The organism is Halomonas sp. 18071143 (assembly GCF_019211725.1).
Taxonomy (GTDB): Bacteria; Pseudomonadota; Gammaproteobacteria; order Pseudomonadales; family Halomonadaceae; genus Vreelandella; species Vreelandella stevensii.
Window position 1 is genome coordinate 1,873,625 of sequence record NZ_CP078120.1, and the last position, 115,343, is coordinate 1,988,967.

The window sequence follows — 115,343 nt, forward strand, 5'->3', positions numbered from 1 at the left end:
GCGCCGCTGCACGCCTTCTGGAACACAATGGGCTCGCCATCGAGGCTGGCACCCAGCTGCTCAAGGCTCTGGCCAATGAAAAACGGCTGCAAATTCTTTGCTTGCTGGCAGAGACGGAGCTCTCTGTCACGCAGATCAATCAACAGCTGTCGCTGAGCCAGTCTGCGCTTTCCCAGCACCTGGCCATTTTGCGCCGAGACAAGCTGGTCGATACGCGCCGTGAATCGCAAACCATCTATTACTCGCTCAACAGTGACAGCGCCAGGGCGATCATCAGTACCCTGGCACAGCACTATGCGGCCTGACGCTGTCAGGTCAACGACGCAACCAACCGGCTGACTCGACCACCCCCAGCGCTTTCACCAGCGCATTCTCGATGCCCGCCGACACCGCAAGGCCAAACCGGCGCCCCATGGTCTTCGGCGGTTCCAGCTTCACCCGGTATACCTGCGCATCGGCCATGCGCTCGACCAGGTAGGCTTCGCTGGTGCCCACGCTGTCTATCAGCTTGTGTTCCAGCGCTTCGCTGCCGTACCAGACCTCTCCCGTCGCCAGCTGCTCGATATCCATGTCGGGTCGGTGACTAGCCACAAAAGACTTGAACAAACGATGGGTATTCTCGAGGTCGTCGATGAACTTCTCGCGCCCTTCCTCGGTGTTTTCTCCCAGTATGGTCAAGGTGCGCTTGTACTTGCCAGCGGTGAGCAGCTCCACGTCGATATCGTTGCGTTTAAGTAAACGGTGGATGTTGGGCACCTGAGCCACGACCCCAATGGAGCCAATGACCGCAAATGGGGCCGCTTTGATGTGGTGAGCGGTACACGCCATCATATAGCCACCGCTGGCCGCGACTTTATCGATACACACCGTGGTGGTCAGCCCCGCTTCCCGCAGCCGGTCCAACTGAGCCGACGCCAGCCCATAGGCGTGCACCAATCCGCCCGCCGACTCCAGACGCACCACCACTTCGTCACTGGCGCTGGCCACATCGATCACCGCCGACACTTCCTGGGCAAAGGTTTCAGCCTGGGAGGCCTTGATATCGCCATGGAAATCCAGCACCCATAGTTTTTGAACAGAATCAGAAGGACTCTTACCCTGCTTGGCCGCCTTTTGCCGCGCTTTCTCTTCCTGGCGGAAGGCCTTGATCAGCTTCTTGCGGGCGCCCTGCTCGGTCGTGTTGACCCGCAGCCGCCGGCCACGGGCTCTACGCTGGTCGTTCAGGGATTCTACCTGTAGCTTCAATCCCGATGACGGGGACTCCTTGCTTCGCATCACCAGCATCAGCAACGCTGCCGCTGCTGCCAGCACCAGCGTGGTTTGCAGCAGGAAGGTGCCCATTTCCACCAACCATTCCGCCATGACTCATCTCCTCAGGTATTTTTAAACGCTGGAAAGTATTAGTGTACGGGCTTTATCCGCAGATTGTGAGGAAGTGTCAACGAGGCTTGATTAAAACAACTGTTTGAAATACTCTCGTGAGATAACGTCAATCCACATCAACTGTTACGTGAGCATACCTTATGTCATCCAATACCCTTGAAAAACTGCAATCCCGCTTCGACCCCGAAGCAGCCAAAGGCATGAACGAAGTTTTCCAGTTTCATTTTTCCGATGCTGGCAGCCACTATCTCTCGGTTCAGGACGGTAGCCTGGGAGTGCATGAAGGCGAACACGACGACCCTTCGGTGAGCTTGAGCCTGAGCACCGATACCCTCAAGGGCATCATGAGTGGCGACATCAATGGCATGACCGCGTTCATGACCGGCAAGCTCAAGGCGACCGGCAATGTCATGCTGGCCACCAAGCTGACTAGCCTGTTTCCGGGCAGGTAAGCCCTCAGCGCCAGCGGGCCAGGTGCGTTTCGATCAAGTCCCGTGAAATAGAGTAAGGCGGCGGCAGCGCAGGCAGCTGCCGCGGCGAAAACCAGGCAGCATCGCTGATTTCGACCCCGTCGATCATGATCCGCTGAGTGGTCGCTTCCGCAAAATAGCCCAGCATCAGCGAATGCGGGAAAGGCCATGCCTGGCTGTGGTGATAGCGCAGTTGATCCACATGCACCCCCACCTCTTCGAACACTTCTCGGTGCACCGCCTCCTCTGCTGACTCCCCCGGCTCGATGAACCCTGCCAGGGTAGAGTAGCGCCCGGGCGGAAAGCGCGGGCTGCGGGCCAGCAGCATGGCTTCCCCCCGGGTCACCAGCGTGATGATACAGGGTGAAATTCGCGGGTAGTTGCGATGCCCGCACGCATAGCAGTGCATGGCGAATTCGGCTTCCAGCTTGGAGGCTCGCTCACCACAGCGGCTGCAAAAACGGTGGTTTTCCAGCCAGGCACCGACCTGCAAGGCCGTGGCCAGCAGGCTAAACCATGAGGCTGGCAGTTCTGATAGCCACTGGCTCCCCTCTATCCAGCCATCCCCCGGCGCACTTTCGACCTGCAAAGCCACGGGCTCGTCATGCCAGTAGCACAGGGGCTGCATGTGCTCGTCCCAGGGCTGATGGGGCTGAAGCGGAGACAGCTCACCCACCAGCGGTGCCGGTGCTATATGGCTGCGCGCGACGCGAATCACTCGGCCTTCACGCGCATGGTGCGGAATTTCACGTCTAAGCATCGGCCGTACCACTCTCACCGCTTGCCGACAGCCAGCGCAGTTGATGCGCCTGGCACTTTGCCTGATGGGCGGCCTGCTCTTCTGCACTGGGGCGAATCACTCGTAGCTGCCCTGGCGCCAGCGACAGCCGCTGAACCGACAGCCCTTCGTTGGCTTGGCGCTCTTTACGCTGGCCATTGTCACTCTCGGCATCCAGGGTTAACGCCGTTTGCCCACCGGTCATCGCCAGGTAGACATCGGCCAGAATTTCCGCATCCAGCAAGGCCCCGTGAAGCACCCGGTGGCCATTATCGATGTCATACCGCTTGCAGAGCGCATCCAGATTATTGCGCTGGCCCGGGTGCATTTCGCGGGCCATGACCAGCGTATCGAGGATACGGCAGTGCTCCCTGACCGGCCCCAATACCGGCGACTTGCGCCGCTTGTTGAGCATGTTCAGCTCGTGGTCGATGAAGCCCACGTCGAACGGTGCGTTGTGAATGACCAGCTCGGCACCTTCGATGAAGGCCCAAAAATCGTCGGCAACCTGAGCAAATACCGGCTCGTTGGCTACTTTGGCATCATCGATGCCATGGACGGCCACCACCTCGGCATCGATATGACGCTCGGGGTTGATGTATTGGTGGTAGGTGCGCCCGGTGAACCGCCGATTGACCATCTCGACGGCGCCGATCTCTACCAGACGGTGGCCATCCTTGGGGTCGATACCTGTCGTTTCGGTATCCAGAATTACCTGGCGCATGGGGTCTTGCTCCTCTGATGCTCATCGATGGCTTCGTTGGCCAGGGCGTCGGCGCGCTCGTTACCGGGGTGGCCACTATGCCCTTTGACCCAGTGCCACTCGACACGATGGCGCTGGGTCTCTTCGTGCAGTGACTTCCAAAGCTCGGCATTCTTCACCGGCTGTTTGGAAGCGGTTTTCCAGCCGCGTTTCATCCAGTTGTGAATCCACTGGGTAATGCCCTGGCGGACGTACTGCGAATCGGTCCACAACGCCACTTCACAGGGCTTGTTGAGCGTGCGCAGCGCCATGATGGCCGCCATCAACTCCATGCGATTGTTGGTGGTGTTCGCCTCGAAGCCTTTCAAGGTCTTCTCATGGGTACCGCTGACCAGCAGCACTCCCCATCCGCCGGGGCCAGGATTGCCACGACACGCCCCATCGGTATACACCGTGACACGGGGCAGCTCACTGGCTGCTTGGTTACTCACGCTCACTATCCTTTTCTATACGTCGTTTTCCAGCGGGTAGCCGGGCGGCTGTGCTGGTGCGTGTGACGCCAAGAGACGACGAAACCGGCGTACGCAAACCAAACTTGACGCGCTGGATGGGGGCATGACGCTGCCGACGCTGCGCCTGAATCATGTAACTCTCACCCAGCGGCATGTTGTGGCGTCGGCCCAGCCGCTCCCAGCGTTCGCGGCAAGTGGTGCTCATGGGGCCACGAAAACAGCAGTAGTCTACGCGCTCCACCTCGAAATCGACAAACGCGAGCCAGTCCCGCAGGCGGTTCACCGTGCGCCACTGGCCTTGCCACGGATATTCGGCCTTGCGCCACCGGCGACTGAGCCCGTTGAGGCCTACCGGGTTGAAGCCAAACAGCACCAGCACACCGTTGTCGGCGGTCACACGGGCGGCTTCCTGCAGCGTATGGTGCGCATCCGGCAAATATTCGAGCCAGTGATGAATCGCCATGACGTCCAGACAGCGGTCCGGGAGCGCCAGCTGTTCCGGGGGGCAAATCAGGGTGGACTCACCCTCTGCGCTCTCTCTGTTCGGCGCCCAGACCACCTGATGGGCAATACTGGACATGGTCATCAATGGCGGGGCCATCCCCATCTCCAGGCTGTGCCCACCTTTTCGACCTTCTACCACCGGCCCCAGGCAGGCGCGCTGGGCTTCCCACAGCGAACGCCCGGCATCCGTTTGCCAATAGGCGCGGGCCTGAGCCAGAGAGCGGGCAAGTCGTGTGACATCCGGCGAATTTGACATGAACGACTCTTGCCTCCACAGTATTGGGCTTTTGAAGGGCGCGCTGCCACATGATGCGGCGCACGGCAATTTTCGAGCAGGTCTGACAAACTCCGAGGGATCTCGCCCATGATGAGCGTGACACCGATACCCGCCTTAAGCGACAACTATATTTGGCTGATAAGACAGGATAACAGTCAAGGCGTTTGCGTGGTGGACCCCGGTGAAGCGCCCCCCGTGATCGATTTCCTCGAGCGAGAATCCCTGACCCTCGATTCGATTTTGATCACGCATCATCATCATGACCACACCGGCGGGCTGGCGGCGCTGAAAGAGCGCTACGCCCCCTTGGTGATTGGTCCCCATAACCCGGACATTCAAGGTATCGACCAGCGCGTCGGCGAGGGCGATCAAGTAAGAGTGCTGGGTCGCGCCTTCGAAGTGATGGAGACCCCCGGCCATACGCTGGATCATATCAGCTACTTTACACCGGGTATTCCCGCTCTTCTGTTCTGTGGCGACACGCTGTTTCATGCTGGCTGCGGACGTCTTTTCGAAGGCACACCGGAGCAAATGCTGAACTCACTGCGTCGTCTTGCGGAACTCCCCCAGGAAACACTGGTCTTTGCAGCGCATGAATATACTCAGGCAAATCTGAGCTTTGCACGTGCTGCGGATCCTGACAACGATGCTGTAACACGCGCACAACAGGAGTGCGAGAAGGCCAGGGCGCTAGGCAGGCCCACCTTACCCAGCACGATAGGACGCGAGCTGACGATCAACCCTTACCTGCGTGTCGGCACTGAAAGCGTGCGCTTGGCCGCTGGCCAGCAAGGGGCAAATGACGACGAACTCGCTACGTTCACCACTCTGCGCGAGTGGAAGAACCGTTTTTAAGAACGCTATCGAATAGAAACGAATACACTATGACTTATCGAACGCTTCGCCAGCGCTTGTTATTGAGCGCCGGCAGTACGGTTATTATGGGCCTTTTTTTGGCCGCCGCCGCGAATACCCAAGCCTCTGCTACGGCCCCTCAGTGGGGCGCCCACGCCAGTAGCGACGACGCCTCCTCTGCGCTGGATAATGCGGAAAATGCCTTGACGGCCCAACCCTCTGCGTTTCAGCACCACTTCTGGGAATCCCTCGAACTACAGCCCCAGGATGCCTGGAGCATCCTGCGCTCGAGTTTTCAGTGGCAGGAGAAGCACCTATCTGCCGATGCCCAGGCCCGGGTAGACGAGTGGATTCAACTCTACAGCGCCAGCCCCCAGAATATCGTCTCGATCACCGAGCGTGCCACGCCCTGGCTTGCCTGGATTGCCCAGCAGGTATCCGAACGCGGCCTGCCCGGTGAAATTGCTCTGATCCCCTTCGTCGAAAGCTCCTTCGACCCCAGCGCCCGCAGCCATATGGGCGCCGCCGGATTATGGCAGTTCATGCCCGGCACCGGTGATGCACTGGGCCTGGTACGCAACGGCCAGTACGATGGCCGCCTGGACGTGGTGACGTCCACCGACGCCGCGCTCAATTACCTGGAAATGCAGGCCGACGAGTGGTATGAAGGCGACCTGATGCTCTCTCTGGCGGCTTACAACGCAGGCGCAGGCACGGTCAATCGCGCACGCCAGCAGGCCCTGAACCAGGGCCTGGCAGGCCACTACTGGGATCTGGCGCTGCCCAACGAAACCATGCAGTACGTTCCCAAACTGAAGGCCATTGCCACTATCATCGACAACCCCGAACGCTATGGTGTCAGCTTGCCTGACATTCACGCGGAACCGGCCTTTGCCAAGGTACAGCTGGAACAGCCCGTCAGCCTGGCACAGGCCTCTCGCATGCTGGATGTCAGCCAGTCGGCGCTAGCCGAGCTGAACCCGGGCCTGTTGAACGGCAGCATCGACCCCAACAGCGCACAAACGCTGCTGGTACCCGAGGAAGTGGACACCCAGGTGCTGGCACAGCTATCACAATCCAGCGGCAGCTACGTGGCAGCAGACTCCCCTTCGGTACACCGCGTTGAACGGGGCGACAATCTTTCCACAATTGCCGCACGCTATAAGCTTGATCAGCAAGATTTAATCAGGTGGAATGGGCTGGATCGCCCGGAAGCCCTACAGCCCGGTCAGCTGCTCTCATTATCGGGTGGCTAGGGCGGCCTGAACCCCGTGACCACCCCGGTTTTGCCACTACAGGACGTTACCAATGCCACGCGGTGAGTTGTTGTCGAAAGCAGTTCTACTGGTCGGTGGCCTATTGCTGAGTGCCACGTTATGGGCCTCACCGCCAGACGAGGGTAGCGCCCCCGTCCCCACGGTGCATGGGCTATCGCTTTATGATAGTCCTGAGCTGCCCGAAGACTTTGCCTACTTCCCCCACGTCAACCCCCTGGCACCCAAGGGCGGTTCCATCACCCATACCGCTGTAGGCGGCAGTTTCGACTCCACCAACCCTTTCATCATTCGCGGCACTCCCGCCACCGGCATCTCACAAATTTACGACACGCTGATGGAGAGCAACCCCAACGAGCCGTTCAGCCTGTATGGCCTGCTGGCCCGTGGCGTGCGCCTGGACCCTGAGCGTGAGTGGATCGAGTTCGATCTGCACGAGCAGGCACGCTTTCAGGATGGGGAGCCGGTCACCGCTTACGACGTAGTCTTCACCTTTGACCTGCTGCGCGAACAGGGCAACCCTTTTTACGCCAGCTACTATGCCGGGGTAGAAAAGGTCACGGCGCTCAGCGAACATCAGGTACGTTTTGAATTCAACGACACTCAGTCCCGCGAGCTGCCGTTGATCGTCGCGCAGATGCCGATCCTGCCGCGCCACTATTGGGAACCCCGTGACTTTACCGCCCCCACCCTGGCGGCCCATCCGGGCTCTGGCCCCTATCGCATCAGCGAGGTCGACCCTGGCCGCCGTATCGTCTACCAGCGCGACGATAATTACTGGGGCAAGGATCTCCCCGTCAATGTCGGGCGCTATAACATCGACCGCATCACCTACGAGTACTATCGGGATCGTGATATCGCCTGGGAGGCTTTCAAGGCGGGCTTGACCGATTTTCGTATCGATGCCCGCGCCGCCACCTGGGCGATTGGCTACGACTTTCCTGCCTATCGCCAGGGGCAGGTCAAACGGATTACCGTGCCCGACGTCAATCCCTCGATGATGCAGGCCTTCGTGTTCAACCTGCGGCGCGAGAAATTCCAGGGCCCACGGGTACGCGAAGCGCTGAGCCTCACCTTCGATTTCCCGTGGCTAAACACCAATATCTTTTACGATACGTATTACCGCACCGAGAGCTTCTTTCAAAACTCCGAAATGGAAGCCGTCGGTCTGCCTACCGAAGAGGAGCTGGCGCTGCTGGAGCCCTTCCGTGACGAGCTGCTGGCGTCGCATCAATCCGAGCGGCTGTTTACCGACCCGCTGCCCATCGAGCACCCCACCGAGCTACGCGAACGGCTCAGGCGTGCACTGACGCTGTTGGAAGAGGCCGGATACATGGTGGAAGATGGCGTATTGATCAACGAGCAGACGGGGCGGCCGCTTAGCCTGGAAGTATTGATGTACGACTCCGGCATGGAACGGGTGGTACAGCCCATGCTGCGTAACATGGCGCGCCTGGGTATCCAGACCTCCATGCGCATCGTCGATATCAACCAGTACCTGAACCGCGTGCGCAGCTACGATTACGACATGGTCATCAGCCACTTCCCCCAATCCAACAACCCCGGCAACGAGCAGCGCGACTACTGGACCAGCGCGGCCGCCGAGTCGCCACAGAGCCGTAACCGCATGGCTCTGGCGCATCCGGCCGTGGACTCGCTGGTGGAACAGCTGATTCGCGCCGAGGATCGAGCAACCCTCGATACCATTACCCACGCGCTGGACCGTGTGCTGCGCTGGGGCTTTTATGTGATTCCCCACTACCACTCGGGAGAAACCCGGATTGCCGTGTGGGACAAGTTTGGCTACCCCGACCCGGCACCGGCCTACGCCATGGACCTGGATGCCTGGTGGGTCGACAGTGAGCGTGAAGCGGCGCTGGAGCGGCGCAACCGACGCCGTTAATCGCTGAACGCAGAACAAGACAATGGCTCAACTCTCATTTCATGGGGTGCACCGTGGCACGCTATACACTTCGCCGACTGCTACTGATGATCCCGACACTGTTCGGCATCATGCTGCTGAACTTCGTGATCGTTCAGGCAGCGCCGGGAGGGCCTATCGACCAGATGCTGGCCCGTTTCGAAGGGGCCGACGCCATGGCCAGCACGCGCCTGGACATGGGCGGTGCCGACATTCAGGTCAGTGACGACTCCCGTGGCGCCCGCGGTATCGACCCGCGCTTCATCGAACAGCTGGAGCAGCAGTTCGGGTTCGACAAGCCCGCCCATGAGCGCTTTATCGGCATGATGGTGGACTATCTGACCTTCGATTTTGGCACCAGCTTCTTTCGCGACCGCCCGGTGATCGAGCTGATGATCGAGCGCTTGCCGGTCTCCATCTCGCTGGGCCTGTGGACCACCCTACTGGTCTACCTGATTTCGATTCCGCTGGGCATTCGCAAGGCGCTGCGTCACGGCTCTCGATTTGACGTGTGGAGCTCAGGGCTGGTCATCGTCGGCTACGCCATCCCCGGCTTTCTGTTCGCCATCCTGCTGATCGTGCTGTTTGCAGGGGGCTCGTATCTGGACTGGTTCCCACTGAGAGGCCTCACTTCCCCCGATTTTGCCGACCTCTCCACCTGGGGCAAGATCAAGGACTACTTCTGGCATATCACGCTACCGGTACTGGCCGCCGCCATCGGCAGTTTCGCCACGCTCACCATGCTGACCAAGAACAGCTTCCTGGATGAAATCCACAAGCAGTATGTGTTGACGGCGCGCGCCAAGGGCGCCGACGAGCAGCGTATCCTGTATGGCCACGTGTTCCGTAACGCCATGCTGATCATCATCGCCGGACTACCTTCGGCAATGATCGGCATATTCTTTACCGGCGCGCTGCTCATCGAGGTGATTTTCTCGCTGGATGGCTTGGGCCTACTGGGTTTCGAGGCCGTCATGCAACGCGACTACCCGGTCATCTTCGGCACCCTGTTCCTGTATACCGTCATCGGGCTGGTGCTCAAACTGATCTCCGACCTGACCTACGTGTGGGTCGACCCACGTATCGATTTCGCCTCCAGGGAGTCCTGATATGCACGCCATCTCCTCCCGCCTTTCCCCAATTACCCGGCGGCGCTGGGCGGCGTTCAAGGCCAACCGGCGGGCACGCGTCTCGCTGTGGCTGTTTGGCGTACTGTTCATCATCAGCCTGTTCGCGGAGCTGATCGCCAACGACAAACCCATCGTGATGCAGTTCGACGGCCAGTGGTACGTTCCCTTGCTGGTCGACTATCCGGAAACCGAGTTCGGCGGCTTTTTGCCCACCCGTACCGACTATCTCGATCCGTTCATCCAACAGCAGATCAGCGACCATGGCTGGGCGCTCTGGCCCATCATCCCGTTTTCGTATCAAACCCTCGACATGCAGATGAGCCGCCCCTCGCCGGCCCCACCCGATGGGCGCCACTGGCTGGGCACCGATGATCAAGGGCGCGATGTCATGGCCCGGGTGATTTATGGCTTTCGTCTCTCGGTGGCTTTCGCGCTGGTGTTGACCGCAGGCTCGCTGGTCATCGGGGTCATTGCCGGTGGCCTGCAGGGCTATTTCGGCGGCAAGGTGGATCTCATCGGCCAGCGTTTCACGGAGATATGGTCCGGGCTGCCGGTGCTGTTCCTGCTGATCATTCTGGCCAGCTTCGTGCAGCCGGGCTTCTGGTGGCTACTGGGCATCATGCTGCTGTTTTCCTGGCTGGGCCTGGTGGATATCGTGCGCGCCGAATTCCTGCGCGCCCGCAACCTGGAGTACGTGCGGGCTGCCAAGGCCATGGGGCTTCCTTCCCGACTCATCATGTGGCGCCATGTCCTGCCCAACGCCATGGTGGCCACGCTTACATTCATTCCGTTCATCTTTACCGGCGCCATCGGCACCTTGACGGCACTCGACTTTCTGGGCTTCGGCTTGCCCCCTGGCGCCCCCTCGTTGGGTGAACTGGCGGCACAGGGCAAGAACAACCTGCATGCGCCCTGGCTCGGCATCACGGCCTTCATGACGCTGGCCATTATGCTGTCACTGCTGGTATTCATCGGTGAGGGCCTGCGGGATGCCTTCGACCCTCGCCACGTCAAGCAAGGCGCCAATGCTGCCGGGGAAGCCGCCCATGTCTGAACTTAGCTCCACCCCTCTGCTGCACCTGAACGACTTCAGCGTGGCGTTCGATGGCCAGGTGGTGGTCGACAAACTGTCACTGTCGCTGAATGCGGGGGAAACCCTGGCCATCGTCGGAGAGTCTGGCTCGGGCAAGTCGGTCTCCGCGCTGGGCGCCATTGGCTTGCTGCCCAGCAATGCCCAGGTCGTTGGCCAGCGCCTGCTGGAAGGCCGTGACCTGAGCCAGCTGCGTGAGCGGGACTGGAACACGCTGCGGGGCAACCGCGTCGGGTTCATTTTTCAGGAGCCGATGACATCGCTCAACCCGCTGCATCGCATTGGCAAGCAGATAGGGGAAACCCTGCGCCTGCATCAGGGGTTGAGCGGACAAGCCGCCAGGCAGCGGGCGCGTACGCTGCTGGAGCAGGTCCAACTGCCCCGCCCCGACGAGCTGCTGGACGCCTGGCCTCACCAGCTCTCAGGAGGCCAGCGCCAGCGCGTCATGATCGCCATGGCCATCGCCAACAACCCCGCACTGTTGATTGCCGACGAACCCACCACGGCGCTGGACGTCACGGTACAGCAGGAAATTCTGGCATTGCTCAAGGAGCTACGCGATCAGCACGGCATGGGGCTGCTGCTGATCAGCCACGACCTCAACCTGGTGCGTCGTCATGCCGACCGTGTCTGCGTGATGTATCGCGGCAAGGTAGAAGAAACCGGGCCCGTCGCACAGGTCTTCGCCAACCCGCAAAGCGACTATACCCGAGCACTCATCGCCGCCGAGCCGGAGGGCCGACCTGCGGCGCCGCTCAGCAGCGCTGCCCTGCTGAGCGCCCGCCAGCTGCGCGTCAGCTTCAAACGTCCCAAGACGCGGCTGTTCCAGCGCCAGCCCCCGGCTTTCGAAGCGCTGAAAGCCACCGATCTGCACATAGCGCCCGGTGAAACCCTGGGCATCGTGGGCGAGTCCGGGTCGGGCAAGACCACGCTGGCCTCGGCCATCATGCGGCTGGTACCCAGCGCGGGAGATGTCAGCCTGGGCGATGCACGGCTGAGCGAGCTGACGGGAGACGCCCTGCGTCGCCAGCGCCATCGGCTGCAGATGGTGTTTCAGGACCCCTACGGCGCGCTTTCTCCGCGCATGCCCGTATTCGACATCGTCAGCGAAGGGTTGCGCTTTCACTTTCCGCGTCTGAGCGACCGCGAGGTCAGCGAACGCGTCCGCCAGACCCTGGCGGAAGTCGGCCTGCCCGAAAGCTGTGCCGACCGTTACCCCCACGAGTTTTCAGGCGGCCAACGCCAACGTATTGCCGTGGCCCGGGCCATCATCCTGGAGCCCGAGCTGCTGGTCCTCGACGAGCCCACCTCTGCCCTGGACCGCACCGTGCAAAAGCAGCTGGTCACGCTACTGCGGGAACTGCAGGCCAGGCGGCAGCTCAGCTATCTGTTCATCAGCCACGACCTGGCCGTCGTCCGCGCCATGGCACACCGCATCATGGTGCTGAAAGATGGCGAGGTGGTCGAACAGGGGGATTGTCTTGACGTACTGGCCAACCCTCGCCACCCGTATACCCAAGCGCTTTTGAGTGCCGCTCACCTTTCGTGAGCAGGCTGAAAAGCTGATCACCAAGGGCATTTCTGGCAAAATCCATCGCTGGCGGATAGCGCTCGATCCGAGCCTCTCCGCCAGCGTCTGAAAACATCCAAAGGTGTGGTCATTTTTTCAGGCTAGATAAGATAACGGTATAAATATGGCCCGTTTAAAAGCTGTCGATCTCTTCCTGAGTCAACGCCCGCCACTCGCCCGGTGCCAAATCGTCGGGCAACGCAAGGCTGCCGATCGAGTGCCGATGAAGCGCCTCGACGTGGTTGCCCAAGGCAGCAAACATCCGCTTTACCTGATGGTAGCGGCCTTCGGTAATGGTCAGCTCCGCCTGCTGCGGGGTAATGAAACGCAGCGTGGCCGGCTGGGTGGGAGTCTCTTCACCTTCCAGCAGCAGGCCTTCGGCCACGCGCTCGACCGCCTGCTGAGCCGCCTCACCTTCCATGGGCTCGGCCAGCTCGGCGAGATACACCTTGGCACAGCGGTGGCGCGGCGAGGTCACCCGGTGGGACCACTGCCCGTCATCGGTCAATAGCAGCAGTCCGGTGGTGTCCACATCCAGGCGCCCTACCGGCTGAAGGCGTTCTACCTTGGGCTCATCGATGATATCGATGACCCGCGGATACAGACCCCGGCGTGCGGTGCACTCCACGTCCCTGGGCTTGTGCAACATGATATAGCGCAGCCCCACCAGCTCGAGACGCTCGCCATTCAAACGCACCTCGTCCTGGGCCGTGTCGATATGGGTAGCGGCTTGCTTGATGGGCTCGCCATTCAGCGTCACTTCGCCATTTTTCAAGGCGCGCTTGGCGAGGCTGCGGGTCAGCGCAGAGGTTTCACTCAAAAAACGATCAAGGCGCATTATTGCCCCACTCCCGGCAGCAGCGAAAAGCGATCGGCATCTTGCCAGGCAGGAAATTTGTCACGAAAGGCATCCAGTTCCGTCTTGTCGAGCGTTCCGGTGTCGATGAATGCGGTATGGGCAGGATGGTCGATGAGCGGTTCGCCCTTGAAATCGACCAGCATGGAGTCGCCGCTATAGGCCAGCCCCTTGGCGTCTTCGCCCACGCGATTGACGCCTATCACATAGGCGAGGTTTTCCACCGCGCGAGCTTGCAGCAGCGTACGCCACGGATGGCGACGCGGGGCGGGCCAGTTAGCCACGCACAGCACGGCATCATACTCGAAATGCTCGCCTTCTGCTGGCTGCTGGCGCATCCACACCGGAAACCGCAGGTCGTAGCAAACGCTGAGCTGCAGCTTGAATCCCTTGAGTTCGACGATCTGCCGCGCCGACCCCATGCCGTATCGCTGATGCTCTCCCGCCATGCGGAACAGGTGGCGCTTATCGTAGTAGCGCAGTTCGCCGTCGGGCGTCGCCCACACCATGCGATTGTAGTAGTGGCCATCCTCCACGATGGCCACGCTGCCGGTCATCACACAGCCCCTGGCCTGCGCCTGCGCTTGCAGCCAGGCCACGCTCTGGCTGTCGGCCATGGGCTGGGCCATCTCGCGTGAGTTCATGGTAAAGCCGGTGGCGAACATTTCGGGCAGCACGATCAAGTCCGTGTCCCGGCTATCCAGGTCGCCCAGCAGTTTGGCCAAATGCGTGTGGTTGGCGTGGGGGTCTTCCCAGCGCAAGTCACACTGCACTAGGCTGGTTTTCAGTTGGCTCATGCCATGCCTCCTTTGCATCAATGTCTTGGTCGATTGTGTGCTAGATTAGCATTTTTAGTTAATGAGGCTGCTATGCTTCCCTCTGCACCCAGAGACCCTGAAGCGGTCAAGGGCGTCATGTTCGGTTTGACCGCCTATACCATGTGGGGTTGTTTTCCGCTGTTCTTTGCGCTGTTCGATGGAATACCCGCGTTTGAAATTCTGATCCACCGCATTTTGTGGTCATGCCTGTTCCTGGTCGGGCTGATCAGCGTCCTGCGCCGCTGGCCTCCGGTGGTGGCCGCACTGGTCGAGCCCAGGCGCCTGGGTAGGGTGCTGGCCTGCGCGCTGTTGATCGCCTTCAACTGGGGCATCTACATCTATGCCGTGGAGAGCAAGCAGGTGCTGCAGGCCAGCCTGGGCTACTTTCTCACCCCGCTGGTCAACGTTGCGTTGGGCATGCTGGTGCTCAGGGAAGTCATGGCCCGGCTACAGCTGGTGGCACTTGGTCTCGCCAGCCTGGCGATTGCCGTGCAATTCATCATGCTGGGGGAGTTGCCGTGGATCAGCCTGCTGCTGGCGCTGAGTTTCGGCAGTTATGGACTCTTTCGCAAGCAGGTGCCGCTGGATGGGCTGTCCGGCCTGTTCGTGGAAACACTGCTGCTCTTCCCGCTGGCCCTGATGGCGCTGAGCTGGATGAGTTGGCAAAGCACGTCGCATTTTCTGCATGACGCGCCCATGTCGGCGTTACTGGTGGTCAGCGGTATTCTTACGGCCCTGCCGCTGATGGCGTTTGCCGGGGCCGCACGCCGCTTGCGGCTGGCCACCCTGGGGTTTTTGATGTACATCAACCCTAGCATTCAGTTTTTGATTGCACTGACCGTGTTTGGAGAGCCTCTGGGCCTGATTCAGCTCGCCACCTTCCTGATGATCTGGACGGGGCTGGCGCTCTATTCGTGGTCGTCCTGGCAATCACGCCCGCGCCAGTCGGCCGCTTGAGGCCAGCGTGGCAGGCACCTGCTCTGGGGCTTGAGCCTGTGCGGCTTGTTCGGGCTGATAGCCCACGCGGAAGCCACCCCAGTGTTTACCGTGCACATGAATGGGAACCGACAGGTCGTGCATGATCTCGCCCGTGTCGCGCTTGTAGGTTTGCAGCAGCAGCGGCTGCTCATGGGCACCACAGCGGCGACCGGTAGGGTCATCGAAAATGCGCTTGCTGCGGCAATATTTCAGGTCGTGTTGTGGGTCGCCGTTGGGTTCACGGCTCACTGCCGCGTTGTGGGTGGGCACATAGCCATTGCGGTCACAGGCAATGGCGTAGCTCAGGCCGTGACCTGCCAACAGCGGCTCCTGCAGGGCGGGCAGCTGCTGGTCGGTGAAGGCATCGAAGCCGGTATGATAAAGCGGCGGCTGGGTCCCAGGGATCACCGCATAATCCGGATCGAACAACGCGGCCTCCGATAGCTCGCCTCGGCTCAAGGCCTTTTCGAACAGCTTGGCAATCTGGTCGGCAGTTTGACGCGCCACCTTGAATACCTGCTGATGGCGCCCTTCCAGCCGCTGCTGGGCCAACTCTGCGTCCACGCTCTCGGCCGCGTCCATCAGGGCATGGGCTTGCTGGGCAAGGGCATGCATATGGCGGTTCCCTTCATCTACATCGTGCTCCAGCTGGTCGAGGCTGTCCGCCACGGTCTGGCTGTGGGCCCGCGTACTGTCCATGGCACCCGCCACGCTGGTGATTTCCTGCTGCACCTGGTCGAACTCCTGGGTAATGGTGGCCAGGCTGCTCCCTACCTGCTGCATCTCCTCAGCCCGTTCACGCACCCGGGTCATCAGCCCGCCCATGGTGCTGACGACACTCTGGCCACTTTGGTGCATATCCTTGACCAGCCCATCGATACTCTGGGTGGCCGTAGACGTTTTCAGCGCCAGGTCGCGCACCTCCCCCGCCACCACCGCAAAGCCTCGGCCATGCTCACCGGCCCTGGCAGCCTCGATAGACGCATTCAGCGACAACAAGTGGGTCTGTTCGGCCACCCCCTCGATCATCGAGGTCACGCTGCGCACCCGTTCGATCTTGTCATTCAGCTCGGTGAGCATATCCAACGCCTGGCCGGAGCGCTCGGCAACATCGCTCATGTCCTGAATGATATCGGCCAGCGCATCATGATTGTCATGACTCGCCCGCTGGGCGCTCTCGGCCAGGGCTGCTACCTGTGTCGCGCTGGCGCTGACTTGCATGATGGCAGCGTTGATGGCGCTCATGCTGGAAGAGGCCTCACTGGCCATGTTTTCTTGTTTGGCGAGACGCTGGGCCATCAGATCGGCGTAGTGGGATACCTCTGCCGAGGCAATGGCGGTACTGCTGGCGCGATGCATCAGGCGATACGCCATGCCACGTAGCGCACCATAGTCCTGAATCGGCCTGATACTGCGGGGCACCGATACCAAACGCTGATGATCGGCACGGTACACGTCGTACAGGGCGGCGGCCACCAGCGCGCCCCCCGCGACAAGGGCGCTGGCGAGCCCAGCATACGCCCAGAAACCTCCTCGCCAGGTCATCCCAACGGCAGCACTGATCAATAGCAGCGGTAACAGCCAGCGAAGCAGTCGCATAATGAGTACTCTTTTATTGTTGAGATCGTCGAGTCATGGCGCAATACAGACCGCGTTTACCACTCAGTCAGCTTAACCAGTTCCACAGGTGAAATAAGTAGCACTTTGGGGGGATAGCAAAAGGTAATATTTGGCCCCTGGGCGAGTGAACATGACATTTTTATAACTAAACAGGCTAAACTATGTTCCGTTTTGCAGGTCCCGTTTTTCCTGATATGGCCAACGCTGCGAGAGCTCATGTTGAAGCGCTATTTGCCCATTCTTGCCTGGCTACCCCACTATCATCGACGCCTGCTGGGGGCCGACCTCATGGCGGGCCTGATCGTGACGGTCATGGTGATTCCCCAGTCGCTGGCATACGCTCTGCTGGCCGGGCTGCCTGCCGTGGTAGGGCTTTACGCCAGTCTACTGCCCCAACTGCTCTACACCCTGCTGGGCACTAGCCGGACCCTGGCGGTAGGCCCTGTGGCCATCATCGCGCTGATGACGGGGGCGGCACTCTCGTCGGTGGCCGCTCCCGGTAGCGCCGAATACCTGCAAGCCGCACTGGTGCTGTCGCTGCTCTCGGGCATGATTCTGCTGGTCATGGGCAGCCTGAAAATGGGGTTTTTCAGCAACTTCCTGAGCCACCCGGTCATCTCTGGCTTCCTGACGGCTTCCGGCATTCTGATTGCGGTCAGCCAGCTGGGCGGCCTATTGGGAATTGCCAGCAGCGGCTTTACGCTCGTCGAACGGCTCATGACGCTGCTGCCCAACCTGCCTGACATCAATCCCTACACAGCAACCATTGGCGTGGGGACGCTGCTGTTTCTGGTGGCGCTGCGCCGCTACGGCAAACGCTCGTTGATCTGGCTAGGCGTGCCTGCATCCCTGGCTGACCTGCTGACCAAGGCAGGCCCGGTATTTGCCGTGCTGATCACGACGCTGGTCACTTGGCACTGGCAGCTGGCCTATCAGGGTGTGGCGGTGGTGGGTACGATTCCCAGCGGCTTGCCCGCGTTCAGCCTGCCCTGGGGGGATGCCTCGCTCTGGCGGGCGCTGTTGATTCCTGCCCTGCTGATCAGTCTGGTGGGGTTTGTGGAGTCGGTCTCCATGGGCCAGATGCTGGCTGCCAAACGCCGCCAGCGTATTTCGCCCAATCAGGAGTTGATCGGCTTGGGTGCCGCCAATCTGGCGGCAGGCTTTACCAGCGGCATGCCGGTCACCGGCGGGCTCTCGCGCACCGTGATCAACTACGATGCCGGGGCACAGACCCCGGCCGCAGGGGCCTTTGCCGCCCTGGGCATTGGGCTGGTGACGCTGGCGTTCACCGGCTGGCTCTATTACCTGCCCATCGCCACCCTGGCGGCCACCATCACGGTCTCCATCCTGACGCTGGTGGACATTCCCATGCTGCGCCAGACCTGGCGCTACTCCCGCAGTGACTTTGCCGCCATGGCGGTCACGATTCTGCTGACCCTGGTCGAAGGCATCGAGGCCGGTATCATTGGCGGCGTCACGCTCTCCATCGCGCTTTTTCTCTATCGCACCAGCCGCCCCCACAGCGCGCTGGTAGGTCGGGTGCCCGACACCGAGCATTTTCGCAATATCGAGCGCCATGATGTCGAAACCGCTCCAAATGCAGCGCTGCTGCGCATCGATGAGAGCCTCTACTTCGCCAACGCCCGCTACCTCGAAGATACCGTCTACAACCTGGTGGCCAGCCGACCCGAGCTGGAACACGTGGTACTGATCTGTTCAGCCGTCAATTTGATCGACGCCTCTGCCCTGGAAAGTCTGGATGCCATCAACGCACGGCTGAAGGATTCCGATGTGAAGCTGCACCTTGCCGAGGTCAAGGGGCCGGTCATGGACCAACTGAAAAAGAGCGACTTTCTCGAAGAGCTATCTGGCCGGGTATTTTTGAGCACCTATGCTGCCTGGCGTGAATTCTCCCAATAGCCCAATCTTTCAAGCCATTGAAAATCAATTGAAAAGCCGAGCCATTGCTCGGCTTTTTGCGTTTAGCAATCGGCTTTTTTAAGCACTTCATCAAACGGCGTTGACAGCCTCTGCTGGCTTACCTACTATCACCTGACCACTTAGCAGAATCAAATACCGCATAGCAAAACACATTGTAGCAAAACGTAACAACCCGATAGCAACCATCACAACCACAATAAAGGAGCATGAAAATGCATCCATTTGCTCACCGCCTGCTCATCGCCACCCTGCCGCTTTCTCTACTGGGCGCTGCCGTCAGCCACGCCAGTGAAGTAGAGCTGCCGCGCACCATGGCCTGGACGGCCTACGGCACCAACTCCAGCGGCTACGCCCAGGCCGTTGCCATCGGCAACATGCTGCAGAACCATTACGGCGCTTCGGTGCGTATTCTGCCCGGCGACAACGACGTTTCCCGCATGACGCCCCTGAAACAAGGGCGTGTCGACCTGTGCGCCTGCGGCATCGCCAGCTACTACGGCGCCGAAGGGGTCATGATGTTCGCCGACCGCGACTGGGGCCCGCAGCCGCTGCGCGTCATTACCACGTCTACCGCGTCGTTCGGCCTGTCATTGGCCGTGGCCGGCGACCTTGGCGTTGAAACCCCAGCGGACCTGGCCGGCAAGCGCATTGCCTACATCCGTGGTGACGATGCCTTGAATAAAGGCACCGAGGCGTATCTGGCCTTCGGTGGGCTCACCTGGGACGATGTCGAGCGCGTCGACTATCCGGGCTACGGACGCTCCTTCGACGGCATCATCGCCGGTGATGTGGATGCCTCCTTCACGACGACCGTGACGCCCCCTGCGCAGCAGCTGGCCAGCAGCCCCAGAGGCATCAGCTGGCCGGTACTCGACCCAAACGATGAAGCAGGCTGGGAGCGCATGGCAGCAGTTGCACCCTATTTCCAGCCCCATGAAGTCACTGCAGGCGCAGGCGGCATCAGCGCCGACAACCCGGTCCCCAGCGCCAGCTACCCTTATCCCATCGTCGTGGCCAATCAGGACCTGGATGACAAGGTCGCCTATGGTTTGATTCGAGCCATGAATGACCATTACGACGATTACAAGGACAATGCGCCGGGAGCCGTGGGCTACGCGCTGGAGTACCAGGATCTACAGTGGGTGGTGCCGTTCCACGATGCGGTGGTGGAGTACTACAAGGAAATCGATGTATGGACCGATGACATGCAGGCTCACCAGGATCAGCTGGTCGAGCGGCAAAATGTCCTGCTGCAAGCCTGGGAGGCGTTCATGGCAGACGCACCCAGCGACTCGGACGCGTTCACTACCGAGTGGATGACGGCCCGCGCCTCGGCATTGACCGACGCCGGATTCGAGCCGATTTTCGAGTAACTCGCCACGGGGCGGCGCTCGCCACCCCAGCTGATTGATGGAACGCCTTATGACCACCGATACCGCGCCTGCCAATACTCCGCAGGTCAAAGAAAAGATCAGCCAAATCCGCGAGCTGCCACCCGCGCTTCGCTGGGTTCCCGCCACCGTCACCGTGCTGCTGATGATGATGACGCTGGATTACCTGTTCAACTGGGGCTGGCTCACCTTCGTGACCGGGCTCGAGACCCAGTTCTATTACGCAGTGGTGGCACTGCTGCTGCCGCTGGTCTTTCTGCTATGGCCCATGCTCAGCCGTCAGCAGGACCAGCCCATCCCCTGGTACGACTACCTGCTCAGCGCCGTCACTTTGCTGATTGGCAGCTACTTCGTCTATAACGCGGTGTCCATTCTCGAGCGCGGCTGGGCGTTTTCGGCCCCGGACATCGCCATTTACGCCAGCTACGCTTACTGGATTCTCATCATCGAAGCTGCCCGCCGGGCGGGCGGCCTGCCGATTGCCATCATTGCCGGGCTGTTCTCTCTTTACCCCTTGGTGGCGGATATCGTGCCGGGCCCGATTCAAGCGTTTCCGTCCAGCCTGTCTGAAACGGCCATGTACCATACCATGAGCACCGAGAGCATCATGGGGGTGCCACTGCAGGCCTTTGCCGGGCTGGTCATCGGTTTTCTGGTGTTTGGCGTCGTGCTGCAAAAAAGCGGCGGCGGCAAGTTTTTCATCAATCTGGCCTTTGCTCTGCTGGGCCATGTGCGCGGCGGCCCTGCCAAGGTATCGATTTTCTCCAGCGGCCTGATGGGCTCCATGAGCGGCAGCGTGATCAGCAACGTGCTGACCACCGGGGTGCTGTCGATCCCTGCCATGCGCCGCATCGGCATGAGCCGTTCGTTCGCTGGCGGTGTCGAAGCCTGTGCCTCCACCGGGGGCGTGCTGATGCCACCGGTCATGGGCGCCACCGCCTTCGTCATGGCCATGTTTCTGGACGTGCCCTACTCCACCATTGCGCTGGCCGCCGTCATACCCTCGATTCTCTACTTTCTGGGGCTTTTCATCCAGATCGACGCTTACGCTGCCCGCCACGATATCAAGGGGTTGCCTGCGGTAGAGCTGCCGTCGGTCTGGCAAACCCTCAAGGAGGGCTGGTACTTCATCTTCGTCTTTGGCCTGCTGGTGTGGATGCTGCTGGTCATGCAGCGCGAAGCGGTGGCACCATTCTACGCAACCGCCCTGCTGCTGGTACTCAACCAGCTTTCCCGCCAGAACCGCTGGGGATGGAAGGATGTTGCCGACACGCTCTCTTCGGCCGCCAAGCTGTTTGCCGAACTCATCGCCATTCTGGCAGGGGTCGGCATGCTGGTGGGCGCGCTCTCCATGACCGGCCTTTCAGGCACCATTGCCAACGACTTCATCAACATCGCCGGAGGCAGCGTACCGCTGCTGCTGATCATGGGGGCGGTCACCAGCTTCGTGCTGGGCATTGGCATGACCGTGACCGCAGCCTACATCTTCCTGGCCGTGGCGCTGGCCCCGGCGCTGATTCAAGGCGGCGGTCTGGACCCCATGGCAGTGCACATGTTCATTCTCTACTGGGGCATGTTGAGCTTCATCACGCCCCCCGTGGCGCTGGGGGCTTTTGCCGCCGCCACGGTGGCGGGCGCCCGCCCCATGGAGACCGGCCTACAGGCCATGCGTCTGGGCAGCGTGATCTACTTCATTCCCTTCCTGTTCGTCCTCAATCCGGCGCTGATCATGCAGGGCGAGCCTCTGATGATCGTCGCCGTATTCATTCAGGCCATCATCGGCATCATCCTGTTCGCATCGGCCATGCAGGGCTATCTGATGGGCGTCGGGCGGCTGGGATACGGCATGCTGCAAGAGGCGGTCATTCGTGGTCTGGTGCTGGTAGCGGGCCTGCTGCTGGCGCTCCCCGGGGGCGGTATGGTTCCGCTGAGCCAGTGGGAGTTGATTGGCCTGGCCGCGGCAGCACTATTGCCAGGGGTTGCCCTTGCGCGACTTAGCCAGCGCCATCACCAGCGTTCGCTGACGGCCAACGCTTGATACCCACCACGAGGAGATATCATGAACACAAGAACAACGCTTACCCTCGCCCTCAGTAGCGTCACCGCTGGCCTGCTGGCAGCGGGCAGCGCCAGCGCCATGCCCAGCACCTTGAACTGGACGGCGTATGGCACGGGCACCAGCGGTCACGCCCAGATCATGGCGATCAGTCAGCTGCTTCAGGAGGAGCATGGCACTCAGTCCCGGGTCATTCCCGGTGAAAACGACACCATGCGCATGACGCCGCTCAAAACCGGCCGCGTGGATCTGTGTGCCTGCGGCATTGCCAGCTACTACGGCTCGGAAGGCGTCATGATGTTTGCCGGACCGGACTGGGGTCCACAGCCCATACGGGTCATTTCCACCGCCATGGCCAGCTTCGGTCTGGGGATGGCGGTAGCTGGCGACGTGGAGATCGACTCCATCGCCGACCTCAAGGGCAAACGGCTAGCCTACCTGCGTGGCGACGATGCCCTGAACAAGGCCGCCGAAGCCTATCTGGCGTTTGCCGGGCTGACCTGGGATGATGTGCAGCGTGTCGATTTTCCCGGTTACAACGCCGCCTTCGACGGCATCATCAGCGGCCGTGCCGATGCGGCGATTACCACCACGGTCACTCCGGCGGCCCAGCGCTTGGCGGCCAGCCCACGCGGCTTGCAGTGGCCAGCGCTACCCGCAGACGATGACGCAGGCTGGGCACGCATGCTGGAGGTAGCCCCCTACTTTCAGCCCCATGACGTGACCTCTGGCGCGGGCATCGATGCCGAGCAGCCGCTGGCCAGCGCCAGCTACCCCTACCCGATCATGGTGAGTAACGCCGACCTGGCACCGGACACCGTTACCGGGCTGATCACTACGCTGGTGGAGTCCTTTGACGACTACAAGGACAACGCCCCCGGCGCCAGCGGCTATGCGCTGGAAAACCAGAACATGACCTGGGTGGTGCCCTTCCACGATGCCGTGGTGGCTTACTACCAACAGACCGGCGTGTGGAACGATGCCATGGAGGCCCATCAGAACGCCCTGGTAGCGCGGCAACAGTTGTTGATGGAGACCTGGGAAGCGTATCAAGCCGATGCCCCCGAAGACGAAACGGCGTTCATCGACGGCTGGATGCAGGTGCGTCGCACCGCGCTGGAAGAGGCTGGGTTGAACCCGGTGTTCTAGGGCCAGCGGTGAGCTGATTTACGCTGTCGCGGTGGGTGTCCCATGCGCACCTCATCGCCAGGCCTACCTCAACAAGCCTGCCTCACGCCGCGCTTCATATTTCGCCTCATCTTTTACCCAAGGCCGCCACTGTGCGGCCTTTTATTCGAAGCCATAAATTCCGCAATGCAAAACAATGTTTTGAATTATTGACTCCAGCGGCGTCTTTCGCCATGATCGATGTATATTCCAAATAACAATGTTTAGTTTCATATAGCGAAACACGGGAGCCATCATGAGTGTTCACTACCAGCGGCATGGCGAGGTGGGTGTCATCAGTATCGCCAACCCACCGGTCAACGCTTTGAGCCAGGCCGTGCGGCGCGGTTTGCTCGACGCGCTGCAAGCAGGCATCGCCGACCAGCAGGCACAGGCGCTGGTGGTCATGGCCGAGGGGCGCACGTTCATCGCCGGGGCAGATATCCGCGAATTTGGCAAACCGCCCCAGGCGCCGCTTCTGCCAGACGTGATTAGCCAACTGGAAGCATGTCCCAAACCGCTGGTGGCATCGCTGCACGGCACGGCGCTGGGGGGTGGCCTGGAAGTCGCGCTGGGCTGTCACTATCGCGTGGCGCTGGCAAGCACTCGTGTTGGCTTGCCAGAAGTGAAGCTCGGCCTGCTGCCCGGCGCAGGCGGCACCCAACGTCTACCCCGGCTGACGGGTGTGGCAAATGCGCTGGACATCATCACCAGCGGGCGTTTCGTGGAGGCTACGGAAGCCCATGCCATCGGAATCCTCGATGCCATCAGCGACGCCGCAACGCCGCTGGAAGCCGGGCTTGCCGCTGCACGAGCAGTGCTGGCGGGAGAGCAGACAACGCGTATTACCGGGCAGCTCCCCGCACCCGACGCCGACCCTCAGGCCATGGCTACCATGCGGGCGCAGCTTGAAAGCAGCGTCCCGGAGCTGTTTTCGCCGTTTCGCATCGTCGAAGCCATCGATGCCTGCACCCAAGCAGCGTCGCTGGAAGAGGGCCTGCGCCAGGAGCGGGCACTGTTTCTGGCCTGTATGGACTCCCCACAACGGGCAGGACTGATCCACCTCTTTTTTGCCGCCCGAAGCCCTCACCTGGTACCCGGCGTAGAGAACGCGGCCCCCTTCACCCAGCTAGCCCTGATCGGTGAACACCCGCTGTTCGACACGCTGCAGCAGGCCGCCCAGCGGGCGGGGATAACGCTGACACCCGCAGACGCCAACACCGAACTGTGCCTGCTGGCGCCCGGCGCGGATGCCAGCACCTGCCCCGGCCAAGCCGTCACGCTAGCGCTGCGGCAACTTCCTGCCCCCATCAGCGCAGCCCTTGACGCAGCCATTGACACTCACATCGACATAGACCTGCCCTCGGCCTCCTTGAGCCTGGTGCTGGCTGAGCATGGCGCCTTCCATGAACTGGTCAATCACCACGCCAGCGCGCTGGACCAGCAGCGGGCGGCGTTAACCCTCAAGGCATTGCGGGCCAATGTGGTCGTGACGCGCTCCCCTGGCGTGCTGAGTACCCTGCATGACGCCGCCGCACAAGCGCCTGCCCAGGGCACCCAAACGGCGCTGGAGCAAGCCAGCCTGGCCTTGGCCCAGCAGGGAGCCTGCTACCGGGAAAGCGATATCGATCTGCTTTCGGTGGAAGCCATGGGCTACCCCCGGCATTCAGGCGGGGCTCACCGCCAGGCCACGCTGGCCCAGCCCGCCTCCGACACCTCATCGACCACTGCCAGGAATGCACACTCATGAACCTGACGTTTAGCCCCGAAGAGCAGGCGTTCCGCGAGGAAGTCCGCCAATTTCTCAGCGACTCACTGCCCGAGGACATCCGTGAGCGGGTGCGTCTAGGGCGCCATTTGCGCGCCGACGACCACCTGCGCTGGCAGAACATTCTCAGTGAACGGGGGTGGCTCGCCGCCAACTGGCCAGTCGAACACGGTGGCCCGGGCTGGGGGCCGGTGCAGCGGCATATCTTCGATGAAGAGTGCGCTGCCGCCCACGCTCCCACGGTCGTCCCCTTTGGTGTCAACATGGTGGCACCGGTGATCATGAAGTTCGGCAGCGTCGCGCAGCAGCAACACTACCTGCCGCGCATTCTCGACAATCAGGATTGGTGGTGCCAGGGCTACTCCGAGCCGGGCGCTGGCTCGGACCTGGCCGGATTGTCGACCCGTGCGGTGCGTGACGGTGACCACTATGTGGTCAACGGCCAGAAAACCTGGACCACCCTGGGTCAGCACGCCAACATGATGTTCTGCCTGGTACGCACCGATCCCCAAGCCAAAAAGCAGGCAGGCATCAGCTTTTTATTGATCGATATGCAGACCCCCGGCATTACCGTGCGCCCGATCATCACCCTCGACGGTGCCCATGAAGTCAACGAGGTGTTCCTCGATAACGTGCGCGTACCGGTGGAGAACCGCGTGGGTGACGAGGGCCAGGGCTGGACCTGCGCCAAGTTCCTGCTCACCCACGAGCGCACCGGCATTGCCGGGCTGGGCCACGCCAAGCAGGCGCTGCGCCATTTGAAGTCGCTGGCCTCCCGTATGCAGCATCGCGGCAAGCCGCTGCTGGCACTGCCCAGCTTTCGCCAACGGGTGGTCAAAGCCGAGCTGGAGCTGATGGCGCTGGAAGTCACCAACCTGCGGGTGATTGCCGCCTCCCGGGAGGGCGGCGTTCCCGGGGCAGAAAGCTCCCTGCTGAAAGTACGCGGCTCGGAGCTGCGTCAGGAGCTCAGCGAACTGACCCGCCGGGCGCTGGGGCCTGCCGCGCTGCCGTTCTTTCCCGAGTTTCTCCACGGTGACGACACGTTGGAAGACGCCGCCGCCCAGAGCGCTGCTGCCAGCGCTCAGTATTTCAATCGGCGTAAGCTGTCGATTTATGGCGGGGCCAACGAGATTCAAAAGAGCATCGTCGCTAAAACCATTCTAGGCATGTAAGGGGTCACCATGGATTTCGCACTCACCGACGAGCAGCGCATGCTCGAAGAGACACTGACACGCCTGGTGGCCGACCAGGTATCCCCCGAACAGCGCCGCGCCCTGCTGGAAGCGCCGTCACACGCCGCCAGCCCCCTGTGGCGTACCTTTGCCGAACTGGGGCTGCTGCATATGCCGTTCAGCGAAGACGTTGGAGGGCTGGGCGGCGACGGCACCGACCTGATGATCATCATGCAGGCACTGGGGCGCGGCCTGGTCCCGGAAGCCTACCTGTTTGGGCTGGTCATGCCCGGGCAACTGCTGGCGCTATGTAGCAGTCCGGCACAGCAGGCACGCTGGCTGGCCCCACTGCTGGAAGGCGAGCACCAGCTTGCCCTTGCCTGGCAAGAGCACGCCGCCCGCTATGACGCGTTCGATATATCGACCCACGCGCGCCAGCACAACGGCCAGTGGCTGCTCAACGGCCGCAAGGACGTGGTCATGAACCTGGCCAATGCCGCCGCCACGCTGGTCACCGCCCAACTGCCCAATGGCCAGCTAGGCATGTTCATCGTGCCTGCCGAGGCCCCGGGCGTTTCGCAGCGCACCTATCGCACCATGGATGACCAGCCCGCCGGTGACATGATGTTGGACGATGTGGCCCTGCCGCTGGAGCACTGCCTGAGCGAAGACGCCGGTGAGGCACTGGCAGAGGTATTGGCCCTGGGCCGGGCAGCGCTGTGCGCCGACGCCATCGGCGCCATGGAAACCGCCTGCGACCAGACGCTGGCGTACCTGAAAGAGCGCAAGCAGTTTGGCCTGCCGCTGGCCACGTTTCAGGCGCTGCAGCACCGCATGGTGGACATGCACCTGCACCTGGAGCAGTCGCGCTCCATGGCGATTCTTGCCGCCACCAGCCTCTCACTGCCCGCCCAGGAACGGGATGCAAAGCTGGCCGCGGCCAAGGCGTACTGCGGTGAATCAGCGCGTTTCATTGCCGAACAGGCCATTCAGCTGCACGGCGGCATGGGCATGACCGAAGAGTGCTACGTGGCCCACTATGCCAAGCACCTGGTCATGTTCGATCACTACCTGGGCGATAGCGACTTCCACCTTGAAACGCTGAGCGAACAGCTGGACGCCGCCTGAGGAGCCGAATATGAGTCAGCAAGCCACGCCGCTGGTACGGGTCCACCCAACAGCAGACGGTATTACCCACATCGCCATTGCGCGCCCAGCGGTGCGCAATGCCCTCAACGAGCCCACGGCCCTGGCACTCAACGAAGCCGTTGCCAGGGCGGCGGCGGACTCACAGGTGCGCTGTGTGATTCTCAGCGGCGAAGGCAGCGCCTTCTGCGCCGGTGCCGACCTGGCAGAGTTCGAGAAAGCCACCACACAGCCCGCCAGCGAGCGGCTGGCGACGCTCTTTCTTCCTGCGCTGCGCACCATGATGACCATGGAGAAACCGGTGATCGCAGCGGTCAGCGGTGCCGCTGCGGGGATTGGCGTCTCCTATGTGCTGGCCAGCGACATGGTGGTCATGGGCCGCTCGGCGTACCTGAAGTTGGCTTTTATCAATATTGGCCTGATTCCTGATGGCGGCGCATGCTGGCATTTGGTGCGCAAGCTGGGTCATGCCCAGGCCTTTGAAATGGCGGCGCTGGCCACCCCCATCGACGCCGAGCGCTGCGTGGCGCTGGGTCTGGCCAATCGAGCGGTGGAGGATGATCAGGTGCTAGCGGAGGCCCGAGGGCTGGCGCAGGCGCTGGTGGCGCAATCTCCCCAGGCGCTGGGAGCCACGAAACGCGCCTTGCGACAGGCAGCCAACCTGTCGCTCGACGACACCTTGACGCTGGAAGGCTCGCTGCAGGATGCCTGTAAAGCCACGGAGGATTTTCAAGCGCGCGTGGCCGCCTTTCGTCAGCGCCGTCGTAACTGATCCCGTGCGTGTTGGTAATCCGCCCGCAGCGTGGCCACTTCTTCGGCCACGCTGTTGAGCGTCGTGATACCGCCCACCCCCTGCCCTGCGCCCCAAATATCCCGCCACGCCTTGGCTTTGCTGCTGCCACCTGATCCATAGCGCATGGCGCTCTTGTCGCCCTCGGGCAGCGCATTCGGGTCCAGCCCGGCCAGCTCGATGCTCTGGCGAAGATAGTTGCCGTGCACGCCGGTAAACAGGTTGGTGTAGACGATATCCCCGGCAGCAGCCTCCAGCACCATCTGCTTATAAGCAGGCTGGGCATTGGCTTCCCGGGTAGCAATGAAGCGCGTGCCCATGTACACCATGTCCACGCCCAGCGCCTGCGCGGCGGCGATCTGCTCGCCTTTGGTAATCGCACCCGCCAGCACCAGAGGCCCATCGTAGAACTGCCGAACCTCGGCCACGAAGGCAAAAGGGTTGAGCCGCCCCGCATGGCCGCCTGCGCCATGGCACACCAGAATCAGCCCATCCACTCCGGCATCGATGGCTTTTTGGGCGTGCCTGATCGTCGTCACATCGTGAAACACCAGGCCGCCGTAGGCGTGTACCTGCTCGACCACCCGGTTGGGCGCATGCAGGCTGGTGATGATCAGCGGCACCTTGAACTCCGCGCACAGCGCTACATCGTGGTCCAGGCGGTCATTGGTGGGGTGCACGATCTGATTCACCGCAAACGGTGCCGCGGGCTCTTGCGGGTGCTGAGCGTTATAGGCGTCCAGCGTCGCGGTAATCTGCTGCAGCCACTCCCGAAGCACTTCCGCAGGCCTGGCGTTCAGCGCCGGAAACGCGCCAATAATCCCCGCCTGACACTGGGCAATGACCAGCTCAGGGCCAGAAACGATAAACATGGGAGAGCCGATCACCGGCAGCGTCATTGAGGCAGTCAGTTGGGTTAGCATAAGCTACTCGCTAATTGTTATTAAAAGCTGGAAGCGAAAAAAGCCCCTTTCGGGGCTTTTTAGAGGAGGTTTACAGCTTGCTCTCCAGCTCCGGCAGGATCTCGAACAGATCCCCCACCAGGCCGTAGTCAGCCACCTGGAAGATCGGCGCTTCTTCGTCCTTGTTGATCGCGACGATCACCTTGGAGTCTTTCATGCCCGCCAAGTGCTGAATCGCACCTGAAATACCCACCGCAATATAAAGCTCAGGCGCGACGATCTTGCCGGTCTGGCCCACCTGCATGTCGTTGGGCACGAAGCCTGCATCCACCGCCGCACGGGACGCGCCAATGGCCGCGCCCAGCTTGTCGGCAATGCCGTCCAGCAGCTTGAAGTTCTCGCCATTGCCCATGCCGCGGCCGCCGGAGATCACGACCTTGGCACCGCCGAGTTCCGGGCGGTCGCTTTGTGCCAGCTCCTGCTTCACAAAGCTGGACTGGGCGTTGTCGACGACCACGTCCACGGCTTCCACGCTGGCGCTACCGCCGCTGCCTACCGCATCGAAGGCGGTGGTGCGCACGGTGATGACTTTCAGCGGATCGTCGCTTTTCACCGTAGCGATGGCGTTACCGGCATAGATCGGGCGCAGAAAGGTATCAGCGCTTTCGACGCCAATCACTTCCGACAGTTGGCTGACGTCTTTCAGTGCCGCCAGGCGCGGCAGGACGTTTTTACCCGTGGTGGAGGCGCTGGTCAGCACGTGGGTGTAGTCGTCGGCCAGGGCGACCAGCAGCGCGCCCATGGGCTCGGCAAGCTGATGGGCGTAGACGGCGTTGTCTGCCACGCGCACCTTGCTCACGCCGTCGAGTGTCGCGGCGGCTTCGGCGGCGGCCTGGACGCCTTCACCGGCGACCAGTACATCGATATCGCCACCGATCGCCTGGGCGGCTGCCACGACGTGGGCGGTGGCGCTGGCCAGTTGGCCGTCATGCAGGTCGGCAAGTACCAGAATGCTCATGAGATCAGTTCCTTTCAAAGCGCGTTATCTAAGCACGTTGTCAAAGCACTTTGGCTTCGTTTTTCAGTTTGTCGATCAGCTCGTCCACCGAGGCGACCTTGATACCGCCCTTGCGCTCGGCGGGTGACTCGACCTTGAGCAGCGTGACGTTCGACGCGACCTCGACCCCATAGTCGGCGGGGGTCTTGACGTCCAGCGGCTTTTTCTTGGCCTTCATGATGTCCGGCAGCTTGGCATAGCGCGGCTCGTTGAGACGCAGGTCAGTGGTGACGATGGCCGGGAGTGTCAGCGCGACGGTTTGCAGGCCACCGTCGATTTCACGGGTCACGTTGACCTTGTCGCCATCGATGGCGACTTCCGAGGCAAACGTACCCTGGGGCAGATTGGTCAGCGCCGCCAGCATCTGGCCGGTCTGGTTGTTGTCGGTGTCGATGGCCTGCTTGCCGAGGATAACGAGGCCGGGCTGCTCTTCGTCCACCACTTTGGCCAGCAGTTTGGCCACCGCCAGCGATTCGGCGCGCGCGTCGGTCTCGATGTGGATAGCGCGATCGGCGCCCAGCGCCAGCGCGGTGCGCAGCTGCTCCTGGGCGGCCTTGGGGCCTACCGTCACGGCGACCACTTCGCTGGCCGCCCCCTTCTCTTTCAAACGCACGGCCTCTTCCACGGCGATTTCGCAGAAGGGGTTCATGGCCATCTTGACGTTGGTCAGATCCACATCGGAGTGATCCGCCTTGACGCGGATCTTGACGTTGTAGTCGATGACGCGTTTTACCGCGACGAGGATTTTCATAAGGCATGCTCCCACGATTGAATCATCAGCTTCTTAGCTCTTCAGCTTTCTAGCCTTAGTTCCGCATAGTAAAATAATATTTCACTTTATAAAAGAAACAATAAAAAAACGCCTGCCAAAGGTCAAGCGTTTCAGACAACGACCGCCTGCTAAAACGGCGACCAGCCAAACCAGAGCGCCAGTAGCGGAATCGACGCCACCAAAAAACGCCCATTCCAGCGGTAGCCAATACGGGTCGCGGGCACGCCGGTAAAGCGCGACAGAATCAGCATCGACGCCGTCATGGGCGACGACATCAGCGCCAGTGCCCAACCCACCATCAACGACGCCCCGATCAGCGCTGGTGTCAGCCCCGGGATGTCCAGAGTGGGCAGCAGGCCCACCAACAGCGTCACGGTGACGATAGGATTGACGCCTATTTGCGCCAGCCCCACGACCATCAGCATCGCCAGGACTGCGTTGAAGGTGCCCAGCGGGCCGAGCACCGCCAGCAGTGGCCCAAGCTGTTGGGCATCCACCAGGCCCACGCACAGATGCCCCAGGTAGCCCGCCGCCCCCAGCACCACGATCTCGTTGGCGCTGGGCGACAGCAGCCAGGGGAGCTGGCGATGAACCGCCGTTAGCGCTGCAGGCAGCCCGGCGTAACCCAGCCGGCGCCGCTGCCAGGCAAGCCATAGCAGCGCCCCGCTGGGGGCTCCCAGCAGTGCGGCAATCGGCAGACGCACGTCGAGCAGCCAGGCCAGCGAAAATACCAGTGCCACGATGCCGATCAGCAGCACACTGAACTGGGCCAGAGGGCGTAGCGAGGGGGAAACAGAGGACTTGTTGGCGGGCGGATGCGGACCCGTCAGGTAATCCACCGCCCAGCCTGCCATGAAAATCAGCCCAGCCGCTCCCATAATGTAAGGGGCTAGCTGTAACCAGGTGACCTGGGGAAGACTGGAAAGCACCACGGCCACCCCGATGCCCATGGGCGAAATCAGCGGGGCCAGCGAAAAGCCGCGCAATAACGCCAGCATCATACGACGCTGGCGCGCCTGCTGCACCCAGGTACGGCCTTGGGCGGCGCTCAGGGTATTGCTCTTTTCGATCATGGCGGCAAACAGGTTGAGCACGCCAATGTTCAGAATGATCCCAAACAGCGCCGACCCCAGCGAGAGAATCGGGTAGCGGCGGCCCGGGGGCTGCAGCAGCATGCTCTGGCCACAGCGGCGCACCAGACGGGAGCGATAGGCGGGCAACCTGAGCATACTGAGCGCCACCACGAAAGTGGCAAAGAACGCAAAGCGTCCACTTGCCTCGAACAGCAGTTGGCCGGGGGTTGGCGAGCGCCACAGCGCCAGCAAAGTCAGAAGGCCCGCTGCACACAGCAGCCCCTTGGCCATACGCGTCAACTGGCCTCGCAGGGTCGCCAGGTAGAGCAGCAGCGCGACAATGCCCACGGCCTGCCACAGCACGCTGCCCCCTACCAGATGGATCAGGGTAGCCAGCGTTACCAGCAGCAGACAGGAGACCCGCACACGGGCTGGGCTCACTCGTTTGGCTCCTCCGCCTGTGGGTCCGGCATGCCGTGAGCCGACTCGCTGCCGCTGCGGCGGCGAAACGACCCCTCGCCCATGGCCACGAGGCGGCCCTGGTCATCGACGATGTCACCGCTGGTCATGTAGGTCTTTTGGCCGCCCCCGCGCAGGGTGCCCGTGGCGCGCAATACGCCCTGCCGGGCGGGCCCCACGAAGGTGGTGGTCAGCGACAGCGTCATGCCACGACGAATGTTGCCCGGCACATCGCAGTGCAGGCCCGCCAGGCTCAGCGCGCTATCCAGCATCGAGGCCAGCACGCCGCCGTGGACGTTGCCGCTGCGGTTCAGGTGCTTGGACTCGATGGTGAGTTCCACCACCGCGCGCCCCTCTTGCCACTCGACTACGTGCATCCCCAGCAATTCGTGATAGCCCATCAGCGCCTGGGGCGTGGTCGAGGCGCTTGGGCTGTCTGTTTCGCTCATGAGGCGCTCTCCTGCTGGGCCAGATCCCGCAGCCGCCCTTTCAAAATTTTCCCGCTGGCGGTGGAAGGCAGTGACTCCATCAAGACAATTTGAGTCGGCCGTTTGTAAGGCGCCAGCCGTTCGGCAATGAAAGCTTTGAGTTCGGCCATATCGACCTCGATACCCGGCTCGCACTGAACGAACGCCACCACTTCCTCATTGCCCGCCACCTGCCGCCCCACCACGGCGGTCAGGGTGACTGCCGGGTGCTCGTTGATCACCGCCTCCACATCCGGCGGGTAGATATTGAAGCCCGAACGGATGATCAGCTCTTTGCTGCGGCCCACGATATAGAGCCGATCGTCGTGATCCAGCCTGGCGATGTCGCCGGTATTGAGCCAGCCATCTTCCGTCAGGGTGGCGCGGGTCGCCTCCGGCTGGCGGAAATAGCCTTTCATGACGTTGGGGCCACGCACCCAGAGCTCGCCCACTTCTTCTCCTGCGTTCTCGGTGGTGCCGTGACTGCCCAAGGGCTCCAGCCGATACTCCAGCAGCGGCAGCACCCGGCCCACGGTGCTGCTCTGGTGGCGGTCGTCGATACGCGTCTGGCTGATGGTCGGGCTGGCTTCGGTGAGGCCATAACCATTGTGCAGGGTCAGACCAAACGCGGCCTCGACCCGGGTCTTGGTATCGCTGTCCAGGGGTGAACCGCCTGCCGAGATATAAATGAGCGCCGGTGCTTCCAACGCCCGCTGCTCGCGCTTAAGGTACTCCAGGGCCCGAGCGTACATGGCGGGCACCCCCTGCAGTACGGTAATGCGCTCCTCTTTTAAAGTGGCCAGCAGGTGCGGCGCCTCGAAGCGCGGTACGGTATACAGGCAAGCCCCGTTGTACAGCGAGCCCATGCACACCGACGAGAGGCCAAACACATGGGACATGGGCAGCACGCCATACACCCGCTGCCCTTCGTTGAGATGGCGCATGCCGCCGGAAATCGAGGCGATATACAGAATGCCACGATGGGTGAGCATCACGCCTTTCGGCGTGCCGGTGGTGCCCGAGGTGTAGATCATCGCCGCCACCTGTTCGGCACCGCTGGCTTCTACGGGCTCGGGCTCACTATCGCACAGTGGCGAAATGGCCAGGCTACCCAGTTGAGGGTGCTGGTAACGGTCGGCTGCGTGGCGCTGGGCGTGCTGAACCGCTTCGGCAGAGGCTTCACAGGTATAGAAGATACGCCGAGGCTGGCAATTCCCGCGAATCGCGTCCACCTCTTGCGCCGACAAGCGCGAGTTGACGATGGCTACCCAGACGTCCAGTTCACTGGCGGCCAACAGCAACACCACCAGTGCCCGACAGTTTTCACTGACCGTCATGATCCGGTCGCCGGGGCGAACGCCCAAGGCGCCCAGCCACTCGCAGGCGGCCCGAATCTCCTGGCCCAGCTCGGCGTAGCTCCAGCGGACGCTGCCATCCACCAGCGCGGGGTGATCCGCCAGGCGCTGAGCGTTTTCCAGCACGCGGGTGCTCAAGCGCTCGGGCAGCTCCGCCAGCAGCTCGCTCGCTAGGCGGCCAAAGATCGTCTCGTCTGGCGCTTGGTAAGGGACCGACAGAGCCATCAGGACGCCTCCCGCACCATGTTGCGCGCGATCACCAGCTGCTGGATCTGCGTCGTGCCTTCGTAAATGCGGAACAGACGCACATCGCGATAAAAGCGCTCTACGGCGTATTCCGACATGTAACCTGCTCCGCCATGAACCTGCACGGCTCGGTCGGCCACGCGGCCGACCATTTCGGCACAGAACAGTTTGCAGCAGGAGGCCAGGGTGGAGACGTTTTCGCCATCGTCCTTGCGTCTGGCGGCGTCCATCACCATGGTTTTGCCCGCATAGGCCTCGGTCTTGCTATCCGCCAGCATCGCCTGCACCAGCTGGTGCTCTGCCAGCGGCGCGCCAAACTGCTTGCGCTCCATGGTGTAGCGCAGCGACTCTTCCACCAGCCGTTCGGCCACGCCCACGCACACCGCAGAGATATGCAGCCGCCCACGGTCGAGCACCTTCATGGCAGTCTTGAAGCCCTGGCCCTCTTGACCGCCAATGATGTTCTCAGCGGGCACCCGGCAGTTGTCGAAAATGATATCGCAGGTATGCGCGCCCTTCTGGCCCATCTTGTTATCTGCCGGGCCACGCATCAGGCCTGGCGTATCGCCCTCAACGATAAACGCCGAGATACCGCCCGCGCCCTTGTTGTCCGGGTCGGTACGCGCCATCACGGTGAACAGGTCGGCTTCCGGGCCGTTGGTGATATAGCGCTTGGTGCCGTTCAAGAGGTAGTGGTCGCCATCGCGGACGGCGGTGGTGCGCAGGCTGGCAGCATCCGACCCAGAGTCGGGCTCGGTGAGGCAGAACGAGCTGAGAATCTCGCCGGTGGCCAGCCGCGGCACGTATTTGGCTTTCTGGGCGTCGGTGCCATCGATCAAGATCCCCTGGGCGCCGATGCCGTTATTGGTACCAAACACCGAACGAAACGCCGGGGAGGTCTTGCCGATCTCCATGGCTACCAGAGCTTCCTCTTCCATGGTGAGACCGAGGCCGCCGTACTCTTCGGGGATCGACAGGCCGAACAGCCCCATCTCCTTCATCTCGGCCAGGATCTCGGCGGGCACTGCATCCTCTTCGGCCAGCCGGGCCTCATTGGGAATCAAACGCTCCCGGACGAAACGGGCAATGGTATCAACCAACTGATTCAGCAGTTCGGGATCACGGATCATGACGGCTCCTCGGGCAACGATATTTTTATGGTTGGCGTTTTCGGGGCAGCGATGTCTGCCAATGCGCTTGATAGATGGTCGACACCTCTGCCCTGCACACTGCCTCGCCTAGTTGTTTTGCATGGCGAAACCAGCACTCACTCTCTTGTCAGGCACTTTTGCATAGCCTAGGATGGCAGTCAATAAACGAAATACTATTTTGCAATGCAGAACAAAAACGCTCACAGCGAGGATGTTGACCCATGTCCAATGACCCAATCGCCCATTCGTTCACCACCCTCGGCATTGTCGGCACGGGGGCCATGGGGAGAGGCATCGCCCAGCTCGCCGCGCAGGCGGGTCTGAAGGTCATGCTATTTGATGTCAAGGAAGGCGCGGTGGCGGAAGCGAAAGCCTTTATTCAAGGGTTATGGCAACGCAGCGCCGACAAGCAGCGAATGACCCAGGTTCAGGCCGAGCAGTATGGCGAGCGACTGGTCGAGGCCCGCGACCTCGCCGCCTTGGCCCCTTGCGACATCGTCGTCGAAGCCATTGTCGAGAAGCTGGACGCCAAACAGGAATTGTTTGGCGATTTGGAGAGCATCGTTCGCCAGGATGCCGTGCTGGCCACCAACACTTCTTCGCTGTCGGTGACCGCGATTGCGGCCGCCTGCCAGCACCCGGAACGGGTGATTGGCTTTCACTTCTTCAACCCGGTACCGCTGATGAAAATCGTCGAGGTGATTCCAGGGCTGAGAACGGATCACAGCGTTACCCAGCGGGTCGATGCGCTGGGGTCTGCCATGGGCCACTTCACCGCCCAGGCCACCGACACCCCCGGTTTTCTGGTCAACCACGCCGGGCGCGCCTTTGGCACCGAAGCGCTGCGTATTCTGAGCGAGAGCGTGGCCGCCCCCGCCACCATTGATCGCATCATGGTCGACCAGGGCGGCTTTCGCATGGGGCCGTTCACGCTGCTGGACCTGACCGGTCTCGACGTTTCCCATGCGGTGATGGAATCGGTGTACCACCAATATTATGAAGAGCCGCGCTTTCGGCCCTCACCCCTGACCCGCCAGCGGCTTTCGGCGGGGCTGCTGGGGCGCAAGACCGGCGAAGGCTTCTACCGCTACGTGGAGGGCCAGCAGCAGATGCCAGAAGAGCGCCCCCGCCAAGCGACGCCTGCTTGCCCGGTATGGATCAGCCAGGAGGACCCGGACAGCGCCGCTCAGCTTGCCGAGCTGGTCGAAGCTGCAGGCTGGCCGCTGGAGAGCGGGCAGCAGCCTTCCCCCGAGGCGCTGTGCCTGTTGACGCCGCTGGGTGAAGACACCACCCAGTGCGCCCTGCGCCAGGGCCTGAACGCCGAGCAGTGCGTGGCGGTGGACATGCTGGCAGGGCTGGAAAAGCGCCGCAGTCTGATGGCGTCGCCCGTGACCCGCGCCAGCCTCATTGAGGCCGCAGCCAGCCTGCTCAATGCCGATGGCACGCCGGTCAGCACACTTCAGGACAGCAATGGCTTCGTGCTGCAGCGGGTGGTGGCCTGCATCGTCAATGTCGGGGCAGATATCGCTCAGCAAGGGGTCGCAGCGCCTGCCACCATCGACCGAGCGGTAGAACTCGGTTTGGGCTATCCGTTCGGTCCGCTACGCATGGGCGACCACTACGGCGCCTCGCGCATCCTGACCATTTTGCACAACCTGCTGGACGCCACCGGCGACCCCCGCTACCGCCCCAGCCCGTGGCTGCGCCGCCGCGCTGCGCTAGGCATGTCCCTGACGAACGGGCCAACGGGCTGACACCCCCCAGTTACCAATACGGCTCACCCAAACAAGGAGAACAACCATGCAAGACGCCTATATCTACGACGGATTACGCACCCCTTTTGGCCGCCATGGCGGCAGCCTGGCGGCCATTCGCCCGGATGAGTTACTGGGATTGACATTAAAAGCGCTGGTGGCGCGCAATCCGTTTGCCCCTGAAAGCTACGAAGAAGTGCTGGCGGGCTGCACCAACCAGGCGGGTGAAGACTCTCGCAACGTGGCCCGCCACGGGGCGCTGCTGGCGGGCCTGCCCATCGACGTCGCGGGACAGACGGTCAACCGGCTGTGCGGCAGCGGCCTGGCCGCCATGATGGACGCCGCCCGGGCGGCGCGTCTGGGCGAAGGCGAGCTGTTCCTGGCGGGCGGAGTCGAGTCCATGTCGCGTGCGCCCTACGTGCTGGGCAAAGCCGACTCTCCCTACGCGCGCAATCAGCCCATGTTCGATACCGTGATTGGCTCGCGCTTCCCCAACCCGTGGCTTGCCAAAGAGTACGGCAGCCACAGCATGCCGGAAACCGCCGATAACATCGCCCACGACCTGAACATTGGCCGCGACGCCAGCGACGCTTTTGCCGCCCGCTCCCAGGCTCGCTACGCCCAGGCTTTGGCCAACGGTTTTTATGACGGCGAGATGTTCGGCGTCGAAGTGCCCCAGGGGCGCAAACAGCCGCCACTGATGGTGGACAAGGACGAGCACCCCAGGCCGGAAAGCACCGAAGAGAAACTGGCCAGGCTGGGTGCGCTGTTCGACAACGGCGTCGTGACCGCAGGCAACGCTTCCGGGTTGAACGACGGCGCCGCGGCGCTGATCGTCGGCACCTTGGCTGCGGGCGAGCGTGCCGGAATTGCCCCCCGCGCCCGTATCGTGGCCAGCGCCGTGGCGGGCGTTGCCCCTCGGGTGATGGGCCTGGGGCCGGTGCCCGCGTCGCAAAAAGCGCTGGCCCGGGCAGGCCTTGAGCTGGCACAGATGGACGTCATCGAAATCAATGAGGCCTTTGCGGTGCAGGTGCTGGGCTGCATTCAGCAGCTCGGGCTTTCCGCCGATGACCCACGCCTGAACGCCAACGGCGGCGCCATTGCCATCGGCCATCCGCTGGGTGCCTCGGGCGCGCGCCTGGCCCTCACGGCCCTGCGCCAGCTGGAAGCCACCGGCGGGCGCTATGCGCTGGTGACCATGTGTATCGGCGTGGGTCAGGGCATTGCCACCATCATCGAGCGCCTGGAGCGCTGACGCAGGCCAAGCGTTGATGGCATTTGTCATCACGCTTTGCATCGCCCCAGCGCAGGTATGCGATACTTGCCACTCAATGAACGATTAGCCGAGACGCTTGATGGAACCCACCGACGCCGCTGCTGATGAGCCGCAACCCTCCGAAAAAGACCGCAACTTCGTCACCGCGCTGGCGCGTGGGCTGGAACTGCTCCGCGCCTTTGGAACGGGCGAGGAGTACCTGGGCAATGCGGAGCTCTCCAATCGCACCCGCATTCCCCGCCCCACGGTGTCACGGCTGACCTACACGCTGACCCAGCTTGGCTACTTGCAGCATAACCGCCATCTGGAAAAGTACCGCCTGGGGCCAGGGGTGCTGGCACTGGGCTACCGCTTTCTGGCCAACATGGGGATACGCGAAATCGCCCGCCCCCATCTGCAGCAGTTTGCCGATGCCACCGACTGTAACGTCAGCCTGGGCAGTGCCGACCGGAGCGACATAGTGTATCTGGAAACCTGCCATGGCCACGGCCCGCTGATCATTCGCCTGGACGTGGGCTCCCGGCTGCCCATCGCCACGTCGGCCATCGGGCGCGCGTGGCTTTGCGGGCTGTCTGGCGAGCGTCGCCATCAAGTGATGCAAGAGCTGGCCGCGTTTCATGGCAGCGACTGGCCCCGCCTGCAGGCGGGCATCGAACAGAGCCTGCGCGACTATGCCGAGTACGGCTTCTGCCTCTCCGAACAGGATTGGCAGCGGGATATCAGCGCGGTGGCGATGCCACTGATTCTGGAAGATGGTGCGGAAGTCATGGCCATCAACTGTGGCGGCTCCAGCCTGCGGCTGGATCATGATCGCCTGGTCAACAATCTTGGCCCACGACTCAAGGAGGTCGCTGCCCGCATCAAGCAGGAACTCGCCCCCAAATATGGGGCTTCACGTTAATCCCGTTGCCGGCGACCTTTCATTAACGCTCGTTTGAATGCATCATGGAGCATTAATCGCCTTGTCGACACATAGGGAGCAAGGATGCCAAACGAGTGGATCACGCAACACGATGATCACATAGCGCTGCACGGGGAATGGACGCTTCGCCACTATTCGGCCTTGAGAGACACGCTGAATCGACAGCAGGAGGTCTCTGAAGCGTCTATCCAGCTGCCCGGCTTCGACAAACTGGACACGGCGGGCGCCGCGCTGGTCATCGAGCTGGTAGGCGTTGACAACGCCAAGCAGGTAAATGAGTGGGCCAGCGAGCTACCGGACGCGCAGCAAGCTCTGCTGATGCGTCTGGCCGAGGCCATGGTATCCCCGCTGGAAAATGACCAACCGCGCGCCTCTCGCGTCAGCGAAGCGCTGGCTTCCATCGGTCAGCAGATGAGCGGTTTGTGGTCTCAGCAGCGTCAACTGCTGGGGTTCATCGGTCTGGTACTGGCGGCCTTCGTCCCACTATTGTTTCGGCCTAGCCGTTGGCGCATCACCGCTACGGTGGCCCATGTGCAGCAAAGTGGCCTGAATGCCGTGCCCATCGTGGCCCTATTGACCTTCATGGTGGGGGCCGTGGTGGCATTTCTCGGGGCCACGGTGCTGGAAGACTTTGGGGCCACGGTGTACACCATCGACCTGGTGGCGTTTTCCTTCCTGCGCGAATTCGGCGTGCTGCTGGCGGCCATTCTGCTGGCGGGGCGTACCGCCAGCGCCTTCACGGCGCAGTTGGGGGCCATGAAATCCAACGAGGAGATCGATGCCCTCAAAACCCAGGGGCTGGACCCCATCGAGCTGCTGGTGCTGCCCCGGGTCATGGCCATGCTGATCAGCCTGCCCCTGCTGGCCTTCGTCGGCATGCTCAGTGGCCTGGTCGGTGGCGCCATGGTCGCCACCCTCTCGCTGGATATCTCCCTGACCCAATTCATGAACACGCTCCAGAACGATGTTTCGGTGACGCATTTTCTGGTGGGCATGAGCAAGGCCCCGGTGTTTGCTTTCGTGATTGCCGTGATTGGCTGCCTGGAAGGCTTCAAGGTCAGCGGCAGTGCCCAGTCCGTGGGTACCCATACGACCTCCAGCGTCGTACAATCCATTTTCATGGTGATTCTACTGGACGCCCTGGCGGCACTCTTTTTCATGGAGATGGGATGGTAAAGGAACACCACAAGACACCCGATGCCAGCGACGACCACGCGGCCATCACCGTCGAGGGGCTGGTCAACCGCTTTGGAAGCCACGTGGTCCATGAAGACCTCGACCTGACGCTGCAGCGCGGTGAAATTCTCGGCGTGGTCGGCGGGTCGGGCACCGGCAAATCCGTACTGCTACGCAGTATCGTCGGTCTCAAGAAGCCCGATGGAGGTCACATCGACGTGCTAGGCAACCGGCTCGACGAGCTGAGCGATGCCGAGCGCAGCCAGGTCGAACGGCGGTTTGGCGTGCTTTTCCAGCGTGGCGCCCTGTTCAGCTCGTTGACGCTACAGGAAAACGTCGCGCTCCCCCTCATCGAGCACGCTAAACTGTCCCGAGAAGAAGCCGAGTACCTGGCGCGCATCAAGCTGGCGCTGGTCGGCCTGCCCCCGCAGGCGGCGCGACAGTTCCCCGAGTCGCTGTCGGGGGGCATGGTCAAGCGCGCCGCGCTGGCTCGCGCCCTGGCCCTGGACCCTGACATTCTGTTTCTCGACGAACCCACCGCCGGGCTGGACCCGATTGGGGCCGCCGCCTTCGATCAGCTGCTGGTCACCTTGAGAGACGCCCTGGGGTTCAGCGTCTTTCTGGTCACCCACGACCTGGACACGCTCTACGCCGCCTGCGACCGCGTCGCGGTGTTATCCCAGAAGCGCGTGCTGGTGGCCGACACCCTGGAGAAAGTCGCCCAGACCGACGACGAGTGGATACAGGACTATTTCAATGGCCCCCGTGGACGCGCCGCGCAGCGCTCTGCTGAACCGACTTCCCGCGAGGAGTGAGACACATGGAAACCCGCGCGCACCATATCATGATCGGCTTGTTCACCGTGCTCACGGCAGCCGCTGCCCTGCTCTTTGCCCTATGGATGAGCCACGCGGCGGGCGAGCGCGACTACCAGCCCTACCGCATCCTGTTCGAGCGCAGCGTCAGCGGCCTGGCGGTGGGCAGCAAGGTGCAGTACAACGGCATCGAGGTAGGTGATGTCACCGAATTGAGCCTCAATCCGGATGACCCCCGCCAGGTGCTGGCCAGTATCCGTGTGTACGAAGACACCCCGGTCAAGACCGATACCCGGGCACGTCTGGCCTTTGCCAGCATTACTGGCAGCATGTCCGTTCAGCTGCATGGCGGCACGCCGGAGAGCCCGCGCCTGCTGGACCAGAGCGATGACGACATGCCGTTCATTCGCGCCGACCCGTCGCCGATTGCCACGCTCTTCGAAGAGGGCGAAGAGATGATTAACAACATCAACGCCATTCTGAAAAACGTCAACGAGCTGTTCAGCGACGACAATCGCCAGGAAGCAGGCAACATTCTCACCAACGTTGCCCAGATCACCGACATGATTGCCTCCCAGCAGTCTGCTCTGGACGAGAACATGGCCCTGTTCGGGGAGGTCTCGCGTCAGGCCACCGCCACTCTGGAAAGCATCGAGACCCTAAGCCAGGAAGCGCATTCGCTGCTCAGCCGCGAAGGTCGAGAGGTCATGCAGAGCGCCAAGAATGCCAGCCGCGACGTGGCCAACGCTGCCCAGCGCATCGAACAGCTGGTGGATGACAATGCCGGTGCCGTGGAAAGCACGCTGCAAAGCACCCGCGATATTGCCCCGGCCCTGGCGGCGCTGCGCGCCACCCTGACCACCCTGGATCGCATTACCCGTCGGCTCGAAGAGAACCCCACCAACTTTTTGCTGGGCCGTGACCAGATAGAGGAGTTCCGCCCATGATGCTCAAGACCCTGCGAGCCAAAGCCCTGCACATCAGGCCCCTTCGCAACGGGGCCCTTCGAATCAGCCCCCTGCGTACAGGCGCCCTGCTGATCATTCTGGCCACCCTGACGGCCTGTTCGATCCTGCCCGACAACGAACCGGCCACGCTCTATCGGCTGCCGGCCGTAGACACCTCAGGGCAGCCGAATGCAGCGGCCACCCACGCCATGACGCTGGGCATCGCCACGCCAGAAACGGGGCACTTGCTGGGCAGCAACCGCATGGTGGTATTTCCGGAAGGCAACGTGGTGAACGTCTACGAAGGCACACGCTGGCACGAGGACGCTCCGGACATGCTCAAGGCCCGGCTCATCGAAGGCCTACAGGCCCAGCAGCGGTTTGCGAGCGTCGGCAGTGATCGCCTGCCCCACGACCTGACCCTGCTCAGCGAGCTGCGCCACTTCCAGAGCGAATACGACGATACGCCGCCCAGCGTCAACGTTCAGCTGGATGTACAGCTGGTTGACAGCAACCGCGCGCCCTTGGCGACCAGCAGCTTCGCCATACGCAAGCGTGCCAGCAGCGTCGCCATTGCCGACGTGGTCGATGCCTTCGGCGCAGCGTCCGATGATTTGAATCAGCAGTTGGGCGAGTGGCTAACCCGCGAGGTAACCCGCTAACGCGGATCGATTGCCCCACCGCTCAGCTTGCGCAGATAGTCGCGCGGGTCTCTGGGGTAGTAGTGGGCAGGCTGGCACGCCAGGTGGGTAAAGAACCGAGTGTCCTTGTAGGGCATTTTCATGAAGCCCGATACCCCCAGCCCTTCGATCTGATTGACGCTGTCCAGCATGTGCGCCAGCAGCGCAGAGAACGCCTGCTCTCGGCGCGGGTCCAGCAGGCGGTAGTAGCTATGAATCTTCAGGTGTCTGGGCAGCGCCTCGAAGATGATCATGCCGGTATGGTGGATGTCATTGAGCTGCTCCAGCAGGGCCATGATGCTGTCGGGCAACACCAGCAGCTCCTCGGGATCCGGACCATCTTCGAAATAACTGTGCTGGCGGGTGCGATCCTCCATCTCCGGCACGGCGCTCACCTCATACCCGATGGTCATGCCCGACTGCGCAGCGAACGATGCATCGGCGCTTTCCCGCTCCAGGTGCAGCGTCTGCCGCGCATTGAACAGGCAACTCTTGAAAATACCCTGGCGGTGGATGGCCCGCGCCAGATGCACCATGTTATTTACCGCTTCGGTAAAGGCAGGCTTCAGGTCGGGGTCGTGCAGATTGAGCGACGAGTCGATATAGACACCCTCCCGCTCCCAGCGCACGGCCAGCCCGCCCACCACGGGGTATTTGCCCAACCGGCTCACCGACGCCAGAAAGGCTTTCTCGGTGTCGCCCATGCCCTGCATGAACTGCTTGTAGTAGCGGTCCAGCTGCACGTCATTGACGTCATTGAGGGTTTCTTCGACGCTGGCCTCGCGCAGAAAGGCCTTGCGAGAGCTGTACACCACGGTGTCGATCTCCCGGCGCTGGCGATGCCCCCAGATCGGCACCAGGGGCGGCGGCGGCACGGCAGGCAAGTCGATCATCACGGTTCTGGCCATGCGCGGCATTTCACGAATGAAGTGATCCCCTGCGCGGCGGCGAATGGCCGGGTCGGCATCCAGTAGCCCATCCAGCGTGCGGGCAAACTCGATGGGCAGGCCCAACGCACTGGCCGGAATCGCCCGGCAGCCAAAACGACAGGACTGCGCCGATGCCAGGGCATACAGGGTTCCCGCCACCCCCTGTTCGTCGAAACGCGGCGATGACAGCGCGCCGTTGAGCTGCTCTTCGCCGATGAAGTAGACATCGCCCAGCCGTGCGTTGGTCTGCTGCAGGTTATCCGACATCAGCTCCATCACGTTGGCACCGACGAACTGCAGCGCGGCATCCAGCTGGGCAAAGACCGACGATCCCCAATCGATCAGGGCGATACTTTCCCTGCTGGCGTCGAACACCAGGTTGGAAGGCTTGATGTCGCCATGCACCACGGGGCGGGCATGGGGGCCGGTTTCCTGGCGCAGGGTGACCAGAATCTCTGCCAACTGCGCGGCAATATGCACCACCAGGCGCGGCGAGAGCCGCCCCTGGCGCAGCGATACTTGCTCGAGATTCCAGCCGGGCGCGCGCTCCATGACCAGAATCGACTGACCGCGCACGCGCTGATAAGCGATCAGCCCGGGAATCAGAGGGTGGCTGACCTGATCGAGCATGAACGCCTCTTCTTCGAGGCGCTCTTGCAAGTGGGTAGGCAGCGTGATGCGCGAGAACTTGAACACATAGTGGGTGGGCTGCCCCTGCTGCTGAGCGCTGCCCGCAAACACGAAACCATAGGCCCCCTTGCCAATCAGCTCGATGTCCCGGTACCCCAGCTGCACCAGCTGAGCCTGGCACAGCGCTACCCAGTCTTTCAGCTTGCGCGCATCGTGATGGCTTAGCAGATAGACCGACTGCTCCTCTGGAATATAGAACTGCTGTAGCGCTGCCTGGCTCATGGGGGCAATGGCCTTGGGTCAGGCCAAATGCAGCAGCATGGTCTCTGGCGCTTCCAGAGACGCTTTCCAGTGATTGCAGAAGCGCGCAATGGTGCCGCCGTCGATGAATCGATGGTCTCCCGCCCAGGTCACGGTCATGATGGCGCGTCGCTGCACGGCGCCCTCGGCATCGAAACGCGGCAGCCACTGGGTCTTGCCGATGGCCACGATGGCCGCTTCCGGGGCGTTGATGATGGGAGCGGCATAGGTGCCGCCCAGGGCGCCAATATTGGAAATGCTGATGGTGCCACCCTTGAGATCCGCCTGATCCACACGACCTTCCCGCGCCGCCTGAGTCAATCGGCTCACCTCCCTGGCAATGTCCAGCAGGCTCAGCTGCTCCACCGCTTTCACGTTAGGCACCAGCAAGCCCGCCTTGCTGTCCACCGCCATGCCGATATTGCACTGGGCAAAATAGTGCAGCTCGTCCCCCTCGGCATTGAGCTGCGCATTGAGGATGGGGTGCTCGGCCACGGCCAGCGCCAGCGCCTTCATGAAGAAGGGCATCAGCGTCAGCCGCTCCCCCAGCGCTTCTACCCGGGGCTTGAGGCGCTCGCGCAGCGCCAGCAGCTCAGTGACATCCACCTCTTCCCCATAATGAAAGTGCGGTATGGTCGTCGCGGCTTCCACCATGCGCCGAGCCATGACGGCGCGCACGCCGCGCAGGGGCTCGACCCGGGCGGGGCCTGACTGGCCCACCGCCGGTTTCCCTTGGGTGTGAGGGGCCGTGTCGCTGGGCGCAGCGTGGCTGGACTTCACATGCGCCAGCACGTCTTCCTTCAATACGCGGCCATCCTTGCCGCTACCGGCAATGTCCGCCAGCACCAGCCGATGCTCGCGCACCAGCCGCCTGACGGCCGGGCTGGCCGGGGTTTTCACCGGGCAGGCTGGCCCTTCCGTTGGGCACTGTGGCGCCGATTGTTCGACGCTGGGCGGTGGCGCAGAAGGTTGCGTTTTGCTGATATCAGCAGCGTCGCTGGCAGGGGAACGGGTGTTCTCTGAACTCTCTTCTGCAACCTCTTCGGCACTCTCCTCGGCACCCTGATACGCGTAAAGGGGCGCATGCACCTTGGCGATTTTCCCCTGGGGCACATACAGTTTGGTCACCGTGCCCGCTTCGGGCGCAGTGATCTCCACCAGCGCCTTGTCGGTCATGACCTCGACGATGGGCTGGTCTTCTTCGATGGTGTCGCCTTCGGCCACTCGCCACTCCACCACTTCACACTCGACGATGCCTTCACCGATATCCGGTAGTAAAAAATCACTCATGACCGTTCTCCCTTGCGTCAAAAATTCACGCTTTCGCGAATCGCTTCAAAAATTTTCAGATGGTCCGGCAGGTACTCTTTCTCCAGGATCAGCGGGAAAGGTGTATCCAGTCCGGTCACCCGAGTAATCGGCGACTCCAGATAGAGAAAACAGCGCTCCTGTATCGTGGCGGCGATCTCACCGGCAAAACCTCCGGTCAGCGGCGCTTCGTGGCTGACGATCATACGACCGGTCTTGAAGACCGACTCGGCAACGGTATCCACATCCCAGGGCAGCAGTGAACGCAGATCGATGACCTCACAGGCAATGCCCTGCTCTTCGGCCAGCTCGGCGGCCTTGCCGATCACCTCCATTTGCGCCCCCCAACCCACCAGGGTGATATCGCTGCCCTCCCTGACGACTTCGGCCTCACCAACGGGCAGCTGATAGTCGTCTTCGGGCACCTCGCCCACGGCGGCCCGGTAGAGGCGCTTGGGCTCCAGAAACAAGACCGGGTCGGGGTCACGGATCGCCCCCAACAGCAACCCCTTGGCCTGATAGGGGTTACGCGGCACCACTACCTTGAGGCCCGGCGTGTGGGTAAAGTAGGCTTCCGGCGACTGAGAGTGATACAAGCCACCCGAGATGCCGCCGCCATACGGCGTGCGGATGGTCAGGCCACCCACGTTGAACAGATCGCCAGAGCGATAGCGGAACTTGGCAGTTTCGTTGACGATCTGGTCGAAGGCGGGAAAGATGTAGTCGGCGAACTGGATCTCCGCCACGGGCACCGAGCCCTGGGCTGCCAGACCGTTGGCAAAGCCGATGATGCCCTGCTCCACCAGCGGCGTGTTGAAACAGCGCGCCTTGCCATACTTCTCCTGCAAATGGCTGGTCGCTCGGAATACCCCGCCAAAAACCCCCACGTCTTCACCAAAGCAGATGACCTTGTCATCTTCCGCCATGGCGATGTCCAGGGCGTTATTGATGGCCTGCAGCATGTTCATGGTACTCATACTAGGCATCTCCCTGTGCGTCGTGGGCCGTCGATACGCTGGGGTCCAGCGACTGAGCGCCGCGCGGGTAGGCATCGGGATAGCGGCGAATGTGCCGTTTCAACTGATCCAACTGGCGCTGCAAGGCAGGCGTCACGTCGGCATAGACATCGGTGATCAAGGAGTCCAGCGGCGGCGGCGGACGCTTTTCGGCGCGCTTCATGGTCTCCAACACTTCTCGCCGCAGGCTCTCCTGCTGGCGGGACTCCTCATCGTCGCTCCACCACCCTTTACTCACCAGCCAGCGCTGCATGCGCAATAGCGGGTCCTTGACTCGCCACGCCTCCTCTTCGCTCTTGGCACGGTAGCCCGATGGGTCGTCCGAGGAGGAGTGCGCCGCCAAGCGATAGGACATGGCTTCGATCAGCACCGGCTGATGCTGCTCCACGGCTATCTTGCGCGCCTGGCGGGTGGCTTCGAAGACGGCCAGGGCGTCGTTGCCATCCACGCGGATGACGTGCATGTGATAGCCGAACGCACGCGGGGCAATGCCATCCGCGGCAAACTGTTCGGTGGCGGGAGTCGAGATGGCATAGCCATTGTTGCGACAGAAGAAAATGACCGGCACCTGATGCACCGAGGCCATATTCAGGGCGGCGTGGAAGTCGCCTTCCGAGGCAGCCCCTTCACCGAAGAACGTCAGGGTACAGTGGCCTTCACCTGCGAGCTTCTGGCCATAAGCATAGCCGGTTGCCTGGGGAATCTGAGTGGCCAGCGGCGAAGAGATGGTCATGTAATGCAGCTTGCGGGAACCATAGTGGATCGGCATCTGCCGCCCCTTGCCATAGTCCAGCTCGTTGCCAAACAGCTGATTCATGAACTCGTCGATGGAGAACCCGCGATACATGAGTGCGCCCTGTTCGCGGTACTGGGCCATGATCATGTCGGCATCGTCCAGAGCGGCGGTGGCTCCCACCACCGCGGCCTCCTCACCGGTACACTGCATGTAGAAGCTGAGCCTGCCCTGGCGTTGCGCGGCCATCATGCGCTCATCGAGAATACGCGTGGCCAGCATGGCCTGGTAGAGCCTGCGGGCGTGATCGCGGCTCAAGGTGGGTTCATCGGCACCTTCATAAAGCTCGCCCTCGGGGCTGAGCACGCTGAAAGTGTCTATGGTGAATTCGTCGCCGGTCATGAAGGCCGGCTGATGTACGAACTGAGTCATCGTTATTGTCCTTGTTTTTACCCCTTTTGAGGGCAGTGTTGTTGGTGATGACCGTTTGTGCCAGTGGATTTATCTGACACACGTCAACGCAACACCTGGACAGTAACGCAGTCTCCCGCCGTTAGGGATTCAACTTAAGACGCAGACCGGCGTGCAAGGCGTTGTTGGAGGGCATTGAAGGCGCTATCGACAGTGAGCGCCAGCAGGGCAATCGCTAGCGCCCCCTGGACGATGTACGCCATGTTGCCATTGACGATTCCCGCGATGATCGGGTCACCCAGATTACTGGCCCCCACGGTCGCGCCCAGCGCCGCCGTGGCAATGTTGATGGTGACCGAGGTGCGAACGCCCGCCAGAATGACCGGCATGGCCAGCGGCAGCTCGACATGACGCAGCAGCTGCCAGGGCGTCATGCCCATGGCGATGGCCGCCTGTTTGACGTTGGGGTCTACTTCGTTGATGCCCGTCAAGGTATTGCGCACGATGGGCAGCAGCCCATACAGCATCAGCGCCACGATGATCGGCAGCGTGCCAAAGCCCAGTACCGGCACGGCCAGCGCCAGCACCGCCACGGGCGGGAACGTCTGGCCCAGCGACGAAAGCTGAGCAACCAGCGGCAGGAAATCCCGCCCCCTGGCCCGGGTGACGGCAATGCCTGCCGAGACGCCCACCAGAAGCGTGACCAGCGCGGCCACGCTCACCACCAGCAGATGCCGAGCCAGCAAATCGACAAAATCGGCACGCCCGTAGATGACCTGCCGCGCATTGGGCTCTACCCAGCGAAACAGCGGTTCCAGAGTGGGCATGGCCAACACCAGCACCAGCAACAAGGCCACCCAAGCCAGTGGCCAGCCCCACGCGGCATAGCGCGAAGCGGTGGAACTCGCGGGGACAGCGCTCGAGGTGGCTGAGGTCGAAGACGCAGAGCGAGATGGATCCGGCATCACGTTGGGGTGCCCCTGTCCAACTGGGCTTCCTTGACGATTCTACGCAGCGACAGCTCACCAATGGGCACATCGTTTTGGTCCACCACGGTCAAGCGGTCGCTGTGGTCACGCAGCATCATGGAAAGCCCCTGCCGCAACGAAAAGTCAGCGGGAATACGCGACTGGGCTGGCAGCGTGGGGCCCAGAGACGCCATGTGATCCTTGACACGCGTCAGCCCCGCCTGCTTGAGCCCCCGCTCCAGCCCGCCCAGCAGCGAATCCACGAAAGGGTCGGCGGGATGCTGCAACAGCGCCAAAGGCGTGCCCTGCTGGACGATACGCCCCTCGCGCATGACGACCAGGTGGTCGGCTAGCTTCAGGGCTTCATCCATATCATGAGTCACCAGCACCACGGTCTTGTGCAGCCGAGCCTGCAGGCGGGCCAGCTCATCCTGCAGCTTGTCTCGGGTGATCGGATCCAGGGCTCCAAACGGCTCGTCCATCAGCAAAATATCCGGGTCTGCGGCCAGCGCGCGGGCCACCCCCACACGCTGCGCCTGCCCGCCGGAAAGCTGATGCGGGTATTTGTGCGCAAACTCGCCCACCGGCAGCCCCAGCAAACCCATCAGCTCTTCGACACGGCGGCTGACCTCGGCAGGAGCCCACTTCAACAGCCGTGGCACCAGGCCAATATTGCGCGCGACGGTCCAGTGCGGGAACAGGCCGGTGCTCTGGATGACGTAGCCAATACGGCGGCGAAGTTTGACCGGGTCGTAGTGCTCTATCGCCTGGCCATCCAGAATGATGTCGCCACGGGTATGTTCGATCAGCCGATTGATCATGCGTAGCGTGGTGGACTTACCGCATCCGGAGGTACCCACCAGGGCACAGAACTTGCCCTTGGCCACCCGCAGTGAAATATCATCCACCGCCGTTTCGTCACCAAACTGCTTGGAGACATGGGAAAGCTCGATCATTGCTGTCCTCCGGGGCGTAGCGCTTCCGCCAGCGCCCCTAATGCTGCATCCACGATCAGCGCCAGCACCAGGATTGGCAGCGCACCCAGCAGCACCATGTCCATGGCCGCCTGCCCCAACCCTTGAAAAATGAAGGTGCCAAGTCCTCCGGCACCAATCAACGCCGCCACCGCCGTAAGCCCGATGGCTTGCACGGCGGTGACTCTTACCCCTTCCAGCAACACCGGCAGCGCCAGCGGTAGTCGCACCTGCCAGAACCGCTGCGGGCTTCGCATTCCCATGGCCTTGGCCGCTTCCAGGGTTTCTGCACTGACCTCCTCCAGGGCAACGTAAGTATTACGCACCATGGGCAGCAGACTGTAAGCAATCAAGGCGATCAGTGCCGGGGCATTGCCAATTCCACTGACGCCCATGGCTGCCAAGGCAGGCACATTGGCCGCCAGCCACGCCAGAGGGGCCAACAGCAAACCGAACAGCGCCAGGCTGGGAATCGTCTGCAGAAAATTGAGCAGCCCAAAGGCGATGGTTTGCAGGCGCCGGTAGCGGCGCATCAGCATGGCCAGCAGCATGCCCAGCACGACGCTGACGCTCACGGCACTGCTGACCAGCACGATATGCTGGCTCAACGCACGATAGAACTGCCGCTCCCGGGCCTGAAACTCCTGCACCAGGGCCAGCGACTGCAATCCGAAGGCAGCGCACAGCCACCACAAGATGCCGATGCCGAGCAGCAGCAGCGCTGTCCACCAGCGGGATAGCCCAAGCCGCAGGCGTACTTCCACCAGACACAGCAACAGCACGAACAGCACCGTCCAGTAGGCAGTCCCGATGCCTAGCCTGGCCTGGGGCGCATCCGGGGGTATCAGCCAGTGCCCGGCGACCATCAGGCCAAACGGCATCAGCAGCAGCGTCAGGGTAATCACCCCCAGCAGAGCCCGATAATGGCGCGTGCTGGGCAGCCAGGCCAGGGCGGCCATGGCAATGAACAGAAGCGATACCAGTACGCCACCGGGCCAGCCAATGGCTGCCACCATCCCAAACCCCGTTCCCGTGACGATCCGATTGGGCGCCACGGTCACCAGATGGAAAGACCAGGCGGCCACCAGCATGACGGCACTCAGGCACAGCAGTACGACATTAGGTTGCCAGCGGCGCCGAATGGCCGCTGGCGATGGCAGTGCGTCGATCAACGACATTCATCAGTCATCCAGGCTATCGAGATATTCGCGAGCCACCTGGTCGGCAGAGCGACCGTTGACGGCCACGTCCGCGTTGAGCGTTTGCAGGGTCACCAGATCCAGCGTCGCAAACACGTCATTGAGCAGGCCTTCGATGTCGGGGTACTGGGCCAGCACGTCTTCTCGTATCACTGGCGCAGGCTGGTAGACCGGCTGCACGCCCAGCGTATCCTCCAGCACCCGCAGTCCCAGCGCGGTGAGCCCGCCATCGGTACCGTAGGTCATGGCACCGTTGACGCCGCTGGTTTGCTGGGCGGCTGCGCGCATGGTGGCGGCGGTATTGCCCCCGGAGAGCACCAGCAACTGGTCATCGCTCAACTCGAAGCCGTAGGCGTCCTGAAACGCCGGCAGGGCCTGCTCGGATTCGACGAATTCTGCACTGGCCGCAAACTTGAACTCGCCCCCGTCGGCCAGATAGCTGGCCAGGTCTTCCAGGGTGTCGAGCCCATGGGTCTCGGCGACATCCTGACGAATGCTCATGGCCCAGGTGTTGTTGGCACTGGCTGGCTGCAGCCAGATCAAGCCTTGTTCTGCATCCCGCTCACGAACGGCCTGATAGGCTTCATCAGCACTGTTCCACACCGGGCTATCGGTCATATCGAAAAAGAACGCCCCGTTACCGGTGTACTCTGGATAGACATCGATTTCAGCCGCCAGCAGGGCATTTCTCACCACGCTGGTTCCCCCGAGTTGCAGGCGGTCCTGGGTGGCAATCCCATGGCGCTCCAGGGTCTGGATGATCAGCTCTCCCAACACCGAGCCTTCCGTATCGATTTTGGAAGAGACCACCACCGGCTCGCTGGCCTGGGCCGTCGCGAGCACCGTCGAGGTAACGACCACCGTGGACAGGCAGGCGGTCAGCAGGGGGTTTAGCAATAGGCGCATGGGGTCATCCTTTGAGTGAGCATCCTGAGGGTGTCGCTTCAGTATACGAGGCAACTGCGTTGAAGTCAGACGCCGCCTCAACGGCGTCTGATCTCCTGCATCCTCAAGGCGCTTCGATGACCCAGGTCGTGCCTTCTCGTGAGTCTTTCAGCACGATGCCTAGCGCTGCCAGCTCGTCACGAATGGCATCGGCGCGGGCGAAGTCCTTGTTGGCCTTGGCCGCCTGACGCTCGGCAATTCTGGCTTCGATCTCGTCTTCGCCCAGCGCCATCGAATGCTGCGCCCCTTTCAGGAAGGCCTGCGGCGTCTGCTGCAATAGCCCCAGCACTCCCGCCAGGCGCTGCAGCTCTGCGGCCAGGCGGGGCGCAGCTTCCGGCTGATCGCTCTTGGCACGATTGAGATCTCTTGCCAGGTCGAACAGTACGGCCAGCGCTTCCGGGGTATTGAAATCATCATCCATGGAAGCAGTGAAACGCTCGGCGTAAGCCCCCTGCTCACCCTCAGATGCCACCTCGACACCTTCAAGGGCAGTATACAGGCGCGTCAACGACTTGCGCGCCTCGACCAGCGAATCCACGGAGTAGTTGATCGGGCTGCGATAGTGGCTGGCCACCAGCAAATAGCGCACGACCTCCGGGTCATGCTCCGCCAGCACATCACGAATGGTGAAAAAGTTGCCCAGCGACTTCGACATCTTTTCCTGATTGACGCGCACGGCACCGGCATGCATCCAGGTGTTCACGTAGGTCTTACCCGTAGCCGCTTCCGACTGGGCAATCTCGTTTTCGTGATGGGGGAAGGTCAGATCCGGCCCACCGCCATGAATATCGAAGGTATCCCCCAGGCAGCAGGTGGACATGGCCGAACATTCGATATGCCAGCCTGGGCGGCCGTCTCCCCAGGGGGAGTGCCAATGGGCCTCTCCCGGTTTGGCCGCTTTCCAGAGCACGAAGTCCAGCGGGTCTTCCTTGTGCACGTCCACTTCCACGCGCGCGCCAGAGCGCATGTCATCCAGCTGGCGATTGTTGAGCTTGCCGTAATCGGCAAACTTGCGCACCCGATAGTAGACGTCGCCGTTTTCCGCGGCGTAGGCAAAGCCTTTTTCCACCAGCGTTTCGATCATGCTGATGATGTCGCCAATATGTCCCGTGGCACGGGGCTCCTGGCTGGGGGGCAGCACATTCAGCCGCGCCTCGTCTTCATGCATCGCCGCGATCATGCGCTCGGTGAGCGCGCTGATGGCCTCACCGTTCTCCTCGGCACGCTTGAGGATCTTGTCGTCGATATCCGTGATGTTGCGCACGTAGGTGACGTCGTAGCCACGGTGACGCAGGTAGCGGGTAATCACGTCAAAGGCCACCATCACCCTGGCGTGGCCAAGGTGACAGTAGTCATACACCGTCATGCCGCAGACGTACATGCTTACCTTGCCATCGACAAGGGGCTTAAAAGGCTCTTTGCGGCGTGTCAGCGTATTGTAAATGTGCATATGACGTTTCCTTAACCCTTCTGTTTGATTTTCGCCCAGCTATCTTTCAAACCCACGGTGCGGTTGAACACCAGGTGCTCTGCACTGGAGGCGTGGCGGTCGGCGCAGAAATAGCCCATCCGCTCGAACTGGAAGCGATCTTCCGGCGCGGCGCTGGCCAGGCTTGGCTCACCAATGGCCTGGCAGGTGACCAGCGACTCGGGATTCAGGTGCTCGAGGAAATCCACATCCTTGTCGCGATCCGGCTGCTCGACCATGAACAGGTTGTCGTAGAGGCGCACCTCCATCGGCACACCGTGGGTGGCGCTGACCCAGTGGATGACACCCTTGACCTTGCGGCCTTCCGGATTTTTGCCCAAGGTGTCGAAGTCCACCGAGCAGTGCAGCTCCTGGATCTCGCCCGCGTCGTTCTTGACCACTTCATCGCAGCGAATCACGTAGCTATTGCGCAGACGTACTTCCTTGCCAGGGGCCAGGCGGAAGAACTTCTTCGGCGCATCCTCCATGAAGTCGTCCTGGTCGATATACAGCTCGCGACCAAACGGCACCTTGCGCATCGGCATGTCGTCACGGGCGGGGTGGCCCGGCACTTCGTAGACCTCTTCGTGGCCTTCCGGCACGTTGGTCAACACCACTTTCAACGGCTTCAGCACACACATGGCGCGGGGGGCGTTGTCTTCCAGATCCGAACGAATGGCATGGGTCAGCATGGCAATGTCCACCAGGCCGCCATCCGAACGGGTCACGCCGATCATTTCACAGAATTTGCGGATCGAAGCCGGGGTATAGCCGCGGCGGCGCATGCCCGAGATGGTCGGCATACGCGGATCGTCCCAGCCATCCACGATCTGCTCATCCACCAGCAGCTTGAGCTTGCGCTTGGAGGTCAGCGTGTAGTCGAGGTTCAGCCGCGCAAACTCGATCTGGCGGGGTTTGGCGGGCACCGGCAGGTTGTTCAGGAACCATTCGTACAGCGGGCGATGGTCTTCGAACTCCAGGGTACAGATGGAGTGGGTGATCCCTTCGATGGCATCCGACTGGCCGTGGGTGAAGTCGTAGGAAGGGTAGATCTTCCAGGCGTCACCGGTCTGGTGATGATGGGCGTGACGAATACGGTACAGAATGGGGTCGCGAAGATTGATGTTGGGCGACGCCATGTCGATTTTGGCGCGCAGCACTTTCTCGCCTTCGGCAAACTCACCGTGGCGCATACGCTCCAGCAGATCGAGATTCTCTTCGACACTGCGCTCCCGGTAAGGGCTGGGCTTGCCGGATTCGGTCAAGGTGCCGCGATACTCGCGGATCTCATCGGGAGAGAGGTCGTCGACATAGGCTTTCCCTTCGCGGATCAGGTGCTGCGCCCAGGCATAGAGCTGCTCGAAATAATCGGAGGCAAAGCGCACGGGGCCTGCCCACTCGAAGCCCAGCCAACTGACGTCTTCCTTGATGGCATCGATATACGCCTGCTCTTCCTTCGCCGGGTTGGTGTCGTCGAACCGCAGATGACACTCACCACCCAACTGCTCGGCGAGCCCGAAATTCAGGCAGATCGACTTGGCATGGCCGATATGCAGGAAGCCGTTGGGCTCCGGAGGGAAGCGCGTCACAATTTTGGTGACCTGGCCGCCCGCTATCTCGTCGCGTACTTGGTTGCGAATGAAGTTCGGCGCTGGGGTGGTCTCGTTGGTCATGGTGGTGTTGATAACCTCATCGTGGATGGCGTGCCGGGCAACCGATGCCTATGCTAAACGGGTTAGCGCTTCGCGGTGCCGAGCAAAACCGCTATTATAACGTGACGCCGATGCACAGCGCCAAGGCGAACGCCTTTATTGAACAGGAATTTATCCATGATCGTATTACAGACGAACCACGGTGACATCACTATTGCGCTCAATCACGAAAAAGCGCCTGCCACCGCAGCCAATTTCGAGCAATACGTGCGCGATGGCTTTTACGACGGCACGCTGTTCCACCGGGTCATCGATGGTTTCATGATTCAAGGGGGCGGCTTCGACCAGGAGTTCAACCAGAAGCCGACACGCGACCCCATCGAAAACGAAGCCGACAACGGCCTGCAGAACACCATCGGCACGCTGGCCATGGCCCGTACCCAGGACCCCCACTCTGCCACCGCTCAGTTTTTCATCAACGTCGGTAACAACAGCTTCCTTAACCACAGCGGCAAAAGCCTGCAAGGCTGGGGTTACGCGGTATTTGGTGAAGTAGTGGACGGCATGGACGTGGTCAACGCCATCAAGGCCGTGAGCACCACGCGCCGTGGCATGCACGCAGACGTACCCGCCGAAGACGTGGTCATCGAGCGCGCCTACCTGAAGGATGCGGAATAACCGTCGGGAGTCTTATGCGTACGCTGCTGATCGCTGACATGCATTTGAGTAACGACACCCCTGAGCTCAATCAGGGGTTTTATCGTTACCTGGAGCATACCGCCAAAGGGGCCGAGGATCTGTACATTCTGGGCGACCTGTTCGACGCCTGGATCGGAGACGACTTGCTGGATACGCCTCACCCCCTCAGCGGGGTGGCCCATGAGGTGATCGAGCGCCTGCGGGCACTGAGCGATGCGGGCACGTCCATTTTTTTCATCCACGGCAACCGGGACTTTCTGATTGGCGAACGCTTCATCAACGCCTGTCAGGCCACCCTGCTGCCCGACAGTGAGCAAGTGGAATTGCAAGGCGTAGCCGCCGTCATTCTGCACGGTGACAGCCTGTGCACCAAAGATGAGGCCTACATGGCGTTTCGCGCCCAGTCTCGCCACCCTGAGTGGCAGGCGCAGATCCTGGCCATGCCGCTGGAGCAGCGGCTCGAGTTGGCCAAGAGCCTGCGCATGCAGTCTGGGGATGCCAACGCCAACAAGGCCGAGGCCATCATGGATGTGACCCACGAGGAAGTCGTGGCCACGATGGAGCGCCATGGGGTGAACATCATGATCCATGGCCACACCCATCGCCCCAGGGTCCATGACCTCACCGTGGAAGACGTGCCAGCCAAGCGTTTCGTGCTAGGGGATTGGGACGAGCAACATGGCTGGGACATTGTCGTGGAGCACTCGAGCGAGCGCCACCCGGAGCCCGTACTGCGCCAGTTTGCGCTCACCAACCCGCCCGGGTTCGACGGCGAATCGCACTAAGCACTTCCCAAGCACTGACGAAGCACTTCGCTAGCCACTAAAAAAGCCGATCACATGGATCGGCTTTTTCGTTTCAGCGCTCTATTCTGGCATCGCTTCGCAGGTCATCGATCAATCCTTGAATGATCGCCTGAGCCCGCAGCTGTTCGGCCATTTGCGCGACGAAAGCATTCATCTGTTCGTCGGCCTGCCCTTCGCTGACGCTGTCCAGAGCAACGACGGCAACGCCCTGAGGCAAGGCCACAGCACGGTAAACGCTGTCGCCCTCTTCAGGGTGTGGCATGCGGAACACTTCACGGACCAGCGTTTGCGGCAAGGTGCTGTCCGACTGACGAGTGATGTTGGATGCATTCATCCAGTCGAGCTCCAACGCTTGGCCATCGCGCAGTGCCGCGATCATCTCGTTGGCTTCTTCCTGCAACGCCTGCTGACGCTGCTGAGCTGCCACAGCCTGCTCTACCTGATCACGCACGTCGTCCAGCGGCAAGAGCGTCGCGTCACGATGCTCGGCCACGCGAAGCACCAGTCGACGATCGTTGTCCAGCTCGATGACTTCGCTGTTGTAACCTTCACCCAGCACGTCAGCACTGAACGCTTCATCCAGCACGCCCGGCTCGGAAAGCGCACCCTCGCCTTCCCCACGGGCCAGCCAGTCACTTTCGTTAAGCGTCAGACCGAGGTCATCCGCAACGGATTGCAGATCTTCTGCGGCAAAGCTTTCATCGATCAGACGCTGTACCTGGCGATTGAAGTCATCGTTGACCTCGCGCAGCGCCACTTCCTGGGCCAAACGGTCACGCTGCTCTTCGAAAGAGGGCGCGTCCAGCTCGGTGACCTGCAGAATATGGAAGGCACCGTCCATTTCGACGACCTGGGACGTCTCACCGACCCCAAGGGCAAACGCAGCGTCGTCGAAAGCATCGCCAAAGAAGCCGCGACTGATCACCCCAAGGTCACCGCCCTGCTCGGCACTGGCGGTATCGTCCGAAAAGCGCACGGCAGTGTCGGCAAAACTCTCACCACTGTTCAGGTCAGCCAGCGCCTCATTGGCCAGCTGCTGGGCCTCATCACGGCTACGCTCGGAGCCAAAGGTCACCATGATATGGGAGACACGACGGTCGGCATCGCGATTCTGCTCACTCCAGGCAGCGCGGAGTTCGCTCTCGTCCACGTCGACATCTTCGGCCATGGCCTGACGGTCGATGATCACATACTCGACGCGCACCTGCTCAGGACGCTCGAAACGTTGCTGATTGGCGTCATAGTAGTCCTGCATCTGCTCTTCGGTAACCTCTACCTCAAAAGCAGCATCATCGGCATCCAGCATCACGTAACGGAAATCACGCTGCTGGCCCTGCAGGTCTGCCAGGCGCTGCTCTTCATTGGCCAGACTGAAGTCACTGAAGGCTAGACCCTGCTGCAGTTGCTGACGCTTGATATCCACCCGCAGCTCTTCACGGAACGATAGCGGGGTGTAACCCGCGCCTGCCAGGCGGTTACGGAATACCTCTGCAGAGAAGCGTCCATCCTGATCGTGGAACTCAGGCAGCGTCACGATCATCTGGTCAAGCTGAGCATCGGAGACATAAAAGCCGCCCTCCTCAGCATACTGACGCAGCAAGGACTGGGTGATGAGCTGGTCGAGCATATCGTTGCGTAGTGCCCGCTCCTGCTCAGGAGGCACTTGCCCAGAGCGCAGCGCACGCTGCACCTCAAGCTCTACCTGCTGCCGCACGATGGGCTCGCCGTTGACGCTCGCCACTTCATTGGGGTCGCTACCAAAGACACTGAACAGCGACTCCACACCAAAAAGCGCCATGGCCGCGACCATGACACCAATGATTATCTTGGCACCCCAGCTTCTGGAGCCATCTCGAATACTTTGCAGCATGCTAGCCTCAGATCATCAAAGCCATTTATCGCCCAAACCAATGGGCCAGAAAAGAACATGGGCGCATCGCGGATGCGATGCGCCCATTAGCTTACAGCAAACGCGAGCCAATTAGTTGACGGCGTCTTTCAGCGCTTTACCGGCTTTGAAGCTGGGCACCTTGGCAGCGCTGATTTCGATCGGCTGACCCGTCTGAGGGTTGCGACCCGTACGTGCGGCACGCTCTTTGATAGCGAAAGTACCAAAACCTACTAAAGAAACGCTTTCGCCTTTTTTGAGGCTATCGGTGACAGACTCCACCATGGCATCCAATGCGCGGGTTGCCGCTGCTTTCGGAATATCAGCAGATGCGGCAATAGCTTCAATCAGCTCGGACTTATTCACACTTCACCCCTTGACTGTTTCAAAAAAATGGCTCTGAACGGCACGGTCACCGAGTGCAACAACCTCAAAGCATAGCTGCGTTTTATAGCAATGCCTTGAAACACCTGTCAAGCAACCGCACCGTGAAATGCCCATCGCTCAAGGCATTGGGCAAACTTATTAAGTTAATTAAAGCAGCAGCTGCTTTAACGCTTAATGGGTGCTTGCAACAGCATTGGTACTAAACGACTTATCTGCTGCTTTCAACGCAGCCTTGTCTTCCACCGCTTCGGCTAACGCGACGGCCAGCACGTCATCTATCCATCGTACGGGACGAATATCAAGCGCTCCCTTGATATTGTCCGGCACCTCCTTGAGATCTCGACGATTTTCCTCAGGGATCAGGACGGTCTTTATACCACCGCGGCGGGCTGCCAGCAATTTCTCCTTCAGACCACCGATGGGTAACACTTCACCCCGCAGATTGACCTCGCCGGTCATGGCTACGTCGCAACGAACCGGACGCAAGGAATAGGCCGACACGATGGCCGTCACCATGGCAATACCTGCGCTAGGTCCATCCTTGGGCGTCGCACCTTCTGGCACATGGATATGCAGGTCTTCATTTTCAAAGCGCTGTGGGTCGATGCCATAGGCAACGGCCCGTGATTTGACCACGGTCTGTGCTGCGCTGACCGACTCTTTCATGACATCGCCCAGCGAGCCGGTCTTGTGCAGACGCCCTTTACCAGGGGTCACCACGGACTCGATATTGAGCAGCTCACCACCGACCGAGGTCCAGGCAAGTCCAGTGACGCGACCTACCTGATCCTCTTGCTCTGCCAGGCCGTAGCTGTAGCGGCGCACGCCAGCGTAAGTCTCGATATCGTCAGCCAGAAGCACCTGCTTCGCCTGCAGCTGGCTGCCCGCTTTGGCGCCCGAGGTACGCTCTGCTTCCAACCTTTCACGTAGCACTTTACGGCACACCTTGGCGATTTGGCGCTCCAGCTCGCGCACTCCCGCCTCGCGGGTGTAGTAGCGCACCAGCTCTAGCAAGGCATCATCTTCCAACGCCAGCTCTTCGTCCTTCAGGCCATTGGCCTCCAGCTGCTTGGGCAGCAGGTAGCGTTTGGCAATGGCCAGCTTCTCGTCTTCCGTGTAGCCCGGCAGGCGAATGATCTCCATACGATCCAGCAGCGGGCCAGGAATGTTCATCGAGTTGGCCGTACAGATGAACAGCGTCTCGGAAAGATCGTAGTCCAGCTCCAGATAGTGATCACTGAAGCTGTTGTTCTGCTCCGGGTCCAGCACCTCCAGCAGCGCGGAAGCCGGGTCACCGCGATGGTCCATGCCCAGCTTGTCTACTTCGTCCAGCAGGAACAGCGGGTTTTTGACCCCTGCCCGGCTCATGCGCTGAATCAGTTTTCCGGGCAAGGAGCCAATGTACGTCCGGCGATGGCCGCGAATTTCAGACTCGTCTCTCACGCCGCCCAGCGCCAGACGCACGTACTTGCGATTGGTCGCCTTGGCGATGGACTGACCCAGCGAGGTCTTGCCCACCCCGGGTGGGCCGACCAGACACAGCACCGGGCCACGCATCTTGCGCACCCGCTTTTGCACCGCCAGGTATTCGAGGATGCGCGCCTTGACCTCTTCAAGACCGTGGTGATCCTGATCCAGCACTTCCTGGGCTTTCACCAGATCATGCTTGACGCGAGTACGCTTTTTCCAGGGAACGGCAATCAGCCAATCCAGGTAGGAGCGCACCACAGTGGCTTCGGCAGAATTCGACGACATCATCTTGAGCTTGTTCAGCTCTTGGGTTGCCTTATCGGAGGCTTCCTTGGGCATGCCCGACTCTTTGATGGCACGCTCGTACTTATCGGCCTCGTTGGGCACGTTATCCAGCTCACCCATTTCTTTCTGGATGGCCTTCATCTGCTCGTTCAGGTAGTACTCGCGCTGGGTCTTTTCCATTTGCTCCTTGACCCGGGAGCGGATGCGCTTCTCGACCTGCAGAAGGTCGATTTCAGACTCGATCAGCGCCATCAGGTGCTCGATGCGATCACGCACGCGGTCCATTTCGAGCAGATCCTGCTTGTCGCCAATCTTCAGCGACAAGTGCGCACAAATGGTGTCCACCAAACGGCTAGGATCTTCAATGCCTGATAATGAATTGAGTACCTCGTTGGGTACTTTCTTGGACAGCTTGACGTACTGCTCGAACTGATTGAGCAGCACGCGCACCAGCGCCTCTTGTTCACGACTGGTTAGTGGCTCACTGTCCCGGGGCAAAAGATGCGCCTGGGTATAACCGGCGTCACTCTCCTCGATACTGACCACATCGGCACGAAAGCTGCCTTCGATCAACACTTTTACCGTACCGTCTGGCAGTTTGAGAAGCTGCATGATGTCTGCCACGGTTCCCATGGCATACAGATCCGCATTGTCCGGCTCATCTTGAGAGGCTTCACGCTGAGCCACCAACAGTACGCGTTTGTCGGCTTCCATCGCCGCTTCAAGCGCCTGGATGGATTTCTCACGACCAACGAAAAGCGGAATGACCATCTGCGGGTACACGACCACATCCCGCAACGGCAACAGGGGTAGACATTGTGTCTGATCGGCGTTCTGCTGCATCGCAGACGTTCCTCAATTTCGGATGAGTACTCGAGCGGCTTTCAACAAGCCAGATACCTTGCCCAGCAGCTCATGATACAAGACGTGTGAACAACAAGGGGCCGCCTAGGCGACCCCTTGGATTGGCACGCGGTGGTCATCAGACCGCGCGGAACCTCGGGCGGTTAGCCATCGGTGCCGTCAACCCGGGCAGCCTCTTGCTGGGAATAGACCAGCAGCGGCTCACTCTCGCCGGCAATGACAGACGCTTCGATGACCACTTTGCTGACGCCTTCCAGAGAAGGGATTTCATACATGGTATCCAGCAGCACCGACTCCAGGATCGAGCGTAAGCCCCGCGCCCCGGTCTTGCGCTCCATGGCCTTGGCAGCCACGGCACGCAGTGCCTCATCCCTGAACTCCAGTTCCACGTCTTCCATCTCGAACAGCTTAGCGTACTGCTTGACCAGCGAATTCCTGGGCTCCGTGAGGATCTGTACCAGGGCATCTTCGGTGAGCTCGGTCAACGTGGCGATGACAGGCAAACGACCCACGAACTCGGGAATCAGGCCAAATTTCACCAGATCCTCGGGCTCGACGTCGGCCAACAGCTCACCCACGCCCCGACTGGACTCCTTGCTTTTCACGCTGGCATTGAAACCGATACCACCTTTTTCAGCGCGATCACGGATGACTTTGTCCAGTCCGGCAAAAGCACCACCAACGATGAACAGGATGTTGGCCGTATTGACCTGTACGAACTCCTGCTGGGGATGCTTGCGCCCACCTTGGGGAGGCACGGACGCCGTGGTCCCTTCGATGAGCTTGAGCAGCGCCTGTTGAACACCCTCACCCGATACATCACGGGTAATCGAGGGGTTATCCGACTTGCGAGAAATCTTGTCGATCTCATCGATATAGACAATGCCACGCTCGGCTTTCTCTACATCGTAATCACACTTCTGAAGCAGTTTCTGGATGATGTTTTCGACATCCTCACCCACATAGCCCGCTTCTGTCAGCGTAGTGGCGTCTGCAATCGTGAAGGGTACATTCAATAGCCGCGCCATGGTTTCCGCCAGCAGCGTTTTGCCGCTACCGGTAGGACCAATCAGGAGAATGTTGGATTTACCCAGCTCCACGTCGCCTTCGCGCACCTCTGATTTGAGACGCTTGTAGTGGTTGTATACCGCTACGGACAGCACCATCTTGGCGCGGTCTTGCCCGATGACGTAATCGTCCAATGTATGACGTATTTCGCGGGGCGTGGGTAAACGCTCCTCATCGCTCTCGGCATCGGCTTCGAGAACTTCCTCGCGAATGATGTCATTACACAAGTCGACACACTCATCGCAGATATAAACGGACGGGCCAGCAATCAGCTTGCGTACTTCGTTCTGGTTTTTACCGCAAAACGAGCAGTACAGCAGCTTGCCACCTTCGTCCTTGCCTTTGCCGTCGGCCATTCGCGTACCTCTGTCACTAAGGCGGCCAGAGCCGCCTGAAAAGCTCTTAGAAAAGCAGAATCCTACTACGCTATCAGGATGTAGGACGCTTATCCAGCACTGCGTCAATCAAGCCATACTCTTTTGCTTTATTGGCGCTCATGAAGTTATCACGGTCGGTATCACGGGCCACCGTTTCGATATCTTGACCCGTATGATGGGCCAGAATCTGGTTCAGCTTCTCACGAATACCGAGAATTTCACGGGTATGAATCTCGATATCCGACGCCTGCCCCTGATAACCGCCCAACGGCTGGTGGATCATGACGCGCGAATTGGGCAGACAGTAGCGCTTGCCAGCAGCACCCGCTGTCAGCAGCAAGGCGCCCATGCTGGCCGCTTGACCAATACACACCGTGGAGACGTCCGGCTTGATGAACTGCATGGTGTCATAAATCGACATGCCAGCCGTGACCGAACCGCCAGGCGAATTGATGTACAGATGAATATCTTTGTCGGGGTTCTCAGACTCCAGAAACAGCAGCTGAGCGACCACCAGGTTGGCCATGTAGTCTTCCACAGGACCCACCAGAAAAATGACGCGCTCTTTCAACAGGCGCGAGTAGATGTCGTAGGCTCTTTCCCCTTTGGCGCTTTGCTCCACCACCATGGGCACTAAACCGCCGGCGTTTTGAATATCAAACTCACTCATTCGGGTGATTCCTTGCGTCCGGTAAGGGAAAAGCGCACCTGAGAACAGGTGCGCAACTCGATGAGATCAGGCGCTCGCCTGCTCGCTTTCTTCAGCGGTCTCATCTTGCTCAGCCTGCTGCTGGGCGGCTGCCAGTGCCTGCTGATAAGACATTTCAACGTCTTTGACGTTCGTTTGCTCCAGCAGTTTCTCGACCGCCTTCTCTTCGAGGATGGCAGACTTCACCTGGGTTTTGAGCTGCTCGTTACCCATGTAGTACTCGACGACTTCCGAGGGGTCTTGATACTGCTCAGCCAGCTCTTCCACCTTCGCCTTGATGGCGGCATCATCGGCATCCAGCTCGTTGGATTTGATGACTTCCGCCAGCAGCAAGCCTACCTGCACGCGGCTCTTGGCCTGGTCGGCAAACAGCTCATTGGGCAGTTGGCTGACGTCGAAGTCTTCACCCAGACCGAACTGCTGAGCTGCCTGACGCTTCATGGCGTCGGTTTCCTGCTGTACCAGCGCGCTTGGCACGGGGATGTCGTTGGCTTTCTTCAGCGCATCCAGCACCTGCTGCTTGACACGGTTATCCACGGCTTGTGCCGCTTCACGGGTCATGTTCTTCTTGATTTCAGCGCGGAACTGGCTTTCGTCGCCGCCTTCAACGCCAAAACGCTCGATGAACGCCGCATCCACTTCCGGCAGCTTCTGGCTGCTGACCTTGTGGACAGTGACCTTGAAAGTCGCTTCCTGACCGGCCAGATGCTCGGCCTGGTAATCCGCCGGGAAGGTGACGGAAATCGTTTTCTCTTCACCCGCCTTGGCACCGATCAGCTGATCTTCGAAACCAGGAATGAAGCTGTTTGATCCGATGACCAACGCGTGGCCTTCAGCACTGCCGCCTTCGAAAGGCTCATCGCCCAGGAAGCCCTGAAAATCGATGGTGACCTGATCGCCAGAGGCAGCAGCGGCGTCGACTTCTTCCCATGCAGCGTTTTGCTTGCGCAGGGTGTCGATCATCTCGTCGACATCGGCATCATTGACGGCGACGACCGGACGCTCTACTTCAGTACCTTCGATGGAGGCCAGCTCGACCTGCGGGTAGATTTCCATGATCGCGACGAACTCGAGATCTTTGCCTGACTGGTTTACCTTCGGCTCGATCTGCGGGAAACCGGCAGGGTTGAGCCCTTCTTCGGTAATGGCGCGCACGTAACGCTCGCGCATGACTTCGCCAACCACTTCGTTGCGCACGCTGTCGCCGTAACGCTGGTTAACAACGGCCATCGGCACCCGGCCTTGGCGAAAACCGTTCAGGCGAACGTTTTTCGCAGTCTCTTTCAAGCGAGCGCTGACGGCCCCATCGATTTCTGCTGCCGGCACTTGAATAGTGATACGGCGTTCGATCTGGGAGGTCGTCTCGACGGAAACTTGCATGAATTGTCCTCTAGCGGCTGGGCGTTGGGTTGATTACGTAAAATTGATTCAAGAGGGCGATTTTAAGAACCCTGACGCAAGGAGGCAAGCGCCATGCTCGCAAGATGGGGGCTAGCCCCCCAATTTCAAGGGTTCGGGCATCAAAAACAGGCGTATTACAATGCCTGCACGACTTCAAGCGCGCGAACGCCACCAAAGCGTGACGGCATGCAACAGTAGCCCACAGGTGGCCGCGTGGGAGATGAACTCCTGCCAACTGATCCACGCCGTGAACAGCGCATGCCAACCACCCATGATGATGGCGCCCAACACCATCATGACACTAAGGCGCTTGAGCAGCGCTGGCAACCGCTGACGAGCTTCGACGGGAAGCATCTTCCACTGCACCGCAGCCGCCCCTGCCACCAGCACCAGGGCCATGACGATCAGCGTTTGACGAGTCTCATGCCCGCCCGCCAGATAGCGCGGCAAAGCAGACAACATGACCACGCACAGGCCAATGGCAATGCTTACCCGTTCAGGAGAGTGAGCCGCTGACTGCATGGTTACGCCACCTTCAACTGCTGAGCCACGATCCACTCTTCCACCCACGGCACTGCAGCATCATCGGCCATGAAGGTCTCCATGGCATCGACTTCCAACCGCTCCCCGAGACGCTGAGCGCCCAACGATGTCAGCAGCTCGTCCAGTGCACGGCCGGCACCGCAGAACGTATCGCCATAGGAGCTGTCGCCGAGCGCGATCAGTCCGTAACGAAGACCGGTGAGCGAAGGTGACTGGTCTTTCAGGCTGCGCACGAACGGTACGATATTGCCAGGAAAGTCGCCACTACCGGTGGTCGACAAGCAAAACAGCGTCAGGTCATTATCTCCACTCACGTCTGTCAACGTGGGCTGTTCAGACACCACTACGGCATATCCCGCCTTCTCGAACAGCGGCTTGACCTGCTCGGCTACGTCAAGAGCACCGCCATACATGGTGCCCACCACAATCGTCATCTTTGGCATTGCTTACTCCCGGTTCACAATGTTCAGTCGACAAATACCTGATGAATTTGGTCAAATATTAACACGACTGGCAAAAGCCGCGCACGTTGCGCACGCCCTTCTTCCTTCTACTCTTACATCTTCTATCTGCAGGAGCGCTTATGCAGCAAGCCTTTGAGACATGGATCACCCCTATCATGATCGGCGGCTTGATCGTGTTCATGTGCTTCATCATTTGGGATTTGGCCAAAAAGTCGAATGCAGGTAAGTTTGGTACGATCATGCTGTTCGTCGTTCTCGGCGCAGGCATGATGGGTTACATCATCAAGGTCGTCATCACCTGGCTGATCGAAGGGCGAGGCCTGTAGCCTCCATGATCGTTCAGCCATAAAAAAAGGAGTGCTTCCCGGCACTCCTTTTTGACATGGGTCGCGAAGGCTAATCCTGCTTACCAAAACCACCTTCGCTCGCATAGCGCTCGACCTGCTGCTTGAGCTTTTGGCCAGGCCTAAAAGTCACCACCCGACGCGCCGAAATCGGAATTTCTTCGCCGGTCTTGGGGTTACGGCCTGGACGCTCACGCTTGTCCCGCAGGTCGAAATTACCAAATCCTGACAGCTTCACTTGCTCGTTTTCACGTAAGCAAGCGCGAATCTCTTCGAAAAAAGCTTCGACCATCGCTTTTGCTTCTCGTTTTGACAGCGCCAGCTCGCTATGTAAATGCTCTGCTAGCTCTGCTTTGGTCAACGCACCCATAAGGCTCCTCCATGTAGCAAACGGTGTAGCAAACGCACTGCCAGGATCGTGGTAAGCGTCATGTCATGGCATGGCGTCATCAACCGCGCAGATCAGCGTTCAGCTCGGTACGCACGGTAGTCACAATGGCATCAACCAACTGGTTGATTTCTTCATCATTTAGCGTGCGCGATGCGTGTTGCCAGGTCAAGCCCAGCGCAATGCTCTTGTGACCTTCCGCAACGCCCTTACCAGCATAGACATCAAACAGCTTGATGTCTTTCAAGCTTTCTCCCGCCTGTGACTTTGCACAGTCGAGCAGCGCCTGAACGGGCGTCTCTTCCTTGACCGTGAACGCCAGGTCGCGGCGAACTTCGGGGTAGCGGGAGAGCGGCTCGAAGGCGGGAATCGCACCTTGACTCAAGGCGTCCAGCCGCACTTCGAACAGCACGGCATCCACTTTCAAGCCCAGTTTGGCACGCACCTGAGGATGCAGCGTGCCGATCCAGCCAACCGGCTCTCCTTTATGCAGCACCCTGGCCGTTTGCCCCGGATGCAGGGCAGCGTGCTCGCCGGGCTCGAAACGCCAATCCTCTACCGCTCCCCCGAGTGCCAGCACACTCTCCAGGTCCCCCTTGAGATCGTAGAAGTCGACGGCTGCCTTGCCGCCACTCCAGCCCTCGGCCTCACGACCACCGCACACCAGCGCTCCCATCATGGGCACCTGCGAGAGCTCGTCCAGCGGACCGTTGAACACCAGCCCGGTCTCGAAAAGGCGAACGCGCGTCTGCTGGCGGTTGAGGTTGTGTTCCAAGGCTCTCACCAGCCCCGGAAACAGGCTGGCTCGCATGACGGACAGATCCGACGAAATCGGATTGGCCAGCACGGGTGATACGGCGTCGGGCAGCAGTGCCGCTTGCAGGTCTGGGGCGACGAAACTATACGTCACCGCCTCCTGATAACCACGGGCCACCAGCTGGTTACGCAGACGCGCCAGCGTCAGGGTCGACTCGTTGGCAGGACGCAGTGCCAAGCGAGCAGCTGGACGACGAACGGGCAGATTGTTGTACCCATGTACACGAGCAACTTCTTCGATGAGGTCTTCCTCGATGGCAATGTCAAAACGCCAGCTGGCTGCCTTGACCTTCCAACCCTCGGCCAAGCGCTCCACTTGCAGCCCTAGGCGCTCGAGAATATCGCTCACTTCATCGCCCGGCAGCTGCTTGGAAAGCGCCGCTTCGAGCCGCGCTTCACGCAGCATGATGGTCTTCGCTGCAGGCAACGCCTGCTGGTGAACCGCCTCCGTTACCGGACCTGCCTGGCCACCGCAAATTTCCAGCAGTAGCTGGGTCGCCCGCTCGATGGCCACGCTGGCCAGCTCAGGGTCCACCCCACGCTCATAGCGGTGCGAGGCATCCGTATGGAGGCCATAAGAGCGTGCCTTGCCAGCAATCGCCAACGGCGCGAAAAACGCCGACTCCAGGAAAATAGTGTGCGTCTGCTCGTTGACGCCAGAGTTCTCCCCACCCATGACGCCGGCCATGGCCAGAGGCCCACGCTCATCAGCAATCAACAGCGTATCCTGACGCAGCGCTACGTCCTGCCCGTCCAGTAAGGTCAGTCGCTCGGATGGCTGCGCCATGCGCACGCAAATCCCGCCATGAAGGTTGTCGCGGTCAAAGGCATGCAGCGGCTGGCCCAGCTCTAGCATGACGTAGTTGGTGACATCGACGACCGGATCGATCGAGCGCACGCCACTGCGACGCAGTCGCTCTACCATCCATAGCGGCGTCTCCACCTGAACATCGACACCCTTGATGACACGCCCCAGATAGCGGGGGCACTGCTCTACGGCGTCCACTCGCACCGGGAAAGTATCGTCGATCGTGGCGGGCACCGGCGTCATCTGCGGACCGCTGACAGGTAGTCGATTCAACACCCCTACCTCGCGCGCCAATCCTTTGATACTCAGGCAGTCACCGCGGTTAGGCGTCAGATCGACCTCGATGGTCATGTCATCCAACTGCATGTACTCGCGGAAGCTGACGCCGACCGGCGCGGCCTCGGAGAGCACCAGAATGCCTGGCGAGGTCTCTTCCTCCAACCCCAGCTCGGACGCCGAGCAGATCATGCCGTTGGATTCGACACCACGCAGCTTGGCCTTCTTGATCTTGAAGTCGCCCGGCAGCACTCCGCCCACCTGGGCAAAAGGAATTTTCTGACCGACTGCCACGTTGGCGGCACCACACACCACCTGGACAGGCGCACCGGTGCCATCATTCACGCTGCACACATTCAGCTTATCGGCATCCGGGTGCTTCTCTTTACTCAGCACTTCGGCAACGACGACACCACTGAAAGCAGCAGCAACGGCCTCGACCGCGTCGACTTCAAGCCCTGCCATGGTGATCTGATCGGCAATGGCTTGCGCATCCAACTGCGGAGAGACCCATTCACGCAGCCACTGTTCTGAAAACTTCATAATTTTTCCCGTCGTAAGCAGCAGTATCAGGTGAATTGGCGCAGGAAGCGCAAATCGTTCTCGAAGAATAGGCGTAGGTCATTGACCCCATAGCGCAACATGGCCAGACGCTCGGCGCCCATGCCGAACGCAAATCCGGTATAGCGATCGGTATCGATTTTCGAATGGCGAAAGACCTCAGGATGCACCATGCCGCAACCCATGACTTCCAGCCAGCCACTGTGAGAGCAGACACGACACCCTTCACCGCTGCACATCACACACTGAATATCGACTTCCGCCGAGGGCTCGGTAAAAGGGAAATAGGAAGGACGGAAGCGCACCGACAGGTCGTCACGCTCGAAAAACGCCTGTAGAAAATCTTCGATAGTGCCCTTCAAGTCGGCAAAACTGACGCCTTCATCCACCAGCAGCCCTTCTACCTGGTGGAACATGGGCGTGTGGGTCAGATCAGAATCGCTGCGATAAACGCGCCCCGGACAAACGATCCGGATGGGCGGCTCGCTACTCTTCATGGTACGCACTTGCACGGGCGACGTGTGAGTACGCAACAAGCGAGTGGCATCGAAATAAAACGTATCCGCCATGCCCCGCGCAGGATGGTGAGCAGGAATATTGAGCGCTTCGAAATTGTGGTAGTCGTCCTCGATTTCAGGCCCTACCGCCACATCGTAGCCAATCCTGGTAAACAGTCCTTCGATCCGCTCCAGGGTTCGCGTCACGGGATGCAGTCCCCCGCTGGCTTGCCCACGCCCTGGCAGAGTGACATCGATGCGCTCTGCTGCCAGGCGCGCATCAAGGGCGGCATTTTCCAGCTGCTGGCGTTTGGCGTCGATCTCCGCCGACAGGGTCTGCTTGGCCTGATTGATCTGCTCGCCTGCGGCAGGGCGCTCTTCCGCCGACAATTTACCCAACCCTTTCAGCAAGGCGGTTACTTCGCCTTTCTTGCCCAGGTAACGAACGCGTAGCTCATCCAGCGCCGAGACACTCTGCGCAGCCTGGATAGCTTCGCGGGCCTCTGACACCAGAGTAGGAAGGTGGTCCATCCGATTTCACTCCGAATTAAGCGGCTCCATCCACGGGGATGGCTGGCATGTAGAAGGTGACAAAAAAAACAGGGGAAGAGCGGCTGCTCTTCCCCTGCATGGGTCACACTGAAATGACCACGGGCATTTCACGCCAGGCTAGCCCAGCGAGAAGTGCCTTATTGGGCAGCCTTGGCTTTTTCCACGATAGCAGCAAAAGCGGCTTTCTCGTGTACAGCCAGGTCAGCCAATACTTTACGGTCAATTTCAATACCGGCTTTCTTCAGGCCACCGACAAAGCGGCTGTAAGACATGCCGTTGATACGTGCACCAGCGTTGATACGCTGAATCCACAGAGCGCGGAATTGGCGCTTGCGGTTGCGACGGTCACGGTAGGCGTACTGACCGGCCTTGATGACAGCCTGCTTGGCTACGCGGAAAACACGCGAACGGGCACCGTAGTAACCTTTGGCCTGCTTCAGAACTTTTTTATGGCGACGACGGGCAACTACGCCACGCTTAACACGGGTCATAACACACTCCTGACTTTATGACTGAGTCAATACTCAGATAAGAAAATTCGACCTTACAGGTTCGGCAGCATGCGCTGAATCAGCGCTTTGTCGGCAGCATGTACTTGCTTCATGCCACGCAGCTGACGCTTACGCTTGGTCGACTTCTTGGTCAAGATGTGGCTACGGAAAGACTGCTTGTGCTTGAAGCCGTTAGCGGTCTTTTTGAAGCGCTTGGCAGCGCCGCTGTTGCTTTTGATTTTCGGCATGAGATAACTCCGCTCGATATTTTTTAGAAAACCCAAGGCCGACCAGCGCACACGCGCTGGCCCGTTAACAACGCCGTTGGATCACTTCTTTTTCGGGGCAAGGATCATGATCATCTGGCGGCCTTCCATTTTCGGGAAAGACTCCACCACTCCAATCTCTTCCAGGTCTGCCGCGATTCGCTCCATCAGCTTGCGGCCGATGTCCTGATGCGCCATTTCACGACCACGGAAGCGCAATGTGACCTTGCCCTTGTCACCACCTTCCAGGAAGCGAATCAGGTTTTTAAGCTTGACCTGATAATCGCCCTCGTCGGTGCCAGGACGGAATTTGACTTCCTTGACCTGGATTTGCTTCTGCTTTTTCTTTTGAGCTGCTTTCTGCTTCTTGGTCTCAAAAACGAATTTACCGTAATCCATGATCTTACAGACGATGGGGTCGGCATTCGAAATTTGCACGAGATCCAGACCTGCCGCTTCTGCACGCTCAAGAGCCTCGGAGGTGGGCACAACACCCAACTGCTCGCCTTCGGCATCGATTAAACGTACTTCTTCTTCGGTGATCCGCTCGTTCATTGGTGGGCGTTTATCTTGTGGACGCCCGCGCTGATTGCTTCGCTTGATTGCTCTGTCTCCTTAGGCAATTGACGATGTCGCCAGGGCTGCTCTCTCTGCACTGAACTTTTCGATGAACTCATCGATGGTCATGGTGCCGAGATTTTCGCCGCTGCGAGTACGCACGGCCACTGAGTCAGCTTCTACTTCCTTATCTCCTATCACCAGAAGATAGGGAACTTTCTGTAATGTATGCTCACGGATTTTAAAGCCGATCTTCTCGTTCCTCAAGTCCGCCTTGACCCGTAAGCCATTTTTTTGCAGCCGACGCTCCACTTCCAGAGCAAAATCGCGCTGTGCATCGGTAATCGTCATCAACACCGCTTGCTGCGGGGCCAACCATAATGGCATAGCACCTGCGTAGTGCTCAATCAAAATACCCAGGAAACGTTCGAAAGAACCCAGAATGGCACGGTGCAACATGACCGGCGTCTTGCGCGCCCCGTCTTCATCCACATACTGGGCGCCCAAACGGCCCGGCAGGTTGAAGTCCAGCTGCAGGGTGCCGCACTGCCACACTCGGTTCAGACAGTCGCGCAGCGCAAACTCGATTTTGGGACCATAAAAAGCCCCCTCACCCGGCTGCAATTCCCACTCAAGCCCCGTGGCATTCAAGGCAGCTTCCAGGCCCTGCTCGGCGCGATCCCACATGTCTGCTTCACCAAGGAAGTCTTCAGGGCGCGTGGACAGCTTCAACTCGACGTCATCGAACCCCAGCGTCTTGTAGACTTGCAACGTCAACGCAATGAACGCTTCGGCTTCTGCCTGAATCTGCTTCTCGGTGCAGAAGATGTGTGCATCGTCCTGGGTAAACCCGCGCACGCGCATCAGACCATGCAGTGACCCAGAGGGTTCATTACGATGGCAGCTACCAAACTCGGCCAGGCGCAAAGGCAGGTCGCGGTAGCTCTTCAGGCCCTGATTGAACACCTGCACATGGCAAGGACAGTTCATCGGCTTGACCGCGTACTCACGCTTCTCGGACTCCGTGGTGAACATCAGCTCACTGTAGTGCCCCCAGTGGCCTGATTTTTTCCACAGCGAAAGATCGACCACCTGGGGTGTCTTGATCTCCTGATAGCCATGCGCCCGCTGCACATTACGCATGTACTCTTCAAGCGCCTGATACATGGTCCAGCCATTGGGGTGCCAGAACACCATGCCCGGGGCTTCTTCCTGCAGATGGAAGAGGTCCATTTTACGCGCCAATTTACGGTGGTCACGCTTCTCAGCTTCCTCCAGCCGCTTCAGGTAAGCCTTGAGCTGCTTTTTATCACCCCAGGCCGTACCGTAAATACGCGTAAGCATCGGGTTGGAAGCGTCCCCCCGCCAGTAGGCACCTGCCAGCTTGGTCAATTTGAAAGCTTTCAGATGCCGGGTGTTCGGGACGTGAGGCCCCCGACACATGTCCGTATACTCTTCATGGTGATACAGGCGGATAGCGGCACCGTCAGGAATGTCACGGATGATTTCCTGCTTATAGGGCTCGTCACGCTGCTCGAAAGTGGCCATGGCCTTGGCGCTATCGACGTATTCACGCACTACGTCGTACTCCTGATCGATCAACGCCTGCATACGCTTCTCGATCGCTTCCAGATCTTCGGGCGTCACGGATTGGCCAAAATCGATATCGTAGTAAAACCCATCATCGATGACCGGGCCAATCGCCATTTTGGCATTGGGGTAGAGCTGCTTCACGGCATGACCAATCAGGTGTGCACACGAGTGGCGAATGATCTCCAGCCCCTCGTCGTCACGCGCCGTGATGATGGAGACATCGGCATCCTGCTCGATGACATCCGCTGCATCCACCAGCACCCCATCAATCTTGCCCGCCACGCAGGCCTTGGCCAAACCAGGGCCAATGGACTCTGCCAGCTGCATGATGGAAAGGGGGCTATCAAATGTTCTCTGGCTGCCGTCAGGCAGTGTCACTATGGGCATTCAAATATTCCTTGAGCGCAGTGGTGATCCATACCAGGGATCACATTTCGCTATCAACGGTAGAAAAACGGACTCAAAACCGGCCGACAGCCTAACAGACTTTGGCATCTCGTAAAATAAAACGGGAGGCCCATGGCCTCCCGTTCTTTTGCTCTCTTTCAGCGTCAGGCGTACAGCCTGTCAAGGAGCGTTATGCTGGCAAGTGATTAGTTCCACTCATCCAGTTCTACGCGACGGTTCTGTGCACGACCTTCGTCAGTGTCGTTGGTGGCAACAGGACGCTCTTCGCCGTAACCTACCGCGCGCATGCGGTTAGCTTCTACGCCACGCTGGGCAAGGTAGGCAGCCACAGACTCGGCACGACGCTGAGACAGGTTCTGATTGTATTCAGCAGAACCGCGTGAATCGGTGTGACCTTCGATGCTGACACGCACGTCAGGATTGTTCACCAGACGCTCGGCAACGCCATTCAGCACTTGCTGTGCATTGGTAGTGAGCTGTGCGGAGTCGAACTCGAAGTTGACGTCACGCAGCACCATGCTTTCCGGGCAACCCAGAGCATTCACGGCAACGCCAGCCGGGGTGTCAGGGCACTGGTCACGGTAATCCGGCACGCCGTCACCGTCGGAGTCCAGCGGGCAGCCATTGGCATCTACCGCCACACCAGCAGGCGTTCCCGGGCACTGGTCACGGTAGTCCGGCACGCCGTCACCGTCGGAGTCCAGCGGGCAGCCTTCAGCATCTACCGCGACGCCAGCAGGCACTTCACCGTAGCTCGGGCACTGCGGCGCAACCGGCTCAGGAGTATGATCGGCACACAGCAGACCGCCAATGGCAGCGCCTGCCGCGAAGCCAGTAGCCGCGCCAACGTCTTCGTCCGAGCTGCCGCTAGTAGCATAACCAATGCTGCCACCGATCAGGCCACCGGCGATACCACATACGGCGGGGTGCTGGTACCAGCTACGGTCGCTGCTTGCACTCGCCTGACCAGAAGACTGGGAGGCAGAGCTGGCACAGCCAGAGAGGCCTACTACGAGGGCAGAACCGATTAGCAAGCCAGTTGTTGACTTTTTCATGCAAGACTCCTTCTTGATCCAATGCTGATATGGTCAGTGACCAAATCTATCTAATGCTTCTTTTAGCGAGAGCATCCATTTTTCGCTGTTCTTCTTCAGGATGAGCGCCTTGGCGCATCATGAAATCGAACGAGGTGCCTATCATTAACGTTTCAGCGCTAGAAGGCAACAATGCCGTGATATCAACTTCTTGCCAATACCGACGTGTTTAGCATAGCAAAGCTGACACCAATGACACTAAAAATCAGTGTAACGCTTTGGAACCTTTGGCGCGCCACTGGATCACAGCCGCGGCAGCGGCGAGTACGGCAGGACGCATTTCCGCCTCGACTTCGAGGCGCTCCTTGTCTTCACGCATTCGCTCCCGAGGGGTCAATTGCTTGCGTGCAGAGTGGGTCTTGAGGTGCCGAGTGCGGTTATAGACTTCTGCAAATGCCTGAAACTCTGGTCTCTCCGCAAGGCTGGGATCAACGATCTCCAGCAATACCTTACACCGCCAGGAACCTTCGGTGATATCTACCTGCTCCTGCACCAGCGCGCTCACCACGTAATCCAGGTTTTCCAGACTCTTCTGCTGGGCTCGCTGCTCCTCCTCCAGGCGAAAAGCTTCACGACGTTTCACCTCTTGGCGCAGGGAGTACGCATACCCCCCCAAACCGGCAATGACCACCAGCGCGACGGCCAGTAACAATAGTGCGACGGTAGAGCTCATGAAACCTCTTTATATCAAGCCAGAATAGTTTAACGGAAATTGTACACTGCTTTCTACAACATAGACCAACTTTGTCGTTAATCCGCTCACGCTAGCCAAACACTGCTGGTGCCAGAAAAGTATAATGGTCCAGTAGCAGTGCACCAAACAGCCCCAGCAGGTAACGAATGGAAAACCAGAAGGCCAGCAGTGGCACTGCCTGATCATCGCCCCTCCAGACGCGCCAGCCCCAGTAGATGAATCGTGCATTGAGCGCCATGACGATCACCAGATACACCCAGCCACTCATGCCTACCACCACCGGCAAAAGCGACGCCGCCACGGTCAGCCAGCTGTACAACCAAATCTGCAGTCGCGTAAACGCCACGCCATGGGTGACCGGCAACATGGGAATACCCGCGCAGGCGTAGTCTTCACGCTTGTGAATAGCCAGCGACCAGAAATGCGGCGGCGTCCAGACGAAGATGATCAGCATCAGCAGCAAAGGCTCCGCCGCAATGCTGCCCGTTACGGCCACCCAGCCCAGCAGCGGAGGCGCCGCCCCCGCGACGCCTCCAATCACGATATTCTGTGGGGTGGCACGTTTCAGGTACGCGGTATACAGCACGGCGTAGCCCACCAGCGATGCCAGTGTCAAAAATGCCACTAGCGTGTTCACCTGCCAGGCCAGTAGCCCCACGCCCACCACCGACAGCCCTACGGCCCATAGCATGGCCATCCAGACAGGCAGGCGGTGCGCCGCTAACGGTCGGCGTGACGTGCGCGTCATCACAGCGTCCAGATGGCGGTCGATGATATGGTTGAAAGCGGCGGCCCCACTGGAGGCCAACCCGACGCCCAGCAGACCGAACACCATGGCTTTCAACGGCGGCAACCCCGGCGTAGCCAAGGCCATACCCACGGCCGTGCATACCAGCATGACGACCACCACGTTGAGCTTGCACAGTAACACCAGCTCTTTCAACACCCCCCAACGGATGGTGGGTAACGTGGTATCCAGCGTTGCGTATCGCATAGTGATCACCTGATGGATTGTTATTGTTTTCAAGGTCAATCATTGGACTATCGGGCCTGCACGTATAACGCTTTCCCGTCGAGCGCCTGCACTGCGTGTGATCGTTCAGACATATAACGGTAGCGCCACCAGGCCCACCCCAGCCCCAGGCACAACAGCACGGCGCCCGCGGTATGCAGCAGCGCTAGCCATAACGGCAGCCAGAGCAGCACATTGGCAACGCCCAACCCTGCCTGTAGCAGGTACAGCAACACGACCATGGACAAGGCACCCACGACCTCACTTTGGCGGCGATAGCGCCACCAGAGCGCCAGCAGCACGACACCCAGCAGCAAGGCACCCAAGCGGTGCACCACATGAATGGCGGTGCGCGCATCGGCATGCAGCTGACCATGTAAATAATTGGGGCCCACGGTCTGGGTCAGATGAAACCCTTCGCTCAGGTCCATATCCGGCCACCACTGGGTGTTACAGGAGGGAAATCCCTGGCAAGCAATACCGGCATAATTGCTGGTGACCCAGCCACCCAGCGCCAGCTGCAGCACCAGCGCCGCGCCTGCCAGAAGCCAGAGCGGGCCTGACTTTCTGGGGGGCACCAACACCCCTTTCGCCGACCGACGAATGCGCAGATGAAGCCAAAAAAACAGCATCAACACGCTGAGCCCGCCCAGCAAGTGCAGCGTGACCACCTGCGGCCAGAGCTTCAACGTCACGGTAAAGGCGCCAAACGCACCTTGTATGAGAATCACGATCAGCAGCGCGATGCTGACCTTCCAGGGATAGCCTTCTCGGCGCCTCAATGGCCACCCCAGGAGTAGCGTTCCGATCACCAGCAGCCCGAGAAAGCTAGCGACATAGCGGTGCCCCATCTCGACCCAGGCCTTGAAGGGGTCAAGCGGCACGTCCGGATGGCGCAGTGCGGCATGTTCGCTATCCGGCACCAACAACCGCCCGTAGCAACCAGGCCAGTCGGGGCACCCTAGCCCCGCATCCACCAGCCGAGTCCAGGCCCCCACCAGAATGACCAGCATCGTCAACAGCGTACCGGCCAGGCTCAGCGCTACCAGCAGGCGCAAACGGTGCTTATCGGAATGAATCATCACGTGTCCTTACGGCTGATCAGTCGCCGGGAGAGAATTACAAAGCGTTCACTTTGAACAAGTGTCTAATATCTTTCAGCATATCCGACGCGGGGGCCGTTGCGTGGTAGGCCAGCGCAGGGCGGCCTGCGGGGTCCAGCACCCAGACACGCTGTTCGCCACGCCAGTTGGGCAAGCGGTGCCAGGCCGTGGCGGTCTCGCCAGGCAACATCTGCAGGTCACCGCCGATCCTGAGGCGCTGCAGGCGACCCGCTTCTCGCCCAAGAGCCCGGTGCAGACGCCATAGCTCATCCTGCCTTGCGTCACAGGGCTCCACGCATTCGAACACCAGCATCCACTGCTCACCAGGCTCAAGTCTAGACGTTAGTGGCCACTCTTCCAGCGGCGGCGCGGTCACGGAAACATCCCCGTAGGCGGTGTAGTGGGTGGGTATACCGATTCGCCATGTCACCATGATCCATGCGATCACCACCGGCGCGGCAAACGCCACGAACAGTAGCACCAGGATAAAGCGAGGGAAACGCTTTGCGCTGGATGACATCGGGTTAACTCCTGATTCTCTCGACCCTTGGGTCGTTCATGAGGCGGCGACCGCCGATCAGCATCACCACCAGAGCCGCCAGCGTTAGGCCCCACCACTGAAACGCATAGGCCTGATGACGCGCCGGTGGCACCACATTGGCTTCCCACCAGGGGATCAGGACACCCTCCCCCTCGTGAGCATGCACCCATCCGGCAAAACGGAACGCCCCAAGCGCCGAGGCCCAGGGAGCCAGATCTAACCGTTGCAGCCTCACCCCTTCCAGGTTGTTGCCGTAAAGGAGGCCATCCGAATGGGCTCTCTGCCACTCTCCGACGACCTGCACCTGGCCTGCTGGCGTCGAGGAGACCGGCGGCTCGCGACTACTGCCGGTTTCCATAAACCCCCGCTGAATCAGCCAGAGCTGACCATGCTCGTCACGCAAAGGCGTCAGCACGGCAACGCCCAGCCGTCCATTGACGATTCGGTTATCGAGATAGAGCGTATGCTCCGCCAGATACTCGCCCTGCAAGCGTAGCATGGCACCCTCAGCCGGCTCACTGACCGGTGCTATCAGGGAGGGCGCGGCGGCACGCTGATCAAGCGATCGCTGCTTGTCAGCAGCACGCTCCCACTGCCATAGTCCTAATAGCACACCAGCAACGACCACCACGGTCCAAAAACACCCCCATACCAACAACCGCAAGGTGACACGGGAGCGTCGGCGCATGGCACTCAAATTACTGATCGCATTGGTGTTCATAGGCATGTTGGTCAGCCTAGCCGCAGGTGCTGGCTTTCTATTGCGAGACCACGGCGCTTCACGGCGCCTTCTGACCTCGCTGAAGTGGCGTGTCGGCCTGGGCTGTCTGCTCATGGCATTGCTCATTTTTGGCTTCTGGTCAGGCGAACTGGGCTGACGCCCTACAGTACATAGACAAAGATGAACAGCCCCACCCATACGACATCGACAAAATGCCAGTACCAGCAGGAGGCCTCGAAAGCAAAATGCTGCTCATTGGCGAAATGGCCCTTGATGATTCTGACCAGCATGATGGCCAGAATCAGCGTGCCAATGATCACGTGGATGCCATGAAAGCCCGTCAGAATAAAAAAGGTCGCCCCGAAAATACCGGCTTCCAGGGTAATCCCGTAATGATGGTAGGCCTCGTAATACTCGACCCCCTGGATGACGATGAAGCAAATGCCCAACCCCACCGTCGCCGCCAGCCAATTCCGGCATGTTGATCGATAGCCCATCTTGAGCGCTTCATGAGCGACGGTCAGGGTAATGCTAGAGATGATCAGCAGCAGGGTATTGACCAGCGGCAACTGCCACGGGCTCAGCACGCTATGGGGCCCTGCCACGGCAGCATCAGGAGGATTCAATAACGGCCACTCGGGAATGAAGCCAGGCCATAGCAGCGCCGAAACCCCTTTGGCGCCCTCGCCGCCCAGCCAGGGGAGTGCAAAGGTGCGGATGTAGAAAAGCGCGCCGAAAAAGGCTGCAAAGAACATCACTTCCGAAAAGATGAACCACCCCATTCCCCAGCGAAACGAGCGATCCATCTGGGCGTCGTACAAACCGCCCATCGACTCATGTACGACATCGCGGAACCAGAGCCCCATGACCGCCACTACGGCCACCAACCCGATCGCCAAGACCGGCATACCGGTGCCATAGACCAGTTGAATACCGGCTCCGATCATCATCACACCCAGCGCAATCGAGCCCAATACGGGCCATCGGCTGGTCGCAGGTACGTAATAGCTGCCACTGCTCATATGCTGCCTCCTGGAACGCTTTCATAGGCGTCACTCAGTGCGACGCGATGAACGGGGTAGAGGGTATATACCAGCGTGATGGTATTGATATCCGGCGGCAGGTCCCGAGCCAGTTGAAATACCAACGGGATGGTCAACCGCTCCTGCCCCTGCAACTGCTGCTCTTGAAAACAGAAACAGCTGACCTTGCGCAAGTGTGTGGTGGCATTGGAAGGCGACACGCTGGGCACTGCCCGCCCCCAATTCTGGGACTGGCTATTGTTGGTGAAGGTAAAATCGACCTCGGCGGTTTGACCGGGATGCACGCGCATTTGACGCGTGGCTACGCTCATTTGCCAGGGCAAGCCCGCACTCCCCCGGGTGATGAACTGCACCGTAATAAAGCGCGACGTATCCACCTCCTCATGAACGATGGCCTGGGCGGTCGTATCCACCTTGCCATTCAGCCCGGTGATACGGCAGAAAACGTCGTAAAGCGGCACCAGCGCAAAGGCGAAGGCGAACATCCCCACCAGCGCCGCTACGGTGCGAATAACCGTACGCCTCACCGCTACCGCCTGCTTTTCACTACTGGTCGCCATACGCGAGCCCTCCCGCCTGTCAAACCATTAGTCATGGGCCTGTTGCCGATGAAAAACAGGCGGCGTTTCGAAGGTATGCAGTGGCGCTGGGCTGGGCACGCTCCACTCTAGATCTTCGGCCCCTTCCCAGGCCTTGGCCGGTGCTTTTTTGCCGCCTCTGACACACAGCACGACGACCAGCACGAACAGCAGTTGAGAGAAACCGAAGAAGAACGCGCCGATACTAGACAGAAGATTGAAGTCGGCGAACTGCAGCGCATAGTCGGGAATCCGTCTGGGCATGCCCGCCAACCCGGCAAAATGCATGGGGAAAAAGGTCAGGTTGACCCCAATGATCGAGCACCAGAAATGGCACTGAGCCAAACGCTCGTTGGGATAGTGGCCGGTCCATTTGGGCAGCCAGTAGTACACGCCTGCCATGATGGCAAAGATGGCCCCCGGCACGAGCACATAGTGAAAATGAGCGACCACGAAATACGTGTCATGGTATTGAAAGTCGGCAGGAGCAATGGCCAGCATCAGCCCGGAAAAACCACCGATGGTGAACAGCACCACGAATGCCAAGGCAAACAGCATAGGGGGTTCGAAGCTGATGGAGCCTCGAAATAGCGTCGTGACCCAGTTAAATACCTTCACGCCGGTTGGCACGGCGATCAGCATGGTGGTGTACATGAAGAAGAGTTCGGCTGCCAGCGGCAAGCCCACCACGAACATGTGGTGCGCCCAGACCAAAAACGACAGCAGTGCAATGGCCCCCGTGGCATACACCATGGAGGCGTAGCCAAACAGACGTTTGCGCGCAAAGGTAGGAATGATCGCCGACACGATACCGAAGGCCGGCAGAATCATGATGTAGACCTCGGGGTGCCCAAAGAACCAGAACAGGTGTTGGAACAGCACCGGATCACCGCCCCCCGAAGCATCGAAGAAGCTGGTCCTAAAGTTTATATCCATGAGCATCATGGTGATCACCCCCGCCAGCACGGGCATGACGGCAATCAGCAGGAAAGCGGTAATGAGCCATGTCCAGACGAACAGCGGCATGTCCATCATGCGCATCCCCGGGGCACGCATGTTGAGGATGGTGGCGATGATGTTGATCGCCCCCAGAATGGAGCTGATACCGGCAATGTGCAGCGCCAGGATGAAGAAGGTCGTGGAGGGCGGCGCATAGGTGGTGGACAAGGGCGCATAGAAGGTCCAGCCAAAATTGGGCCCGCCACCCGGCATGAAAAGTGTTGAAAGCAGCAGCGTGAAGGCGACGGGCAGCAGCCAGAAGCTGAAGTTGTTGAGCCGGGGAAGCGCCATGTCAGGCGCCCCGATCTGCAGCGGGATCATCCAGTTGGCCAGTCCCGTGAAGGCAGGCATGACGGCTGCAAACACCATGATCAAGCCATGCATGGTGGTCATCTGATTGAAGAACTCGGGCTGTACCAACTGGAGCCCTGGCTGGAAAAGCTCCGCTCGAACCACCAGTGCAAAGATCCCCCCAATAAAGAACATCGTCAGAGAGAAGATCAGATAGAGCGTACCGATCTCCTTGTGATTGGTGGTCAGTAGCCAGCGCATAAGCCCTTTGGGCGGGTGTGCATGCTGGTGATGGGCAGGAGTGGCACTGCCGTGGCCGCCAGCGTGGGTGGTGGAACTATGCTGTAACGGGTGCTGAGGGGGTAGTTGGGGCGCCATGAGCTTCTCCGCCTGCTTTTCATTGTTATGGGTAGCCTGGTGTTACTGGGCAATCAGCTCGGCGATCCTGGCTGGCTGCACCGTATCACCCGCGTCATTGCCCCAGGCATTGCGGGTATAGGTAACCACCGCCGCAAGCTCCACGGGATTGAGCGTGGATCGGAAAGCCGGCATCGCCGCACCAGAGACCCCATTGACGATCCTGTCGATATGCCAATCCAGGTCTTCGATCAACTGATCATTACCGGCCAATGCCGGGAAGGCCGGCATCGCCCCTTGCCCTTCGGCTTGATGGCAAGAAGAACAGATGGCGCGGTACACCGTTTCCCCTCTGGCCATCAGTTCGTCCATCTCCCATTCACGATCGACCCCCATGGCTTCCTGCTCGGCCGCTTCTCGACGCTCGACCAGCCAGGCATCGAATTCCTCTTCTTCCATGGCATGTACCACGACAGGCATGAAGCCATGATTGACGCCACACAGTTCGGCACACTGTCCGCGATAAATACCGGGAGTATTGATCTGCACCCAGTTTTCGTTGATGAAGCCGGGGATCGTATCCTGCTTGACTGCCAGCTCGGGCACCCACCAGGAGTGGATGACATCGTCTGAGGTCATCAAAAAGCGCACTTTGCGATTGATCGGCAAGACCAGCGGTTCGTCCACGTCGAGCAGATAATGCTCTCCGCGCTCCTCTTCCCCTCGGATCTGTTCCCAGGGCGTGCTCATGTTGGAGTTGAAAGCAACGTCTTCGCCCAGGTATTCGTAGCGCCAGCGCCACTGCTGCCCGGTGATCATCACATCCAGATCGGCTTCCGAGGCGTCATACATATTCTTGAGCGTGGCGGTGGCAGGAATTGCCATGCCGACCAGAATCAGCACAGGAATGGCCGTCCACAACACTTCCACCGTGGTGTGTTCGTGAAAATGGGCTGCCTTGGCTCCCTTGGCGTGGCGATAGCGAAACAGCGAGTAAAACATCACGCCGAACACGATGACGCCAATCACGACACAGATCCAGAAAATGGTCATGTGTAAGTTGTAGATGTCGCGGCTGACGTCCGTGACACCCACCGGCATATTCCAACTATTGGCCGACGCCGCTGACGCAACGGCAAGACTCGATGAGGGAAGTAGTAGCCATCGCCACACTGGGGGCATAGAAACCTCCTTTATTATTGTTGTTCTCGCCATGCTTTTATTAAAGCAGGATTAAGACGTCAATCTCAGTATAGAAAACAAATGCCATTCGTCACGCAAACCTTGCGTGATTTGCCTCAACGTTTCATCCGGCGACCCACTGGGCCAACCAGGCAATCGCCAGTACGAACAGGAGCGTGACGACGACCCCCGTCACGATGAACGCCGCAGGTCGCTCGCTGGAGAAGTCCTGCCTGCGCTGCCGATCATTCTGCACCCCGATCAGGGCTGCCAGTACCGACTTCAAGACTGACCACATATCCCCTCCTCCATCAACCTTCTGCACTCAACCGCCTGGGCGTCTTCCAGGCGTCCTTTTCCAAGGGCACCTGACTGATATCCCAGCATAGACACAAGGTGAACATGCCCGCCACCGACCATCATCTCCATCGCTGCATCGACACCCTTGAAATTAGCTTGCGAGCAGTGGCGGTGCGCTTCACACTACGCAGCACTCGTCGTCACCCTTTTTCATGAGCATGTGCCATTTTCAGGGAGCTTTTCATGCCCAAGCGTCGTATCACGCTGTCTGGTGTCGTTGTTGTTCTTGGTCTATCGAGCCTGGCGGGCTGCACCACTTACACGTGGCCAGATGGCTCACAGGAAACGGTCTTTGGGGTTGTTTCCGAGGATGAAAACAAACGCTACGAAGAGCCTCGTGCGGACGGGGTACGCTATCAACGCCCTGGAGAAGTACCGGAATCCGCACAAGAGTAAAGAGCACGCATTGGCACCTTCAAGCGTTGCCCAAGCGGCGCTTGGTCAACGCCGTTGCTTGGGCTGACAAAGGATCTTCTGGCCAGGGGTGCTTTGGATACCGCCCGCGCATCTCTTTTCTCACCTCCGGGTAGCCGGTCAGCCAGAAGCTACGCAAGTCCTGTGTGACCTGCAGGGGGCGTCGTGCCGGTGACAGTAGGTGAATCATCACGGCCACTTGCCCTTCGGCCACGGTCGGTGTTTCTTGCCAGCCAAAGGCCTCTTGCAGCTTCAGTGCCAACACCGGCGGCCTGCTCTCAAGGCAGGGCAGATAGTCCAGCGTAATCGTGTTGCCACTAGGCGCCCTGAGCCCGGTAGGCACCAGGCGGGCAAACGCACTCTGCGCTTCCCACGTCAGCGTCTCCAGCAGGCACCCCGCGAAGGGCAGCTTTTCGACCTGTCCCAGCCGAGTCATACCGGCCACATAAGGCGCCAGCCAAGCCTCCAGATCATCCACCAACGCAGCATCAGACCAGTCGGGCCACTGGCCCGGGAAAGTACGCTCCAGCAGCGCCATGCGCCCCTGCAAGCGCCTGACCTCGTCATTCAGCAAGGCTGCAGGGCGGCGCTGCAAAGCGCTCATCAGTGCTTTCTCGGCAGCGGCGGCGGGCAGCGTCTGGAGCGGGCGTACCGCCAATACCAGTTCACCGTGACACTGCACCGCGTCGGCCACCAGCTTTCCCGGCGGCTCTTGCCAGGCGACCCGTTCGTGCCACGTCGCCGTCGCCGGATAAAGGGCTCGCAAAGCCTGTTCGGAGAGGGGCACTGCCCTCTGGATCGGTGCATCACGGCTAGCGCTGTCGAGGTGAACGGCCACCAGATACGGCTCGTTGGCCAACGGGTGCTGCGGCGATAGCGTTGCCGTCTTGCCATTGGCCAGCTTGAAACGCCCGAGGTTCATGAGCTGGGCCACTCGGTCAGGAAACGCCACCGCAAGCAGCTCTTCCAGAGGCTCCAGATTCAGGCGTGACGGCACCGTCCAACCCATCAACACCGCCAGACGCTTGGCTTCCTGGTGCCAGGTTGGGAACGCAGAAGGCGTTTTCAGTCGAGCGACCAGGGCGTCCTGCAGTGTTCCCTCGAGACGCTCCCGGCCCTCCAGCAGCGCTGCCAGCGCACAGGCCAGCGCGGTATTTTCTCCCGCCTTGGAGCGCACCAGCATCGCTGCCAGGCGAGGTTCCACCGGCAAGGTGCCGCACTGCTGCCCAAGCGGTGTCAGCCCGCCTGCCTGGTCGAGCAGCCCCAGCCGCTGGAGAAGGTCGCGCGCGCTCTGCCATGCGCCCCTGGGCGGTGGAGATAGCCAGGCCAGCGCGTCGGGAGCATTGACGCCCCATAGCGCCAGTTCCAGCGCCAACCGCGAGAGATCAGCCTGCAGCATTTCGGGCTCACGGTGCGCGACCAGCGGCTGGTCCTGTGCCCACAGACGATAGCAGTAGCCTGATTGCTGGCGCCCCGCGCGACCCCGCCGCTGGTCGGCGCTGGCACGATTGACGCGACGGGTAGTCAACCGCGTAAGCCCCGTTTGGGCACTGAATTCAGGCACCCGTTCAAGGCCTGCGTCAATGACGACGTTGACGCCGTCGACCGTCAGGCTCGATTCGGTAATCGAGGTGGAGATGATCACCCGCCGCTGTGTACCAGGGCTAAGCGCGGCTTGTTGAGCATCCAGTGTCATGCCACCATGCAGCGTGCGAATATCCAGCGTCAGCGATGAAGCCGCCAGCACCTGGGCGAGCCGACGGATTTCCGCCACGCCAGGCAAGATGACCAGGATGTCCTGGGCATCGTCCAGCGCCACGGCCTCCTCCACGACGCTGCGCGCCGTCATGGCGGTGGTCTCACCGACAACAGGTGGCCGATATAGCGTGGTGACCGGAAAGGCGCGACCGCTGCTCTCGATCACCGGGGTATGCTCGCCCAGCAAGGTACGCAGCGCCTCTATATCCAGCGTCGCGGACATCACCACCAGGCGGAGGTCGTCACGAATGCTTTGCTGCACGTCCAGGGCCAGCGCCAGGCCCAGGTCGGACTCGATACTGCGTTCATGAAACTCATCGAAGAGAATGCCAGCCACCCCCTCCAGCAGCGGGTCATCCTGCAGCATGCGCGTCAGCACCCCTTGAGTGATCACTTCCAGCTGCGTGTCAGGTCCCACCCGTTGATCACCGCGCATGCGATAGCCAATACGCTTACCCACCGGCTCACCCAACTGAGCGGCCATGTAGGTTGCCGCCAACCTGGCCGCCACCCGCCGAGGTTCGAGCATCAGCAGGCGCTGGCCACGCGCCCAGGGGCGCTCGATGAGTCGCAAGGGCACGCGGGTGGTCTTGCCCGCGCCGGGCTGCGCTACCAGGATGAGGCGAGAGTGGGTGTCCAGAGCGTCTTCGATCGACGCCAGGTGTTGCTCAATGGGCAGTTCAAGCATCGTCGAACTCATGCGTTGGCGAAGACTGGGCGCTCTATGCCACAGCCTTTCAAGATCACATGCTCCAGGAAACGACAAATAGCGTCGATGTCTTCCTCGGCCAGTGTCTCCTGGCCGAGAATGCCGTTCACCTGGGCACTATATTCGGTATAGTGCTGGGTGGATGACCAGATCAGAAAAATCAGCCAACGAGGATCCACATCATCCATCTTCCCCTGCCGCGACCACTCTCGCATGATAGCGGCACGGCTACTGACCCACTCTCTCAGCTCACCGTTCAGGTAATCCTTCAGAAAAGGTGCGCCGCCCAGAATTTCAGCCGCAAACAGCCTGGAACCCTCGGGATAGCGCTGACCAAGCACCATTTTGGTGCGAATAAAATCGCTCAATACGGCTGCTGGGTCACTCGCAGGGGTAATGTCTTCCAGCACCGCGTTCCAGCGCTTCATCATGCGATTCAGTAGTCGCACATAGAGCGCCTGCTTGCTCCCCATGTAATAGAGGATATTGGCCTTGGGCAAACCCGCGACGTCGGCAATCGACTGCAGGCTGGCTCCGCGATAACCATGCTGAGCAAACACCTGTTCGGCGGCATTCAATATCGTCTGCTCGATGCGGTCCCTGCTGGCGCTCTCATGGTTAGCGGTATCAAGCGTCATTGAGTAAGCTCCTTGATATAGGCTCGGGTTGTGCCGATCAGCTCAGGCCCAACGTCGGACAACGCTGCAAAAAGGGGCATTTTCGCTCTTCATGCATCGTTTCAGGGCAACAAAACGCGCTGACAACAAAGTCTTGCAAGCCACGCTTTTTTGTCCCAAGCTCACCATTATTGACCAATCGGTCAGAACAATCATAACGGAGTTTGGCATGGCAACGATTGAGTTTCTGCTCAATGGCACCCGTCAACAGTGTCGAGTGCCCCCTGAGACCAGTATTCTAACGCTGTTACGCGACCATTTGGGGGCCACGGGCACAAAAGAGGGCTGCGCGTCCGGCGACTGTGGCGCTTGTACGGTTGCCTTGAAAAGCAGCGACCCCGACCAGCCACCGTTCCTGACGATCAATGCGTGCATTACCCCGGCCCATCAACTACATGGCCAGCATCTCGTCACCGTGGAAGGCCTGTCGCAGGGCAACTCCTTGCACCCTGCGCAGCGCGCCATGATCGACTGCCACGGCAGCCAGTGCGGTTTCTGTACGCCTGGCATCGTCATGTCGCTGTTCAGTTTGCATACGCAGCAGCAGCGCCAACCTGCCCCCTTGACGCCCGAGCGTCTGGAAGCCGCGCTGGGTGGCAACCTTTGCCGCTGCACGGGCTATCGCCCGATTCGTGATGCCGCGCTGACCATGCACGCCAGCGACTGGCAGCCGCCTCAATGGTGGGATGCCACGCTGTCTGACTCTCAGGATAGCGACAACTCCACACAAGCCCCTCAGGAAGGCCCGCTATTTGCACAGCCGAGGTCGCTGAGCGAACTGACAGCGCTGCGGCGCGACCTGCCCAATGCCAGGTTGGTCGCCGGTGCCACGGACCTATGGCTGGAAACGACCCAGCGCCTGGCCGCACTGGACCAACTGATCGATACCACCCGCGTGCCCGAGCTGAGCATGATCTCGCCAGCAACCTTTCAGGGGCAGGAAGGATGGTGGGTCGGCGCGGCGGTGACCTATTCGCGGCTTGCTCCGCTGCTGGCAACACACTTCCCCGCGTTCGCGCACCTGCTCCACCGGCTGGGCTCGGAACAAGTGCGTAACCGGGGAACCCTGGGCGGCAATATCGCCAATGCATCCCCCATTGGTGATACCCCCCCCGTACTGCTGGCACTCGGCGCTCACCTCGAACTGGCCAGCCATGCGGGTACCCGCTGCTTGCCGCTGCAAGCGTTCTTTATCGATTACAAAAAAACGGCACTGGCTACCGATGAAGTCATCACACGTATCTTCATTCCGGCGCTGGAGAAGAGTGCTTCACTCAGAGTGTGGAAGCTCTCAAAACGCCGTGAAGATGATATCTCTGCCGTTCTGGGTGCCTTTAGCTACCGCCTGCAGGACGGCCAGTTAAGCGACGTGCGCATCGCCTTCGGCGGGATGGCCGCCACGCCCCGGCGCGCTCCGGCAACGGAGGCCGCGTTGGAAGGGCAACGGGTAGGCAAACACACCTTTCAAACGGCCCAACAAGCGCTGCAAGATGAGTTCGCGCCCATGAGTGACGTGCGAGGCAGCCAGCAGTATCGTCAGCTGGTGGCCGCCAATCTGCTGGAACGACTCTACTTGTCGCTTTCGTCGCCAGAACAGGAGGTCATGTTGCATGCGTACGCTCACTAAACTCGACAACGACAGTCACCGGGCCCGGCATGAGCTCGACCAGCGTATACATGGCGCGGCACCCTTGGCGCGCCATACCGTGGACAGCCGCGGACAGCGCCAGGCGGGGTCCTCCAGCTTTCATGAGAGCGCCGACAAACATGTGACGGGGAAAGCGCTCTATATCGACGACCTCAAGACACCTGCTGATGCTTTACACGTGGCTCTGGGGCTCTCGCCCGTGGCCCACGGCACCTTGACGCACCTCGACCTGGCGGCCGTTCGCACCGCCCCCGGGGTGGTCGACGTGATCACATTCCACGACGTGTCTGGCCACACGGATATTGGCCCGGTCTTTCCTGGCGACCCTATCTTCGTCGAGCGCGAGATCAGCTATTCAGGGCAGTGCCTGTTTGCCGTGGCTGCCACTTCCCTGTGGGCGGCGCGTCACGCGATGCTGCTTGCCAATGTGCAGATCGACAAGCTGCCAGCACAGCTGGATGCCGTTCAAGCCGCTGCTCAAGAGGAGTTCGTTCGCCCCAGCCACACCCAGCAGCGTGGTGACTGGCAGGCCACACTGGAGCAAGCTGAACACGTGCTGGAAGGTGCGCTGTTCATTGGTGGACAAGAGCACTTCTATCTGGAGGGCCAGGCTTGCATCGTCATTCCGAGCGAAGACGAAGGCGTCATGGTTCATACCTCCAACCAGCACCCCAGCGAAACCCAAAAGCTGGTTGCCGAAGTTCTGGGCATCCCATTTCATGCCGTCACGGTGGAAGTACGGCGCATGGGGGGCGGTTTTGGAGGCAAGGAAACCCAGGCATCCCCCTGGGCCTGCATTGCTGCCCTCATCGCACAACGCACCGGCAAGGCCACGCGCCTTCGCCTGCCCAGACGTGACGACATGCGCGCCACTGGCAAGCGCCACCCCTTTCACAACCGCTATCGGCTGGCCATCGATTCACAGGGAGTGATTCAAGGCAGCGACATTACCGTGATCGGCGACTGCGGGTACTCCCCCGACCTTTCCGATGCCATCGTCGACCGCGCCATGTTTCACGCAGACAATGCCTACTCACTGGGTAATGCCCGGGTCACCGGCCATCGCGCCCGCACCCACACTGCGTCGAACACCGCTTTTCGCGGGTTTGGCGGCCCCCAGGGCATGATGATCATCGAAGCGGCCATGGACGATATTGCCCGCCATGTCGGTGAAGACCCGCTGACCATCCGCAAGCGCAACTTTTACCGCCCCGAACGCGACATGACCCATTACGGGCAACAAGTCGACCAGAAGCAGTTGCTTCATACGCTCGTCGAGCGCCTCGAGCAGCGCAGCGAGTACTGGACGCGTCGACAGCAGGTACGAGACTTCAATGCCTCCAGCTCCGTCATCAAGAAAGGACTGGCACTGACACCCGTCAAGTTCGGCATCTCCTTCACCGCCCAGCACCTCAACCAGGCCGGCGCGCTGCTACACGTCTATACCGATGGCAGCATCCTGATCAACCACGGCGGCACTGAAATGGGCCAAGGCCTGCACACCAAGATCTGCCAGGTGGTGGCCTTGGAACTGGGGCTGGACCTGGAGAGCGTGCGCATCAGCGCCACACGAACGGACAAGGTGCCGAACACTTCCCCCACGGCAGCCTCCAGCGGTGCGGATTTGAACGGCATGGCCGCCCGCGATGCTGCCATCAAACTGCGTGAGCGTCTGTTCGATTTTGCCGCCAACCACTTCGAGGGCGGGCTGGATCGTGAAGGCATGGAGCTGAGGGACGGCATGCTCATCGCAGGCATCGGCGAAAGTGAACGCCGCATTCCCTGGGGCGAGCTGGTGCAGACGGCATATCTACATCGGGTTTCGCTGTCCGAGAAAGGCTTCTACGCGACGCCACTGATTCATTACAATCGCGCAACTGGCCAGGGCCGCCCATTTTATTATTACGCCTTTGGCGCGGCAGCGGCGGAGGTCAGCGTCGACACGTTGACCGGCGAATACCAGGTCGACCGTGTTGACATACTTCATGATGTGGGCAACTCGCTCAACCCAGCCATCGATATTGGTCAGGTTGAAGGCGGGTTCATTCAGGGCATGGGCTGGCTGACCAGTGAAGAGCTCAAATGGAACAGTGAAGGAACGCTGGTCAGCGATGGTCCAGCGACCTACAAAATTCCCACCTTCGGGGATCTGCCCAGCGTCTTCAATGTCGAACTGCTGGAAGGACACCCTAATTCCATGGCCAGCCTGTACCGCTCCAAAGCGGTGGGTGAGCCGCCCTTCATGCTGGGGATATGCGTCTGGTCGGCCCTGCGCGATGCCCTCGCCAGCCTGGATGACTACCGCAGCTCGCCGCGTCTGGATACCCCGGCCACGCCCGAGCGTGTCATGCTGGCAGCGCATGCCATTCGGAAAAGTGCCTTATGACCCATGAAACGCCCATGACCTGGCATGCCGCCCTCGACCATTGTCAACGCCACGGCACGCCTCATGTCTTGGCCACCCAGATGACCAGCGCAGGCTCCACGCCCCGGGAGCCTGGCGCACGCATGGTGATTACCGAACACGCTGTCTTCGATACGCTGGGCGGCGGCACCTTCGAGTGGCAGACCATTCAGCAGGCTCGCTCCCTCTTGAGCCAGCGCCAAGCGGGGTTCTCACTGGAATCCTTTTCGCTGGGCGGGCGTAGCGGGCAGTGCTGTGGCGGGCTGGTCAACGTCCTGCTGGAAGTATTTCTGGGCGCCACCGCTCACATTGCCCTGTTCGGCGCGGGGCATGTCGGGCGCGAGATAGTCAAACTCAGCGCTCCTCTGCCTTGGCAGCTCGATTGGTATGACAGCCGCGCCGATGCTTTCCAATCAGATGTCCCTCGTGCACGCTTGAGTTGTCATTTACTGGGCGACGTTGGAGAGACGGTGGCAGGCTTACCCCTTGGCACCCATGCTCTGGTCATGACCCACGATCATGATGAGGATTATGCCTTGATCAAGGGGTTGCTGGAGCGTGCCGATATTGCGTCCATTGGATTGATAGGCTCCGACAGCAAGTGGGCGAGTTTCAAAGGGCGCCTTTCCCGAGCAGGAGTCGACCAGCCGATACTGCAGCGCGTGCGCTGCCCCATCGGCTCGGTCAGGAATACCAAGCTCAGCAATAAAACCCCCTACGCCATCGCGCTGAGCGTGGTGACGGAATTACTCTGGTTGACCGACCAACCCTATGCCACCGAGACCCGTGGCCTGGATAGCGCTACGCTACGCGCGCTTTTTGCCCCTACTGCAACGCACTCGAGTTGATATGACCTTGCCCACCGATACGCTTATCCGCGCTGAATTAATCAGCTTTCCCAACGATCCCGGCGATGGCAACCTGCCCCACCCTGGCAGTCTGGAACACTACGCTGACGGCCTCTTGTGGCTGAAGGGTGGGCATATCCATGCAGTGGGGCATTATGCCGGGCTGGTTGATCAGTTGCCTAAAGCAGCGGAAGTGATCGACCATCGCGGCAAGATCATCATGCCAGGATTCATCGATACTCACGTCCACTATGTCCAGTTGGACATCATGGCCTCTTATGGGCGCCAACTGCTGGATTGGCTGAATGACTACACGTTTCCTGCCGAGTGCCAGTTCGCCAATCATGATCACGCCAAGGCGTTATCGGAAGCGTTCTTGAATGAAATGCTGCGCGCAGGTACCACCACCGCGCAAGTGTTTGGCTCGAGCCACCCGGGCTCCGTGGATGCCTTTTTTGCAGCCTGCCAAAAGCGGCAGCTGCGCATGCTGGTAGGTAAGGTACTGATGGATCGCAATGCCCCCGATGCCTTGATGGATGGCGTCTCGGGTATCTCCGACACAGAGCGGCTCATCGAGGACTGGCATGGGAAGCAGCGCCTCGGTTACAGCGTTACCCCGCGTTTTGCGCCCACCTCGACCAGAGCCCAAATGGACGCGGCAGGCGCCCTGCTGCGCAATGACCCCACCCTATGGCTGCAGACCCACCTCGCCGAGAACAGCGGAGAGCTGGACTGGGTGGCGGAACTGTTTCCCGGCAGTCGAGACTATTTGGCCGTTTACGAAGAAGCAGGACTCGTCGGCCCACGCAGCACCTTTGCCCACGGTATTCATTTGGACAACGGCATGCGCCAACGGTTGGCAGAGCGCGGCGCCAATATCGCCTTTTGCCCCAGCTCCAACCTGTTCCTGGGCAGCGGCCTGTTCGACCGAGACGCTGCCCGAGAGACGGGCATGGCATTTACCTATGCCAGCGACATTGGCGCAGGCACGGATCTTTCCGGCTTCGGCACCTTGAAAAGCGCCTACCAGGTAGGCCAGCTGCGTGGTCAGCCTCTGACCGCCTGGCAAGGATTTTATGGCCTCACCCACGGCAACGCCAAAGCCCTCTCTCTGGATAGCCACATTGGACAGTTGGCCCCTTCCTACGAAGCTGATTTTATCGTGATCGACCCTGACGCCACGTCACTGCTGCAGCGACGTAGCCAGCACTGCACCACCCTCGGTGAACGGCTATTTGCATTGATGATGCTCGCCGATGACCGCGCTATCTATGAAACCTGGGCCGGAGGCGTATGCCAACACCGCAGAGACGCCTAGCAACCGATCTCTTGTAAAGTCACTCTCACCCAGCCACAGGCTGGGTTTTTTTGCTCAGGAATTTTCCCAACCAACGTTTCTCGACGACCTTTCCCACGAAAAATTTAACGCACAGCAAAAAGCCCCGAACACAGTGTGCTCGGGGCTTTCTACGGGATAAGTGCCTGACGATGACCTACTCTCACATGGGGAGACCCCACACTACCATCGGCGCTAAGCGGTTTCACTTCTGAGTTCGGCATGGGATCAGGTGGTTCACGCGTGCTATGGTCGTCAGGCGTAACAGGTAATGCATATCATGCTGAGGTGTTCTTGACGTATTTTTGACGTGTATTGTGTGCGTCTCTTGTCAGCAAGCGCTCTGGCTCACTGCCGCGTATCCGGTGTTGCGAGTGCGTTCACACTCTTCGTTATCATCACGACCAGACCCCTTGGGTGTTATAGGGTCAAGCCTCACGGGCCATTAGTACACGTTAGCTCAACGCCTTGCAGCGCTTCCACACCGTGCCTATCAACCAGCTGGTCTCGCTGGGCCCTTCAGGAGGCTCTAGGCCTCGGGGATGTCTCATCTTGAAGGGGGCTTCCCGCTTAGATGCTTTCAGCGGTTATCCCGTCCGACCATAGCTACCCGGCAATGCCACTGGCGTGACAACCGGAACACCAGAGGGTCGTCCACCCGGTCCTCTCGTACTAGGAGCAGCTCTTCTCAAACATCCAACGCCCACGGCAGATAGGGACCGAACTGTCTCACGACGTTCTAAACCCAGCTCGCGTACCACTTTAAATGGCGAACAGCCATACCCTTGGGACCGACTTCAGCCCCAGGATGTGATGAGCCGACATCGAGGTGCCAAACACCGCCGTCGATGTGAACTCTTGGGCGGTATCAGCCTGTTATCCCCGGAGTACCTTTTATCCGTTGAGCGATGGCCCTTCCATACAGAACCACCGGATCACTAGAACCTGCTTTCGCACCTGCTCGACGTGTCTGTCTCGCAGTCAAGCACCCTTATGCTCTTGCACTCATTGCACGATGTCCGACCGTGCTGAGGGTACCTTCGTGCTCCTCCGTTACGCTTTGGGAGGAGACCGCCCCAGTCAAACTACCCACCACACACTGTCCTCGATCCGGATCACGGACCTGAGTGAGAACGCCAATGATGCCGCTGGTATTTCAAGGTTGGCTCCTCGAACTGGCGTCCGAGGTTCAAAGCCTCCCAGCTATCCTACACAGGCAACATCAGCGTCCAGTGTGAAGCTATAGTAAAGGTTCACGGGGTCTTTCCGTCTAGCCGCGGGTACACCGCATCTTCACGGCGATTTCAATTTCACTGAGTCTCGGGTGGAGACAGCGTGGCCATCATTACGCCATTCGTGCAGGTCGGAACTTACCCGACAAGGAATTTCGCTACCTTAGGACCGTTATAGTTACGGCCGCCGTTTACCGGGGCTTCGATCAAGAGCTTCGGACGAATCCTAACACCATCACTTAACCTTCCGGCACCGGGCAGGCGTCACACCCTATACGTCCTCTTGCGAGTTGGCAGAGTGCTGTGTTTTTACTAAACAGTTGCAGCCACCTGGTATCTTCGACCGGTTCGGGCTTGGAGAGCAAGTCTCGTCACCCTACGCCGGCGTGCCTTCTCCCGAAGTTACGGCACCATTTTGCCTAGTTCCTTCACCCGAGTTCTCTCAAGCGCCTTGGGATTCTCACCCTGACCACCTGTGTCGGTTTGGGGTACGGTCGCACATGATCTGAAGCTTAGAGGCTTTTCCTGGAAGCGTGGCATCAATGACTTCGACACCGTAGTGTCTTCGTTTCGTGTCTCGGCCTTGCAGGGTCCCGGATTTACCTGAGACCCAAGCCTACTCACTTTCACCAGGACAACCAACGCCTGGCTCACCTAGCCTTCTCCGTCCCCCCATCGCAATCATGTCCGGTACGGGAATATTGACCCGTTTCCCATCGACTACGCCTTTCGGCCTCGCCTTAGGGGCCGACTCACTCTGCTCCGATTAGCGTCGAACAGAAACCCTTGGTCTTCCGGCGAGGGAGTTTTTCACTCCCTTTATCGTTACTCATGTCAGCATTCGCACTCGTGATACCTCCAGCATGCTTCTCAACACACCTTCATCGGCTTACACGACGCTCCTCTACCGCTCATTCCTAAGAATGAACCCGTAGCTTCGGTACCTGGTTTAGCCCCGTTACATCTTCCGCGCAGGCCGACTCGACTAGTGAGCTATTACGCTTTCTTTAAAGGATGGCTGCTTCTAAGCCAACCTCCTAGCTGTCTGAGCCTTCCCACATCGTTTCCCACTTAACCAGGATTTGGGGACCTTAGCTGACGGTCTGGGTTGTTTCCCTTTTCACGACGGACGTTAGCACCCGCCGTGTGTCTCCCACGCTGGCACTCACCGGTATTCGGAGTTTGCCTCGGGTTGGTAAGTCGGGATGACCCCCTAGCCGAAACAGTGCTCTACCCCCGGCGGTGATACGTGAGGCGCTACCTAAATAGCTTTCGAGGAGAACCAGCTATCTCCGAGCTTGATTAGCCTTTCACTCCGATCCACAAGTCATCCAAATCTTTTTCAACAGATCCTGGTTCGGGCCTCCAGTTGATGTTACTCAACCTTCACCCTGCTCATGGATAGATCGCTCGGTTTCGGGTCTATATCCAGCGACTGTGTCGCCCAGTTAAGACTCGGTTTCCCTACGGCTCCCCTATACGGTTAACCTCGCCACTGAATATAAGTCGCTGACCCATTATACAAAAGGTACGCAGTCACCCAACAAGTGGGCTCCTACTGCTTGTACGCACACGGTTTCAGGATCTATTTCACTCCCCTCTCCGGGGTTCTTTTCGCCTTTCCCTCACGGTACTGGTTCACTATCGGTCAGCCAGGAGTATTTAGCCTTGGAGGATGGTCCCCCCGTCTTCAGTCAAGGTTTCTCGTGCCCCGACCTACTCGATTTCACGTGATCAGATTTTCGACTACGGGGCTATCACCCGCTATGGCCAGACTTCCCAGTCTGTTCGTCTAATCCGTCACACGCTTAAGGGCTGGTCCCCGTTCGCTCGCCGCTACTAGGGGAATCTCGGTTGATTTCTTTTCCTCAGGGTACTTAGATGTTTCAGTTCCCCTGGTTCGCCTCCTGCCCCTATGTATTCAGGACAGGATACTCATCTTGTGATGAGTGGGTTTCCCCATTCAGAGATGTCCGGGTCACAGGTCGTTTGCCACCTCACCGAACCTTATCGCAGGCTACCACGTCTTTCATCGCCTCTGGCTGCCTAGGCATCCACCGTGTGCGCTTCATTGCTTGACCCTATAACCCGAAGGAGTCTGGGGTTCGCAATGATAACGATTGCCGGATACGCTTGAGACGTATCACAATACAATTTACGTAAGAACGTTTTAAGAAACGTTCTTGTCAGCATGATATACATTGTTAAAGAGCGACTGTTCTATGAACAGTGATAAGACAACGCGATGCGTTCTGGCTTATCAATGGTCACAAAACCAACAAACGGTACGAGAAGCACAGGAGGTATTACCTAGTACGACGCGATATGGTGGAGCCAAGCGGGATCGAACCGCTGACCTCCTGCGTGCAAGGCAGGCGCTCTCCCAGCTGAGCTATGGCCCCATTAATAGATGGCTTTTCCGGGTAATTTTATTCAGAACAAGGCATTTTATGGCGAAGCATAGCCTTCTATGCGAGTCATAAAATAACGCAGTGCTGGATAAAATTTGGTGGGTCTGGGCAGATTTGAACTGCCGACCTCACCCTTATCAGGGGTGCGCTCTAACCAACTGAGCTACAGACCCGGTCATTTCGCCGTATGCTTGAGCTCAACACCCAAACAAAGCGGAAATAGCTACCGTTTGCTCTACTATCTGATCAGGTAATTCATTGTGAGCGCTTGTCGCGAGGGGAAGACATCGTTTAAGGAGGTGATCCAGCCGCAGGTTCCCCTACGGCTACCTTGTTACGACTTCACCCCAGTCATGAACCACACCGTGGTGATCGCCCTCTTGCGTTAGGCTAACCACTTCTGGTGCAGTCCACTCCCATGGTGTGACGGGCGGTGTGTACAAGGCCCGGGAACGTATTCACCGTGGCATTCTGATCCACGATTACTAGCGATTCCGACTTCACGGAGTCGAGTTGCAGACTCCGATCCGGACTGAGATCGGCTTTTCGGGATTGGCTCACTCTCGCGAGTTGGCAACCCTTTGTACCGACCATTGTAGCACGTGTGTAGCCCTACTCGTAAGGGCCATGATGACTTGACGTCGTCCCCACCTTCCTCCGGTTTGTCACCGGCAGTCTCCTTAGAGTTCCCGCCTTTACGCGCTGGCAAATAAGGACAAGGGTTGCGCTCGTTACGGGACTTAACCCAACATTTCACAACACGAGCTGACGACAGCCATGCAGCACCTGTCTCTGCGTTCCCGAAGGCACCAAGTGATCTCTCACAAGTTCGCAGGATGTCAAGAGTAGGTAAGGTTCTTCGCGTTGCATCGAATTAAACCACATGCTCCACCGCTTGTGCGGGCCCCGTCAATTCATTTGAGTTTTAACCTTGCGGCCGTACTCCCCAGGCGGTCGACTTATCGCGTTAACTTCGCCACAAAGTGCGCTAGGCACCCAACGGCTGGTCGACATCGTTTACGGCGTGGACTACCAGGGTATCTAATCCTGTTTGCTACCCACGCTTTCGCACCTCAGTGTCAGTGTCAGTCCAGAAGGCCGCCTTCGCCACTGGTATTCCTCCCGATCTCTACGCATTTCACCGCTACACCGGGAATTCTACCTTCCTCTCCTGCACTCTAGCTTGACAGTTCCGGATGCCGTTCCCAGGTTGAGCCCGGGGCTTTCACAACCGGCTTATCAAGCCACCTACGCGCGCTTTACGCCCAGTAATTCCGATTAACGCTCGCACCCTCCGTATTACCGCGGCTGCTGGCACGGAGTTAGCCGGTGCTTCTTCTGTGAGTGATGTCTTTCCTGATGGGTATTAACCACCAGGCGTTCTTCCTCACTGAAAGTGCTTTACAACCCGAGGGCCTTCTTCACACACGCGGCATGGCTGGATCAGGGTTCCCCCCATTGTCCAATATTCCCCACTGCTGCCTCCCGTAGGAGTTCGGGCCGTGTCTCAGTCCCGATGTGGCTGATCATCCTCTCAGACCAGCTACGGATCGTCGCCTTGGTGAGCCTTTACCTCACCAACCAGCTAATCCGACATAGGCTCATCCGATAGCGGGAGCCGAAGCCCCCTTTCTCCCGTAGGACGTATGCGGTATTAGCCTGGGTTTCCCCAGGTTATCCCCCACTATCGGGCAGATTCCTATGCATTACTCACCCGTCCGCCGCTCGTCAGCGGGTAGCAAGCTACCCCTGTTACCGCTCGACTTGCATGTGTTAGGCCTGCCGCCAGCGTTCAATCTGAGCCATGATCAAACTCTTCAGTTTAAGATCAATGCGATCCTTACTCGCCATCTCAGGACTAGCCGAAGACAACAAAAGCGGATCAAACTTGGCTCAAGGTTCAAACGAATTCACTGCGATACTCCGAAGAGTATCTTCGTGTTCGCCTGCCTTGATATTAGGTGATGATTCACCCTCATCGGCAAGCGCCCACATGAATTACCTGATCAAATTGTTAAAGAGCCTTCGTTCGGCGTTGCCGTTCGATGTGGGGCATATTCTACCCAATTCCTTTTGATCGTCAAGCTTTTTTCTCGTTCAGCTTTCAAACAATCCATTAATCACCAATGGCCGGAAAGTTGACCTGAGGCAAGCCCTGCCCTTCCCCGCTTTTTTAGACTTGTTGGAGCACCGCTGAAAAGAACGGTGCGCACCAGACCGGTCAAATAGGAGGGGGAAACCATGACGACATCACGTATTGCCATCGGGCTTGCGAGCGTCGCACTCTTAAGCACGACGTCACTGTGGGCAGATGACGAACTCGGTAGCTACCGCGACAGGTTCGAACCGCTGCCCCACTTACCACCGTTACCTGCCCACAATTCGCAAACCGATGAAAAGGTAATGCTGGGCAACATGCTGTTTTTCGAGCCCAGGATCTCCGCCAGTGGAGTCATCAGCTGTGCCACTTGCCATAACCCGGCGCTCGGCTGGTCGGACCGCATCCCCAGAGCTGTGGGCCATAACGGTCAGGTTGGCGAACGCAACACACCCACCGTACTCAACAGTGGTTTCCTGGGATCGCAGTTCTGGGATGGACGGGAGCCGGATTTGGAAGGCCAAGCACTGGGGCCTATCGAAGCCGATGTCGAGATGGCCATGCAGCTGGAACACGCCCTGGACAGGCTGGCAGAGTTCGAGCTCTACCAGGAGCGCTTCACGGAAGCGTACCCCGACCAGGATGACCCCATCAATGCCGAGAACCTGGCCAAGGCACTGGCCGCCTTCCAGAGAACGCTCAACACACCCAACTCACCTTTTGATCGGTATTTACGCGGTGATATGGACGCCATCAGCGATCAGGCAAAAGAGGGCATGGTGGCTTTCGTGGATAATGGCTGCATCGCCTGCCATCGCGGCGCCAACTTTACCGACAGCCAGTTCCACGCCATTCAGGTGCCGGGGTCGAAAGATTTGGGTCGCTACGTGGTGACCGGCGAGGAAAGAGACAAGTACCGCTTCCGCACCCCCACCTTGCGCAATGTCGGCGTCACTTACCCGTACATGAACAATGGCGCCACCGAAACGCTCGAAGAAGCCGTGGCCATTATGGGCCAGGAAATGCTGGGACGTGAGTTTGACGAACCCACCATTGATAACATCACGGCATTTCTGCACTCCCTGACAGGTGAAATGCCCGATTTCGAGGTGCCCGCTCTACCCTGATGCACTATGCCGCCGCCCATAGGGGCGGCGGCAGGCTATATCAGGCTGCCTCCAGGCGCTTCAGCAGTTCGGCGCGTCGCGCGTCGCTGACGAAGGCTTCTTCCATGGCATTGCGGTTCAGCCATTTGAAGGTATCTTCTCCCCAGCCAAAGGCATCGGCACAGGCGATATGATTTTCGAGCAGCCCACCACCAAAATAAGCAGGATCGTCAGAGCTTATAGTGACCTTCAGCCCCGCTTCCAACAACGCCGGTAGCGGATGCTGATCCAATTGATCGACCACTTTCAGGCTGACATTGGAGAGCGGGCACACGGTCAGTACCGTTTGAGACTCCTTGAGGCGCTGCACGACGTCTTCGCTTTCGAGACAGCGCACGCCGTGGTCGATGCGCTGAACGTCCAACAGGTCCAGGGCTTGCGTAATGTAAGCGGCAGGCCCCTCCTCGCCCGCATGGGCCACACGCACCAGCCCAAGCTCTTTGGCGCGCGCAAACAGAGCCTGAAACTTCTCGGGCGGGTTGTCACGCTCGGCGCTGTCCAAGCCAATGGCATCCAGCATTTTCCAGTAGGGTGCCGCCTGCTCGAGAACGTGAAGTGCCTCGTCGGCTGGCCGATCTCTCAGGAAGGCCATGATCATGCCTACTGAAAGATCCAGCTGGCTCTCGGCTTCCTGTTTGGCCCTGAGCAGTCCCGCCATGACCACCTCCAAAGGTACACCACGCTGCAGATGCGCCTGGGGATCGAAGTGCATATCGATATGCAGCACGCCTTCCGAACGGGCACGCTTGAAATAATCCATGGCCAGGTCATAGAAGTCCTGTTCGCTGCGCAAGACGTTCATGCCCTGGTAATACAGATTCAGAAACCCTTGCAAATCCTTGAAATCATACGCTGCCTTGGCCTCTTCGACCGTGGCATAGGGGAGTTCGATGCCGTTACGTTCCGCTAGTTGGAACATCAGTTCCGGCTCGAGAGAACCTTCAATATGCAAGTGAAGCTCAGCCTTGGGAAGGTGTCGTAAAAAGTCGTTCATGGTCGCCGCCTACTTGCCGATTCGGTGAATATCAAAATGAAGTATCGTGAATTAACTTACCACCATCAAGCCGCCATTGATGAGCCAATCCAGGCACCAGGGCCGCATCATCCACTTGATGAACAAAGAAAATCGCCGTACGGCCTACCAACCATGCGTCCAGCGAGGCCGCCACGTGCCGGGCGGTTGCCGCATCCACTCCCGCGAAGGGCTCATCAAGCAATACCACCGAGGGCGAGCGTAAGAACAGCCTCGCCAACGCCACTCTGCGCGCCTGCCCGCCTGAAAGCTGCTGCCCTCTTTCTCCCACCTGAGTCGCCAACTGACGAGGCTGGCGTTTCGCCCAGTCCGAGAGAGCGACCTGGGCAAGCACCTGCCAAAGCTCTTCGTCTGTCGCGTCAGGCTTGGCGATCCGCAGGTTATCGGCCAGCGAGCCATCGAACAGGTCTATTTGCTGGGGCAAGTACCCCATATGTGCTGCGCTACTTTCGAGGGTAATGACAGAGGGTGCATGCTCGGCCACCCACACATCCCCTTCAGTGGGAGAGATACGGCCCATGATCAAATTGGCCAGCGTCGATTTGCCCGAACCCGAAATACCCATGATGGCACCACGTTGACCGGCGGGCAGGGTCAGGGAAACCTGGCATATCGCCCAGCTCGCCGCATCCGGATAACGGAACATGACCTCACGCAGCTGCAGGGCATGGCCACCCTCGTCATCCGGAAGAGAGCCCACACGCGTTTGCCCTTGTGTCGCCTGCAGGGCATTCAGCCGCTGGGCCGCCCCGTGGCTGGCGCCAAACCGCACAAAAGCGGCAGGCAGGCTGGCCAACACTTCGTTGATACCAAACACGGCTATGACGGCCATGACCATGATGGGGCCCACCACGTGCTGCTCGGCCAGTGCCAGACTCCCCAACCAGAGCACACCAATGATCAACAGCCCCGTTACCGCCATCAGTAGCGCATTTCCCAGCGCGGCCTTCACGGCCAGCTGACGCTGGTTATCCAGCGCTTGCTGTTCGTGAGATCGTATTTTCCTGCGATACCAGTCACTGGTTCGGTAGCTCATCAGCTCAGCGGACGCCTGTACCTGATCCAACACCAGCCGCCGAAGCTCCTCCTGATCATCCACTTGCCGATGGCTGTTGGTGAAACCCAGCCTGGCAAAGCCCAGGGTGATGACCAGCCACAGCAGCGTCAATACACTGGCCACGACGGCTCCCACCAGCGGCAACCAGATAGCGATGAAACCTGCAATGATCCAGACACTCAACAAGGCCACTACTGGCGGCACCAGCAGGCGTAGATACAGGCTATCCAGGGCATCGATATCCGACGTCAGGCGACTCAACCACTCACCGACTCGCCGACGCCGCAACGATGCGTCATCCAGGCGCGTCAAGTCACCGAAGACGCGATAGCGTAAATCCGCCAGCAGCGTCAGCACGGTATTGTGGTTGTAGAGCCGTTCGGTGTATCGAGCGACGGTGCGCAGCAAGGCAAAAAAACGAATGCCGCCGCCGGGCACATAAATATCCAGTGATGACGGCAACCCAGCCGCCAGCGCAATGCCCGCCAGGGCACACGCCGCAATGAACCAGCCGGACAAACCCAGCAGCGCAAGGCCCGCCAGCAACGTTACCCATACCAGCAGCGCACCCACGAGGAAGCGCTGCCTGCGCCTTAACATGAGCGCCAGCCATGGGCTCAGGTCATTGTGCAGAAATTTCATGGCGCCACCTCGTGAAGCTGGCCGTCTCGACACACCCAGTGGCGAGTGGCAACGGCCATCACCGCAGGGTGATGTGTTGCCATGACCAACGTTCGCCCTTCCGCCGACCAGGCCAGCAGTGCGTCGATCACGCTCTTTTCCGTCGCCGAATCAAGGCTGGCCGTGGGCTCATCCAACAACACCAGCGGCGCCTGACTGAGAAATACTCGAGCCAAGGTCAAGCGCTGCGCCTGACCTCCCGACAAGCCGACCCCGCGCTCCCCTACCACCGTCTCCAGGCCATGGGGCAAGGCAGCCAACAGTTCCCCCAGGCCAGCTTTTTCCAGGGCCTCCTGCATGGCAGCCGGTGTCGCATCAGGCGCCGCCAGGCGCAGGTTATCGGCCAACGACCCTTGAATGATGCAGGGTGATTGATCCAGCCACGCCACTTGCTCGCCCTGGCGGACTCTGCAAGCGCCACGCAGAGGCGCCATGAAACCGGCCATCAGCGCCAGCAAGGAAGATTTGCCACTGCCTGACTCTCCGGTAATGACCACCACATCTGCCTGACGTATCGTGGCCGAGACGCCCGTCAAGACCGCCGAGTGCCGTCCATAGCCCACCTCGACATCCACCAATTCAATCGATGCATCTGGTTCGACGGGGGCGTCAAACCGGGTCGGCACCACGTCAGGCTCATTGAGGATGGTCACGATGCTCTCTGCCGCCCCCAGCGCCGCAGCACGGTCGTGATAATGCTGCGAGAGGGTGCGCAAGGGCTGGAAGAACTCCGGAGCCAGTAGCAACACCGCCAGACCACTGAACAGGGTCAGCGAGGGGGAAGGACCGTAATCGATATAGCCCAACAGACCAAACCCTACGTACATGGCGACGACGGCGATGGCCACCGAGGCAAAAAACTCCAATACCGCAGACGAGAGAAATGCCAACCTAAGCGTGCGCATGCTCAGGCGGCGATACTGATCGGTGGCATACCAGACGTCCTGCTGGGCAGCACGCGTATGACCAAACAGCTGCAGCGTCGTCATGCCGCGTACGCGGTCAACGAAATGCGCCGAGAGCCTGGCAACAGAAGCGAACTGCTCCTTGTTGAGACGCTCTGCCCCCATGCCGACCAGCGCCATGAACAGCGGAATCAATGGCGCAGAGAGCAACAAGAAGATGGCCACCAGATAATCGAGCCAGCCCACCACCGCGGCAATCAGCAGTGGCAGCAATAGCACGATGCGCATTTGGGGTAGAAAGCGCGCAAAATAGCCATCGAGGGCTTCGATGTGCTCAACCGACTGGGTCGCCAGGGCTCCGCTCTGCTGCCGCGTCATCCAGACCGGGCCTAGCGCGGCAACCTTGTTCAAGACCTGCTCCCGAGCGTACTGACGGATGCGCAAGCTGGCAGTTGCACTCAACGACTCTTGCAGGGCAAGAAACAGTGAGCGCAACGCCACGGCCACCACCAGGCCGAGCAGCACGGGTACCAGCGTGACAGGTGAGCGGCCATGCACGACCAGTTGCTCAATCGACCACGCCAACCCGACCACCAGCAGGATCGTCTGAGCACCAGACAGCACGCCGAAGCACGCTGCCAGCGCTAGCCGAGCACGCTCACGACGAGCCAGCGTGCTCAGCCAACGGCGCGGCGTCAACGAATTCGACTGGGCCGCAGGAGAGGCCATGAATCAGTGATACCCTTCGCCAACGCGCACCTTGCCGCGGAAGACCCAGTAGGTCCAGGCGGTGTAGGTCAGGATGATCGGAATGACGAACAGCACACCGATCAGCAGGAACAGCTGAGACTCAGGGGCGGAGGCGGCATCCCACAGCGTGTAGTTCGGTGGCACGATGATGGGCCACTTGCTGACGATCAGCCCCAGGTAAGTGAACACGTAGATGCCGATGGTGGCCACGAAGGGAATGCCCTCGTTACGACGCTTCACGGAGCGATACACCATGAAGGCCGACAGCAGCGCCAGTGCCGGGAATATCCAGATCAGCTGCAAATGACCGAACCAGCGCTCCCAAACCACCGGATTCACGAACGGTGTCCAGATGCTAATGATACCGAAGACGCCCAGCACCAGCGCCAACAGCAGCGGCGTCACCTTGTAAGCCCACTCCTGAATATGCCCCTCGGATTTCAAGATCAGCCAGGTGGCTCCCAGCAACGCATAACCTGCCATCAGGCCGAAGCCGGTCAGTACCGAGAATGGCGTCAGCCAATCGAAAGCGCCACCTGCAAAGGCAAAGTTTTCGACATGAAACCCCTGAATGTAAGCACCGACCACCGCCCCTTGAGCGAAAGCGGCCACGCCGGAGCCCCAACAGAAAGCGCGGTTCCACCAGCGACGATTGCGCCGGGATTTGAAGCGGAACTCGAAGGCCACCCCCCGGAAAATAAGCCCCGCCAGCATCAAGAACACGCCAATATAGAGTGCGGGCAGGAAGACCGAATAGACCAGCGGGAAAGCCCCGAGCAAACCGGCACCCGCCAGCACCAGCCACGTCTCGTTGCCGTCCCAGACCGGCGCCACGGAGTTCATCATCACATCCCGGGCATCTTCGTCCGGGGCGAAGGGATACAGAATCCCAAGCCCCAGATCGAAACCGTCCATCAACACGTACATCATCAACCCGAACCCGATGATGCCTGCCCAGATTATCGTCAGATCAAACATTTCCATGTCTCAGTTCCTCACCGGGTCGACATCGTCATCAAAGGGAGTTTCCGTGGCCGATAGCGGGCGCATGGGGCGTCTGAAGTTGTCACCTACCGTTTCACGCTCTTCCTTGGGCAGCATGCCGTTACGCACCACGCGGGTCAGGTAGTAGATACCGGCATAGAACACCACCGCATACACCAGCACGTAGCCCACCAGCGTAAACAGCGCCATGGGGCCGGTCAGCGAAGGCGTAACGCCTTCTGCGTGGGTCATCATGCCGTATACCAGCCATGGGGCTCGTCCAGATTCGGTGACTACCCAGCCAGCCAACACGGCGACGAACGGCATGGGGATCATATACACCAGCGTCTTGAGGAACCCGGTGTGCTGATGGAACTTGCCTTTACGACGCAGGAACAGTCCTGCCAAGGCGGTGGCAATCATCAATAGTCCAATCCCCACCATCACGCGGAACGCCCAGAAGACGATCCAGACCGGTGGCTGCTCTTCAGGAGCAAATTCATTCAGCCCCTGAATAACCCCATCCGTAGAGTGGGTCAGGATGAGGCTGGCAAGATTGGGAATGCCGATTTCAAAGCGATTGGTTTGTGCTTCCTGATCCGGGATGGCGAACAGCAGCAGCGGAACGTTGCCAGAGGTCTCCCAATGCCCTTCCATGGCCGCCACTTTGGCCGGCTGGTGCTCCAGGGTATTCAAACCATGGAAGTCCCCCACGACCGCTTGGGCTGGCGCCAAAAACAGCAGCAACCAAAGGCACATGGAAAGTGCTCGACGGTTGGCTTCCGGGTCACGACCACGCAGCAGGAACCAGGCACTCACACCGGCCACCACGAAGCCACCGGTCAGGAAGGATGCCATGGCCATGTGTGCGAAGCGGTAAGGAAAGGAGGGGTTGAATATCGCTTCGGTCCAGGAAACCACGTGGAACCGATAGTCGATGAGCTCTACCCCTGCCGGCGTATGCATCCAGCTGTTGGCAGAAAGAATCCAGAACGACGAAATGAACGTACCGATCGCCACCATGATGGCAGCAAACAAGTGCACCCCTTGTGGCACCTTGCCTCGGCCAAAGAGCAGGACACCGAGGAATGCCGCTTCAAGGAAGAAAGCGGTAACGACCTCGTAGCTGAGCACCGGCCCGAGGAAGTTGGACGCTGCCTGGGAGAAGTTACTCCAGTTGGTGCCAAACTGAAAAGACATGACGATCCCGGAGACCACGCCCATACCGAAAACCACGGCAAACACCTTGGTCCAGAACAGTGCCAGGCGGTCCCAGGCGGGGTTGTTGGTCTTGAAAAACAGCCCATGAAGCAGCGCTATGTAAGACGCCAGCCCGATGGTAAAGACCGGAAAGATCGCATGAAACGATACAACGAAAGCGAACTGTATTCGCGATAGTACAAGGGGGTCGAGTTCCATCACACGCTCCTAAGACCTGGATCAATATCCCATCAATGGGTTACACAAGCTTAGTTGAGCCTTAATGGCACCGCATTTTAGTTATAAGCACTAAGCTTATTCTTTAGCTGTGTTGCATTTTAACGCTTCGACACCTGTTATACAGCGCAAGTTTGCCCAAAAAGCTGTGTCGCATTGACGCATGCCATTCAGGCAAACTGCTCATTTTCAATTAAAAAAAGTCATGTCATCACCACCAGACTGACCATGTAGCCGGTGTAGACGACAAACAGGGAAAACAGCACGCCCCCCTCCAGACGGTTGATTCGCCGCGGACGCCCGCGCCATGAGAATGCAAACAGCACCATCAGCAGCGTCATGAAAGTCATCACGCTCCAGTCACGCACCAGCACCTCACGGCCCGCCTCGATTGGCGCGATCACACCCGCCAACCCGACGACGGCCAGACTATTGAACAGATTGGAACCGACCACGTTGCCCAGCACCATATCGTGCTCTTTGCGCTTCAAGGCACTAATGGAAGAGGCCAGTTCAGGAAGCGACGTGCCCACGGCCACCACCGTCAAACCGATGATCAGGTCACTGACACCAAAGCCCACGGCAATTTCTACCGCGCCCCATACCAACAAACGCGAGCTGGCTACCAATAGCACCAGCCCCACCAGCGTCCACATCAGCGCCTTGCCACGAGAAAGCGGCTTGCTGTCCAGGCTCTCCGTCACTTCATCGGTCAGTGCATCCGCCTGATCACGCCGAGAACGAATGATACTGACCGTAATGAAGATCCCCAGCGCGGCCAGCAGCAACACTGCCTCACCGCGGGAAATCCAGCCATCCATCAGCATGTAGCCAGTCAGCAGCATGACCGCCACCAATAGCGGCATCTCCTTGCGAATAACGCTGGAGTGCACCGCCAGCGGCGCTATAAGCGCCACAAAACCCAGCACCAGCCCTATGTTGGCAATATTGGATCCGTAAGCATTGCCTAGCGCCAGCCCGGGATTACCCTGCATGGCCGCCAGTACGGAGACCATCATTTCAGGGGCCGACGTTCCGAATCCGATCACCAGCATACCGATCAGCAGTGGGGACAACCCCAGCCACCGCGAGGTAGCAGCAGCGCCATCGATAAATTTTTCAGCACTCCAGATCAGCAGGACGAGCCCTACCACCACTGCTACAAAGGCAAGCAACATTTCGGTTCCTTAATGTCATCGTATTAGGCACTATCGCGGCTGCATCCTTGTCGAACCGGGAGGCGGGGTCAAGCACCGAGTTCAAGAGAAGCATGGTGACCCTGATTTGACACTCACGTCTCGGCTCTATATTGATTTAAAATGCGCCAACTATCGAGAGTTTGCTATTGCCTGATGTCTCTTTCATGAAACGACCCACCTTACCCATGCATACCCCCGCCGTGGACTGCACGCCCCCCGAGGCACGCGTCCAGCGCAGGCGGCTGCGCGCCTGCCATGAGTGCGACTGGGTGTCGGCCCTGCCCCCTTTGGGCTCGGGTGAAAAAGCCTCCTGCCCACGCTGTTCTCATGTGCTGGTCAAGCGTCACCGCTACCCCGCACAGCGCAGCATGGCCTTGGCCATTGCCTCGCTGGTGGCCCTTATCGTGGCCGTTTCGTTTCCCTTCGTCAGCTTCAGCGTAGGTGGCATTGGTAACCGCATCGAGCTGACGCAAACGGCCACGGCGCTGATCAATTTTCACCAGCCTATCGTAGCCATCGCGGTGATCATGACCATCGTGGTGCTGCCTGCGGTCTACCTGACGGGGGTCATCTGGCTACAGTTCGGGCTGCTGCGCGCCCGCCCGCTGCCATTGAGCAGAGATATCGCTCGCTCGCTGGCCCACCTGACGCCCTGGATGATGGCCGATGTGTTCATCATCGGCGCGCTGGTCAGTCTGATCAAAGTGGCCGGCATGGCACAGATCGAGCTGGGCATCTCCTTTTGGGCCTTCTGTGTGTTCGCCATCCTGCTGCTGATGACCACACAATCCATCGATGCAGATTGGATGTGGTTTTCACTGGAGGGCGAGCCACTGGCCCCGGAAGGCACCTTGACGGGCGCTACGGCGGCCAGCCAACAGGTGACCGGCTGCCCCACCTGCGGGCTAGTCAACCGTTTCGACAAGGATCACCGCCGCTGCATTCGCTGCCATGAGAAGCTGCACACTCGCCTCCCGCATAGCCTGCAGCGCACCTGGGCGCTGCTCTTTGCTGCGGCGATCATGTATATCCCTGCCAATGTTTATCCCATCATGACCACTACCAGCCTTGGCCATACGGCACCCTCGACCATCATTGGCGGTGTCGTGCAGCTCCTGCAAATGGGGTCCTGGCCCGTGGCTGCGGTGATCTTCATTGCCAGTGTCATCGTGCCTGTCGGCAAACTGGTGGCGCTGGTATGGTTGTGCTTGATGATCAACCGCAGCAACGAGCTCAACGCCAACAGCCGCACGCGGCTATATCGCATCACCGAGTTCATTGGCCGCTGGTCCATGGTGGATGTATTCGTGGTAGCGATTCTCGTTGCCCTGATCCGTGCCGGTTCGCTGATGTCGATCACCCCCGGCCCCGCAGCACTCGCGTTTGGCGCCGTGGTCGTGCTGACCATGCTGGCCGCCATGACGTTCGACTCTCGCTTGATTTGGGACTCCCCCACTCCACGCCCTGCCCGCCGCACGACGGCCACCAAGGACGCTATTGATGGCTAATGATGTAACCCCCAACACCGATACTGACAACGAACTCCACCGAGCCAAAGCCTCTCGGCAAACACGCCTGTCGCCCATCTGGATCGTACCGCTCGTGGCCGTCGTTATCGGCCTGTGGCTGGTGTATGACAACTACACCAGCCGTGGCACCTTGATCACGCTGACCATGAGCAACGCCGAAGGCATCGAGGCAGGCAGCACCTTGATACGCAGCCGCAACGTCGAGATTGGTCGCGTACAAAGCGTGCGCCTGTCGGACGACCTCTCACAAGCAGTGATGACCGCCCGAATCCAGCCCGAAGCCGAAGCCATGCTCAGAGAGGACAGCCGATTCTGGGTCGTCAAGCCGCGCATTGGCCGCGAGGGCATCAGCGGCCTGGGCACCGTGCTATCCGGAGCCTACCTTCAATTGGAGCCCGGCCAGTCGGATGAGCCAAGAAGAGAGTTCACCGTCAGTGACGTGCCGCCGGTGGCGACGGCAGGACAGGCCGGACTTCAGATCAGCCTGGTCAGCCAACTGGGCAATTCCCTGCGCGTGGGCGACCCGGTTTCCTATCAGGGCTATACCGTTGGTCGCGTCGAGGATACCCGTTTCGATGCCGATTCGCGCACCATGTATCACCAGGTTTTCATCGAAGAACCTTATTCCCAATTGGTGACCGACAGCACCCGGTTCTGGACGGCCAGCGGCGTTGATTTTCGCCTGGATGCCAATGGCTTTCGGGTCAATGTCGAATCGCTGGAAGCGTTACTGGGCGGCGGCGTGACCTTTGGCGTGCCCGAAGACCTGCCCATGGGGCGCCCTGTGGAGCATAATGCCCGCTTCAACCTCTACGCTGACGAAGACGATGCCCGGGAAGGCACCTTCAATCGCTACCTGGAGTACGTGCTACTGGTCGACGATACGGTGCGGGGGCTTTCTCGCGGGGCACCGGTGGAGTTCCGCGGCGTACGCATCGGTACTGTGGCGGCGGTGCCCTGGAATTTTACCGCGCCTCAGCCTGATTCCAGAGCACGGTTTGCGATCCCCGTACTGATTCGCATCGAGCCCCAGCGGCTGGGCATCGAGAATTCAGATATCGATCTGGAAGATTGGGACAATCGCTTCACCAGGATGTTTAGTCTGGGCCTACGTGCGTCGCTGAAAAACGGCAGTCTGCTCACCGGAGCGTTGTTCGTCGATCTGAACTTCCAGCGCGACCTGGCCGATGAGTACGTAGCGGAAACTTTCTCAGAACGGACGGTTTTCCCCACCGTGGCAGGTGGCTTCGCCCAGATTCAGGCACAGATTACCGACCTGCTGGATAAGCTCAACGCACTGGAGGTCGAACCGCTTCTGGCGGGCATGGACCGCAACCTGCAAGCCTCCGAGCAGGTGCTCAACGAAGTGCGTGACGTCAGCCGTTCGGTCAACGAACTGCTCAGCGACCCTGAAACTCGCGCGATTGGCGGCAACCTGAACAGCACGCTGGAAGAGCTGCGCAGTACGCTACAGGGTGTCTCGCCGTCGTCACCGGCCTATCAGGAGCTGACCACGGCCATCGAACGGCTGGACCGCCTGATGCGTGATCTACAGCCCCTCACGCGTACGCTAAACGAAAATCCTCGCGCCCTGCTGTTCGACAACCTCGACACCCAGGACCCGACGCCCCGCGCCCCGCGCTGACAGGAGAGAACATGATGCAACCTTTTACACGACTGCTAATCATTGTCGCTGCCTGTGTAGCGCTGACCGCATGCGCAAGCAGTGTCACTCCTCCTGCCCGCTACATGCTCCCCAGCCCTGCGGCCAGCAGCGCCCCTAGCCAACCCACGGGCACGCTGGCCATCCGCGCTCCACGCTTGGCGCACTATCTGGACGTGGATGGCATCGTCATGCAGTTGGACGACATCACGTTGAACCAGGCTCGTGAACACCAGTGGGCCGAGGGCATTGGCCGTCAGCTGGAGCGCAGCCTGCGAGCGCAGTTGGCCCAGCAGCTTCCCCAGCTGCAGGTGGTGCGTTCAGAGGGCGCCCTGCCAGACGCCTTGACGCTATCCGTCGAGGTGGATCAGTTCCAGGGACGCCACGATGGCATGGCAGTGGCCAGCGGCCAGTGGCAGCTACGGCGCGAGGACAATAGCCTGGTCACACTGCAAAGCTTTACCACGGAAACGCCCCTGGAAGAGGACGGCTACCCGGCCCTGGTACGTGCACTGGGTGAAAGCTGGAACCTGCTAGGCGTGCAAATCGCCGAGCAGATTCAGCGCAATGGCTATTTCACGGGCCGCTAATTCAAGACTGCATGAACGGCGCTGAGTGCGACTTTCGTGTTACACTAGGCGACAGCGCCTTTCGCAAGCGCCACCCCATCACTTCCACGCAGCCCTGCGGGCAATGGCTGCGTGGCTTTAAAACGCCCGTCGTGGCTGCCCGATCTGATTCTTAGATGCGCCTTCATGGCGCAATGACATCCTCGTATCTTGAACATGACGCCACCCCCTCACTCAGAGAGTGAGGGGGTGGCGACTGCGGAGAATGCATGAGCTTTTCTGACCTTGGTCTGCACCCTGATCTACTCAGCGCCGTTGGCGCACAGGGCTATCATCAGCCCACCCCGATTCAACGCCAGGCCATTCCCGTCGTTCTGGAAGGACGAGACCTGCTGGCCAGCGCACAGACGGGCACCGGCAAAACCGCTGGCTTCACGCTGCCCATGCTGCAACGCCTGGTGCAAGGCAAACGCCCGGGCAAACGCCAGGTACGTGCGCTGGTCCTGACCCCTACCCGCGAGCTGGCCGCCCAGGTGGGTGAAAGCGTCACCGCTTATGGGCAGCACTTGTCACTGCGCTCGCACATCATTTTTGGCGGCGTTGGCCAGCAACCCCAGGTAGACGCCCTGAAAGCCGGTCTAGACGTGCTGGTGGCCACGCCGGGACGCCTGCTGGACCTTCACCAGCAGGGTCACGTAGACCTGTCTGCCGTGGAAATACTGGTACTCGATGAAGCCGACCGCATGCTCGACATGGGCTTCATCCACGACATCAAACGTCTGCTGCGCCTGGTACCCAAACAGCGTCAGAACCTGCTGTTCTCGGCCACCTTCTCCAACGAGATCCAGGCCCTGGCCCAGCAGCTGCTGAACAATCCGGCGATGATCGAAGTGGCGCCGCGCAACACCACGGCCGAAAAAATCGAGCAGGCCATCTACCGCGTGGATCGCGACAAGAAGCGCGACCTGCTGGCCCATTTGATTCAGCGCCATGGCTGGTTCCAGGTGCTGGTCTTCACGCGCACCAAGCACGGCGCCAATCGCCTGGCGGAGCAGCTGACCAAGCAGGACATTCCGGCCATGGCGATCCATGGCAACAAGAGCCAGGGAGCGCGCACTCGAGCACTTGGAGCCTTCAAGAGCGGTGACTTGCAGGTCCTGGTTGCCACCGATATCGCCGCACGCGGTCTGGATATCAGCGAACTTCCCCACGTGGTCAACTTCGACCTGCCCAACGTCGCCGAAGATTACGTCCACCGCATCGGGCGCACAGGCCGTGCGGGCAGCAATGGTGAAGCGGTGTCACTGGTGTGCGTCGATGAGCATGGCCTGCTCAAGAACATCGAGCGGCTGATCAATCAAACGTTGCCCAAGCACGTTGAGCCCGGCTTCGAACCTGACCCCAACGCCAAGCCCGAACCTATCGAAAACGGCCGCCGCGGCCAGCGTCAACCGCGTGCCCGCCGCTCCTCCGAGAGCACTCAAGCGAATAACGGTGGCGAACGTCGCCGCCGCGCTCGCCGCTAGCCCAAAGGACCGGAATGTGCGAAGGTATCGCCTCGCATATTCCGGCGTTTCGCTGAACCAATTCATGGAGTGACTATGGCGTCTTCACAACTGATGGCGGACTATCGCCAGTGGCTGACTTTTCAGCGTCAGGAGCAGCTGAGCCGCGAACATCAGGGTATTTCACAGCGACTGGAAGATGCCCGCGCCTCCTCTGGCCAGGTCGTGCAGGCTTACCGCAGCATGGCCGAAAAAGCATCCCAGGAAGGCGCCTGCTATCGGACGCTGTTCCTGCGCGAGTGCGATGACAACGCCTCCTTGCCTTGTGAAGGCTGGCTGTTCGTACGCCGCGTGCTGAGTGAAGGCAACAGTACGCGCATCAGGGCCACCCTGCTGGAAACCTTCAATTTGGCCGAGGGCGCCATTGCGTTAGGCGATAAACCGGCACGCAAGCTGACCCTGGAAATCTACGACAAGCTGGACATCAACAAGGGCATGCGAACCCAGGTACGTGTGGACGCCATCGACACCCCACAGGACTATCACTTCATCACCCTGCTGGATGCCGTACGCGGCGACCTGCGCCCTTACATGCAATAAGTTCGCGTCATGGTGACACGCCGTACCGTCAGCTTCATCCTGTTGATGTTCGTGGTTGGGCTCAATCTGCGCCCGGCCATGTCCTCGGTGGCCCCTCTACTGCACAGACTACAGGAAAGCGCGGGGCTGTCGGCCACTGCTGCCGGCCTTTTGACCACCTTACCCGTACTGTGCCTGGGCCTTGCCGCACCGCTGGCCCCCTGGCTCAGCAAACGCCTGGGCAGTGAGCGGGCGTTGAGTGCCGCACTGCTGCTGTTGGCGACCGGCCTGCTGGTACGGGGCACTCCCTGGCCAGGCTTGCTGTACCTGGGCTCGGCCATGGCAGGCGGTGCTATCGGGATAGCGGGCACACTGCTTCCCGCCCTGGTCAAACGCGAACTGCCGCACAGCGCCGACCTGCTGACCGGGCTGTACACCATGGCGCTCTGCTTTGGTGGCGCCCTGGGGGCAGGGCTGAGCGTCCCACTACTGGTTTGGCTGG

General features: G+C 60.1%; 99 protein-coding genes, 2 tRNA genes, 3 rRNA genes and 1 pseudogene (2 of these 105 running past the window's edge). 40 read left to right on the forward strand and 65 right to left on the reverse strand.

The features are described 5' to 3' along the window. Nucleotides 1-305: the 3' portion of an ArsR/SmtB family transcription factor gene (locus KVY02_RS08735; RefSeq protein WP_016913881.1), read on the forward strand. 16 nt of this gene lie to the left of the window's left edge; 305 of the gene's 321 nt are visible here — the last part of the coding sequence; the start codon falls outside the window, past its left edge; it ends in the stop codon at nucleotides 303-305. A 10-nt stretch (nucleotides 306-315) separates the two neighbouring features. Here the strand turns inward: KVY02_RS08735 and sohB are convergent, their stop codons facing one another. After that, complete coding sequence (sohB, locus tag KVY02_RS08740) at nucleotides 316-1,362, reverse strand: protease SohB (RefSeq protein WP_016913882.1); 1,047 nt, start codon at nucleotides 1,360-1,362, stop codon at nucleotides 316-318. A 161-nt stretch (nucleotides 1,363-1,523) separates the two neighbouring features. Here sohB and KVY02_RS08745 point away from each other — a divergent pair, with 161 nt between their 5' ends. Continuing rightward, nucleotides 1,524-1,835: an SCP2 sterol-binding domain-containing protein gene (locus tag KVY02_RS08745; protein WP_081135717.1), complete on the forward strand. Its 312-nt coding sequence runs from the start codon at nucleotides 1,524-1,526 to the stop codon at nucleotides 1,833-1,835. 4 nt (nucleotides 1,836-1,839) lie between these two features. Here KVY02_RS08745 and nudC read toward each other — a convergent pair whose 3' ends face one another. From nudC to KVY02_RS08765, 4 genes are read right to left on the reverse strand one after another with little or no spacing between them, the layout of a single operon-like run. Then, nucleotides 1,840-2,613: an NAD(+) diphosphatase gene (gene nudC, locus KVY02_RS08750; protein ID WP_081135720.1), complete on the reverse strand. Its 774-nt coding sequence runs from the start codon at nucleotides 2,611-2,613 to the stop codon at nucleotides 1,840-1,842. Continuing rightward, nucleotides 2,606-3,355, reverse strand: a complete 750-nt coding sequence (dnaQ, locus tag KVY02_RS08755; RefSeq protein WP_081194284.1) for a DNA polymerase III subunit epsilon — start codon at nucleotides 3,353-3,355, stop codon at nucleotides 2,606-2,608. The genes nudC and dnaQ overlap by 8 nt, the downstream gene beginning before the upstream one ends. Next, nucleotides 3,343-3,825 (reverse strand): ribonuclease HI, encoded by a 483-nt coding sequence (rnhA, locus tag KVY02_RS08760; RefSeq protein WP_016913886.1) that lies wholly within the window; start codon nucleotides 3,823-3,825, stop codon nucleotides 3,343-3,345. Before rnhA ends, dnaQ begins: the two co-directional genes overlap by 13 nt. Continuing rightward, nucleotides 3,818-4,606 (reverse strand): class I SAM-dependent methyltransferase, encoded by a 789-nt coding sequence (locus KVY02_RS08765; RefSeq protein WP_081135725.1) that lies wholly within the window; start codon nucleotides 4,604-4,606, stop codon nucleotides 3,818-3,820. The genes rnhA and KVY02_RS08765 overlap by 8 nt, the downstream gene beginning before the upstream one ends. A gap of 108 nt (nucleotides 4,607-4,714) precedes the next feature. Between KVY02_RS08765 and gloB the strand changes: the two genes are divergently transcribed. The 6 genes from gloB to KVY02_RS08795 are packed head-to-tail and all read left to right on the forward strand — an operon-like array spanning nucleotide 4,715 to nucleotide 12,446. Next, entirely contained in the window at nucleotides 4,715-5,482 is a 768-nt protein-coding gene (gene gloB / locus KVY02_RS08770) for a hydroxyacylglutathione hydrolase (RefSeq protein ID WP_081194290.1), read from the forward strand. A gap of 29 nt (nucleotides 5,483-5,511) precedes the next feature. Continuing rightward, nucleotides 5,512-6,738: a transglycosylase SLT domain-containing protein gene (locus KVY02_RS08775; protein WP_218314987.1), complete on the forward strand. Its 1,227-nt coding sequence runs from the start codon at nucleotides 5,512-5,514 to the stop codon at nucleotides 6,736-6,738. Between the two features lie 52 nt (nucleotides 6,739-6,790). Then, nucleotides 6,791-8,659, forward strand: a complete 1,869-nt coding sequence (locus tag KVY02_RS08780) for an extracellular solute-binding protein (protein WP_218314988.1) — start codon at nucleotides 6,791-6,793, stop codon at nucleotides 8,657-8,659. A gap of 53 nt (nucleotides 8,660-8,712) precedes the next feature. After that, nucleotides 8,713-9,786, forward strand: coding sequence for a microcin C ABC transporter permease YejB (locus tag KVY02_RS08785; protein WP_218314989.1), 1,074 nt, complete (start codon nucleotides 8,713-8,715; stop codon nucleotides 9,784-9,786). 1 nt (nucleotide 9,787) lies between these two features. Beyond that, complete coding sequence (locus KVY02_RS08790; RefSeq protein WP_218314990.1) at nucleotides 9,788-10,861, forward strand: ABC transporter permease; 1,074 nt, start codon at nucleotides 9,788-9,790, stop codon at nucleotides 10,859-10,861. Beyond that, nucleotides 10,854-12,446 carry an ABC transporter ATP-binding protein gene (locus KVY02_RS08795; RefSeq protein ID WP_256357597.1) on the forward strand — a complete coding sequence of 531 codons (1,593 nt, stop codon included), beginning with the start codon at nucleotides 10,854-10,856 and terminating at the stop codon, nucleotides 12,444-12,446. The genes KVY02_RS08790 and KVY02_RS08795 overlap by 8 nt, the downstream gene beginning before the upstream one ends. 154 nt (nucleotides 12,447-12,600) lie before the next feature. Here KVY02_RS08795 and KVY02_RS08800 read toward each other — a convergent pair whose 3' ends face one another. Further along, entirely contained in the window at nucleotides 12,601-13,305 is a 705-nt protein-coding gene (locus KVY02_RS08800; protein WP_081135740.1) for a pseudouridine synthase, read from the reverse strand. After that, nucleotides 13,305-14,120: an amidohydrolase gene (locus KVY02_RS08805; RefSeq protein ID WP_100730711.1), complete on the reverse strand. Its 816-nt coding sequence runs from the start codon at nucleotides 14,118-14,120 to the stop codon at nucleotides 13,305-13,307. The genes KVY02_RS08800 and KVY02_RS08805 overlap by 1 nt, the downstream gene beginning before the upstream one ends. A 72-nt stretch (nucleotides 14,121-14,192) precedes the next feature. On the opposite strand from KVY02_RS08805, the gene rarD reads away from it, so the two are divergent. Continuing rightward, a complete protein-coding gene (gene rarD, locus KVY02_RS08810; protein WP_218314992.1) occupies nucleotides 14,193-15,098 on the forward strand; it encodes an EamA family transporter RarD in 906 nt (301 codons plus the stop codon). On the opposite strand, the gene KVY02_RS08815 is transcribed toward rarD, so the two are convergent. After that, nucleotides 15,072-16,718, reverse strand: coding sequence for a methyl-accepting chemotaxis protein (locus KVY02_RS08815; RefSeq protein WP_218314993.1), 1,647 nt, complete (start codon nucleotides 16,716-16,718; stop codon nucleotides 15,072-15,074). The two genes, rarD and KVY02_RS08815, sit on opposite strands and share 27 nt — an antisense overlap. 237 nt (nucleotides 16,719-16,955) lie before the next feature. Between KVY02_RS08815 and KVY02_RS08820 the strand changes: the two genes are divergently transcribed. From KVY02_RS08820 to KVY02_RS08855, 8 genes are all read left to right on the forward strand, one after another. Next, on the forward strand, nucleotides 16,956-18,659 hold the full coding sequence (locus KVY02_RS08820; RefSeq protein ID WP_218314994.1) for a SulP family inorganic anion transporter: 1,704 nt from the start codon (nucleotides 16,956-16,958) through the stop codon (nucleotides 18,657-18,659). Nucleotides 18,660-18,892: 233 nt separating this feature from the next. Then, nucleotides 18,893-20,053 carry a TAXI family TRAP transporter solute-binding subunit gene (locus KVY02_RS08825; protein ID WP_218314995.1) on the forward strand — a complete coding sequence of 387 codons (1,161 nt, stop codon included), beginning with the start codon at nucleotides 18,893-18,895 and terminating at the stop codon, nucleotides 20,051-20,053. Nucleotides 20,054-20,102: 49 nt separating this feature from the next. Beyond that, the gene (locus tag KVY02_RS08830) at nucleotides 20,103-22,109 is read left to right on the forward strand and encodes a TRAP transporter fused permease subunit (protein WP_218314996.1); all 2,007 of its coding nucleotides are present in this window, start codon (nucleotides 20,103-20,105) and stop codon (nucleotides 22,107-22,109) included. A gap of 21 nt (nucleotides 22,110-22,130) precedes the next feature. Beyond that, nucleotides 22,131-23,276, forward strand: a complete 1,146-nt coding sequence (locus KVY02_RS08835; protein WP_218314997.1) for a TAXI family TRAP transporter solute-binding subunit — start codon at nucleotides 22,131-22,133, stop codon at nucleotides 23,274-23,276. Nucleotides 23,277-23,550: 274 nt separating this feature from the next. Continuing rightward, on the forward strand, nucleotides 23,551-25,044 hold the full coding sequence (locus KVY02_RS08840; protein WP_218314998.1) for an enoyl-CoA hydratase/isomerase family protein: 1,494 nt from the start codon (nucleotides 23,551-23,553) through the stop codon (nucleotides 25,042-25,044). After that, a complete protein-coding gene (locus KVY02_RS08845; protein ID WP_218314999.1) occupies nucleotides 25,041-26,234 on the forward strand; it encodes an acyl-CoA dehydrogenase family protein in 1,194 nt (397 codons plus the stop codon). The genes KVY02_RS08840 and KVY02_RS08845 overlap by 4 nt, the downstream gene beginning before the upstream one ends. A 9-nt stretch (nucleotides 26,235-26,243) precedes the next feature. Beyond that, nucleotides 26,244-27,362, forward strand: a complete 1,119-nt coding sequence (locus KVY02_RS08850; RefSeq protein WP_218315000.1) for an acyl-CoA dehydrogenase family protein — start codon at nucleotides 26,244-26,246, stop codon at nucleotides 27,360-27,362. Between the two features lie 10 nt (nucleotides 27,363-27,372). Next, nucleotides 27,373-28,152 carry an enoyl-CoA hydratase/isomerase family protein gene (locus KVY02_RS08855; RefSeq protein WP_218315001.1) on the forward strand — a complete coding sequence of 260 codons (780 nt, stop codon included), beginning with the start codon at nucleotides 27,373-27,375 and terminating at the stop codon, nucleotides 28,150-28,152. Here KVY02_RS08855 and KVY02_RS08860 read toward each other — a convergent pair. The 8 genes and pseudogenes from KVY02_RS08860 to KVY02_RS18545 form a co-directional block, all read right to left on the reverse strand. Continuing rightward, nucleotides 28,134-29,093: an NAD(P)H-dependent flavin oxidoreductase gene (locus KVY02_RS08860; protein ID WP_218315002.1), complete on the reverse strand. Its 960-nt coding sequence runs from the start codon at nucleotides 29,091-29,093 to the stop codon at nucleotides 28,134-28,136. The genes KVY02_RS08855 and KVY02_RS08860 overlap by 19 nt on opposite strands. Before the next feature lie 70 nt (nucleotides 29,094-29,163). Then, nucleotides 29,164-30,090 (reverse strand): electron transfer flavoprotein subunit alpha/FixB family protein, encoded by a 927-nt coding sequence (locus KVY02_RS08865; protein ID WP_218315003.1) that lies wholly within the window; start codon nucleotides 30,088-30,090, stop codon nucleotides 29,164-29,166. 40 nt (nucleotides 30,091-30,130) lie between these two features. Continuing rightward, nucleotides 30,131-30,880 carry an electron transfer flavoprotein subunit beta/FixA family protein gene (locus KVY02_RS08870; RefSeq protein ID WP_218315004.1) on the reverse strand — a complete coding sequence of 250 codons (750 nt, stop codon included), beginning with the start codon at nucleotides 30,878-30,880 and terminating at the stop codon, nucleotides 30,131-30,133. 149 nt (nucleotides 30,881-31,029) lie between these two features. Then, entirely contained in the window at nucleotides 31,030-32,415 is a 1,386-nt protein-coding gene (locus KVY02_RS08875; protein ID WP_218315005.1) for a hypothetical protein, read from the reverse strand. Beyond that, entirely contained in the window at nucleotides 32,412-32,882 is a 471-nt protein-coding gene (locus KVY02_RS08880) for a PaaI family thioesterase (protein ID WP_218315006.1), read from the reverse strand. Before KVY02_RS08880 ends, KVY02_RS08875 begins: the two co-directional genes overlap by 4 nt. Next, entirely contained in the window at nucleotides 32,879-34,480 is a 1,602-nt protein-coding gene (locus KVY02_RS08885) for a class I adenylate-forming enzyme family protein (RefSeq protein WP_189463137.1), read from the reverse strand. Before KVY02_RS08885 ends, KVY02_RS08880 begins: the two co-directional genes overlap by 4 nt. Next, entirely contained in the window at nucleotides 34,480-35,304 is an 825-nt protein-coding gene (locus KVY02_RS08890; protein WP_371317421.1) for an acyl-CoA dehydrogenase family protein, read from the reverse strand. Before KVY02_RS08890 ends, KVY02_RS08885 begins: the two co-directional genes overlap by 1 nt. Before the next feature lie 36 nt (nucleotides 35,305-35,340). Next, a pseudogene (locus KVY02_RS18545) lies at nucleotides 35,341-35,658 on the reverse strand (acyl-CoA dehydrogenase family protein); the annotation flags it as partial. A 215-nt stretch (nucleotides 35,659-35,873) separates the two neighbouring features. Between KVY02_RS18545 and KVY02_RS08895 the strand changes: the two are divergent. The 7 genes from KVY02_RS08895 (at nucleotide 35,874) to KVY02_RS08925 (ending at nucleotide 43,204) form a co-directional block, all read left to right on the forward strand. Next, on the forward strand, nucleotides 35,874-37,406 hold the full coding sequence (locus KVY02_RS08895) for a 3-hydroxyacyl-CoA dehydrogenase (RefSeq protein WP_218315007.1): 1,533 nt from the start codon (nucleotides 35,874-35,876) through the stop codon (nucleotides 37,404-37,406). 46 nt (nucleotides 37,407-37,452) lie between these two features. Continuing rightward, entirely contained in the window at nucleotides 37,453-38,661 is a 1,209-nt protein-coding gene (locus tag KVY02_RS08900; protein ID WP_218315008.1) for a 3-oxoadipyl-CoA thiolase, read from the forward strand. A 100-nt stretch (nucleotides 38,662-38,761) separates the two neighbouring features. Next, nucleotides 38,762-39,583: an IclR family transcriptional regulator gene (locus KVY02_RS08905; protein WP_218315009.1), complete on the forward strand. Its 822-nt coding sequence runs from the start codon at nucleotides 38,762-38,764 to the stop codon at nucleotides 39,581-39,583. Nucleotides 39,584-39,667: 84 nt separating this feature from the next. After that, entirely contained in the window at nucleotides 39,668-40,780 is a 1,113-nt protein-coding gene (locus tag KVY02_RS08910; protein ID WP_218315010.1) for an MlaE family ABC transporter permease, read from the forward strand. After that, nucleotides 40,774-41,595: an ABC transporter ATP-binding protein gene (locus KVY02_RS08915; RefSeq protein ID WP_081194312.1), complete on the forward strand. Its 822-nt coding sequence runs from the start codon at nucleotides 40,774-40,776 to the stop codon at nucleotides 41,593-41,595. The genes KVY02_RS08910 and KVY02_RS08915 overlap by 7 nt, the downstream gene beginning before the upstream one ends. Before the next feature lie 5 nt (nucleotides 41,596-41,600). Next, the gene (locus KVY02_RS08920; protein ID WP_081194314.1) at nucleotides 41,601-42,542 is read left to right on the forward strand and encodes an MlaD family protein; all 942 of its coding nucleotides are present in this window, start codon (nucleotides 41,601-41,603) and stop codon (nucleotides 42,540-42,542) included. Then, nucleotides 42,539-43,204 (forward strand): ABC-type transport auxiliary lipoprotein family protein, encoded by a 666-nt coding sequence (locus KVY02_RS08925; protein ID WP_218315011.1) that lies wholly within the window; start codon nucleotides 42,539-42,541, stop codon nucleotides 43,202-43,204. The genes KVY02_RS08920 and KVY02_RS08925 overlap by 4 nt, the downstream gene beginning before the upstream one ends. On the opposite strand, the gene KVY02_RS08930 is transcribed toward KVY02_RS08925, so the two are convergent. From KVY02_RS08930 to KVY02_RS08975, 10 genes are all read right to left on the reverse strand, one after another. Then, on the reverse strand, nucleotides 43,201-45,063 hold the full coding sequence (locus KVY02_RS08930; RefSeq protein ID WP_218315012.1) for a protein kinase domain-containing protein: 1,863 nt from the start codon (nucleotides 45,061-45,063) through the stop codon (nucleotides 43,201-43,203). The genes KVY02_RS08925 and KVY02_RS08930 overlap by 4 nt on opposite strands. Nucleotides 45,064-45,081: 18 nt before the next feature. Then, nucleotides 45,082-46,371 carry a 2-oxo acid dehydrogenase subunit E2 gene (locus tag KVY02_RS08935; protein ID WP_218315013.1) on the reverse strand — a complete coding sequence of 430 codons (1,290 nt, stop codon included), beginning with the start codon at nucleotides 46,369-46,371 and terminating at the stop codon, nucleotides 45,082-45,084. A gap of 17 nt (nucleotides 46,372-46,388) precedes the next feature. Continuing rightward, nucleotides 46,389-47,366, reverse strand: coding sequence for an alpha-ketoacid dehydrogenase subunit beta (locus KVY02_RS08940; RefSeq protein ID WP_144984650.1), 978 nt, complete (start codon nucleotides 47,364-47,366; stop codon nucleotides 46,389-46,391). A 1-nt stretch (nucleotide 47,367) separates the two neighbouring features. Continuing rightward, a complete protein-coding gene (locus KVY02_RS08945) occupies nucleotides 47,368-48,570 on the reverse strand; it encodes a thiamine pyrophosphate-dependent dehydrogenase E1 component subunit alpha (RefSeq protein WP_144984647.1) in 1,203 nt (400 codons plus the stop codon). Nucleotides 48,571-48,704: 134 nt separating this feature from the next. Then, nucleotides 48,705-49,376 carry an ABC transporter permease gene (locus KVY02_RS08950; RefSeq protein WP_218315014.1) on the reverse strand — a complete coding sequence of 224 codons (672 nt, stop codon included), beginning with the start codon at nucleotides 49,374-49,376 and terminating at the stop codon, nucleotides 48,705-48,707. Nucleotides 49,377-49,513: 137 nt separating this feature from the next. After that, nucleotides 49,514-50,473, reverse strand: a complete 960-nt coding sequence (locus KVY02_RS08955; protein WP_081135772.1) for an ABC transporter ATP-binding protein — start codon at nucleotides 50,471-50,473, stop codon at nucleotides 49,514-49,516. Next, nucleotides 50,470-51,669 (reverse strand): ABC transporter permease, encoded by a 1,200-nt coding sequence (locus KVY02_RS08960; RefSeq protein WP_218315015.1) that lies wholly within the window; start codon nucleotides 51,667-51,669, stop codon nucleotides 50,470-50,472. Before KVY02_RS08960 ends, KVY02_RS08955 begins: the two co-directional genes overlap by 4 nt. A gap of 3 nt (nucleotides 51,670-51,672) precedes the next feature. Next, complete coding sequence (locus tag KVY02_RS08965) at nucleotides 51,673-52,596, reverse strand: glycine betaine ABC transporter substrate-binding protein OsmF (RefSeq protein WP_218315016.1); 924 nt, start codon at nucleotides 52,594-52,596, stop codon at nucleotides 51,673-51,675. A 103-nt stretch (nucleotides 52,597-52,699) separates the two neighbouring features. Further along, nucleotides 52,700-54,085 (reverse strand): cysteine--tRNA ligase, encoded by a 1,386-nt coding sequence (gene cysS, locus KVY02_RS08970; protein ID WP_016913928.1) that lies wholly within the window; start codon nucleotides 54,083-54,085, stop codon nucleotides 52,700-52,702. Nucleotides 54,086-54,096: 11 nt separating this feature from the next. Beyond that, the gene (locus KVY02_RS08975) at nucleotides 54,097-55,776 is read right to left on the reverse strand and encodes a glutamine--tRNA ligase/YqeY domain fusion protein (protein ID WP_218315017.1); all 1,680 of its coding nucleotides are present in this window, start codon (nucleotides 55,774-55,776) and stop codon (nucleotides 54,097-54,099) included. 156 nt (nucleotides 55,777-55,932) lie between these two features. Here KVY02_RS08975 and KVY02_RS08980 point away from each other — a divergent pair, with 156 nt between their 5' ends. Both KVY02_RS08980 and KVY02_RS08985 read left to right on the forward strand, forming a co-directional pair. Next, a complete protein-coding gene (locus KVY02_RS08980; RefSeq protein WP_016913930.1) occupies nucleotides 55,933-56,433 on the forward strand; it encodes a peptidylprolyl isomerase in 501 nt (166 codons plus the stop codon). Nucleotides 56,434-56,447: 14 nt separating this feature from the next. Then, on the forward strand, nucleotides 56,448-57,239 hold the full coding sequence (locus KVY02_RS08985; protein ID WP_218315018.1) for a UDP-2,3-diacylglucosamine diphosphatase: 792 nt from the start codon (nucleotides 56,448-56,450) through the stop codon (nucleotides 57,237-57,239). 73 nt (nucleotides 57,240-57,312) lie between these two features. Here KVY02_RS08985 and KVY02_RS08990 read toward each other — a convergent pair whose 3' ends face one another. The 8 genes from KVY02_RS08990 to KVY02_RS09025 all read right to left on the reverse strand — a co-directional run bounded on the left by KVY02_RS08990 (nucleotide 57,313) and on the right by KVY02_RS09025 (nucleotide 66,695). Continuing rightward, nucleotides 57,313-59,130, reverse strand: a complete 1,818-nt coding sequence (locus tag KVY02_RS08990) for a SurA N-terminal domain-containing protein (RefSeq protein ID WP_218315019.1) — start codon at nucleotides 59,128-59,130, stop codon at nucleotides 57,313-57,315. A gap of 111 nt (nucleotides 59,131-59,241) precedes the next feature. Next, a complete protein-coding gene (locus KVY02_RS08995; protein WP_009724302.1) occupies nucleotides 59,242-59,514 on the reverse strand; it encodes an HU family DNA-binding protein in 273 nt (90 codons plus the stop codon). A gap of 192 nt (nucleotides 59,515-59,706) precedes the next feature. Next, nucleotides 59,707-62,133, reverse strand: coding sequence for an endopeptidase La (gene lon, locus KVY02_RS09000; protein ID WP_016913933.1), 2,427 nt, complete (start codon nucleotides 62,131-62,133; stop codon nucleotides 59,707-59,709). 164 nt (nucleotides 62,134-62,297) lie between these two features. Continuing rightward, the gene (clpX, locus tag KVY02_RS09005) at nucleotides 62,298-63,578 is read right to left on the reverse strand and encodes an ATP-dependent Clp protease ATP-binding subunit ClpX (RefSeq protein ID WP_016913934.1); all 1,281 of its coding nucleotides are present in this window, start codon (nucleotides 63,576-63,578) and stop codon (nucleotides 62,298-62,300) included. Nucleotides 63,579-63,651: 73 nt separating this feature from the next. Continuing rightward, a complete protein-coding gene (clpP, locus tag KVY02_RS09010) occupies nucleotides 63,652-64,269 on the reverse strand; it encodes an ATP-dependent Clp endopeptidase proteolytic subunit ClpP (protein WP_016913935.1) in 618 nt (205 codons plus the stop codon). A 66-nt stretch (nucleotides 64,270-64,335) separates the two neighbouring features. Next, entirely contained in the window at nucleotides 64,336-65,688 is a 1,353-nt protein-coding gene (gene tig, locus KVY02_RS09015; protein ID WP_218313373.1) for a trigger factor, read from the reverse strand. A gap of 174 nt (nucleotides 65,689-65,862) precedes the next feature. After that, nucleotides 65,863-66,231 (reverse strand): hypothetical protein, encoded by a 369-nt coding sequence (locus KVY02_RS09020; protein WP_189463161.1) that lies wholly within the window; start codon nucleotides 66,229-66,231, stop codon nucleotides 65,863-65,865. A gap of 2 nt (nucleotides 66,232-66,233) precedes the next feature. Next, nucleotides 66,234-66,695: a flavodoxin domain-containing protein gene (locus KVY02_RS09025; RefSeq protein ID WP_039181827.1), complete on the reverse strand. Its 462-nt coding sequence runs from the start codon at nucleotides 66,693-66,695 to the stop codon at nucleotides 66,234-66,236. A 140-nt stretch (nucleotides 66,696-66,835) separates the two neighbouring features. Between KVY02_RS09025 and KVY02_RS09030 the strand changes: the two genes are divergently transcribed. Then, the gene (locus KVY02_RS09030; protein ID WP_218313374.1) at nucleotides 66,836-67,042 is read left to right on the forward strand and encodes a DUF2788 domain-containing protein; all 207 of its coding nucleotides are present in this window, start codon (nucleotides 66,836-66,838) and stop codon (nucleotides 67,040-67,042) included. 70 nt (nucleotides 67,043-67,112) lie between these two features. On the opposite strand, the gene KVY02_RS09035 is transcribed toward KVY02_RS09030, so the two are convergent. From KVY02_RS09035 to KVY02_RS09095, 13 genes are all read right to left on the reverse strand, one after another. Next, nucleotides 67,113-67,430 carry an integration host factor subunit alpha gene (locus KVY02_RS09035; protein WP_016913940.1) on the reverse strand — a complete coding sequence of 106 codons (318 nt, stop codon included), beginning with the start codon at nucleotides 67,428-67,430 and terminating at the stop codon, nucleotides 67,113-67,115. A 79-nt stretch (nucleotides 67,431-67,509) separates the two neighbouring features. Continuing rightward, entirely contained in the window at nucleotides 67,510-69,891 is a 2,382-nt protein-coding gene (pheT, locus tag KVY02_RS09040; protein WP_218313375.1) for a phenylalanine--tRNA ligase subunit beta, read from the reverse strand. Nucleotides 69,892-69,917: 26 nt separating this feature from the next. Then, nucleotides 69,918-70,937: a phenylalanine--tRNA ligase subunit alpha gene (gene pheS, locus KVY02_RS09045; RefSeq protein WP_218313376.1), complete on the reverse strand. Its 1,020-nt coding sequence runs from the start codon at nucleotides 70,935-70,937 to the stop codon at nucleotides 69,918-69,920. 158 nt (nucleotides 70,938-71,095) lie between these two features. Beyond that, nucleotides 71,096-71,449, reverse strand: coding sequence for a 50S ribosomal protein L20 (rplT, locus tag KVY02_RS09050; protein WP_009097607.1), 354 nt, complete (start codon nucleotides 71,447-71,449; stop codon nucleotides 71,096-71,098). Between the two features lie 53 nt (nucleotides 71,450-71,502). Further along, complete coding sequence (rpmI, locus tag KVY02_RS09055; protein ID WP_016913943.1) at nucleotides 71,503-71,697, reverse strand: 50S ribosomal protein L35; 195 nt, start codon at nucleotides 71,695-71,697, stop codon at nucleotides 71,503-71,505. Nucleotides 71,698-71,778: 81 nt separating this feature from the next. Then, nucleotides 71,779-72,270, reverse strand: a complete 492-nt coding sequence (infC, locus tag KVY02_RS09060) for a translation initiation factor IF-3 (RefSeq protein ID WP_218313377.1) — start codon at nucleotides 72,268-72,270, stop codon at nucleotides 71,779-71,781. Nucleotides 72,271-72,330: 60 nt separating this feature from the next. Continuing rightward, entirely contained in the window at nucleotides 72,331-74,253 is a 1,923-nt protein-coding gene (thrS, locus tag KVY02_RS09065) for a threonine--tRNA ligase (protein ID WP_218313378.1), read from the reverse strand. 206 nt (nucleotides 74,254-74,459) lie between these two features. After that, nucleotides 74,460-75,329, reverse strand: coding sequence for an OmpA family protein (locus KVY02_RS09070; RefSeq protein WP_016913946.1), 870 nt, complete (start codon nucleotides 75,327-75,329; stop codon nucleotides 74,460-74,462). Between the two features lie 244 nt (nucleotides 75,330-75,573). Next, nucleotides 75,574-76,041: a DUF2489 domain-containing protein gene (locus tag KVY02_RS09075; RefSeq protein ID WP_218313379.1), complete on the reverse strand. Its 468-nt coding sequence runs from the start codon at nucleotides 76,039-76,041 to the stop codon at nucleotides 75,574-75,576. Between the two features lie 91 nt (nucleotides 76,042-76,132). Next, entirely contained in the window at nucleotides 76,133-77,056 is a 924-nt protein-coding gene (gene cyoE, locus KVY02_RS09080; RefSeq protein ID WP_081135808.1) for a heme o synthase, read from the reverse strand. A gap of 47 nt (nucleotides 77,057-77,103) precedes the next feature. Further along, nucleotides 77,104-78,156, reverse strand: coding sequence for a COX15/CtaA family protein (locus KVY02_RS09085; protein ID WP_218313380.1), 1,053 nt, complete (start codon nucleotides 78,154-78,156; stop codon nucleotides 77,104-77,106). A gap of 37 nt (nucleotides 78,157-78,193) precedes the next feature. Next, nucleotides 78,194-78,697: a hypothetical protein gene (locus KVY02_RS09090; protein ID WP_016913950.1), complete on the reverse strand. Its 504-nt coding sequence runs from the start codon at nucleotides 78,695-78,697 to the stop codon at nucleotides 78,194-78,196. Nucleotides 78,698-78,701: 4 nt separating this feature from the next. Then, nucleotides 78,702-79,406, reverse strand: coding sequence for an SURF1 family protein (locus KVY02_RS09095; RefSeq protein WP_081194350.1), 705 nt, complete (start codon nucleotides 79,404-79,406; stop codon nucleotides 78,702-78,704). Between KVY02_RS09095 and KVY02_RS09100 the strand changes: the two genes are divergently transcribed. Further along, the gene (locus KVY02_RS09100) at nucleotides 79,405-79,596 is read left to right on the forward strand and encodes a DUF2909 domain-containing protein (RefSeq protein ID WP_016913952.1); all 192 of its coding nucleotides are present in this window, start codon (nucleotides 79,405-79,407) and stop codon (nucleotides 79,594-79,596) included. The genes KVY02_RS09095 and KVY02_RS09100 overlap by 2 nt on opposite strands. A gap of 4 nt (nucleotides 79,597-79,600) precedes the next feature. Here KVY02_RS09100 and KVY02_RS09105 read toward each other — a convergent pair whose 3' ends face one another. The 5 genes from KVY02_RS09105 to KVY02_RS09125 all read right to left on the reverse strand — a co-directional run bounded on the left by KVY02_RS09105 (nucleotide 79,601) and on the right by KVY02_RS09125 (nucleotide 84,187). Further along, nucleotides 79,601-80,461 carry a cytochrome c oxidase subunit 3 gene (locus KVY02_RS09105; RefSeq protein WP_218313381.1) on the reverse strand — a complete coding sequence of 287 codons (861 nt, stop codon included), beginning with the start codon at nucleotides 80,459-80,461 and terminating at the stop codon, nucleotides 79,601-79,603. Further along, on the reverse strand, nucleotides 80,458-81,042 hold the full coding sequence (locus KVY02_RS09110) for a cytochrome c oxidase assembly protein (RefSeq protein ID WP_081135817.1): 585 nt from the start codon (nucleotides 81,040-81,042) through the stop codon (nucleotides 80,458-80,460). The genes KVY02_RS09105 and KVY02_RS09110 overlap by 4 nt, the downstream gene beginning before the upstream one ends. A gap of 27 nt (nucleotides 81,043-81,069) precedes the next feature. Further along, a complete protein-coding gene (ctaD, locus tag KVY02_RS09115; RefSeq protein WP_218313382.1) occupies nucleotides 81,070-82,728 on the reverse strand; it encodes a cytochrome c oxidase subunit I in 1,659 nt (552 codons plus the stop codon). Between the two features lie 42 nt (nucleotides 82,729-82,770). Further along, nucleotides 82,771-83,889, reverse strand: a complete 1,119-nt coding sequence (gene coxB, locus KVY02_RS09120; protein WP_218313383.1) for a cytochrome c oxidase subunit II — start codon at nucleotides 83,887-83,889, stop codon at nucleotides 82,771-82,773. A 124-nt stretch (nucleotides 83,890-84,013) separates the two neighbouring features. Further along, nucleotides 84,014-84,187, reverse strand: a complete 174-nt coding sequence (locus KVY02_RS09125) for a DUF2970 domain-containing protein (protein WP_218313384.1) — start codon at nucleotides 84,185-84,187, stop codon at nucleotides 84,014-84,016. 245 nt (nucleotides 84,188-84,432) lie between these two features. Here KVY02_RS09125 and KVY02_RS09130 point away from each other — a divergent pair, with 245 nt between their 5' ends. Beyond that, nucleotides 84,433-84,645: a hypothetical protein gene (locus tag KVY02_RS09130; RefSeq protein ID WP_083844149.1), complete on the forward strand. Its 213-nt coding sequence runs from the start codon at nucleotides 84,433-84,435 to the stop codon at nucleotides 84,643-84,645. A gap of 19 nt (nucleotides 84,646-84,664) precedes the next feature. Here the strand turns inward: KVY02_RS09130 and hrpB are convergent, their stop codons facing one another. Together hrpB and KVY02_RS09140 are read right to left on the reverse strand one after the other, a co-directional pair. Beyond that, entirely contained in the window at nucleotides 84,665-87,109 is a 2,445-nt protein-coding gene (gene hrpB / locus KVY02_RS09135) for an ATP-dependent helicase HrpB (RefSeq protein ID WP_218313385.1), read from the reverse strand. 8 nt (nucleotides 87,110-87,117) lie between these two features. After that, on the reverse strand, nucleotides 87,118-87,768 hold the full coding sequence (locus KVY02_RS09140; RefSeq protein WP_218313386.1) for a TetR family transcriptional regulator C-terminal domain-containing protein: 651 nt from the start codon (nucleotides 87,766-87,768) through the stop codon (nucleotides 87,118-87,120). A 208-nt stretch (nucleotides 87,769-87,976) separates the two neighbouring features. Between KVY02_RS09140 and xdhA the strand changes: the two genes are divergently transcribed. The 4 genes from xdhA to guaD are packed head-to-tail and all read left to right on the forward strand — an operon-like array spanning nucleotide 87,977 to nucleotide 94,025. After that, nucleotides 87,977-89,434 carry a xanthine dehydrogenase small subunit gene (gene xdhA, locus KVY02_RS09145; protein ID WP_218313387.1) on the forward strand — a complete coding sequence of 486 codons (1,458 nt, stop codon included), beginning with the start codon at nucleotides 87,977-87,979 and terminating at the stop codon, nucleotides 89,432-89,434. Continuing rightward, nucleotides 89,418-91,841 (forward strand): xanthine dehydrogenase molybdopterin binding subunit, encoded by a 2,424-nt coding sequence (xdhB, locus tag KVY02_RS09150; RefSeq protein ID WP_218313388.1) that lies wholly within the window; start codon nucleotides 89,418-89,420, stop codon nucleotides 91,839-91,841. Before xdhA ends, xdhB begins: the two co-directional genes overlap by 17 nt. Then, entirely contained in the window at nucleotides 91,838-92,707 is an 870-nt protein-coding gene (gene xdhC / locus KVY02_RS09155; RefSeq protein WP_218313389.1) for a xanthine dehydrogenase accessory protein XdhC, read from the forward strand. Before xdhB ends, xdhC begins: the two co-directional genes overlap by 4 nt. Before the next feature lies 1 nt (nucleotide 92,708). Next, nucleotides 92,709-94,025 (forward strand): guanine deaminase, encoded by a 1,317-nt coding sequence (guaD, locus tag KVY02_RS09160; RefSeq protein WP_218313390.1) that lies wholly within the window; start codon nucleotides 92,709-92,711, stop codon nucleotides 94,023-94,025. A 162-nt stretch (nucleotides 94,026-94,187) separates the two neighbouring features. Here the strand turns inward: guaD and rrf are convergent. The 5 genes from rrf to KVY02_RS09185 form a co-directional block, all read right to left on the reverse strand. Continuing rightward, a 5S ribosomal RNA gene (gene rrf, locus KVY02_RS09165) occupies nucleotides 94,188-94,303 on the reverse strand. Between the two features lie 164 nt (nucleotides 94,304-94,467). Further along, a 23S ribosomal RNA gene (locus KVY02_RS09170) occupies nucleotides 94,468-97,356 on the reverse strand. 245 nt (nucleotides 97,357-97,601) lie between these two features. After that, nucleotides 97,602-97,677 (reverse strand) — tRNA-Ala (locus KVY02_RS09175). Nucleotides 97,678-97,782: 105 nt separating this feature from the next. Further along, nucleotides 97,783-97,859 (reverse strand) — tRNA-Ile (locus KVY02_RS09180). A 119-nt stretch (nucleotides 97,860-97,978) separates the two neighbouring features. Then, a 16S ribosomal RNA gene (locus KVY02_RS09185) occupies nucleotides 97,979-99,510 on the reverse strand. The 16S, 23S and 5S rRNA genes sit together here with 2 tRNA genes alongside, the layout of an rRNA operon. A gap of 417 nt (nucleotides 99,511-99,927) precedes the next feature. Between KVY02_RS09185 and KVY02_RS09190 the strand changes: the two genes are divergently transcribed. Continuing rightward, nucleotides 99,928-100,911: a cytochrome-c peroxidase gene (locus tag KVY02_RS09190; RefSeq protein ID WP_026001697.1), complete on the forward strand. Its 984-nt coding sequence runs from the start codon at nucleotides 99,928-99,930 to the stop codon at nucleotides 100,909-100,911. A gap of 40 nt (nucleotides 100,912-100,951) precedes the next feature. Here the strand turns inward: KVY02_RS09190 and KVY02_RS09195 are convergent, their stop codons facing one another. The 6 genes from KVY02_RS09195 to KVY02_RS09220 all read right to left on the reverse strand — a co-directional run bounded on the left by KVY02_RS09195 (nucleotide 100,952) and on the right by KVY02_RS09220 (nucleotide 108,975). Further along, on the reverse strand, nucleotides 100,952-101,944 hold the full coding sequence (locus tag KVY02_RS09195; RefSeq protein ID WP_039182118.1) for an adenosine deaminase: 993 nt from the start codon (nucleotides 101,942-101,944) through the stop codon (nucleotides 100,952-100,954). Nucleotides 101,945-101,975: 31 nt separating this feature from the next. After that, entirely contained in the window at nucleotides 101,976-103,682 is a 1,707-nt protein-coding gene (gene cydC / locus KVY02_RS09200; RefSeq protein ID WP_218313391.1) for a thiol reductant ABC exporter subunit CydC, read from the reverse strand. Then, complete coding sequence (gene cydD, locus KVY02_RS09205; RefSeq protein WP_218313392.1) at nucleotides 103,679-105,355, reverse strand: thiol reductant ABC exporter subunit CydD; 1,677 nt, start codon at nucleotides 105,353-105,355, stop codon at nucleotides 103,679-103,681. Before cydD ends, cydC begins: the two co-directional genes overlap by 4 nt. A 3-nt stretch (nucleotides 105,356-105,358) precedes the next feature. Continuing rightward, entirely contained in the window at nucleotides 105,359-106,360 is a 1,002-nt protein-coding gene (gene cydB, locus KVY02_RS09210; protein ID WP_016913968.1) for a cytochrome d ubiquinol oxidase subunit II, read from the reverse strand. A gap of 3 nt (nucleotides 106,361-106,363) precedes the next feature. Further along, complete coding sequence (locus tag KVY02_RS09215; protein WP_218313393.1) at nucleotides 106,364-107,779, reverse strand: cytochrome ubiquinol oxidase subunit I; 1,416 nt, start codon at nucleotides 107,777-107,779, stop codon at nucleotides 106,364-106,366. A 221-nt stretch (nucleotides 107,780-108,000) separates the two neighbouring features. After that, on the reverse strand, nucleotides 108,001-108,975 hold the full coding sequence (locus KVY02_RS09220) for a calcium/sodium antiporter (protein WP_081138144.1): 975 nt from the start codon (nucleotides 108,973-108,975) through the stop codon (nucleotides 108,001-108,003). 185 nt (nucleotides 108,976-109,160) lie between these two features. Here KVY02_RS09220 and KVY02_RS09225 point away from each other — a divergent pair, with 185 nt between their 5' ends. The 6 genes from KVY02_RS09225 to KVY02_RS09250 form a co-directional block, all read left to right on the forward strand. Continuing rightward, a complete protein-coding gene (locus KVY02_RS09225) occupies nucleotides 109,161-110,504 on the forward strand; it encodes a paraquat-inducible protein A (protein ID WP_256357479.1) in 1,344 nt (447 codons plus the stop codon). Continuing rightward, nucleotides 110,497-112,170, forward strand: coding sequence for an intermembrane transport protein PqiB (gene pqiB, locus KVY02_RS09230; protein ID WP_218313394.1), 1,674 nt, complete (start codon nucleotides 110,497-110,499; stop codon nucleotides 112,168-112,170). Before KVY02_RS09225 ends, pqiB begins: the two co-directional genes overlap by 8 nt. An 11-nt stretch (nucleotides 112,171-112,181) precedes the next feature. After that, entirely contained in the window at nucleotides 112,182-112,778 is a 597-nt protein-coding gene (locus KVY02_RS09235; protein WP_016913973.1) for an ABC-type transport auxiliary lipoprotein family protein, read from the forward strand. A gap of 248 nt (nucleotides 112,779-113,026) precedes the next feature. Further along, nucleotides 113,027-114,283: a DEAD/DEAH box helicase gene (locus tag KVY02_RS09240; RefSeq protein WP_081193079.1), complete on the forward strand. Its 1,257-nt coding sequence runs from the start codon at nucleotides 113,027-113,029 to the stop codon at nucleotides 114,281-114,283. A gap of 75 nt (nucleotides 114,284-114,358) precedes the next feature. Then, nucleotides 114,359-114,862: a hypothetical protein gene (locus KVY02_RS09245; protein WP_016913975.1), complete on the forward strand. Its 504-nt coding sequence runs from the start codon at nucleotides 114,359-114,361 to the stop codon at nucleotides 114,860-114,862. A 9-nt stretch (nucleotides 114,863-114,871) separates the two neighbouring features. Beyond that, nucleotides 114,872-115,343, forward strand: the beginning of a protein-coding gene (locus KVY02_RS09250) for an MFS transporter (protein ID WP_218313395.1). The gene runs 731 nt beyond the window's last position; 472 of the gene's 1,203 nt are visible here — the first part of the coding sequence; its start codon is at nucleotides 114,872-114,874; the stop codon falls past the right edge of the window.

Coding starts and splice junctions, on each gene's coding strand:
- KVY02_RS08840 (WP_218314998.1), top strand. CDS start 23,551: ATGAGTGTTCACTACCAGCGGCATGGCGAGGTGGGTGTCATCAGTATC.
- xdhA (WP_218313387.1), top strand. CDS start 87,977: ATGGCAACGATTGAGTTTCTGCTCAATGGCACCCGTCAACAGTGTCGA.
- KVY02_RS08915 (WP_081194312.1), top strand. CDS start 40,774: ATGGTAAAGGAACACCACAAGACACCCGATGCCAGCGACGACCACGCG.
- KVY02_RS08815 (WP_218314993.1), bottom strand. CDS start 16,718: ATGCGACTGCTTCGCTGGCTGTTACCGCTGCTATTGATCAGTGCTGCC.
- xdhC (WP_218313389.1), top strand. CDS start 91,838: ATGACCCATGAAACGCCCATGACCTGGCATGCCGCCCTCGACCATTGT.
- KVY02_RS08780 (WP_218314988.1), top strand. CDS start 6,791: ATGCCACGCGGTGAGTTGTTGTCGAAAGCAGTTCTACTGGTCGGTGGC.
- clpP (WP_016913935.1), bottom strand. CDS start 64,269: ATGAGTGAGTTTGATATTCAAAACGCCGGCGGTTTAGTGCCCATGGTG.
- cysS (WP_016913928.1), bottom strand. CDS start 54,085: ATGCACATTTACAATACGCTGACACGCCGCAAAGAGCCTTTTAAGCCC.
- KVY02_RS09245 (WP_016913975.1), top strand. CDS start 114,359: ATGGCGTCTTCACAACTGATGGCGGACTATCGCCAGTGGCTGACTTTT.
- KVY02_RS08845 (WP_218314999.1), top strand. CDS start 25,041: ATGAACCTGACGTTTAGCCCCGAAGAGCAGGCGTTCCGCGAGGAAGTC.
- KVY02_RS09075 (WP_218313379.1), bottom strand. CDS start 76,041: ATGAGCTCTACCGTCGCACTATTGTTACTGGCCGTCGCGCTGGTGGTC.
- KVY02_RS08885 (WP_189463137.1), bottom strand. CDS start 34,480: ATGGCTCTGTCGGTCCCTTACCAAGCGCCAGACGAGACGATCTTTGGC.
- KVY02_RS08790 (WP_218314990.1), top strand. CDS start 9,788: ATGCACGCCATCTCCTCCCGCCTTTCCCCAATTACCCGGCGGCGCTGG.
- xdhB (WP_218313388.1), top strand. CDS start 89,418: ATGCGTACGCTCACTAAACTCGACAACGACAGTCACCGGGCCCGGCAT.
- thrS (WP_218313378.1), bottom strand. CDS start 74,253: ATGCCCATAGTGACACTGCCTGACGGCAGCCAGAGAACATTTGATAGC.
- KVY02_RS08925 (WP_218315011.1), top strand. CDS start 42,539: ATGATGCTCAAGACCCTGCGAGCCAAAGCCCTGCACATCAGGCCCCTT.
- KVY02_RS08955 (WP_081135772.1), bottom strand. CDS start 50,473: ATGATCGAGCTTTCCCATGTCTCCAAGCAGTTTGGTGACGAAACGGCG.
- KVY02_RS09235 (WP_016913973.1), top strand. CDS start 112,182: ATGATGCAACCTTTTACACGACTGCTAATCATTGTCGCTGCCTGTGTA.
- KVY02_RS08800 (WP_081135740.1), bottom strand. CDS start 13,305: ATGCGCCTTGATCGTTTTTTGAGTGAAACCTCTGCGCTGACCCGCAGC.
- KVY02_RS09125 (WP_218313384.1), bottom strand. CDS start 84,187: ATGTGGTCAGTCTTGAAGTCGGTACTGGCAGCCCTGATCGGGGTGCAG.
- KVY02_RS09130 (WP_083844149.1), top strand. CDS start 84,433: ATGCCCAAGCGTCGTATCACGCTGTCTGGTGTCGTTGTTGTTCTTGGT.
- sohB (WP_016913882.1), bottom strand. CDS start 1,362: ATGGCGGAATGGTTGGTGGAAATGGGCACCTTCCTGCTGCAAACCACG.
- KVY02_RS09220 (WP_081138144.1), bottom strand. CDS start 108,975: ATGTTGCTTGCCTTTGTAGCAGTGGTGGTAGGGCTCGTCCTGCTGATC.
- KVY02_RS08945 (WP_144984647.1), bottom strand. CDS start 48,570: ATGACTCAGTTCGTACATCAGCCGGCCTTCATGACCGGCGACGAATTC.
- KVY02_RS08900 (WP_218315008.1), top strand. CDS start 37,453: ATGCAAGACGCCTATATCTACGACGGATTACGCACCCCTTTTGGCCGC.
- KVY02_RS08745 (WP_081135717.1), top strand. CDS start 1,524: ATGTCATCCAATACCCTTGAAAAACTGCAATCCCGCTTCGACCCCGAA.
- rarD (WP_218314992.1), top strand. CDS start 14,193: ATGCTTCCCTCTGCACCCAGAGACCCTGAAGCGGTCAAGGGCGTCATG.
- KVY02_RS09110 (WP_081135817.1), bottom strand. CDS start 81,042: ATGGCGACCAGTAGTGAAAAGCAGGCGGTAGCGGTGAGGCGTACGGTT.
- KVY02_RS08930 (WP_218315012.1), bottom strand. CDS start 45,063: ATGAGCCAGGCAGCGCTACAGCAGTTCTATATTCCAGAGGAGCAGTCG.
- KVY02_RS09090 (WP_016913950.1), bottom strand. CDS start 78,697: ATGTCATCCAGCGCAAAGCGTTTCCCTCGCTTTATCCTGGTGCTACTG.
- KVY02_RS09020 (WP_189463161.1), bottom strand. CDS start 66,231: ATGCAGTCAGCGGCTCACTCTCCTGAACGGGTAAGCATTGCCATTGGC.
- cydD (WP_218313392.1), bottom strand. CDS start 105,355: ATGGCCTCTCCTGCGGCCCAGTCGAATTCGTTGACGCCGCGCCGTTGG.
- KVY02_RS08920 (WP_081194314.1), top strand. CDS start 41,601: ATGGAAACCCGCGCGCACCATATCATGATCGGCTTGTTCACCGTGCTC.
- KVY02_RS08855 (WP_218315001.1), top strand. CDS start 27,373: ATGAGTCAGCAAGCCACGCCGCTGGTACGGGTCCACCCAACAGCAGAC.
- KVY02_RS08905 (WP_218315009.1), top strand. CDS start 38,762: ATGGAACCCACCGACGCCGCTGCTGATGAGCCGCAACCCTCCGAAAAA.
- pqiB (WP_218313394.1), top strand. CDS start 110,497: ATGGCTAATGATGTAACCCCCAACACCGATACTGACAACGAACTCCAC.
- clpX (WP_016913934.1), bottom strand. CDS start 63,578: ATGGCCGACGGCAAAGGCAAGGACGAAGGTGGCAAGCTGCTGTACTGC.
- KVY02_RS08860 (WP_218315002.1), bottom strand. CDS start 29,093: ATGCTAACCCAACTGACTGCCTCAATGACGCTGCCGGTGATCGGCTCT.
- lon (WP_016913933.1), bottom strand. CDS start 62,133: ATGCAGCAGAACGCCGATCAGACACAATGTCTACCCCTGTTGCCGTTG.
- coxB (WP_218313383.1), bottom strand. CDS start 83,889: ATGCCCCCAGTGTGGCGATGGCTACTACTTCCCTCATCGAGTCTTGCC.
- KVY02_RS09195 (WP_039182118.1), bottom strand. CDS start 101,944: ATGAACGACTTTTTACGACACCTTCCCAAGGCTGAGCTTCACTTGCAT.
- KVY02_RS08985 (WP_218315018.1), top strand. CDS start 56,448: ATGCGTACGCTGCTGATCGCTGACATGCATTTGAGTAACGACACCCCT.
- nudC (WP_081135720.1), bottom strand. CDS start 2,613: ATGCTTAGACGTGAAATTCCGCACCATGCGCGTGAAGGCCGAGTGATT.
- KVY02_RS09070 (WP_016913946.1), bottom strand. CDS start 75,329: ATGAAAAAGTCAACAACTGGCTTGCTAATCGGTTCTGCCCTCGTAGTA.
- KVY02_RS08980 (WP_016913930.1), top strand. CDS start 55,933: ATGATCGTATTACAGACGAACCACGGTGACATCACTATTGCGCTCAAT.
- KVY02_RS09215 (WP_218313393.1), bottom strand. CDS start 107,779: ATGGAACTCGACCCCCTTGTACTATCGCGAATACAGTTCGCTTTCGTT.
- KVY02_RS09100 (WP_016913952.1), top strand. CDS start 79,405: ATGGCACTCAAATTACTGATCGCATTGGTGTTCATAGGCATGTTGGTC.
- KVY02_RS08895 (WP_218315007.1), top strand. CDS start 35,874: ATGTCCAATGACCCAATCGCCCATTCGTTCACCACCCTCGGCATTGTC.
- KVY02_RS09105 (WP_218313381.1), bottom strand. CDS start 80,461: ATGAGCAGTGGCAGCTATTACGTACCTGCGACCAGCCGATGGCCCGTA.
- KVY02_RS09030 (WP_218313374.1), top strand. CDS start 66,836: ATGCAGCAAGCCTTTGAGACATGGATCACCCCTATCATGATCGGCGGC.
- KVY02_RS09240 (WP_081193079.1), top strand. CDS start 113,027: ATGAGCTTTTCTGACCTTGGTCTGCACCCTGATCTACTCAGCGCCGTT.
- KVY02_RS08940 (WP_144984650.1), bottom strand. CDS start 47,366: ATGAGTACCATGAACATGCTGCAGGCCATCAATAACGCCCTGGACATC.
- gloB (WP_081194290.1), top strand. CDS start 4,715: ATGATGAGCGTGACACCGATACCCGCCTTAAGCGACAACTATATTTGG.
- KVY02_RS08975 (WP_218315017.1), bottom strand. CDS start 55,776: ATGACCAACGAGACCACCCCAGCGCCGAACTTCATTCGCAACCAAGTA.
- KVY02_RS08960 (WP_218315015.1), bottom strand. CDS start 51,669: ATGTCGTTGATCGACGCACTGCCATCGCCAGCGGCCATTCGGCGCCGC.
- KVY02_RS08910 (WP_218315010.1), top strand. CDS start 39,668: ATGCCAAACGAGTGGATCACGCAACACGATGATCACATAGCGCTGCAC.
- KVY02_RS08835 (WP_218314997.1), top strand. CDS start 22,131: ATGAACACAAGAACAACGCTTACCCTCGCCCTCAGTAGCGTCACCGCT.
- KVY02_RS08820 (WP_218314994.1), top strand. CDS start 16,956: ATGTTGAAGCGCTATTTGCCCATTCTTGCCTGGCTACCCCACTATCAT.
- cydC (WP_218313391.1), bottom strand. CDS start 103,682: ATGAAATTTCTGCACAATGACCTGAGCCCATGGCTGGCGCTCATGTTA.
- KVY02_RS08935 (WP_218315013.1), bottom strand. CDS start 46,371: ATGAGTGATTTTTTACTACCGGATATCGGTGAAGGCATCGTCGAGTGT.
- rpmI (WP_016913943.1), bottom strand. CDS start 71,697: ATGCCGAAAATCAAAAGCAACAGCGGCGCTGCCAAGCGCTTCAAAAAG.
- infC (WP_218313377.1), bottom strand. CDS start 72,270: ATGAACGAGCGGATCACCGAAGAAGAAGTACGTTTAATCGATGCCGAA.
- KVY02_RS08825 (WP_218314995.1), top strand. CDS start 18,893: ATGCATCCATTTGCTCACCGCCTGCTCATCGCCACCCTGCCGCTTTCT.
- tig (WP_218313373.1), bottom strand. CDS start 65,688: ATGCAAGTTTCCGTCGAGACGACCTCCCAGATCGAACGCCGTATCACT.
- rplT (WP_009097607.1), bottom strand. CDS start 71,449: ATGACCCGTGTTAAGCGTGGCGTAGTTGCCCGTCGTCGCCATAAAAAA.
- KVY02_RS08965 (WP_218315016.1), bottom strand. CDS start 52,596: ATGCGCCTATTGCTAAACCCCCTGCTGACCGCCTGCCTGTCCACGGTG.
- dnaQ (WP_081194284.1), bottom strand. CDS start 3,355: ATGCGCCAGGTAATTCTGGATACCGAAACGACAGGTATCGACCCCAAG.
- KVY02_RS08870 (WP_218315004.1), bottom strand. CDS start 30,880: ATGAAAATCCTCGTCGCGGTAAAACGCGTCATCGACTACAACGTCAAG.
- KVY02_RS08805 (WP_100730711.1), bottom strand. CDS start 14,120: ATGAGCCAACTGAAAACCAGCCTAGTGCAGTGTGACTTGCGCTGGGAA.
- guaD (WP_218313390.1), top strand. CDS start 92,709: ATGACCTTGCCCACCGATACGCTTATCCGCGCTGAATTAATCAGCTTT.
- KVY02_RS08830 (WP_218314996.1), top strand. CDS start 20,103: ATGACCACCGATACCGCGCCTGCCAATACTCCGCAGGTCAAAGAAAAG.
- KVY02_RS08765 (WP_081135725.1), bottom strand. CDS start 4,606: ATGTCAAATTCGCCGGATGTCACACGACTTGCCCGCTCTCTGGCTCAG.
- pheS (WP_218313376.1), bottom strand. CDS start 70,937: ATGGACCACCTTCCTACTCTGGTGTCAGAGGCCCGCGAAGCTATCCAG.
- pheT (WP_218313375.1), bottom strand. CDS start 69,891: ATGAAGTTTTCAGAACAGTGGCTGCGTGAATGGGTCTCTCCGCAGTTG.
- KVY02_RS09225 (WP_256357479.1), top strand. CDS start 109,161: ATGAAACGACCCACCTTACCCATGCATACCCCCGCCGTGGACTGCACG.
- KVY02_RS09095 (WP_081194350.1), bottom strand. CDS start 79,406: ATGCGCCGACGCTCCCGTGTCACCTTGCGGTTGTTGGTATGGGGGTGT.
- KVY02_RS08990 (WP_218315019.1), bottom strand. CDS start 59,130: ATGCTGCAAAGTATTCGAGATGGCTCCAGAAGCTGGGGTGCCAAGATA.
- ctaD (WP_218313382.1), bottom strand. CDS start 82,728: ATGGCGCCCCAACTACCCCCTCAGCACCCGTTACAGCATAGTTCCACC.
- KVY02_RS08880 (WP_218315006.1), bottom strand. CDS start 32,882: ATGAGCGAAACAGACAGCCCAAGCGCCTCGACCACGCCCCAGGCGCTG.
- KVY02_RS09140 (WP_218313386.1), bottom strand. CDS start 87,768: ATGACGCTTGATACCGCTAACCATGAGAGCGCCAGCAGGGACCGCATC.
- KVY02_RS09190 (WP_026001697.1), top strand. CDS start 99,928: ATGACGACATCACGTATTGCCATCGGGCTTGCGAGCGTCGCACTCTTA.
- hrpB (WP_218313385.1), bottom strand. CDS start 87,109: ATGCTTGAACTGCCCATTGAGCAACACCTGGCGTCGATCGAAGACGCT.
- KVY02_RS08950 (WP_218315014.1), bottom strand. CDS start 49,376: ATGCCCACTCTGGAACCGCTGTTTCGCTGGGTAGAGCCCAATGCGCGG.
- KVY02_RS08865 (WP_218315003.1), bottom strand. CDS start 30,090: ATGAGCATTCTGGTACTTGCCGACCTGCATGACGGCCAACTGGCCAGC.
- KVY02_RS08795 (WP_256357597.1), top strand. CDS start 10,854: ATGTCTGAACTTAGCTCCACCCCTCTGCTGCACCTGAACGACTTCAGC.
- KVY02_RS08775 (WP_218314987.1), top strand. CDS start 5,512: ATGACTTATCGAACGCTTCGCCAGCGCTTGTTATTGAGCGCCGGCAGT.
- KVY02_RS09085 (WP_218313380.1), bottom strand. CDS start 78,156: ATGATTCATTCCGATAAGCACCGTTTGCGCCTGCTGGTAGCGCTGAGC.
- KVY02_RS09035 (WP_016913940.1), bottom strand. CDS start 67,430: ATGGGTGCGTTGACCAAAGCAGAGCTAGCAGAGCATTTACATAGCGAG.
- KVY02_RS08850 (WP_218315000.1), top strand. CDS start 26,244: ATGGATTTCGCACTCACCGACGAGCAGCGCATGCTCGAAGAGACACTG.
- KVY02_RS09025 (WP_039181827.1), bottom strand. CDS start 66,695: ATGCCAAAGATGACGATTGTGGTGGGCACCATGTATGGCGGTGCTCTT.
- cydB (WP_016913968.1), bottom strand. CDS start 106,360: ATGGAAATGTTTGATCTGACGATAATCTGGGCAGGCATCATCGGGTTC.
- cyoE (WP_081135808.1), bottom strand. CDS start 77,056: ATGCGATACGCAACGCTGGATACCACGTTACCCACCATCCGTTGGGGG.